Origin of the sequence: Streptomyces roseicoloratus (assembly GCF_004117935.1) — a bacterium.
Taxonomy (GTDB): Bacteria; Actinomycetota; Actinomycetes; order Streptomycetales; family Streptomycetaceae; genus Streptomyces; species Streptomyces roseicoloratus.
Window position 1 is genome coordinate 1 of record NZ_SDOY01000175.1, and the last position, 100,426, is coordinate 100,426.

Sequence of the window (100,426 nt, forward strand, 5' to 3'; positions counted from 1 at the left end):
CAGTGTGACCAGCGGAGTCGGTGCGCGAGGTCGTGGGCCCGGCTGGTCAGGGTGGTGAACAGGCGTTGGATCTCGTTGCAGGTCGGTATGGACCGAGGCCGGCCTGTGGCGTCGGCTGCACCGGGCGGTGCTGGACGAACTCGGGAACGAACGGCTCGTTGGATCTCGAAGGATGTGAGGGCCGCCGGGAGCGGCCCGGAACTGAACTGGTGCAGCACACGTCTCCCGCACCATGATCTCAAGTGAGCGCCAAGAGCACGCGATCTCCACCAAGCTGGTCTCGCCGTCCGCAGTGAGTGCGGAACCGTCGAAGACCAACGACTACAACAGCTTCGCCGAGGCGTACGCGGCCGCAAACGAAGCCAACCTGGTCAATGCCTACTACGAGCGGCCCGCGATGCTGGCCCTCGCTGGAGACGTGGCCGGCCGACGGATTCTCGACGCCGGCTGCGGCTCGGGGGCCCTGTTTGCCGCGCTGCGCGACCGTGGCGCCGTTGTGAGTGGCTTCGACACGAGTGCCGGGATGCTGGAGCTGGCTCGGCGGCGGCTCGGCAACGGTGCGGACCTGCAGGTGGCGGACCTGGGCGACCCGCTTCCTTACGCTGATGACACATTCGACGATGTAACGGCGTCCCTGGTGCTGCACTATCTGGAGGACTGGGGGCCGGCGCTGGCCGAGCTGCGACGCGTACTCAGGCCCGGCGGTCGACTGATCGCATCTGTCGACCATCCCTTTGCCATCAACCTCATACACCGCGAGGCCGGTCGCGAGGCCGAGCACAACTACTTCGACACCACCAAATGGACCGTGGAGTGGACCATTGGCGGCCATACCGCCCTGGTGAGCAGGTGGAACAGGCCGCTGCACGCGATGATCGAGGCTTTCATCGGGGCCGGCTTCCGGATTACGGTCATCAGCGAGCCGGAGCCTGATCCCGCCGCCCGCGAGATGTTCCCCGAGGCCATCGCGGCCAAGCCGCGCTTCCTGTGCTTCCTGTTCTTCGTCCTGCAGGCCGACTAGTACTCCAGTCGTAGGTCGTGATCTTGCTGGTCGGGGCCGGTGCGGGGACGGCTGCGGCCACCGTTGATCATCGTGAGTTGTGTCGACCAACGAAGATCAGGCGGTGGCAGCAGGTCGCAGCGTAGTGCCTGCCCGGTGGCGGTCGATGTTCGACCAGCTGACGGGCCGTATCGCGGGCCGGTTCGCGCGGGTCGAACCACGCCGCCACGCAACGGCGTTGGTGCTGGGCCTGCTGGCGGACCTGCCAAGGAAGAACTGCTGGACGCTGGCCGAGCACGCGGGCGACTCCACCCCGGATGGCATGCAGCACCTGCTGCACCGCGTGCGGGCCGCGCTGGAAGACCGTCGGACCGGCTACGTCCTGGCAGTCTCCAGCACCCACCAAGTCACCACGGTGGCAGGGAAGTTCCCGGCCAAGGCCATCGTGGCGGAGATCCCGAAACGGGCCTGGCAGCGGCGCTCGGCCGGAGCGGGCGCCAAGGGCGAGCGGTACTACGACTGGGCTCAGGTCGACATCCACGGCCCCGCCTACCGGCCCGGGCACTGGTGGCTGCTGGTCCGCCGCAACCGGAGAAGCGGCGAACTCGCCTTCTACCGCTGCTTCTCACCCCACTCCGTCCCGCTGTCCGACCTGGTGCGGGTGGCCGGACGGCGCTGGACGGTGGAGGAGACCTTCCACGCCGGCAGGGGCCTGGCGAGGCTGGACGAGCACCAGGTTCGCCGCTGGACCTCCTGGCACCGCTGGGTCACCCTCGCGATGCTCGCCCACGCCTTCCTCGCCGTCACCGCAGCCGCCGAACGCCCCGCCCCCGACGACCTGATCCCCTTGACCTGCAACGAGATCCAACGCCTGTTCACCACCCTGACCAGCCGGGCCCACGACCTCGCGCACCGACTCCGCTGGTCACACTGGCGACGCCGACACCAGGCCCGCGCCCGCGACTGCCACTACCGACGGCAAGCAGCCGCCCAGCCATGAAGATCACGATCTACGGCTGGAGTACTAGGCACCGAGAATGGCGCTCAGGGAGGCGAGGATGGTCAGCGCGGGCTGGGCGATGTCGGCGGCGGAGGTCAGCATGGCCCGGAGGCGGTCGATGCGGGTGAGCGCGGCGGGCACGTCCGGTTCCGCCTCGTCGACGAGGTCGGCCAAGCGGTGGATCTCCGCGGCAACCGCCTCACGCTCCTGGTCGGGTATGTCCCGGCTGGTGAGTGTGAGGTGGAGCAGCCGGGCGAGGTCGTGGGTGCCGGCCGCCGCGGGGTAGGTGTTCTGGAAGTCGCGTATGACCGCGTCCTGTGGGCGGTTGATGAACGTGGTCTGGCCGTTGAAGGTGAAGTTCTCCGACATCGATACTCTGGCCTCCTGGATGGTGACGTGGCTGCTGCTGAGGGAAAGCTCCGGCTTCGCCGGGACGAGCGGGCGCAGGGCCTCCTTGATGTCGGCCTCGGCGTTTCGCAGGGCGGCGAAGGTGGTGGCCTCCGTCGCGGTCCCTCCCATGAGCCTGTTGCCCTTGGTGGGGTCCAGGACGCGTCTGATGCCTCCGAAGAGGGCTCTGAAGTAGGCCGTCGAGGTGTGCTCGACGGGGAAGACGACCTTTTCGCGCAGGTGTACCGGGCCGTCGGGCCCCTGCAGGAACGCCAGGCACGGCAGGGATTCGGGCTCGATGCCGAGCCTCGCGGCCACCTCGTACGCGCTGTGAGGGTCGTACGGCACCCACCTCAGCCAGCGGACCGCGGTCATGACTCGGTACACCTCGGGTTCGAGGTGGCGTCGCCAGTACCTGCGGGCGGCGGTCCGGCCGGCACGGCGTTCCAACGCGAAGACCAAGGTGTCGGGCCCCGACAGGGCGTTGAGGTCATGGAAGTGGGTGCGGACGTAGGCGGCGAGCTCGATGTCGGCTTCGGTGTAGAGCAGGACGCCCCGCATCGGTGAGGGACCCGGTACCTCCTCCCTCAGCGGGAGCCACCTCAGCAGCTCCTCGGCATTGCGGGCAGGGGCCAGCATGTACATGCCGGGAGGCTGGTGCTCGATCATCAGGACGACCAGGTCGCCGTCGGCCAGTGCCGACTCCGAGACCGGCAGGAGGTCCGGCAGCCGCTGGTCGGTGGCGGCGTCGCACAGCCACACACGCGAGACGTGGTCCTCAGCGAAAAGCCGGGCCACCGCCGCGGCATTCGGTTCCCCGGTCAGGGCGTCGGACGCGCTCGAGACCGGGGATGCCTGCGAGGCCTCGCGCACCGATGCCGGATCCGGTTGCGCCGCACCGGTCTCGCGGGCCCGGCGAAGGCAGTGGGCCGCCAGCTCCCGGACGGTCGTTCCACCGTCAGGAACGACAACCTCAAAGACCGCGGCGTGCATCCTTTGATCCCACGCACGCCATCCGCCGGCGCTGTCGTCCGGGTCGTCCCGGCCGTCCGCGTCATCCGGGTCCGAGCGGCGCCGACCGATTCGGTCGTACAGAATCGTTGCGCAGAACTGGCTGTACGTCGCATTCCCCAGCAGGGCGCTGTCGGCCTCCCGGACCACAACCTGTAATCGCACGCGCTCCCCTGCCGTCGGTTCCCTCCCGTACCGACCAAGCGTAAGCCGAAGTCTCTGGTTCCTGGCGGCCGAACACAGTCAACTCGTCGGCCGCAGGCGGGGATCGAAGAACCGATGGGGAACAAGGAACTGGCCGGCCGTCTTCGGTGGTGGGGTGCGAGGCGGTACGGCTGGAAACGGCGGGCGGCCGTCGTTTGCCTCGACAGGGCGCTCAGGGGGTGGCATCCAGATGAGCGGCGATACGCGCGATGGTACGGACGTTGTCCTCGAAGAGGTGCGCCTGCATGCCCGCCGCCCGGGCGGCATCGATGTTGACGGCGACGTCGTCGATGAACAGGCAGTCCTGCGGCCGCACGTGCAAGGCGGCGCATGCGGCCTCGAAGGCACGCGGGTCGGGCTTTCCGACGCCGATCTCGTGGGAGTAGACGATCTGCTCCACCAGTTCGTCGAAGTGGTACGCCGCCGACTCCCGCTCCCTGGCGCCGACGAAGCTGTTGCTCAGGATTCCCAGGCGGCAGGTTCCGCGCAGCCCCCGCACGTAATCGATGAACTCCTCGTTCGGCGTCCCCAGGTACTCCGCCCAGAGGTCGCCCATGAAGGCCTCGACCTGCGGCGCGTCGAGCCCCAGTCGGGCGGCCACCTGCTCGTGCACCTCACGCTCGCTGACGGTCCCGATGCCGCCGGCCCGCCACACGTCCCCCATCCGCTCCCGGACGGTGCCGTACGGCAGTCCCAGCCGCTCTTCCCACCGGTGCACCCATCCGGTCTCCGGCGTGATCTCCAGCACGCCGCCGATGTCGAGAATGACGCAGGTCCCGGTCACGCGAGCTCCCCCTGTCCGATGCGTTGCGACCCACGAGCCCGGAAGGCGCACTCGTGTGATCGACAGGAATCATGGCCGCATGCTCCGCGGACAGGTCAACCGGACTCCCACGCCTGTGACAGTCCTGTCGCAACCCGTGGGGCGAGCGACCCGCAGGGCGGGACCCTGACGACTCCGCGCACGGGTTGGCGACCCGACGTCGACAGCGTGGTGGCCGGGCTCAGGCCGGCTTGCGCCACACGGAGACGTGCTTGGTGGAGTCCTGGGTGAACGGCGACCCGTCCCAGTCCGCGACTCGGCGTTCCGGCTCGAGCCCGGCGATCCTCGCCATCAGGTCGAGCTCCGCCGGCCAGGCGTACCGGTGGCGGGAGTTCTCCCGGCGGTAGCGGCCGTCGTCACCGTCGCGGGTGAAGTGGTGCGAGACGAGCATCTGCTCGACCAGGTCGAAGGTGTCGAAGCCGAGATGCCGGTCGGAGACGTCGAACGGCACCGCCAGCTGACCGGGCGGCAGGAGCCGCAGCGGCGGCACGCCCAGCTCGATGACGAACCGGCCGCCGGGCTCCAGATGCCGGGCGGCATTGCGGAAGCACTCGACCTGCTCGTCCTGTGTGAGCAGGTTCGTGATGGTGTTGTAGACGAGGTAGACCAGGGTGAACCCGCCGGGGACGACCGTGGTGGCCATGTCCCCGACGACGACCGGGAGGGTGTCCTCGCCGGCCTTGCGCCGCAGCACCGCCGCCATGTGCTCGGACAGTTCGATGCCCACCACCGGCACGCCTCGTTCCCGGAGCGGGACTCCCACCCGTCCGGTCCCGATGGCGAACTCCAGTGCCCGCCCGTCTCCGGCGAGTTCGGCGAGGAAGTCGAGGGCCGGTCCGAGAGCGGCAGCCGACGATGTCTCGGCTTCCTCGGCGTCGTAGCGTTCGGCGGTCTCACGGGTCCACAGTTCACTGCTCGTCACGGATGGCCACTCTGCCGGGTGCCGAGGGGAGCTGTCGACGCAGTTTCCGCCTCACCGGCTCAGCGTGCACCGTCCGCGGAAGCGGCCGACCTGGCGGCCTGCTCGATCTTCGCGCGGTAGGCCGCACGGGCTTCCTCGTCGATCCGTGCCTCGTGTTCGGCGCGCAGTCCGGTCCTGCCGTCGAGGCCCTCGCGCAGGATGTCGGCGTGCCCGGCGTGGCGGACGGTCTCGCTGAGGATGTGGACCATGACGGCGAACAGGTTCGTGTTGGGACGGGTCCCGGGCCACCACGGCACGTGGCCGGGGGCGTCGAGAGGAAGCGCGTCGATCGTCGCGTCCGCGTGTGCCCACGTGCGCCGGTAGAACGCGATGATCTGGTCGCGGGTCTCGTCCTCGGCCGCCCACAGATCCCCGCCGTCGTAGTCCTGCCACCGGGGCAGCGGTTCCGGGGAGGGGCGGTCGAAGACCTCGCCGAAGTACCTGGCCTCGACGGTGGCCACGTGCTTGACCAGACCGAGGAGGTTGGTGCCCGTCGCTGTCAGGGGCCGCCGGGCGTCGTACTCGGACAGCCCGTCGAGCTTCCAGAGCAGTGCCTCGCGGTCCCGCCGCAGTCGCGCGTGCAGGTTGTCCTTCGCGAATTCGTCGATCATGCGGCATGAGCCTGCCACGGGACCGCTCGGGGGCTCAAGATCGCGCAGGTCGCCGCGCGACCGCGCGGTCCCGGGCGTGACACGGCGCGCGTCGCCTCGTCCCGCCGAGTCGGTCACGCGTGGCTTCGGCGCGACGCGGCGTCCGCCGGCCGCGAGGTGCTCGCACAGCGCGTCCGGTCAGCAGAGCAGGGCCGGCCCGCCCGCGAGCAGGACGAGTGGCGCGTCGTCGTCACCGAAGAACTCGGTGCCCGGGGCGATGCCGTCGGCGTTGACGGTGGTCATCGGATCACCGCAGTACGTCGTAGGTCAGGTGCGTCGCCGTCGACGTGGGGACGACGGTCCGCTGCACGAGCGTGCGCGGGCGCGTGTGCGTGTGCGTGGGTGTCTGCGTACCCGGGTGCGTACGTGGCTGTCCGCCGGTGAACAGCGGTGTCCCGCCGCCCAGCACGACGGGCGCGAGGTGCAGCGCCAGGACGTCGACCAGTCCGGCGTCGAACGCCGAGCGGATCGTGGCGCCGCCGCCCATGAGGATGACGTCGAGGTCCTTGCCGCCCGCCGACGACGCGGCCTCGGCCCGCTCGCGCGCGGCGGCCACGGCGTCGGGAAGTCCCGTGGTCACGAACGTCCAGTCGAGTCCCGTCGTGCGCACCGACGCCGGCCGCGAGCTCGTCACGACGACGAACGCGGGCTTGCCGACCTCGCCGGCGCCGTAGCCGGTCGTGTCGTCCCAGCCGTTCGGTCCGTCGACCACGTCGAAGAGGTGGCGGCCGAGGACGACCGCGCCCGAGCGGGCGGTCCCCTCGTGGAGGACCCTGCGGTCGTCGGGGTCGTCGGAGAAGGCCCATGTGTGCAGGGCGTCGCCTCCCGTGCCCAGACCGTTCCGGAGGTCGGGGCCGGGCCCGGTGACGAACCCGTCGAGGGAGACGGAGATGTCGGCGATGATGCGTGTCATACAGGGCAGACCCGGATCGGCGGCGAAACTCATCGCCCACGTGCGGGCGGATTCCGGTCCGCGGTCGGTGGGCCCTGGAGGTGCGGCGCGAGCCAAGATCGATTGTCAGTGGTGGATGAGACGGTAGGAGCACCAAGTCGGAAAGAGGGGGCCTGCCTTGTCCGTTAGCCAGAACTACATCAACCACGTCGCTCTCGTGCTGGACGCCAGTTCGTCCATGTCGCACCTGCGGAACAAGGTCGTCGAGGTCGCCGACCAGCAGATCGCCTACCTTGCCCGCCGGTCGAGGGAGCTGGACCAGGAGACGCGCGTCACGGTGTACGTGTTCGCCGACAAGGTGGAGTGCGTCATCTACGACAAGGACGTGCTGCGGATGCCCTCGCTGAAGCAGCTGTACCGGGTCGGCGGCATGACGGCGCTGCTGGCCGCGGCGCTGAAGTCCCAGCACGAGCTGGCGCAGACGGCCCAGTTGTACGGCGACCACAGCTTCCTGACGTTCGTCCTGACGGACGGGCAGGAGAACGCGAGCCACCGCTGCCCGGGAGCCCCGTCCCGGGACCCGCGGGCCCTGACGGCGGCCGTCGCCGACATGATCGCGACGCAGCAGGACAACTGGACGCTGGCCGTGCTCGTCCCGGACCAGATGGGCAAGCGCGAGGCCATGAACTGCGGCTTCCCGAAGGACAACATCGCCATCTGGGACGCGACGAGCACCCGGGGCCTGGAGGAGGCCGGGCAGGTCATCCAGGAGGCCACCGAGAAGTTCATGATCGGTCGGACCAAGGGCATCCGCGGTTCGCGGACGGTGTTCTCCACCGGCGCGGAGGCCGTCAACAAGGACACGATCAAGGCCGCCGGTCTCACTCCGGTGGAGTCCTCGCAGTACCGGCTGATACCCGTCACCCGCGATGTCGCGATCCGGAACTGGGTGACCGAGTCCGGGCACACCTACCGCACCGGCTGCGCCTTCTACCAGCTGAGCAAGTCGGAGAAGATCCAGGCGCGCAAGCAGATCGCGGTGCTGGAGAAGAAGACCGACCGCGTGTACACCGGGCCGGAGGCCCGGGCACTGCTCGGTCTGCCGGACGAGGAGGTCCGGATCAAGCCCGACCACAACGACGACTACACGATCTTCGTGCAGAGCACCAGCGTGAACCGCAAGCTCGTGCCGAACACCCGGCTGCTCGTCATGACCTGATACGGCTCGGGAGCCCCGCGACCGGCGCGCGGGCCGCGGCCGGTGCCCCGGGCCGCCACCGGTCCCCGCGGGCCGCGGCCCCGTGGGCGCCGCCGGTTTCCCGCGGGCTCGGCCGGTGCCCCGCGGGCCGCCGCCGGTCCGGGAGGTCTCGGTCTCCCGGACCGTCTCGTACCCTGGCGGCATGCGCACGCGCCCCACGTTGAGCTGGACCCCGGAGGAAGACCTGCCGCCGGGCACCACCGACCTGCAGCCGGTCGCCGACGCGCTGCGCGCCGGTGGTGTGGCGGTGCTCAGCGGGGCCGGCATCTCGACGGAGTCCGGCATCCCCGACTACCGGGGCGAGGGCGGAAGCCTGAGCCGGCACACTCCGATGACCTACCAGGACTTCACGTCCAGCGAGCACGCCCGGCGCCGGTACTGGGCGCGCAGCCACCTCGGGTGGCGTACGTTCGGCCGCGCCCGGCCCAACGCGGGGCACCGGGCCGTGGCCGCGTTCGCCCGGCACGGTCTGCTGTCGGGCGTGATCACCCAGAACGTCGACGGTCTGCACCAGGCGGCGGGCAGTGAGGGCGTGGTGGAGCTGCACGGCAGCCTCGGCCGGGTCGTCTGCCTGTCCTGCCGGGCCATGAGCTCCCGCCGTGAACTGGCCCGGAGGCTGGAGGAGGCCAATCCCGGCTTCGCGCCGGTCGCGGCCGGCATCAACCCGGACGGCGACGCCGATCTCACCGACGAGCAGGTCGGGGACTTCCGCGTCGTGCCCTGCGCGGTCTGTGGCGGCGTCCTCAAACCGGATGTGGTGTTCTTCGGCGAGAACGTTCCGGCGCCACGGGTCGAGGACTGTCGCCGACTGGTCCGGGACGCCTCTTCCCTGCTGGTCCTCGGATCGTCACTGACGGTGATGTCCGGCCTTCGGTTCGTCCGTCAGGCGGCCGAGGCCGGGAAGTCGGTGCTGATCGTCAACCGGGATCCCACCCGCGGCGACCGTCACGCCCTCGCCCGTGTCGCACTTCCCCTGGGTCCGGCCCTGACCACCGTGGCCGGCCGCCTGGCGGTTCCGCTCCTTCTCGACTCCGACTGAGCACGCCCGGAATGGATGGAGCGGGCGGACGCGTATTTCGATTGCCCCCGGATTGTCCGGCCCGCTAAGAAGCTTCCATGCTCAAAGGAAGCAAGGTCGGGCTCAGGGCCCGCCACGAGGACGACATACCGATCCTGCGGACCGAACTCTACGACGACGTGGTCAACTCCTCCCGGGCCGAGGCCGGACCGTGGCGACCGATCACGCCCGGTTCGAAGGACCCGCGGCTCGTAGTGGACGAGACCGCGGACCGGAGCGTTCCGTTCTCCGTGATCGAGCTGGACGGCGGCACGTTGATCGGCTCCGCGAACCTGTGGGGCATCGACACCCACAACCGCTGCGCGCACATCGGCCTGGGCCTGCTGCCTGCCGCGCGCGGCAAGGGATACGGCACGGACGTGGTCGCGACGCTGTGCCACTACGGTTTCGTCGTGCGCGGGCTGCATCGACTGCGGATCGAGACGCTGTCCGACAACACCGCGATGCTGCGCTCCGCCGAGAGCAACGGCTTCGTCCGGGAGGGCGTCCTGCGCTCCTCGGCCTGGGTGATGGGCGCGTTCCTTGACGAGGTGCTGCTCGGTCTCCTCGCGGAGGAGTGGAAGCCCGGCGCGAAGGGCCGGACGCCTGTCTGATCGCCGCCGCGCCGTCTTCTCACTCCTATGCCGGTTGTTCCCAGAAGGGTCGGATGGAGGACATCGACGCGATCGCGACGCTGCCTTCGCCTTCTCCTCCACCGCCGCCGAGGCAGCACAGCGCCTGCCGGCATGACCGGCGCGGGCGGTCGGCTTCCGGGCAGGGGGCGAGCGTCCCGAGCGCCCGGCACGTGTCCGTCACCGGCGCGAGGGCGCGATCGTGGGCGGCCCGTTCCACGACGGGCCCGCCTCACCCGCCCCGGTCAGAGGGGCATGGTTTCCGTGCCCTTGGGGTGCGCCTGCCGCTTCACGTGCTTGGCGGCGAGGCCTCGGGCGTGGTCGAACGCGGCGACCGGGTCGTCGGACTCGTTCCACGGCTGTGCTCCGCACCAGCGGCCGATAAGGCGGAACTGCTCGAGGGCCGCGTCGTGGCTGCGTGCCTCGAGGAGGTAGTGCGCCAGCAGGTGCCGCAGCCGGGGCAGGGCCTCGTTGTCGGGCGCGACCTGCCCCAGGGACCAGGCCACGCGTTCCAGGAGCGCGCGGGACCTGCGGGCCCGGGCGCCGCCGGTTCCGCCGCGGCTGTCGAGTTCCCGCAAGGCGTGGAGGTACATGCCGGCCAGCGGGCTTCCCGCGGGGGCGCGTTCGACGGCCAGGCGGGCGAAGTCCAGCATCAGCCGGTCGGAGCCGTGCCACTTGCCGCACCAGTACTGCAGGGCCTGCCAGTGCCCGGCGTAGTGGTACGGCGCGCGGGCGGTCAGCTCCGCCCACAGGGTGCGGAACTGGTTGTGGGAGTACGACAGCGCCCGCGCCGCGGTGATCATGACCACCCAGGGCCCCGGGTGACGGACGTCGATCCGTGAGGCGTCGACGGCGGCGTTCATCGCCTGCGGCAGCATCGCCCGGAACTGCCTCATGCGCTCGTCGGGGACCTCATTGGCGTACGCGGTGCCGCGGATCTCCCAGGCCCGGTGCACGAGCATGCTCGCGTGGAGCGTCGCGGCGTCGCCGTTGCGCGGCTGCTCGGAACGCCAGGCCTCCAGCCAGGCGTCGTCCTCGCACGCGATCTCCTGGAGGACTTCCGTACGGGACCAGCGCTCGTCCCAGTCGTCGCCGGCCGCCGCGACGTACGAGGCCGCCGGCCGCCAGTCGCCGCTCCACGCGGAGTCGGCGACGGCCTGCATCTCCTTGATGCGGTGGAGCGGCTGCGCGGGTCCGGGTCGTCCGGCGTCCAGCACCTCGCGCGGGACGAGTCCGTACGCGGCGGGGACGAAGGAATCGCGGACCCACGCGTCGACCGCGGGCCGGGCGGACCCTCCGAAGCGCGAGCCGGAACGTGAGCGGGAACGGGTGCGGTACGTGCCGACCACGGCGCCTATGAGGCCGATGATCAGGGCGGATACAAGAAGGGACACGCCGGGGATCATCGCCCATGGCCGACGGGTGAGCAACAGAGATCCGTGCCCGTCGGTGCCGGGCGACGCAGGGCGATGCCGGTGCGCGGGGGGTCAGTGCTCTTCGCGCATGCCCCACGGAGAGCCGTACGTGGAGAGCAGGTCCAGGAAGGGGCGGGGAGGAAGCGCCTCGGGGCCCAGGACGCCGCTGCCCTTCCATGTGCCGGCGGCCATCAGCTCCAGGGCGACGACGGGGTTGACGGCCGTCTGCCAGACCACGGCCTGGGAGCCGTACTCGCGCATCGACCACTCGTTGTCGACGACGTGGTACAGGTACACCTCGCGCGGGGCGCCGTCCTTCGTCCCCTTCACCCAGGTGCCGGCGCAGGTCTTGCCCGTCATCCGGTCGCCGAGCGTGGCCGGGTCGGGCAGGCACGCGGCGACCACGTCCCGGGGCGACACCGGCACCGGGCCGTCGGGGCCCGGGACCGTGACCTTCCCGGTGGAGTCGAGGCCCAGTTCGTGGAGCGTCCTCAGCTTGGCGATGAAGTCGTCGCCGAGGCCGTACTTGAACGTCACCCGGCGCGCGTCGATCCGGCGCGGCATCAGCAGCACCTCCTCGTGCTCGACGTTCACGCACTCCACCGGGCCGATGCCCTCGGGGAAGTCGAAGACCTCCGGCTCGCTGAACGGGGCCGTGGTGAACCACCCGCGCTCCTTCTCGTACACCACGGGCGGGTTGAGGCACTCCTCGATGGTGGTCCAGATGCTGAAGGAGGGTGCGAAGCCGTGGCCCTCGACGCTGAGGTTCGCGCCGTCGCGGACGCCGACCTCGTCGATGTCGTCGAAGAGTTCGTCCGCCGCGTACCGGGCGAAGACGTCCGAGAGGCCGGGCTCCACGCCCATCCCGACCAGCGCGAGGCGGCCGGCCTCCTCCCAGGCCGTGGCCAGGGCGAACTGCTCGTCGCCGAGCTTCACCCCGCACTGCTCGTACGGCGCGGTCGGGTGCGGCACGGACAGCGACATCGCCATGTCCATGTAGTGCGTTCCCGCGGCGAGCGCCGCCCGGAACAGCGGCATCACGAACCGCGGGTCGGTCGCGTTGAGGAGGACGTCGCAGCGCTCCTCGACGAGGACGCGGCGGACGGCGGCCCCGTCGGAGGCGTCCAGACGACGGGCACTGAAACGGCCGCGCCGCGAGCCGTCCTCGGCGCCGCGTGGCTCGACCGCCGCGACGGCCGCCTCCGCTCGGGACAGGTCGTAGTCGGCGACGACCATGTGGGTCAGGAAGTCGCGGCGGGCCGCGATCCGGGTGACGGCCGTTCCGACGCCACCCGCACCCACGAGAAGTACGCGCATGTCACACACCCTTTCGGCGGGGCGCCCCGGGCGGACGCCCGGGGCGCCCCGATGCAACACGAGGTCCGCTGTTAAGGTCTACGGCGTTGGCATAAGGGTCGGAGCGAGGGGCGCCATGGCCAAGAAGGTGATTCCGGAGGCGGAGCGGCGCAGGCGGCGTCCGACCCGGCGGGGCACCGTGCTGTCGGAGCAGCTGATCGTGCGGACGGCGCTGCGGATGCTGCGCGAGCACGGGAGCTCCGGGCTGACCGCGCGCCGCCTGGGCGCCGCGCTCGGCGCGGATCCGAGCACCTTGTACCGGTACTTCGCCGGCCTGGACGAGCTGACCCGGGCCATCGGCGAGGAGCTGATGGGCCGGGCCCTGGACGACTGGACCGCGACCGGGGAGTGGCGGGCCGACCTGCGGGCGCTGGGTCTCGCCGTCCACGCCTCCTATCTCGCCCATCCGCAGGCCGCCGTGCTGACCGCCAGCCGCGTCACCGGCCGGCCGCGGGAGATCGCGGTGGACGAGACGATCCTCGGCATCCTGCGCGGCGCGGGCTTCGGCGACGCCGACGCGGTCGGCATCTACCACGCCTTCATCGACCTGGCGCTGGCGTTCGCCGCCCTGGACGCGGGAGCACTGGCCATCAAGGACGAGGCTCGGGAGGCGGACGAGGACATGTGGACCTCCACCTACGCCCGGCTCCCCGCGGAGACCCATCCGCACATCGCCGCCACGGCGCACCTGCTGGTGCACCGGATGAACCTCAGCGCCTATCCGGTCGTGCTCGACACGCTCCTCACCAGCGCGGAGGCGCGGCTGGCGGCGACGGCCACGGCGACGGCGACGGCGCCCCAGGCGGTCTGACCGGCGACGGGACCTCCGCGGCGACGGCCACGGCGACGCGGCGGAGCTCGCGCGCGCTCACGGGACTTCGAACGCGGGGGCGCCGGGCCGCCGGCGCGGACCCGCGGGCGTCAGTCCCGGAGCATGTCGTCGCGCACCGGGATCCAGTCCAGGGAGGAGCGGATGCCCTCCTCCAGGGAGAACCGCGGTGTCCAGCCGAGGAGTCGCTCGGCGCGGTCGCCGGCGGTGTAGGCGCCGGCGACGTCGCCCGGCCGCGGATCGGCGTCGACGGTGGCGAGCGGAGTGTCGACGACCCGGTCGAACGCCGCGCACAGTTCGCGCACGGTGGTGCCCGAGCCGGTTCCGAGGTTGATCACCGTCGCCGGCGTGTCCTCGGTCAGGAGGGTGTCGAAGCGCCGGATCGCCGCCACGTGGGCCGCGGCCAGGTCCCAGACGTGCACGTAGTCCCGGATTCCGCTGCCGTCGCGGGTGGGATAGTCCGTGCCCGTGACGGGGAAGGCGGCGCCTTCCTGGTGACAGGAGATCATCTTGCCGAGCGCGTGGCTCGGCCGCTTCAGCTGGAGTCCGGTACGCATCTTCGGGTCGGCGCCGATGGGATTGAAGTAGCGCAGCGACAGCACGCGCATCTGTCCGGCCGCGGCGATGTCCGCGAACATGCCCTCGCAGTGTGCCTTGGTCCTGGCGTACGGGCTCTGCGGCCCCAGCGGAGCGTCCTCGTCTACCGGGGAACCGTCCTCCGACCGGTAGATGGAGGCCGAGGAGCTGAAGACGAGGCGGTCGCAGCCGTTCCTCCGGAGGTGACGGAGGAAGTCGAGGCTCTTGCCGACGTTGGCCTCGTAGTAGCCGATCGGGTCCGCGGTGGAGTCCGGCACGACGATCAGCGCCGCGCAGTGCACCACCGTGGTGATGTCGGGGTGTTCGGAGAAGACGCGGTCGATCAGCGCCCCGTCGGAGATGTCGCCCTCGTAGAAGTCCCGGCCGTCCGTGAACTCGCGCCGGCCCGTGACGAGGCTGTCGACGACGACCGGGGTGATCCCCTCGTCCAGGCAGGCCGAGGCGACGGTGCTTCCGATGTAGCCGGCTCCACCGGCGACGAGAACCTTCACGGGTTTCGGGGACCTTCCTCGGTGAACGGGTGAGCACGCACGCGACATACGGGTTGTACGGGACGCATGCGGCACTCGGGATGTACGCGGCGTACGGGACGACGAAAGCACAACGCTAGCGGCGTCGTTGTCAGTTCCCGGTGAAGACCGGCGCTACGGACCGGACAGGGCGGGGGGAGCGAAGGGACGGGGGCGGGGGCGGTGCCGTCCTCGGCGGGAACTCCCCCACGCCTTCGCGCGTTCCGAACATGACCTGATCATTGGGAAAGTGTGACTCGACGGCGCCGCCGTCGTCGGGGGAATCGAGCAACGCATGGCCATGGTGGGCCTGTTCTGGATCGCCGAGGGCGACGTGTACGTGGGCGCGAAGCCGACCGGTACGGCACCTGGGGTGCGGCTGACCGCCGACGGCGTGGTGGCGCTCGGGGACGGCCAGGACGCGCTCTATCCGTGGGAGGACGTCAACGCCCTGGCGGTGTCCGACGCGCCGGTGAAGACGCTCAGACGGCAGGTCGGCGTCTTCACGGAGGTGGCACTGGACACGGTGATGAACCTGGCGGTGCCCGTGGGGCCGGTCGGGTCGGTCGAGGCGCCGCCCCTGATGACGCTGAGCGTCGGAACGGCCTCCGGCGAGCGTGCCGTGAAGGCGTACGTGGCGGCGGCCGTCGGCTACTCCTCCACCGAGGTCGAGCTCTCCCGCGCCCTCCTGTCCCGGCTCACGGAGGGCGCGGCCACCATGGCCACCACGCTCGCGGCGATGGCGGAGTGGGGCCGCGCCTGGGAGGGCGGCTCACCCCGCGTCCCGCAGCGCGAGGCGCTGCTGCGGGAGTGGCTGGGTTAGGGCCTGTCCGGCGGATCACGGCCGGGCCGCGATACCGGCCGTCGCGCGGTGCCGCCCGCCGCGCGACGCTCGCGTCGTGCTCAGGGCCGCTGCGGTGTCGCGTCCAGGACGTGGTCGATGAGGCCGTACTCCAGGGCCTCATCGGGAGTGAGCCAGCGGTCGTCGGCGAAGTCCCGTACGACCTGACCGACCTCGCGGTGGGTGAAGTCCGCGATCAGTCCGGCGACACGGTCCCTGCTGTGGCGCAGCTCCTCGTGCCGGCCGGCCTCGGCCGTGCCGGTCGGGGCCTGCGCGAAGCTCGGCAGGTGCAGCATCATCCGGGCGTTGGGCAGGGCGTAGCGCTTCCCGGGCGTGCCCGCGGAGACGAGGAACTGCGCCATCGAGGCGCAGTAGCCGAGACCGATGGTGACGACGTCGTTGTCGATGTGCCGCATGACGTCGTAGATCGCCATCCCGGCGGGCACGGATCCGCCGGGCGAGCTGATGTAGAGCGTCACGGGACGGTCGGTCTCGGCGGCGAGGAGCAGCAGCGCGGCAGTGACGCGTTCGGCCGTCCGGTCCGTGATCGGTTCGGCGATGTGGAGGATGCCGTGCCGGAGCAGCCGGTCGAGCACGGGATCCGAGGCGGGGCCGGGATCCTGGGGGGACGCGGGGTGCGAGGCGGAGGCGGGATTCGGGCCGGGGCCGGGATCCGGGGCGGAGGCGGCTTCCGCCGAGCGAGGCGCGTCCGTGGTCGGCGTGGGCTCCGATGCGGGAGCGGTGTCCGCCGACGGGGCGCCGTCCGGGGCCCGAGCGGGCTTGGAGGCCCGAGCGGGCTCCGGGGCCCGGGCTGCTTCGGGGCCTGCGGCGGGGCCGGGGCTTGCAGCGGGGCTGGGGCGGGTGCTGCTCGGGTCCTCGGACGCGGAGGTCATGGCGGGTGTTCCTCCTGCGAGCGGTCCGAAGACGGGACGGGCGACCGGGCGGGCCGCCGGGTCCCGCCCCGTACGCATCCAGCCGTTCCCTCCGCGCCGCCGCCCGTCACAGGCTGCAACCGATCGGAGTACGCGCGGGTCGCACGCCCCGTACGACTCTGGGAGCGCTCTCAGAAGGAGCCCGCAGCGTCTATCCTGGTCGCGTCGGACCGGTGTGCGGCCTGATCCGGACGACACGGTCCGGGCCGCGGAGCAGAACAGGGGAACACGGAGTGCCTGCTGTGCCCGAGCAGACCGCGGGATCGTCCCGCCCCACGCTGGAAGCCGTCGCGGCACGGGCCGGCGTGTCGCGGGCGACTGTCTCGCGGGTCGTCAACGGCGGCGCGGGCGTACGGCAGGCGCTGGTGGACAAGGTGCGCGAGGCGGTCGAGGAGCTCGGGTACGTCCCGAACCACGCGGCCCGCTCGCTCGTGACGCGGCGTCACGGCGCGGTCGCCGTGATCATCGCGGAGCCGGAGTTCCGCATCTTCTCCGACCCGTTCTTCGAGCAGCAGGTTCGGGGCATCAGCCGGGAGCTCACCGCGCACGACGCCCAACTGGTGCTGCTCTGGGTGGAGGGGCCGGGCGACCACGGGCGCATCGCGCGCTATCTCGACGGCGGCCACGTGGACGGGGCGCTCGCCTTCTCGCTGCACAGCGACGACCGGCTGCCCGCACTGATCGCCCGCAGCAGCGTCCCGACCGTGTTCGGCGGCCGCCCTGCGGTGGGATCGGGTCCGGCGGTGCCGTACGTGGACTGCGACAACCGGGGCGGGGCGCGGCAGGCCGTACGGCATCTGGTGGACCTGGGGCGCCGCCGTATCGCGCACCTCGCGGGTCCGCGTGACCAGACGTCCGCGCTCGACCGGATCGCCGGCTATCACGACGTGCTGGTCGACGCCGATCCCGAACTGCTGTGCCAGGGCGACTTCACCCGGGAAAGCGGTGCCCGCGCCATGGCCGAGCTGCTCGACCGGCGGCCGGACGTCGACGCCGTCTTCGCCTCGAACGACCTGATGGCCGCAGGTGCCCTGCGGACACTGCGGGAACGCGGGATCCGGGTGCCGGAGGACATCGCCGTCGTCGGCTTCGACGACATGGACTCGGTGGTCCGCGACACCGAGCCGGCGCTCACCACGGTGCGTCAGGACATCGAGGGCATGGGCCGGCTCATGGTCAGGCTGCTGATGCGGGTGCTCGACGGGGCGGCCGACGCGGCCTCTGCGTCGGTGATCACGTCGACGAGTCTCGTACGGCGCGCGTCGGCCTGAGTGCCGTGGCGGGCGCCGCGCAGGGCCGTGGCGAGGGCCGCACGGCCGGGCCGCAGGACCCCGGCCGGCGTGACACGGCCTCCGCACGCGGCCTCCGGACGCCGCCGCCTCGTTTCCACTGCGGCCCGGCCTCCGCGCGGACACGGGACCGCCCGTCGGCCCCGTGTCCGCGGGTGCCCGGGGCGGGGCCACCCGGGCTGTTCGGTGCCCGCCCCTCGGGGGACGGGACGGCGGATGGGCGGTTCGCTGACCGGTGCGGCGATCGGGCCGGTCTAGATTCCGGCCCATGACGCAGCAGAAGGTCGTCCCCGGCCGCAGCGCCGCGGCGCGGGCCCTCGTCCGGGCCGCCCACCACGTGGACGGCGTCCGGTCGCCGCGTGCCTCGACGCGCGCCCTCGTGACCGTCTGGGTCCTGACCCGGCTCGGCATGCTGTATCTGCTGGTGCAGGACTCCATCGGCGTCAGGAACGTCAACGACGAGGTGGAGTTCCTCTATCCGCGCTGGGCCCGGCAGCTGGCCGACGGCTCCTTCCCGGTCGACGACGTCACCTGGCAGTACCCGCCGGGCGCGGGCCTGCTGTTCCTGTCCCCCGAGGCCGTGCCGTTCCTCGACTACTTCGCGGCCTTCCTCGTCCTCACCCTCGCCGCGGACGCGCTCGTGGCATGGGTGCTGGCCCGTCCGGGCCGGCTGCCCGCCGGGGCGTGGCTGTGGACGGCCGGTCTGCCGCTGCTGCTGAACGTGCCGCACGGCCGGTTCGACATCCAGGTGACGGCCCTCGCCGTCCTCGCGCTGCTGAGCAGTCGGCGCCGCCCTCGGCTCGGCGGGGCGCTCGCCGCGCTCGGGGCCCTGGTCAAGGCGTGGCCGCTGCTCACGCTGCTGGGCCTGGAGCGGGGCCGCGGCAGCAGGGAGGCCTGGCGGTCCGCGGCGGTGAGCGCGGCGGCGCTGCTCGCCGTCCTGGCCCTGGCCTTCCGGGACAGCCTCGGTTTCCTCCGGCAGCAGGGCGCCCGCGGGGTGCAGATCGAGTCGCTCGGCGGCACGGTGCTGGCGCTGCTGCGGGCCGCGGGCGCGCCGATCGTGGTCGAGTCCCGGTACGGGGCCCTGGAGTTCAGCGGTCCTCAGGTGGCGGCCGTGACCCAGCTGTCGCTGCTGCTGACGGTCGCCGCGTTCGGCTGGCTGTTGTTCTGGCGGGGGCGGGCCTCGCGCTGGACGGAGGCGACGCCGTTCGACGCGGCCCTCGCCGCGGTGCTGTTGTTCACCGTCACGAGCAGGGTGATCAGCCCGCAGTACCTGGTGTGGCCGATCGGTCTTGCGGCGGTCTGCCTCACCTCCCGGCACACCACCCAGCGTCCGGTGGCGTGGGTCCTGCTGGCCGCGGCGGCCGTGACGGCGCTCGCCTTCCCGACCCACTACCTGGAGGTCATGCAGGGTACGGCCCTGGGCAACACGCTGATGGTCGTACGCAACGGCCTGCTGTTGACGGCGACCCTGCTCTCCTGTCACCGCCTGTGGCAGGCGACGGCGGCCACGCCGGACCCGGCCGACTCCCCGTCCCCGGCCGAAGCCGCTTCCTCGGACGGCCCGGCCGGCCCCGCGAGCACGACCGGCCGCGTGGGCGCGGACGCCCGCTAGCAGCGGTCATCCGCGACCGCGCCGGCGGCGGGCGTGGGAGCGTGTCCCGCGCCCGCCGCCGGTTCTCGCGCTGCCGGTCCGGTCGTCGCGTCAGCCGAAGGGGATGACGACGACGCCCGTGTCCGTGCCCGTCCGGAGCTGGGAGTCGGCGTTGCCGATCGCGCTCCAGACCTCGAGGCGTACGGTGCCGTTCTTCAGGTTGCCCAGGGTGCCCGTGGCGCTCTTGAGGCCGCGGGTCTGGTTGTACTCCTCCCAGCCCTGGACCGGGTCGGTGGCGAAGTAGTGGTAGGTCTCGGTGCGGTCGTAGGTGCCGTCGCCGGTCAGGTCGTAGCTGACGCGGACCTGCTGGCCGAGGCCGACGGCGCTGCCCGCGTCGACCGGGAGGCGGAACGTGGTGGCGCCGCCCGGCTCGAGCGTGCCGTTGACGCCGCGGGCCACGTAGACGAGCGGCCGGTACGGGGTGCCGTCGTGGTTGGTGCCGCCGGCCGACGGGATGGTGTCGCTGCCGGGGGTGCCGCCGGTGGCGGTGGTGAGGACGCCGCCGGAGCGGATCCGGAAGGTGTTGCCGGTGGACGGCTCCGGGTCCGGGTCGGGATCGGGGTCGGTGGCCGTGCCGGTGCCGCTGGCGGTGGACCGCGCGGGCACGGTCAGGCTCTTGCCGTCGGAGAAGGTGACGTTGCGGGTGGTCGCGCCGTAGTTGTGGGCCGCGTAGGTGCGGACGCCGTTCTTGGTGAAGACGGCGGAGGTCGGGATGTCTCCGGTCACCGTGGTGTCGGGGGCGCCGACGGCGGCGAGAGTGGTGAGCCAGTGGTAGGTGTGGGCCTTGGACTCGCCGGCCTCCGGGGTGTAGGCGTTGTTGCCCGCGTCCCACTTGTTCTTCGCCGCGGCCGGGTCGGCGAGCGACTGGAACTCCCAGAGGATGTCGCGCCACTCGACGGCCGTGCCGCCGTTCTCGCGCTCCATCTCGGCGATGTTGCGGCGGATGGCCTCCTTGTGCCCGCCGAGCTGCAGCGAGCCGCCGGTCACCGGGAGGACGTTGATGCCGTGGATCTCCTCGGGGTTCGCGGTCCACCAGGTGGCGTAGGCGGCGCCGCTGCCCCACACCATGCCGGCGGTGTCGTGGCCGAAGGAGGCGGGGAAGACCTGCTGGTCGGCGTCGAACCAGTACTGGGCGATCGCCTCGCCCTCGGTGGCGAGGAGGTAGCTGCCGAGGTCGCGCAGCGCGTTGTCGCCGGTGGCGGAGCCCCAGAGGACGAGGGCGGCGCTCAGGTTGGTCGACTCGGAGGACGACTCCTGGTTGTTGCCGGCGGCGAAGCCCTGGTGACCGGAGGCCCAGCTGTGGCCGGCGTAGACGTCGAAGCCGCGCAGGAACGGGAACGCGCCGTCGGTGCGGGCCGGGTTCGCGGTGTCGCGGACGAGGGTCTTGACCATGCCGCCCCAGGCGGAGTCGGCGGCCCAGGCCTGGTCGTACTGGGCGACGATCGCGGCGGCGTACACGTAGTAGCCGTAGTGGAAGTGGTGGTCGTTGAGCTCGGAGTCGCTGCCGTACGAGGCGGGGTAGCCGGTCAGGGTCTTCCACGTCGGGTCGTACGAGAACTCGTTGGCGCCGCCCGCGGTGAACCAGTCCTGGAGCCGGCCCTTCATGAGGGTGAGCAGCCGGTCGCGGATCGCGGTCTCGCCGATCTGGTCGGCGAGCGGGACCAGCTGGGCGAGCTTGCCGAGCGCCTTGCCGGTCCAGTAGGTGTCGACGGCTCCGGAGAACGGGTCGGAGGCGTTGGCGACCTCGTTCAGCCGGGCGCGCAGCGTGGCGGTGTCGACGGCGCCGGCGCGGGGCAGGCCGGGCAGGACCGGGGCGGCCTTCTGGACAGTGGTGAAGGAGGCCGACTCGCGGACCTTCATGGTGCCGCGCGGCGAGACGTAGGTGTACGGGGTGAGGGCGTCGGTGGTGTGGAGCCACTGGTGCCGGTAGAGGGCCTGGAGGGTGCCGCGTTCGGTTCCTTCCTTGGCCTCGGTGGTGAGGGTGTAGGTGGCGCGGACGCTGCCGCCGGAGGTGCTCCAGTCGACGCGGGAGCCGGTGACGAAGCTGAAGGCGTACTTCTTGAAGGTGGCGAGGGCGTCGGTGGAGGGCAGGACCGCGACGGAGAAGTAGTTCTTGCCGCCGAGTCCGGTGCTGATGGTGGTGCCGTTGACGTTCCAGTCGGTGCCGGTCGGCGCGAACAGCGCGTAGTGGTGGCCGGCGACGGTGATGCCGAGGACGTTGCCCTGGTCGGCGAAGACCGTGGGCGTGCCCGCGGTGGTGATCTGGGCGTTTCCGCCGCTGCCCTGGGCGTACACGAACGGGCTGCCGTGGCCGATGGTGGTGCGCAGGGTGCGGGCGCCGTCGGACCAGTAGGGCGTGACGGTCCAGTCGGACCAGGCGTCCGCCTTGGTGTCGGGCGCGTTGAGGCCGGTCAGGCCGAGGGTGAGGTCGCGCTTGTGGGCGAACTCGTACTGGCGTCCGTCGCCGACGATGCTCGGGCTGGTGGGGTAGCCGATGTCGAGTCCGCCCGAGGTCGCCTGGTAGGTGAGGGGGTGGCCGTACATGGGCGTGGAGTACGGGTTGTCGCCGTAGCGCTGGAAGGCGAGTGAGGACCACCAGTCGTTGGTGGGCACGGGCTTGCCCTGGGCCGCGGGGGTCACCTTGGGGGTGACGGGCGTGCCGGTGTTGGTGGTGGGTCCGGAGGTGCCGGGAGGCCGGGTGTCGGAGTAGCTTCCGGCGCCCACCGGGACGGTGGCGGCCGCGGCGGGGGCCGCTGCCGGTCCCAGTCCTGCCGCTGCCAGGGCGGCGGCGAGGACCAGCACGGCGGCTGGGCGCGGGTGGGGGACTGCCATGGGGAACACCTCATGTCATCACGATGGACGGGGCGGCTCGTCGGCCGTGCGGCGCGGGGCGCTCGTCGGCCGTGGGTGTGGCGGAAGGGCAGTGGTACGGCGGCTCGGGGTGCGAAGCGGGAGCCCGGTCGTGCCGGACGCGGTGGCTCGTGTCCGGCAGTCGTATCCGAGAGCGCTCTCAGGACGCCGGAAACGTAAGACTCCCGAAACACAAGTGTCAATACATGGCGCAACACCGGAAGTTGAGACTGATTCCAGCCCGTTACGCGTTCGAGTCTTGACGGAACGACCACGACGGAGGCACGCTCCCCTGGCATGTTGAGAGCGCTCTCAAAGCGCGTTCTCGTTCGATCCGGAGCCAAGGGAGGCTTCCCATGCCCACTGCCCGAGCCGCCAGAAGAACCGCCGTCCGTCTGGGGGCGGTCGCTCTCGCCGGGGCCCTGCTCGCCGCCTGCGGGGGTTCGACGGAGGGGGCCTCCGACAGTGCGGGCGGAAAGGTCACGGTCACCGTGGACCTGTTCGGTTCCTTCGGTTACAAGGAGGCCGGGCTCTACGCCGAGTACGAGAAGCTCCACCCGAACGTCACCATCAAGCAGACCGACACCGAGGACGAGGCCGACTACTGGAAGTCGCTGCAGACCCGGCTGGCCGGCGGGGGCGGTCTGGCCGACGTCCAGGCCGTCGAGGTGGGCCGCATCGCGTCCGTCGCACAGCAGCAGAGCGACAAGTTCGAGGACCTGCGCAAGCACGGCGCCGAAAGGCTCCAGGCCCAGTTCTCCGACGCCAAGTGGGCGGCGGCCACCGGAAAGAACGGCGAGGTCCTCGGCCTCGGCACCGACGTCGGTCCCGAGGCGATCTGCTACCGCACCGACCTCTTCGCCAAGGCCGGCCTCCCCACCGACCGCGAGGAACTCGCGAAGAAGTGGTCGACGTGGGACGGCTACCTGGAGCTCGGCCGCCAGTACAAGGCGAAGGCAGCCGGGAACAGCGCCTGGATCGACAGCGTCGGCAGCCTCTACTCCGTGATCATCGGCCAGGAGAAGGAGCGCTACTACGACTCCTCCGGCAAGCTGATCTGGGACACCAACCCCGCCCTCAAGACGGCCTGGGACACCTCCGTCACCGCCGCGAAGGACGGCCTCAGCGCCAAGCTGGACCAGTGGTCGCCGCAGTGGAACCAGGCCTTCTCCGCCGGCTCCTTCGCCACCCTGCCCTGCCCCGCCTGGATGCTCGGCTACATCAAGGGCCAGGCCGGTGACGCCGGCAAGGGCAAGTGGGACATCGCCGCGCTGCCCGGCGGCGCCGGCAACTGGGGCGGCTCGTACCTCACCGTGCCGCGCGCCGCGAAGCACAAGAAGGAGGCGTACGAGCTGATCGCCTGGCTCACCGCGCCCGAGCAGCAGGAGAAGCTCTTCCGCAAGCACGGCAGCTTCCCGTCCGCCACGGGCGCCATCGCGAAGATCCACGACGCGACGGACCCGTACTTCTCGGGCGCGCCGATCGGCAAGATCTTCGGTGACGCCGCCAAGGCCGCGCCGGTCCAGGTCCTCGGCGTGCACGACCAGAACGTCAACCAGCAGATCACCAACGCCCTCGGCGAGGTCGAGCGCAAGGGCGTGTCGTCCGAGCAGGCCTGGGCGAACGCGAAGAAGGGCGTCGACAACACCATCGGCTGAGCCTTCCAGGGCCGCCGGTCGGCCGCCTCCCCGGCCGACCGGCCTCATCCCCTGGCACCGGCCTCCGCCTCCCCGGCAGGCGGCCGCCTCCCCTGCCGCCGGCCCCGGCCTCCCGCCCCGCCGGCACCCTCCGGCCGAACCGCCACCTCCGGGCCCGTCCGGGACGCCCGCCCCGCTGCCGGACCGGCCCGGAGGTCACTCCCCAGGCACCGACACACTCCCGAAGGGCCGCATCGTGACCCTGACCGCACCCACGAGACCTCTGGCGCCGAGTCGCCGCCCGCCCGCGGCGCGGCGCGCGTGGCAGAAGGTCTCCCCGTACGCCTACATCGCCCCCTTCTTCACCCTGTTCGCCGCCTTCGGGCTCTTCCCGCTGGTCTACACGGCCTTCGTGTCGCTGTACCGGGTCGAGCTGCAGACGCCCGGCGACATGGAGTGGCGCGGGCTCGGGAACTACACCGCGCTGCTCGGCGACTCCTTCTTCTGGCTCTCGCTGCGCAACACGTTCACCATCGGGGTGCTCTCCACCGTGCCCCAGCTGGTGATGGCCCTCGGGCTCGCGCACCTGCTCAACTACAAGCTGCGCGGGCGCACCTTCTTCCGCACCGCGATGCTGCTGCCGTACGCGACCTCCGTCGCCGCCGCCACCCTCGTCTTCGCCCAGCTCTTCGGCCGTGACTTCGGGCTGGTCAACTACGTGCTCGGGCTCGTCGGGATCGGCCCGGTCGACTGGCAGACCGGCACGACGGCCTCGCAGATCGCCGTCTCGTCCATCGTCGTCTGGCGCTGGACCGGCTACAACGCGCTGATCTACCTCGCGGGCATGCAGTCCATCCCGCACGAGCTGTACGAGGCGGCGGAGATGGACGGCGCCTCGCGCCTGCGCCAGTTCTTCCACGTCACGCTGCCCGGACTGCGGCCCACGATCCTCTTCACGGTCGTCGTGTCCACCATCGGCGCGACCCAGCTGTTCGGCGAGCCGCTCCTCTTCGAGGGCTCCATCTCCGGCGGCATCTCGCACCAGTACCAGACGCTCGGGCTCTACCTGTACGAGCAGGGCTGGGGCTTCTTCCACCTGGGCCGCGCCGCCGCGATCGCCTGGGTGATGTTCCTGCTGATCCTGCTGGTCGTCGGCGTCAACGCCGTGATCGCACGGCGCCGTTCACGCAAGGAGGCCGGCCGATGACCGCGCTCGCCGATCCGCCCGTCGGCCGTACGCACCCCCAGGAGCCCGCGAAGAGCGCGCCGCGCCGCTCGCGCGCCGGGCGCACCATGCGGGGCGGGAAGCTCGCGTACGCCATCCTGATCGTGGCCGTGCTCGTCTCGGCGTTCCCGTTCTACTGGACCGTCGTCGCGGCGAGCCGGTCCAACGCCGACCTCGCCCAGGTGCCGCCGGCCCTCCTGCCCGGACCGAACCTCTTCAAGAACTTCGAGGCGGTGGTGGAAGAGGCGGACATCGGCAAGGCGCTGCTCAACTCCCTCATCGTCTCGGGGTCCGTGACCCTGGGCACGGTGCTGTGCTGCACCCTCGCCGGGTTCGCCTTCGCCAAGCTGCGCTTCCGCGGCCGCGGGGCGCTGCTGGGGATCACCGTCGGCACGATGATGATCCCGCCGCAGCTGGGCGTCATCCCGCTGTTCATGCTCATCGCCGAGCTGCAGTGGGTCAACCAGCTCCAGGCCGTCATCCTGCCCGGGCTGGTCTCCGCCTTCGGCGTGTTCTTCATGCGGCAGTACCTCGTGCAGTCGCTGCCGGACGAACTGATCGAGGCTGCCCGGGTCGACGGCGCGTCCACGGCGCGGATCTTCTGGTCCATCGTCGTGCCCATCGCCCGGCCCGGGATGGCCGTGCTCGGCCTGCTGACGTTCATGGCCGCCTGGAACGACTTCTTCTGGCCGGTCGTCGCCCTGTCCTCCTCCGAGCCGACCGTCCAGGTCGCCCTGCGGCAGCTCGGCGGCGGTTACGTCAACGACCAGTCCGTGATCATGGCGGGCACGCTGCTCGGCACCCTGCCGGTGCTGCTGGTCTTCGGCCTGCTCGGGCGGCAGATCGTGGGCGGGATCATGCAGGGCGCCGTCAAGGGCTGAGACCGGGCGCGCGTTGCCTGATGTGCGCGGCTGCGCGAGTGGTCTTCCCGTGCGCCGCCGTGTGAGACGCCGCCCCGTCCCGGCGCTCCTTCCCCGTCCGAGCGCCTCTTCTCCCTACCGTTCTTGTTCCCGCCCTCCGACCGGGCCGCCCCTCCTCCCGGGCGTCTCCTCCCGGGCCGGCCTCCTCCCCCGCCGGCCTTCCTTCTCTCTGTCGACCCGACTCACCTTCCAGGGAGTTCCCCGCTCATGACCGTGCTCGAGACACGTCCCGACACCACCGCGACGCTCCGGTTCCCGGCAGGGTTCCGCTGGGGCACCGCCACCGCCGCGTACCAGATCGAGGGTGCCGCCGCCGAGGACGGCCGGACCCCGTCCATCTGGGACACCTTCAGCCGTACGCCGGGCAAGGTCCGCAACGGCGACACCGGTGACATCGCCGCCGACCACTACCACCGGCTGAGCGAGGACGTCGCGCTGATGCGGCGGCTCGGCGTGACCGACTACCGGTTCTCCATCGCCTGGCCGCGCGTGCAGCCGACCGGCCGCGGGCCGGCCGTCCAGAAGGGCCTGGACTTCTACCGGCGGCTCACCGACGAGCTGCGGGAGGCGGGCATCCGGCCGGTGGCGACCCTGTACCACTGGGACCTGCCCCAGGAGCTGGAGGACGCGGGGGGCTGGCCGCAGCGGGAGACCGCGTACCGCTTCGCCGAGTACGCGGGCATCGCCGCCGAGGCGCTCGGAGACCGGGTCGCGACCTGGACCACGCTCAACGAGCCCTGGTGCGCGGCCTTCCTCGGCTACGGCAACGGCGTGCACGCGCCCGGCCGTACCAGCGCGGTCGACGCGCTGCGGGCCGCCCACCACTTCAACCTGGGCCACGGCCTGGCCGTGCAGGCGCTGCGCGCCGCGCTGCCGGAGCCGTCCGAGGTGTCCCTGACCCTCAATCTCCACGTGGTGCGGGCGCACAGCGACGCGCCGGAGGACGTCGACGCGGCCCGCCGGATCGACGCCGTCGGCAACCGCGTCTTCCTCGACCCGGTCTTCCACGGCCGGCTGCCGCAGGACCTCGTCGCCGACACCGCGGGGGTCACCGACTGGTCCTTCGTCCAGGACGGAGACCTGCGGACGGCGTCCGCGCCGGTCGACTCGCTCGGCATCAACTACTACTCCCCCGCCGAGGTCGCGGCCGGCAGCTCGGAGTCGCCGTCGCCGTGGGCGGGCGCGGAGCGGCACGTGCGGTTCGTCGACCTGCCCGGCCCGCGGACGGCCATGGACTGGCCCGTCGACGCGAACGGTCTGCACGAGCTCCTGGTCCGGCTGCGCGACGAGCTGCCGGGCGTGCCGCTGGTCGTCACCGAGAACGGCGCGGCGTACGACGACTACGCCGACCCGTCGGGTCGGGTGAAGGACCCCGAGCGGGTGGCGTATCTGCACGCCCATCTGGCGGCCGTGCGCCGGGCGATCGAGGACGGGGCGGACGTCCGCGGCTACTTCCTGTGGTCCCTGCTCGACAACTTCGAATGGGCGTACGGGTACAGCAAGCGGTTCGGCATCGTGCACGTCGACTTCGCGACCCAGCGCCGTACGTTGAAGGACAGCGCCCGGTGGTACGCGGACGTCATCGCGCGGGGTGGCCTGACGGCCTGACGACGCCGAAGGACGTCAGAGGGCCCCGCGCGGGCTCACGGGGGTGGCTCTCCCGGGCCCTCGGCGTGTCTCCCGTCGGGTCCACGGCGCGGCGCTCAGAACTTGCCCAGGTGGCGGGCCGTGCGATGGCCCAGGCGGCGGGTGAGTCCGGCGACGAACGCGTCCGCGAGCGGCGGGAAGCCCCAGAAGTCGAAGGACAGGGCACCGAGCGCGTACTCGTCGGGCCACTGCCAGTCGGTGACCGGTGTCGCGACGCCGCAGGCCGCGCACGTGGCGCGGGCCGCCTCGCCGCCGCCCGTCGCCTCCCAGGCCTCGACGGCCGCCCGGAACGGGGCCCACACGGCCTCGTCCGGCTCGAAGGAGGCGGGGTGGTCGATGAAGGTGGTGCGCGTGGCGCAGTGGGGGCAGACGGCGTACTCCGCGTCGTCCTCTCCCTGGCCGCCCACGTGATGGTGCCTGCCGGTGACGACGGCGAGCCGCCCCGGCCCCCAGCCGTCGTGCACGACGGCCCGCGTCCACTGAGGGCCGGGCAGGTGGCCCTCGTCCGCGTGCAGGCCGTACACGCCGGTGGCGTCGGTCTCGCGGATCACGACGCCCTCGGCGACCAGCCAGTCGATCACCCGGGCCGCCGCTTCGGCGGCCTCCTCCTGCGTGACCTCCAGGTCGACGACCCGCTCGACGTAGTCCCCCACCGCCCCTGGCTCCTCTCGCGCCCGCCGGGCCGGCCCCGTACCGGCCCCGGCGGGTTCCCACTGTGCCATCCCGCACCGACAGCCCGCGCCGGGCCGGTCATTCCACCGGCCAGGTGTGGGCCGGGGCGTTGAGGTGCATGAAGTCGATGTACTGGAGCGTCATGCGGCGCAGGGCGGCGGCCCGGTCCAGGTGGGCGACGTCGTGGAGGTGGTGGAAGGCCTCCGCCTGCCACACGGCTCCGTTGCGGGCGGTGACGCAGCGCTGTTCGATGATGCCGAGCAGCGGTTCGCGCCAGCCCGCGTCCAGGCCGAGCTTCTCCAGGCCCCGGTGGGCGAGCGGGAGGAGCCGGCGCAGGACGAGTTCGGTCACGGGCACCTGGCCGGTGCCGGGCCAGAAGAGTTCGGCGTCGATGCCGCGCCGGGCCGCGGCGTGGAGGTTCTCCTCGGCGGCGGAGAAGGACATGCGGGACCACACGGGCCGGTCCTCGTCGACGAGCGCGCGGACGAGGCCGTAGTAGAAGGCGCCGTTCGACATGACGTCGGCGACGGTGGGTCCGGCGGGAAGCACCCGGTTCTCGACGCGGAGGTGGGGGACGCCGTCGACGACGGCGTAGACGGGGCGGTTCCAGCGGTAGACGGTGCCGTTGTGGAGGGTGAGTTCGGCGAGGTGGGGGGTCTCGCCCTGCTCGAGGGTCTCTTCGGGGTCCTCGTCCTCGCACAGCGGCAGGAGCGCCGGGAAGTAGCGGGTGTTCTCCTCGAAGAGGTCGAAGACGCTCGTGATCCACCGTTCGCCGAACCACACGCGGGGCCGTACGCCCTGGATCCTGATCTCGTCCGGCCGGGTGTCGGTGGCCTGCTCGAACAGCGGGATGCGGGTCTCGCTCCACAGTTCCTTGCCGAAGAGGAAGGGCGAGTTGGCGGCGAGGGCGACCTGGACGCCGGCGATGGCCTGGGCGGCGTTCCAGTGGGCGGCGAACTCGTCGGGTGCGACCTGGAGGTGGAACTGGGTGCTGGTGCAGGCCGCTTCCGGGGTGATGGTGTCCGCGTAGGTCCGCAGCCGTTCCACCCCGTCGACCTCGATGAGCAGGTCCTCGCCGCGTGCGGCGAAGATCTGGTCGTTGAGCAGGTGGTAACGCGGGTCCCCGGACAGGGCGTCGCGGTTCACGTCGTCGCGTTCGAGGGTGGGGAGCGTGCCGATCATGACCAGGTGCGCGCCGATGGCGGCGGCGCGTTCCTCGGCGTGGTTGAGGGCGTCGCGGATCTCGCCCTCCCAGGTGTCGGGGCCGCCCGCGGTGAGCCGTCGGGGCGGGATGTTGATCTCCAGGTTGAACCGGCCGAGCTCGCTCGACCAGGCGGGATCCGCGATGGCCCCGAGCACCTCGGTGCTGCGCATGGCCGGCCGTGCGGTCTCGTCGACGAGGTTGAGCTCGATCTCCAGACCCACCCGTGGCCGCTCGGTGTCGAAGCGCGACTCGCGCAGCAGCCGGGCGAAGACGTCGAGGCAGGCGTGTGTCCTGTCGCGGAACCGGCGGCGGTCGTCACGGGTGAACGTCAGCGCCGGGACGTCACGTCCCATGGATCCTCCCGGGGGCTCTCGTCGGAGGGGTTCTCGTCGGAGCGGATCCTTCTCCCCTTCAGCGTGCCACCGTGTGGCCGCCCACGACCAGCGAAGCCGGGCCTGCCGGGCGACGGCCCGGAGGCGGCGAACGGGCTGCCACAATGTCCGTGACCAGGCAACTCGAACGGTGGAAGAGGGGGACACGCATGATCGTGCTGATCCTGAGCGGTGTCATCGTGCTCGCGCTGGCGGGCTGCGGCTGCGTGGTGTGGGCCGCGCGCGGCGGCCCGCGCTGGGTGCGGGCGGTGGCCACCGTGACGCTGGCCGCGGGCGAGCTCGTACGGCGCTCCCAGCGCGCGAGCCGCACGTCGAACAGCACGCAGGACAGTGGTGACTGAGGGGCCGGCGCGGCCGCTCGCAGCGGACGGCGGGGCGACGGAGCATCGGTTCCTCGGCATTCCGGAGCTACGGGGCGTGCCCCGGGTGGCCGTCGTCGTCGACGTCATGCGCGCGTTCACGGTGGCGGCGTGGGCCTTCGCACGGGGTGCGGAGCGCATCGTGCTCGCCCGCTCGGCGGCGGAGGCGCTGGCCTTGAAGGCGGAGAACCCGGGGTGGCTGGCGCTGAAGGACGGTGCTCCGGTGGAGGGCTTCGACGCGGTGAACTCACCCGGGTACATCAGCTCGGCCGATCTGACCGGCCGCACGGTGGTGCAGAAGACCACCGCGGGCACCGTGGGCGCCCTCGCGGTCGCCGACGCCGACATGGTGCTGTGCGCGAGTTTCGTGGTGGCCGGGGCGACGGCGAAGGCACTGCGGAGCGTCACCGGTCCGGTGACGTTCGTGGTCACCGGTGAGGACGGCCTGGCGGACGAGGACCGGGCCTGTGCCGAGTACATCGCCCGGCGGCGTCCGCCGGGCGCGTCCGTCGACGCGGGTACGTATGTGCGGCGTGCGCGCGAGTCACGGGCGGCCCGCGAGCTGGCCACGGGAATCCGGCGCGGCTACCGGGGTGTGCACGCGCGTGACGTACAGCTGTGCCTGGAAGTCGACCGCTTCGGGTTCGCGATGGCGGCCCGGCGCGAGGGGCCGCTGCTGGTGCTCCGGCCGGTGCCGGACGCCGGGCCGTAAGGCGCCCGCTTCCCGGACAGGCCCTTGACTCAGGGCTTGCGTGTCCGTCCTCCGGTGCCGCTCGGTTCGCGGATCGGGCGGTGGAGGAGGTAGGCGGCGGCCGGGACGATCAGGGTGAGCATGCAGGCGATGAAGACGAGGCCCGCTCCTTCCAGGCCCAGCGGGTCGGCGAGGAGGCCGACGCCGATGACCGGGATGGAGATTCCCGTGTAGGCGACGACGAAGAGCGTGGAGATCACCGCCGCCCGGCGGTCGGCCGGTGCCGCCTGGGCGACGGCGGACAGGGCGGCGCGGAAGGCGAGGCCCTGTCCCGTGCCGCCGACGAGGGCGGCGAGAACGACGAGGGCGAGCTGGTCGGTGGCGAGCGCCGCGCCGAGCAGGAGCAGGCCGGCGAAGAGGACGGCGCAGCCGAGCGGCAGGGACCGGGCGACGCCGACGCGGCCGACGGCGAGCTGTCCCGCGGTGGAGGCGAAGAAGGCGAGCGCGACGACGAGGCCGCTGACGGCGTGGTTGTCGACGTGGAGGTAGCGGGCGAGGAACGCCGGGCTGACCGAGGTGAACACGCCGAACAGGGCGAAGCCCACGAAGGCGGCGATCGACGCGGGGACGAACACGGCTCGCACCTCCGGTGGGAGGGCCGGGCGCTGCGGTCGTACGGTCGAGAGTGGTCGGCGGTCCGTCACGGTTTCCGGGAGCCTCAGCAGGACGAGGGCGGAGGCGGCGACCAGCGCGAGGTGGACGGCGAAGGGCAGCAGGAGCGGTTCGGGCGCGTACTCGGCGAGCAGGCCCGCGAGCAGCGGTCCGCAGCCGAGGCCGCCCATGTTGGCGGCGGTGGCGACGAGGGTCGCGCGGGAGGCGCCGCCGGGCGGCGCGAGTTCCATGACGTACGCGGTGGCGGCGCCGGTGAACAGACCCGCTGACAGGCCCGAGAGGAGCCGTCCGGCGTACAGCCAGGTCAGGCCGTCGGCGAGCAGGAAGCATCCGGCGCTCGCGGCCGCGCACGCGAGGCCGCACAGCAGGGCCGGGCGTCTGCCGACGGTGTCGGAGGCGTTGCCGGCGAGGAGCAGCACGCCGATGACACCGAAGGCGTACACCGCGTAGACGACGGTGACGGTCAGCTCGGAGAAGCCGTACTCCCGCTGGTACAGGGGGTAGAGCGGGGTCGGGAGCGTGGTGCCCGCCATGCAGACCACGAACACGGCGCCGGCGAGCAGACAGCGCGTCCAGCCCTGTCGCACACGCCGGCCGTCCGCGTCGTGGGCACCGTCGCCGTCTCCGTGATCGCGCATGGCGCCGACCGTAACCCCGCCGCCTGGGCGGAGCCGGTCGGCGCACCGGGGCGGCGGTCCGCTCCCCCGGTCGGCCGTTCAGGCGGTGCGGGCGTGCAGCTCCCGGGCGGTGAGGAGGTACAGCTCGGCGTCCAGCCAGCCCCGGACGGCCGCGTCGGCGCCCTCGCCGGTGAGGGCCGCCGGGATCGCGCGCAGGTGTGCGGCGGCGGTGGTCAGGCCGATGCGGGCGAGGCCGGCCGCCGCGTCGTCGAGCGCGGTGCGGGCGCCGTCGGGCAGCCGGCGCAGGCCGTGGACGGTGGCGGCGGACAGGGCGGCGAGTCCGGTCTCCAGGGCGGCGGTGACCGGGTCGCCGGGTGCGGGGTGGGATGCCGCGGCGAGCGGTGCGGCGGAGGCCGGGGCCGCGAGGTCGGGGACGAGCACGCCGTCGTCGGTGCGGGCCGCGATCGGGTCGAGGACGAGGCCGTCGCCCGCGGCCCGGACCGTACAGCTGAGGTGGCGCAGCTCGCCGTGTTCGCCGCGCAGGGCGGCGGCGAGAGCGTCGAGTCCGCCGGGCGCGCACGGGTTGTGGGGCGCGGCGACGGTGGCGGGTGTGCCGTGTGCGTCGCGGACGGTCGCGGTGAGCTGCTGGCGTGCCGGGTCGTAGCCGATGTCGTCGACCGCGTGGATCTCGGTGACGTGGACCGTGTCGGCTGCGATGCGGGGGCGGAGGAAGCGGGGCGGCAGTTCGCGCAGGGCCGCCGCGTGGGCGGCGAAGTCCCGGAGGAGCAGCGGCTCGGGGAGGTCGGCCCAGGACGCGCCGACCGGCGTCACGCTCGTCGCGGCCAGTCTGCCGCCGCCGATGGACACGGTGCGGCCGGGGGTACGGGAGGCGTTCTCGCTGACCACGTTGCCGGTGGCGACGGCACCGAGGGTGGTGCCGAGCAAGCGGCGTGCGGCGAGTTCGTGGCCGGTGGTTTCCCGGCCTCCGGTGGCGGGCCAGCGGCGGCGCAGCACCAGGGCGATGCCCGCTCCGCCGTGGGCGAGGAACACCTCGGCCGTACGGTCGGTGGGGGTGCCGGAGACGCGGCAGCCGAGGGCGGTGAGCCGGATGCGGCGCAGCGGGGTGTCGCCCCGCTCGCCCGTGCCGAGGACCTGTGCCTCGGCGAGGCCCCCGCCGCCGGCGCGGGTGCGGGCGTCGAGTTCGGCGAGCAGGGCGGCCAGTTCCTCGGCACGGAAGCCCGCGCCGCGTTCGGCGTACTGGTCGACCTGGGCGGCGATGTCGGTGAGCACGCCGGCGGGCCAGTGGAGGGCGGCGGCGGTCAGGTCGTCGCGGATCCGGGCGAGGGTGGCGGTGAGGACGGGGCCGGCGTGCGCGGCGCCCTCGCGGAGCAGTTCGGCGGCGAGGGAACCGGCCGAGGCGAGGGCGGCACCGCGGGCTGCCGTGGAGGTCCGGTCGCCGACGTCGACCTGGCGTGGCGGGTCGTCGGGGTTCGCCTCGAGGGCGGCACGGAACGCCCACACGGCGAGCGCGATCGACTCGCCGCGCAGGGCGTCGGCGGCGTCGGTGACGGCGTGGGCGACGCCGTCCCGTACCGGGAAGCGGACGGTGCAGGTGGCGAGTTCGGCGACGGCGGCGGGTTCGTCGGGTGCGGGGTGGCGCAGGCGTGCGGTGTAGCCGCGGCTGAGGGTGCGGCGGGCGGTGGCCATGGCGCGGGCGCCCACGGCGGCGGTCAGGGTCTCGTCGTCGGTGGAGCCCGGGGACCAGGGCTGCCACGGCGGCGGAGCCGTTCCCGGTCGGGATCCGTCGCCGTCGTCGTTCCGCGGAGTGGCGTCGGCATGGGCTTTGCGGTGGGCGAGTACGAGGCCGAGGACGTGCCGGCAGACACCGGGCGCGCCGCAGCCACAGACGCCCTGGTCGAGTCCCGCGGCGGGTGCCAGGGACACGGTGGTGCCGTCGGGGAAGGCACCGGTGAGCGTGCCGTCGGGGCCGGTGGTGACGATGGCGCCCGCTCCGGCGTCGAGGTCCTTGGCGGCGCGCTTGACGAGGCCGCGGTTGGTGAGGGCGACGAGCGTGGTGGTGTCGAGGGCGAGGAGGTCGGTACGGGTCATCGGCCGAGCCTCTCGGCGACGAACTCGGCGAGCTGACCGGGTGTCATGGCGCCGACGTGCGCGCCGGCGTCGGCGAGTCGCTGGGCGGTCTGCCGGTCGTAGACGGGCCGGGCCTCCTCGTCGAGGGCGGCGAGGCCGAGCACGGTGGTGCCCTGCTCGACGAGCGCGCGGACGCCGCGCACCAGCCGGTAGGTGTCGCCGCCCTCGTAGAAGTCGGTGACGAGCGCGACGATGGCCCGGCGCGGGTTGTCGACGAGGCCGGTGCCGTACGCGACGGCACGGGCGATGTCCGTGCCGCCGCCGAGCTGGACCCGCATCAGGAGTTCGACCGGGTCGGTGACGTCGCTGGTCAGGTCGACGACGGAGGTGTCGAAGGCGACCAGGTGGGTCTTCAGTCCGGGCAGGCCCCACAGGCTGGCCGCGGTCACGGCGGAGTGGATGACGGAGTCGACCATGGAGCCGGACTGGTCGACGAGGAGGATCAGCTGCCACTGCTCCAGGTGCCGGCGGGTGCGGGAGTGGAAGCGGGGCCGCTGGATGAGCAGCCGGCGCTCCTCGGGCCGGTAGTTGGCGAGGTTGGCACGGACGGTGCCGTGGAAGTCGAAGTCGCGGGCGAGGGCGAGTCTGCTCGGGCGGCGCGTGCGGGTGCCGGTGAAGGAGCGGCGGACCTCGGGCGTGAGCTTTTCCAGGAGGCGCCGCACGACGGTCTCGACGATGCGCCGGGCGAGGCGCAGCACTTCGGGGTTCATCAGGTGCTTGGTGCGCAGCACGGCTTTGAGGAGGGTCTGGTCGGGTTCGACGCGTTCGAGGACGGCCGGGTCGGTGACGATCTCGTGGATCTCGTAGCGCTCGACGGCGTCCCGTTCGAGGCGTTCCACGGTCTCGCGGGGGAAGAGGCGGTGGATGTCGTCGAGCCAGTCGACGGGCGTCACGGCGGAGGCGCCGTCACCGCCCTCGCGGCCGGTGCCGCGGACGCCTCGGCGGGTCTGCTCGGCGTCACGTCCGTAGAGCCAGTCGAGGGCGGCGTCCCGGGCTGCGGCGGTGGTGCCGAGGGATCCCGTGTGGCGTTCGGCGGGTGCGCCGAGGACGAGCCGCCAGCGTTCGAGGCCTTCGTCGGCGGCGGGTGCGGCGGCCGGTGCGGGGTCGGTGGGCGTCATCGTGCGGCTCCGAGGCCGAAGCGGTCGAGGGTGCGTGACACGTGGTCCTCCAGTTCCCGCGCCCGTGCGATGAGCATCGGGTCGGCGGTGGTGCGGAGCAGGGCGCGGGAGGAGCCGCGCAGGCCGCGGCGTGCGATCAGGCGGGCGGCGATCTGTTCCCGCTCCGCGGGTGGGAAGTAGGCGAAGGCGTCCCGCAGGGACGGCAGGGCGACGAGGAAGTCGGTCTCGGTCATGGCGGTGACGAGGTCGTCGAGGGCGGCGACGAGCGGGCCCGGTTCCGCCGATGTCGCGCCGAGCTCTTCGCGGGCGACGGCGAACAGCCCGGCGAGCCAGTCGCCGAGCGCGCGGGGCTCGCCCACGTCCCGTACGGCGACGGCGGCGTCCTCCGTCCCGGGCGCGGGGCGCCCGGCGCGCGGGGCCCGGGTGCCGTGGCCGGCCGGCGGGTGCTCGGGGGCCAGCACGCGGCACAGGCCGAAGGCCGCGCCCCGGAGGTCCGGTGGCGCGAGCGGGTCCCGGCTGACGCGCCGGAAGACGTCGACGGCGGCCCCGCGCGGCACGGTGAGCAGGGCACCGGCGTGGAGGTAGGCGTCGCGGACCGCGGCCAGGGCGCCGAGCCGCTCGCGGTCGGGGCCGGCCGGGGCCGTGGCGCCGCCCGCGCCCTCGACGAGCCAGAGCACCCGGGACACGGCGGTGTCGACCACGCCACCGAGGAGCGGGTCGCGGGCGACCCCGTACACGCGGTCGTGCCGCCAGAGGCCGAGCGCGGTGGCGAGGGCCGTGCCGAGCGGGCCCGGCCGGGCTGCGGCGGCGAGTCCGGAGCGCAGTCGGGCGACCAGGTCTCCGGTCAGCTCGGTCGCACCGCAGGCGACGGTGTCGAACAGGACCTCGGCCAGGCGTCCGCAGTCGGATCCGGCGGCGGTCGCGCGGTCGCCGAGCGCCACGACGGCCGCCTCGTCGAGACTGGCGCCGAAGCTTCCGGCCTCGATCAGCGCGGCCTCGCGGCCGGCCGGACGGCGGGGTTCCCAGCGTTCCTCGACGACCGGGTCGGTGCCGTGGGAGGGGCCGGACACCCGCTCGTGTCCGGGGACGCCGAGCACGCGGAGCCGGTGCAGGACGCGGCTGCGTTCGAGCCCGGACGGCTCGGTCAGACGGATCGTCACGGGCTCGCCGGTGTCCAGGCCGAGGGCGGCGAGCCGGGTCGTCACGTCGTGGACGAGCGGTGGGACCGGCGTGTCGGGGTGGAGTCTGCCGACGCGTTCGCCGCCGCACGCCGCGACCATCGCCACGACGGCGGGGTGCGTGCCGGGTCGCAGCGGACCGCGCCGGGTCCAGGGCAGCGGTTCGTCGAGCGCCTCGGTGACGAGTGCTCCGGCGAGGCCGTCGAGCAGGTCGAGGCGCGTCGGGCCGGGATGCCCGCGCAGGGCGGCGAGTGCGAGCGCCGAGGTGCGGGCGGCGACGAGGGAGGCCGTCGACACGGGATGGCCGCGCTCCCGCAGGCGGCCGACGACCGAGCGCACGAGCCGGTCGCCCGCCGCCTCCCGGTCGTCCTCCCACAGCCACTGGTGGTACGCGGGCGAGGGCATCCCCGACTCGTAGCCGGCGAAGGCGTCGAGCTGCCGGAAGGAGTACGGCACGAGGAAGCTGCCGGCGAGGGCGTCCTCGGGCGCCGCGGGCACCTCGGGCCACGCGTGGCGCCCGCCGTCGGCCGGCCTCTGGGCGGGTACGGGGGCGGTGGCCGGGGTGGGCCTTTCACCCGGTACGGGCCCGTCGGCGGGCGGTGCGGGCTCGCCGTCCGCGAGCCTCTGGGCGGCTACGGGGCCGAGGGCGGGGGCAGGTCCGTCGGTGGGGGCGGCCCCGGCGGCCGAGGCGGGCGCTTCAGCCGGTGCGGCTCGGTCACCGGGTACGGCTCCGCCGCCGGCTGCGGGGCCGGGTGCGGGCGGTCGTTCCGCGAGACGGCGGATCGCGGGGCGGTGGAAGCCGCCGGTGACCACCAGGATCGGTCGGTCGCCGGTGGCGGCACGGGCCGCGCGGACCCACGAGGCCATGTATTCCTCGCGGGCCCGGTCCGGCGCGTCGGCCTCCGTGTCGCCGCGGACGACGTCGAAGTAGGCGTCCAGCCGGGCCGTCAGGTCGGCGGCGTCCGGGTCGGCCTCGACCATCCGGTCCCACAGGGCGTCCACCGAGTCCACGCCGAAGCGGCGGCAGAGCCTGGCGGTCGCGTCGGCGTAGCGCGCCTCGGCGTCGGCGTACCGGTTGGCACGGCCCTCGAACGCGGGGTGCCAGGCGGGCAGGTCGATGAACCGGACGTCGGCCCCGGCGGCCCGTCCGTGCGTGAGCGCGATCCATTCGGGCGAGTAGTCGCAGAGCGGCGTCCAGGAGGTCGCGGCCCGTTCCGCGTCGCGGTAGTGGCTGAACACGGCGACCGGCAGCTCGTGGCCGAGCAGCAGCTCGTCGAGGCGCCCGTTGAGGTCGGCGGGCCCTTCGACGAGCACGTGTGCGGGCCGGAGTTCCGCGATGGTGCGGGCGACGAGACGGGCGCACGCCGGTGAGTGGTGGCGCACGCCCAGGTACGTGACGGTCATCAGCCCGCCAGCAGGTGCCGTGCCGCGTGCAGCGCCTTCCACTGGGCGCCACGCCGCCCGGCGACCCGCTGCTCCAGGTACCGGCGGAGCCGGGCCAGGTCCTCGGGGCTGTCCTTGGCGGCGGTGCCCGCGAGGCAGGTGACGACGTCCGCCGCGTCGCCGGGTTCGGCGCGCAGGAACCAGCCGCGGACGCCGACCGCGTGGGCGACGGAAACCGCCTCGGCGGTGCTCATGACTGCCGAGAGCCGGTCGCCGCCGCCTTCGTGGGCCGCGCCGGAGCGCAGTTCGCGGAAGGTGGTGACGAGGACTTCGAGGACGTCGCGGTCGGGTGCGAGGGTGACGCCCGAGCGGCGGAGCAGCGCGGTCGCCTCCGCCTCGACGAGCGCGATCTCGGTGTCGAGGTCGGTGATGGGGAAGACCGTCTCGAAGTTGAAGCGGCGCTTGAGCGCGGCGCTCATCTCGTTGACGCCGCGGTCGCGGGTGTTGGCGGTGGCGATCACGTTGAAGCCCTGCCGGGCGAAGACCATGCCCCGGGGGCCTTCCAGCTCGGGCACCGCCACCACCCGTTCGGAGAGCAGGGAGAGCAGGGAGTCCTGCACTTCGAGCGGGCAGCGGGTGATCTCCTCGAAACGGACGAGGCGTCCTTCCGCCATGCCCTTGAGCATGGGCGCGGGCACGAGCGACCGCTCGGAGGGGCCCTCCGACACGAGGAGGGCGTAGTTCCAGGAGTACTTGATGTGGTCCTCGGTGGTGGCGGCGCCGCCCTGGACGACGAGCGTGGAGTCGCCGGACACGGCCGCCGCGATGAGCTCGGACAGCAGGGACTTGGCGGTGCCCGGTTCTCCGACGAGCATGAGCCCGCGGTTGGTCGCCAGGGTCACCAGGGCGCGCTCGACGAGGGCGGTGTCGCCGACGAACTTCCGGCCGATGCCGGCCTCCTGGTCGCCGATCACGAAGCGGCGCGCGGCACGGAGGCTGAGCTGCCAGCCCGGCGGGCGCGGGTCGGTGTCGGCGGCGCGCAGGGCGGCCAGCTCCTCGGCGTGGCGGACCTCGGCGGGCGGGCGCTGGAGTCGCTGCTCCTGCGCGGGGAGGGTGGTCACGAGGTCAGCTCCGTGAGGTCGGCGAGGATTTCGGAGACGGTCACCGGGTCGAGGTCGGCGAAGCGCAGCGGGTAGCTGCGGGAGGCCCAGTGGTCGCCGGGATGCTTGTCGAGCCAGATGGTGTCCAGTCTCTGGTCGGGGAACTCGTTGACGATGCCCACGGCGATGCCGGGGTCGAGGCCGATGACCAGGTGGCGCTCGGGGCCGAGCCGGCGGGAGAACCAGCGCTCCACGCCGGCGTCCTGCGGTTCGCCCCGTTCCCAGCCGCGCTTCTGCAGTCCGAGGAGCTTGCCGACGGGCACGGTGATGCCTTCGAAGCGGGGCAGGCGGGCGCCGGTGGCCTCTTCCCCGGTCACCGTGAGCACCGGCCGGCCGAGCTGTGGGAACGGCTGGACGATCTCGTAGTCGGCGAACAGCTCGGCCCAGCCGTCGAGTTCCTCCGCCAGGTGCAGCGGGTGCGGCAGGGTGACGGTGGCCGCTTCCGCGACGGTCACGGTCTCGTCGTCGACGTCCGCGTAGGTGCGGTCCTCGGCGATGCGGAAGGCGAGCCCGCGGCCCTCGTGTTCGGCGTGCCAGACCAGCCGGCGGGCGAGGTGCCACACCAGCGGGTGCTCGACGAAGAGCTGCCGGAACTCGGCGCCGGTCCAGGAGCGGCGCTCGACCATCGCCGACTCCAGGCGTCGCACCTGGTCGGCGGCGATGGTCCGGACGTCCTTCTTGAGGGTGAGGAAGCGCTTGCGTTCGGCAGTGGCGCGTTCCGTGTCGTCGCGTGCGCCGGGCTTGGGCAGGTCCTTGAGGCGGCGGCCGGCCTCGTCGCGGACGTACGGCTTGAGCTGCTCGTCGAAGCCGACGGTGAAGCGGCGGGTGCCGTAGTCCACGACGGTGCTGCCGTCGGGGTCCAGGCCGAGGTCGGGCACCAGCCGGTCGGCGAGCTGCTCGCCGGTGAGGCCGAGCTCGGCGGCGACGGTGGCGATCTTCTCCTGGGCGCGCTGCTTGAGGGCCTTGAACTTGACCCGCTGGGAGATGCCGTGGAGGTGCAGGAGGGCCGTGTCGGTGCCGATGGCGGCGAGCACGTCGAGTCCGTCGACGGCGCGCTGGTGGGCTCCCTCGCCGGGCCACGCGCGGATGACCGGGGTGAGCGCGCGCACGGTGTCGTCGTCGCCGAGCCAGCCGAGGGCGTGCAGGGCCCAGGCCTCCTTGGGCGGCATGCCGGCGACGCGCCATTCCTCGAACAGAGCCCAGGCGAACTCGGCGAGGGACGTGGGGGTGCACAGGTCGTGCAGCCGGGCGATGCCGGGGTAGGGCATGCCGGGCTTGGAGACGGCGATCATGGTGAGGACGTGGGCGACGGCCTGGGCGGGCAGTGCGGTGCCGCCGTCGCGCAGCCGCGGGCGGGGCAGGATGCGGGGCTCGGCCCAGGCGACGGGCTTCGGCATGCGGGCGGGCAGGGCCGTCACCAGCGGGTCGGAGGTGAGCAGTGCCTCGACGGCCGTGGCGGCCTCCTCGCCGTACTCCTTCGCCGCGGTGCGTACGGCGTCCTCGCCGTGGGTGTCGGCGACGGCCCGGAGGGCGCCTTCGGCGGCGGTCCTGGCGGGGCCAGGTGCTCCGACCGCGTCGGGGACGAGCAGCCGGGCGGCGTCCGCGCCGTGCCGGGCGAACCAGACGCGGGCGGTGCGGCCCGCCGTCTTGAGGCGGTGCAGCCACTCCGCCATCAGCCGGGCCACCTCGGTGTCGAGGAAGGGCAGCAGGATCGGGGCCAGGTGGGTGGGTTCGTGGCGGGCCGCGCGGAGGGCGGGCGGCAGGGCGGCCAGCTCGTGGGTGGCGATCATGGGCTTGAGGAGGTTCACCCCCTCGTAGGCGTGGTCCGGGCCCTTCCAGTCGGCGAGCAGCGGCCGGACGGCGTCGGCGGGGCCGTGGGTGAACACGCCCACGGCGTGCCAGTGCGGGAGCCGTCCCGAGCGGAGTTCTTCGACCATCTTCTCCATGGGCTGCCACGGCTGCCAGCCGCTGATCCAGGACGTGGCGCAGGCCCAGTCTTTCTGCTCGCCGGGCAGCCAGTGGATACGGGAGACGGCCGGCGGCGTGAGCCCCTCGACGACCTCCGGCTTCACGGCGGTGCGCTTGACCGTCCACGGCGGGCTGGTGAGGAGGGCGGGGAGGGCGTCCTGGGGTGCCTCGTCCGCGGGGTCCGTCCCCTCGGCGAGCGGCCGCACGGTCGCGGCGACCGTCGCCGGGAGTTCCGGGAGCACCTCGCGGACGAGCTCGTCGTGGGTGGCCACGTGCGCGGCGAGGATCCGGCCGGCCATGGACGCGTGCGGCCCGGTGCCGTCCGCCGCCGCGGCGAGCAGCCGGAGGGCGCGGACCGGGTAGCGGCGGGCCGCGGCCGCGGCCGCGGCCCGTACGTGCTTGTTGCCGAGCCGGTCCACCAGGGCCTGGAAGGCCTCGTCGACCGGGAGCTCGGCGAGCGCGGCGGCCATCGCCTTGAGGTCGTCGCCGCCGATGTACGGCAGGTCGAGGGCCGTCGCCATCAGCGGGGCCATCAGCGGGCCCACGCCGTCGGCGACGGTGGCCACGGTGGCGGCGGTCCAGCCGTGCCATCCGAGGTCGATCCGCCCTCCGTAGGCCGCCAGGTGGGAGGCCGAGCCGGTCGAGTTGAGGACGAGGTCCCGCACCCACAGCTGGGGGTGCTCGCGGACCGCCGGGTCGGCGAGGCATTCGTCCACCCACGCGCGCTCGGTGGGCACGAGGTAGCTGACGGCGGCCTTCCTGCGGGGGCCGGTGCGGTGACCGGCGAGTGCGGTGACGGCGGCGGCGTAGGTGTCGTCGTCGGCGACGGCGAGCAGGGCCCGGACGCGGTCGAGGGCGTCGTACCCGAAGCCCCGCTGCCAGTGGTTCTCGTCCTCGGAAGCGGTCTCGATTCCGCAGACGGAGGGCTGGTTGACCCGTTCATACGTCCACTTGGCGCGGCACTCGAGGAGTTCGACGGCGGCGCAGGCGGCGAACGGCAGGCCGTGGGCGCCGGTCCAGGCGTCTGCCAGCGCGCGCGGGCTCACGTCGGCGGGGAGGAGCGTGCCGATCACGGCGGCTCCGGTGGGGTCGGGCAGGCCGCTCTCGTGGGCGCGGGCCACCGCGACGAGGCCGGCGTCGCTGGTGGTGGCGTCGAGCGCGCGGTCGACGATCCTGGTGAACTGCCGGCGCCACTGCCGCAGGTTCGCGGCGCCGTGCTCCTCGGCCGGGCGGACGTCGACCTGGGTCCCTCCGCGTCGCGGGCGGAGGTTCCGCTTCCACGCGGCGGGCAGCGCGAACGTGTCCTCGTCGGGCCGTACGAGCGGGGCCGCGGCGGCGGGCTCGGCGGCGGATGCGGCGCCGGTCACGTCCGGTGCGCCGGCTGCCTCGCCGACCTCGGCGTACCCCTTGCGCTCCTTCTCGCCTATGGCCTTGACCAGGTACGACTCCGCCGCGTCGGCGCTGCCGAACTCCTTGACCCGGGTCTGGCCCGCGGTGCCGGTGCGCCCGAAGCGCACCGTCACCGACGCACCGTCGACACCGGCCTCCCAGAACTTCGCCGAGCCGTCACCGGCATGCTCCCAACGCCGCACGGGCCCTCCCCTTGTGCACGAGATCAGTTGTGCGCACAGTAACCAGCGGCACTGACATCGATGCCTCCGGGCGCCTGCTGCGGGACGTTCCGGGTGCGTCGGGAGGGTCCCGGACCTTAGGAGGGCTTGACGGAGGACCAGGCCGTGGGGGGCGCCCTGTCACGAAGGTGAGCTTCGTCCCGGGGCGGCCGCCCGGGGCCAGGACGACGCCGGCCGCGGCGGGGCCCGGTCAGGCCGTTCTGACTCGCGGTCACGCTCACCGCGCCGGTGGCCGTTTCCCGCGCCTACGGGGCCTCGTTCGTCACCACCGGGTGTGCGCCGTAGTCGGCGTCGTCGTCGGCGTTGGTGACGGCGCCGTTGGTGACGTGTCCCGCGAGGCCGAGCAGCAGGAAGAGCCAGACGAGGACCTTCGCCGAGGTGGCGAGGAGCAGCGGACGCGTGGCGGAGCGCGCCTGCCCGGCGGCGGGGGCGGGTTCGTCGCCGAAGATGCCCTTCGGGTAGACCGGGGTCAGCATCATCAGGTACGCGTTGAACCGCATCCGGTAGCGGACGACGGCCGCCGTCGCGGCGAACACCGGTTCGGGCAGCCGGCCGAGGACGATGCCGATCAGCCAGAACACCCAGCTGACGGCGGCCCAGCCGGACTGCGCGAGGCTGCTCACGATCGCCGCCGGGATCATCAGGATCAGCCGGAAGAACACCGCGAGCCGGTTGAGCGGAGTGCGGCGCAGCTCGATCTGCACGGGATGGTCAGGGGCGTCGAAGGCGAACGGCGGGTAGCGGTCGACCAGCAGCGACGCGCTCGCGTCGACGCGGGTCTGGTAGGCCAGGATCCCGGCGAGGACGGTCGCCACCGGGTCGGGAAGACGGCCGAGGACCAGCGCGGCGAACCAGCCGGCGATCGTCACGAAGAACGCGACGATCGACAGCAGGGCGACCACGATGAACTGCGGAATGAGCAGCAGCCACCGCAGGAACACCGTCCAGCGCCGCTGCCGCCCGGGAGCCGGCACGTCCAGGGCGGGGCGGAACTCGCCCGGCTCGTCGTCCGCCAGGGGACGCGGTTCCCAACCTGTGGCCATGACCGCCTCCGTATCCGTGGGCTCTGTGCCGTGGTGTCGTCGGTGTCGGAGCGCGCCTCGGCGCGCGCGTCCTCTCGATCCTGGCGCGGGAGGCCGGGCCTCGCACCGCCACGGGGGCCAGGTGGGGAACCGCCGGCCACAGGACCGCGGAGGTCGCCGGGGGCGGGGCACTGTAGCAGTGCGGTGCCGTCGCCGGGCGAAGTTCGACTACTCTCCACACTCGGGTGATTCCGTGGGGTAGTCATGGAGATCAGGGAGGGAACACCGTGGTCTTCAGTCTCCGTCTTCATCGCCGTCGCAACTCCGAGCCCGTCGCTGCCGCAGGCCCCGTCACCGCCGGGAGCCCCGGCACCTGCCCGTACGTGCCTCCGCCCGCGCCCGCGCCGCCCCCGGGCACACCCGGCGGTCACGGCGCCGTCGGGTCCCTCCCGCAGGAGGCCGAGCGGTTCGTCCGTCAGTTCCACCGGGAGCAGCCGCAGGCGGGCGATGTGGAGCGACGGATTCGTGAGGTGCTGGCCGAGATCGGCCGGACCGGCACCTACACCCACTCCCCCGCCGAGCTGGCCTTCGGGGCGCGGGTGGCCTGGCGCAACGCGGCCCGGTGCATCGGCCGTCTGTACTGGCGAAGTCTCGTGGTCCGGGACCTGCGGGAGGTGTCGGACGCCGACACGATCGCCGCGGAGTGCTTCGAGCACCTCCGGCTGGCGGACAACGGCGGCCGGGTCCGGCCGGTCGTCTCGGTGTTCGCGCCCGACCGGCCCGGACGGCCCGGGCCGCGGATCGTCAACGACCAGCTGGTGCGCTACGCCGGGCACCGCACCCCGGAAGGCCGCTGGATCGGTGACCCGCGCGGCGCCGGGCTCACCGCGCAGGCCGTCGACCTGGGGTGGAAGCGGGACGACGAGCCGTTCCAGGTGCTTCCGCTGATGGTGCGGGACCGGCCGGGAGCCGGTCCGGAGTGGTACGAGCTGCCGGACGGCGCCGTGACGGAGGTGCCGTTGAGGCATCCCGACCACGCGTGGTTCGCCGAGCTCGGACTGCGCTGGTACGCGGTGCCGGCGATCAGCGACATGGTGCTCGAGATCGGCGGCATCCGCTATCCGGCCGCGCCCTTCAACGGCTGGTACATGGGGACGGAGATAGGCGCCCGGAACCTCGCCGACACCGAGCGCTACGACCTGCTCCCGGCGGTGGCGGACCGGCTGGGGCTCGACCGGTCGTCCGAGCGCACGCTGTGGCGGGACCGCGCGCTGGTCGAGCTGAACGTGGCGGTGCTGCACTCCTTCCAGGAGGCGGGCGTGACGATGGCGGACCACCACACGGAGTCCGAGCGGTTCCTGCGGCACATCGCGCAGGAGAGCCGCCACGGACGGCCGACGCCCGCCGACTGGAGCTGGATCGTCCCGCCGGTGTCCGGCGCGGCGACCCCGGTCTTCCACCGGTACTACGACCCGGTCGACCCGTCGCTGCGTCCCGCGTACCTCGCCCGGGAGTCGTGATCGGGTGATCCGGCGCCCCCGGGGACGGCGGCTTAGGCTCGTGGCATGGCCGTGCACCTCTTCGCCGGAATTCCCGTCAGCGACTTCGCCTCGGCGCTCGCCTGGTACGAGCGGCTGCTCGGCGCGCCGCCGACGTTCTTCCCGAACGACACCGAGGCGGTGTGGGACGTGGCCGAGCACCGGTCCCTGTACATCGAGCACCGGCCAGGGCACGCCGGCCACGCCATGCACACCCTGTTCGTCGACGACTTCGACACCGTGGTCGGCGACATCGCCGCCCGGGGTCTGCGGCCCTCCCAGCGCGAGACGTACGGGAACGGGGTGCGCAAGGCGACGTTCCGAGACCCGGACGGGAACGAGATCGGTTTCGGCGGAGCCCCGGTCGAGGACGGCTGAGGCCGACGGCGGGGCCGGGGCCTGCCCGTGAGACCCGGGCCCGTCCGTGGGACCCGGGCCCGTCCGTGGGACCCGGGGCCCGGCGCACGCGGCGCCGGGCCCCCGTCGGACAGCCTCCGTCGGGCACGCCCCGCCGGACACGCCCCGTCGGACAGCCACCGTCGGGCAACGCTCCGGGGGCTCTCCCCGGCCGGTCAGAGCGCCGGGGCGTAGCCCGCTGGCCGGGTCGTGAAGGTGGCGCGGCCCTGGGTTCGGCTGCGCAGGTGCGTCGCGTAGCCGAAGAGCGCGGCCAGCGGAACCGTCGCCGTGAGGACCGCCGTGTCCGCGTGGGTGGTGGAGTCGGTGATCCGGGCACGGCGGGCCGTCAGGTCGCCGAGGACCGTGCCGACGGTGCTGCCGGGTGCGGTGACAGTGACTTCCACCACGGGTTCGAGCAGCGTCGTGCCGCCGGTGCGCAGGGCCTCGCGCAGGGCGAGCCGCCCGGCGGTGCGGAAGGCGAGCTCGGAGGAGTCCTTCACATGGGTGGCGCCGTCGGTGAGCGTGACGCGTACGCCGGTCACCGGGTGTCCGGCCAGCGGGCCGTCGGCCAGGGCGTCGCGGCAGCCCGCCTCGACCGCGCGGACGAACTCCTGCGGGACCCGTCCGCCGGTCACCGCGGAGCGGAAGACGAAGTCCCGCCCGCCGTCCGCGGCGGCGCTCCCGCCGTCGTCCCCGTCGGCGCCGTCCAGCGGTGCGACGTCGAGGACGACCACCGCGAACTGGCCCGCGCCGCCGTCCTGTTTGACATGGCGGTACGTCAGGCCGGTCACGCCCGCGGCGGGCGTCTCCCGGTAGGCGACGCGCGGCCGGCCGACGGTGACGTCGAGCGCGTGGGCGCGGCGCAGCTTCTCCACGGCGACCTCCAGATGCAGTTCGCCCAGGCCGGACAGGACCGTCTGTCCGGATTCGGGGTCGGTCCGCACGGTGAGCGAGGGGTCCTCCTCGCTCAGGCGGGCGAGCGCCATGGCGAGGCGTTCGGTGTCGCGACCGAGCCTGGCCTCGATCGCGACGGACACCACCGGGTCGGCGGAGACGGGCGGTTCGAGGCGCACGGGCGGCGCGTCGGATGCGCAGAGGGTGGCACCGGTGCGGGCGGCCTTCGGTCCGACGACGGCGACGATGTCCCCGGCGGCGGCATGGCCGGCCTCGGTGGTGCGGTCGGCCTGGACCCGCAGGATGCGGGCGATCCGTTCGGTGCGGCCGGTGGTGGTGTCGAGCACGGTGTCCCCCTTTCGCAGGGTGCCCGCGTAGAGGCGGAGGTAGGTCATGCGGCCGGTCGGCGTGGTGGTCACCTTGAAGGCGAGCGCGGTGAGCGGAGCCGTCGGGTCGGCCGGCCGGTCGCCCCGTACCGGCGGGAGGTCGGCGGGGGCGGGCAGGTAGGCGACGACGGCGTCGAGCAGCGGCTCGATCCCCCGGTTGCGGTAGGCGGAGCCGCACAGGACCACCACGGCTTCGCCGGCGAGGGTGAGGTCGCGCAGGGCGGAGGTCAGCGTCCGCTCGTCGAGGGTGCCGTGGGCGCAGAACTCCTCCAGGGCGTCGGGGTGCAGTCCGGCGACGGTCTCGACGAGTCGGTGTCGTCGCCGCACCGCCTCGTCGGCCAGCGTTTCCGGCACGGGGCCGGTCTCGTACGTGTCGGAGCCGGGCCGCCAGGTGTGCGCGCGCATGCGGACGAGGTCGATGACGCCGGTGAAGGCGTCCTCGCTGCCGATGGGCAGCTGTACGGGCAGCGGCACGGTGCCGAGGCGGGTGCGGAGGGACTCCACGGCGGTGTCCAGGTCGGCGCCGGCGCGGTCGAGCTTGTTGACGAAGGCGAGGCGCGGGACGCCGTGCCGGTCGGCCTGGCGCCACACGGACTCGCTCTGCGGTTCGACGCCCGCGACCGCGTCGAAGACGGCGACGGCGCCGTCCAGGACGCGCAGCGCGCGTTCGACCTCGTCGGCGAAGTCGACGTGCCCGGGCGTGTCGATGAGGTTGAGCCGGTGGCCGTCCCAGTCGCAGCTGACGGCCGCGGAGAAGATGGTGATGCCGCGGTCGCGTTCCTGCGGGTCGAAGTCGGTGACGGTGGTGCCGTCGTGCACCTCGCCGCGCTTGTGGGTGGCGCCGGTGAGGTAGAGGAAGCGCTCGGTGAGCGTGGTCTTGCCGGCGTCGACGTGGGCCAGGATGCCGAGGTTGCGGATGCGGGTACGCATGGGGTGAGTGGTCCTTCGCGTGCGATGCGGTGAGCAGGGCAGCGCGATTCCCGTGACGGTGCGGGAGGGCCGGGCCCGGAGGCGGACAGGGCCGTACGGGAAAGGTCCGTACGGGAGTTCCGTCGTGCGGGCGGGCCCGAGGGCGAGGTTCGTCGCGGGTCAGCGGTGGCGGCCGCGCAGCCGGCACCGGAGCGACGAAGAGGCCAGGATCACGTCGTACCGGGCGCGGGAGACGACGACGGCGACGGCGGGGGGCGGCGTGGCGCGCATGGTCATCTCCCTTCGTTTCATGGTCCGTTCGGCGGTACGGACTGGAGTCTAAGCAGGGCCGTACGCGCGGGGACACCGGTTTTCGCCCGGCACGGGATCCGCCGGGTGGTCACCGCCGCGCCCAGCGAACGAAACGCCCGGTCTCCGTCGGGCGAGGGAGACCGGGCGGGCGCCGGTGTGGTCAGGAGCGGCCGCGCGAGCGGCGGCCTCCGCCGCCCTGTCCGCCCTGACCTCCCTGGCCGCCTCGGCCGCCGCCCCGGCGGGCGCGCCTGCGGTGGGGTGACGGCAGGGGTGCGGCGGAGCCGCCTGCGGCCTCCGGGGACGAGAACATCATCGGTACGGCCGGAGGGACCGGAGCCGCGGGCGCGGGCGGAGCGGCCGCTGCGCCTCCGGCGGAGGGTCCTGCGGGCGGTCCCGCCGTACCGGCGGCGGCCGCCGTCGCGGCGGCGGCACGGGCGGCCAGCGAGTCACGGTCGCCGCCCGCTCCGCCGGCACCCGCGAGGACGCTCGCGTGGGAGATCTGCGGCGCGCAGGCCTGGCAGATCTCCGCGAGCGTCCACACCTCGGCGACGGCCGGGTTGTGGATGAGGACGAGGAGCGCACGGCCGGTGCACGTGGTGCGCGCGGCATGGTGCCGGCAGTCGCTCGCCCCGCAGGCGCAGGCCGCGTTGGGCCGGGGTGCGGCCAGCCGGGCGTGGGCGCGGACGTGCTCCGCGGCGAAGACCCGCAGGGAGTGGAGGTCCTTGGACCGGGCCGGCATGCGGCAGCCCGCCGTGGAGCAGGTGACCGTCGCGGAGTGGTCGGAGTGACCGGTCAGTCGGATCGTCCAGGTCCTGCCTGGCACACGTGATCCCGGGAGCATGCTCAACGCGCGCGTTTCCGTTCAGGTGAGAGGGGTGTAGGCCATGGTTTTACCCCGTGCGCGCCGAAGGTTCACCTCCCGGGTCCCTCCGGAGGGTCGTGGCGGCCGGATCACACCACCGGATGGCGGGGCGCCGTCCGCCGTCGGCACGGCGCGAGAAGCCCTGATCCGCCGGTTCCGCGAGCAGACCGGCACGACACCGCTGCGGTGGCCGCACCGGGCCGGGATCCGGCAGGCGCGGCACCTGCCGGCGGCCACCGGGCTCGCCGTGGAGCGGATCGGCGCCCAGGTCGGCTCGGCTCCCCCACCGCGTTCCGGGACCCTTCCAAGCGCACGACGGGCGTCGGCCCGCACGCGTACCGGGGCGGCTGCGCTTGACCGCCGTGCGCGTGCGGCGGTCGTGCGGTGGCGGGGCGGAGACGGGGCGCGGAGCATGGAAGCGGGTCGTGATCGACGAACGGCCGGAGTGTCTGGAGTGTTCCGCATGACCGAGAACGAGGCCTGGGGCGACGACGTCTACCAGCCCGACGGCAGCGAGGTGCAGGACGACGCGGGGCCGCTCGACGCCTCGGACACCCTGGACGGTCCCGTCGACAACCCGCTCGACGAGGGATACGTGCCTCCCGACCGGCCGCTGGCCGTCGAGCACACGGGCGTCACCGCGGCGGAGCGGCTGCGCGGCGAGAGCCTGGACCAGCGGCTCGCGGAGGAGATCCCGGACGAGGACCCGAACCTCGACTGGGACGGCATCGGCGACGCCTCGGACACCGACGGGGAGCCGCTGGACGGCGAGGTGGGCGCTCACCGGGCCGGCCGGCTCGTCGCCATGGACGACGGCAGCGCGCTGTCTCCGCTGGAGGGGTTCGCCCGTGACGTCGGCATCGACGGCGGCGCGGCCTCCGCCGAGGAAGCGGCCGTGCACCTCGTCGAGGAGGAGTGACCCGGCGGTCCGCACCGTGCCGGGTCGCTCCCGGCACGTCGGCGCTCCTGCTACCGTGCCCCGGAGTCCTGGCGCGCGCAACGCCCTCCGAACCGGTACTCCTGACCCCGCCGCACCGTTTCAAACGCGCGTCACCACACCTGTATGGGACCTTGAGGAGACCGTAACCACGCCCGGGATGCGTTATCCAGCCGTTATAAACGGTCATTTTGCCCCGGTATCACCGGGTTCGCCGGGCAGGAAGCGACGGACTTCCGCGGCGGTATCCGCCCGCGCACCTATCGCACGCCCGGGGCTTTCCGCAAGACCTCCGGTCCAGGAAGTTCGCCCTCTCGCTCGGTAGCTTCGGCCCACATGACCGCAGCACACATGACGTTCCCGAAGGCCCCGGCGACCGCCCTCGACATCGGCCCCGCGCGGCCGTCCGACGGCGCCGACCTCTGGCGGATCGCCCGCGCGGCCGAGGACCTGGACCTCAACTCGCCCTACAGCTACCTGCTGTGGTGCCGCGACTTCGCCGACACGACCGCCGTCGCCCGTGACGCCACCGGACGGCCGATCGGCTTCGTCACCGGCTATCTGCGCCCCCAGGCGCCGCGGACCCTGTTCGTCTGGCAGGTCGCCGTCGACGGTTCGCATCGCGGAACCGGGGTAGCAGGGGCACTGCTCGACGCCCTGGCCGCGAGGGTGGCGGCGGCCGGGCACGGTCCGCTCCGGATCGAGGCGACGGTCACCCCGGGGAACGTGGCATCGGACCGGCTGTTCCGCTCGTTCGCACGCCGCCACGGCGCGGCCCTGACCCGGGAGGTCCTCTTCGCCGCCGACGACTTCCCCGCGGACGCCTCCGGCGCGTCCGAAGCCGCCGGCGTCCCCGGCGCCCCGGGGCTCGCCGCGCAGGGCCCCGCGGCTCACGAGCCGGAAGTCCTCTACGGCATCGGCCCGCTGACGCGGCCCGTGCCGGTGACGCGGCCCGTGCCGGTGCCGTAGCTCCGCAGGCCGCCGCGACGCCCGGAGGCGGGCCCCGGGCCCTCGCGCCCAGCGCCTCGCCCCGCCGCACCATCGGCGCACTCCACCCGCCCCACCACCTCACTCCGCCCCATCGCGAAACCGAGATACGGGAGAACCGTGACCCTCACCGACATCGCTCCGTCCGTCTTCGAGACCGTCGAATCGGAGGTGCGCAGCTACTGCCGCGCCTGGCCGGTGGTCTTCGAGCAGGCCCGCGGCAGCCGGCTGTACGACGAGCACGGACGGCCCTTCCTCGACTTCTTCGCCGGGGCCGGGTCCCTCAACTACGGGCACAACAACCCGGTCCTCAAGCGGGCGCTGCTCGACTACCTCGCCCGTGACGGCGTCACCCACGGCCTCGACATGTCGACGACCGCCAAGCGCGACTTCCTGGAGGCGTTCCGGTCGGCGGTGCTCGAACCGCGCGCCCTGCCCTACAAGGTGATGTTCCCGGGTCCGACCGGTACCAACGCCGTGGAGGCCGCGCTGAAGCTCGCCCGGAAGATCACCGGGCGGGAGACGGTCGTCTCCTTCACCAACGCCTTCCACGGGATGTCCCTCGGCTCGCTCGCCACGACCGGCAACTCCGCCAAACGCGCGGGCGCCGGGGTGCCGCTCCCGCACGTCACGCGCATGCCGTACGACCACTACCTGGACGGCCGGATGCCGGACTTCCTGTGGTTCGAGCGGCTGCTCTCCGACCCGGCCTCCGGCCTCGACCGGCCCGCCGCGGTCATCGTCGAGACCGTGCAGGGCGAGGGCGGGATCAACGTCGCCCGGGCCGAGTGGCTGCGCGGGCTCGCCGAGCTGTGCCGGCGGCACGAGATGCTGCTGATCGTCGACGACGTGCAGATGGGCTGCGGCCGTACGGGCGAGTTCTTCTCCTTCGAGGAGGCGGGCATCACCCCCGACATCGTCACCCTGTCGAAGTCCATCAGCGGCTACGGCCTCCCGATGGCCCTGTGCCTGTTCCGGCCCGAGCTGGACCAGTGGCAGCCGGGCGAGCACAACGGCACCTTCCGCGGCAACAACCCCGCCTTCGTCACCGCCACCGCCGCGATCGACACGTACTGGCGCGACCACGCCCTGCGCGACCGCACCCTGGCCCGGGCCGGCCGGATCGAGAGCGCCCTCGGCGACCTGCTCGGCGAGGACGGCCGCGCGGCCGTCGCCCTGCGGGGCCGCGGGATGGTGTGGGGCCTGGAGTTCGCCGACGGGGAGCGGGCCTCGGCCGTGTGCCGGCGGGCCTTCGAGCTGGGGCTTCTCCTGGAGACGTCGGGGCCGCGGGACGAGGTCGTCAAGCTGCTGCCGCCGCTGACCGTGACGGACGACGAGCTGGACGAGGGCCTCGGCATCCTGGCCCGCTCCGTGCGGCACGCCGCCGAACGCGCCACCGTCTGACCGGCCCTCAGGGCGGAGGCACCCGGACCTCCTCCGCGCCTCCACCGGCACCGGCACCCCGCACCAGCACCAGCACCACCGAAAGGCCCTCACGCATGATCGTGCGCAGCTTCGCCGAGATCGAGAACACCGACCGTCACGTCCGTGCCGCCTCCGGCACCTGGGAGAGCAAGCGCATCGTCCTGGCCCGCGAGCGGGTCGGCTTCTCCCTCCACGAGACGGTGCTCTACGCCGGGACCGAGACGTCCATGTGGTACGCCAACCACGTCGAGGCCGTCGTGTGCACCGCCGGGGAGGCCGAGCTCACCGACCACGAGACCGGCACGACGTACACCATCACCCCGGGAACGATGTACCTGCTCGACGGGCACGAGCGGCACACCCTCAAGGTCAGGCAGGACTTCCGCTGCCTGTGCGTCTTCAACCCGCCGGTGACCGGCCGCGAGGACCACGACGAGAACGGCGTCTACCCGCTCCTCACCGAGCCGGACCCCGCCTGACCCTTCGTTCCCCTTCCGCGTCCCTCCCCCGTTCACATCCGCCGTACGAGAAAGGAAGGCACCGCCCGTCATGACCTCCGCCCCTACCCGTCCCGTCGACCTCTACCCCACCCGAGGCGCCCAGGAGCAGCTGATCGGCCGCAAGGACCCGGTCGTGTGGGCCGATCCCGGAACTCCCGGGCCGTTCTGGGCCCGTGAGCTGGAGGAGTACGAGCGCGACGGCTTCGTCACCGTCGACGAGCTGGTCACTCCCGACGAGGTCACCGAACTGCGGGCCGAGCTGGACCGACTGGTCGCCGATCCGGCCGTGCGCGAGGACGAGCGGTCGATCGTCGAGCCGCGCTCGCGCGAGATCCGCTCCGTGTTCGAGGTGCACCGGATCAGCGAGGTGTTCGCCCGGCTGGCCGCCGACCCCCGGGTCGTCGGGCGCGCCCGGCAGATCCTCGGCTCCGACGTGTACATCCACCAGTCGCGCGTCAACGTCAAGCCCGGCTTCGGTGCCAGTGGTTTCTACTGGCACTCCGACTTCGAGACCTGGCACGCCGAGGACGGTCTGCCGCGGATGCGGACGGTCTCGGTCTCGATCGCGCTCACCGCGAACCACACCACCAACGGCAGCCTCATGATCATGCCGGGTTCGCACCGCACCTTCCTCGGCTGCGCGGGCGCCACCCCGAAGGACAACTACAAGAAGTCGCTGCAGATGCAGGACGCCGGAACGCCTTCGGAGGAGGCGCTGACGACCTTCGCGGACGCGTGCGGCATCCGGCACTTCACGGGCGCGCCGGGCTCGGCGACCTGGTTCGACTGCAACGCGCTGCACGGTTCGGGCGACAACATCACCCCGTATCCGCGGAGCAACGTGTTCCTCGTCTTCAACAGCGTCGAGAACGCGCCCGAGCTGCCCTTCGCCGCGCCGGTGCGCCGGCCGTCCTTCATCGCCGCGCGCGACATCACCCCGGTCGGGTGAGCGCCGTGTCCCGACCCTCGTCGATGAGCCGGCGCGGCTTCCTCGCCCTGGCGCCCGCCGTCGGGATCGCCGGAGCGCTCGCCGGGTGCAGCCGCACCGAGGTGGGCACCGGCGCGCCGAAGGAGGACGCGGACCTGCTCGCGAAGCTGCGCGAGCGGGGACACGTCCGGGTGGGCTTCGCCGGTGAGGCACCGTACGGATACCAGGACGGCGACCGGCTCGCGGGCGAGGCGCCGACGCTGCACCGTGAGGTGTTCAAGGCGCTCGGCGTGCCCGAACTGCGGCCTACGCTCACGGAGTTCGGTGCACTGATACCCGGTCTGCTCGCCGGCCGCTTCGACGTGGTGAGCGCCGGCATGTCGATCACTCCCGAGCGCTGCGCGAAGGTGATCTTCTCCGAGCCCGAGTTCGTCTCGACCACCGCGCTGATGGTCCGCAAGGGCAATCCGAAGGGGCTCGGCGACTTCGCCTCCTGCGCGCGCGAGGGCGCGACGGTGGGTGTGCTGTCCGCCGCGGTGGAGGCCTCGTACGCGAAGGCGGCGGGCGTGCCGGACGGGTCGGTGAAGACGCTGGGCAAGCAGCAGGACGGTCTGGACGCCCTGCTCGCCGGTCGGATCGACGCGTTCGCGCTGACCAGCATCTCGCTGCGCTGGCTGGCGAGGACGAACCGGGGCGCGGCGGTGGAGGTGGCGACGCCGTTCGTGCCCGAGATCGACGGGGCGAAGCAGTGGAGCGCGGGCGGGGCGGTGTTCCGGCCGGGCGCGCGGGCGCTGCGGGACTCCTTCGACCGGGAGCTGGCGAGGATCACGGGTGATCCGGCGCGCTATGTGGGTCTGATCGGCCGTTACGGGTTCACCGAGCGGGAGGTGCCGCCGCGCGGGCTGCGCACCGCCGATCTGTGCGCGGGCCGGGGACGGGTGTGAGCGGCTTCCTCGCGGAGCTGGGGCGGGCGCTGCCGCGCCTCGGCGAGGGGCTGCTCGTCACCGTGGAGTCGACCGTGCTGGGCGCCGGGCTCGCGCTCGTCCTCGCGTACGCCCTGGGGCTGATGTCCGGCTCGCGGAGCCGGGCGGCGCGGGGTGCGGCCAGGACGGTGGTGGAGTTCTTCCGCGGCACGTCGTTGTACGTGCAGCTGTTCTGGCTGTTCTTCGCGCTGCCCATGCTCGGCTTCCGGCTGGAGCCGCTGGCGTGCGGCGTGGTGGCGCTCGGCCTGAACTTCGGGGCGTACGGCGCCGAGGTCGTGCGCGGCGCGGTCGCGGCCGTGCCCCGGGCCCAGCTGGAGGCGTCGGTGGCGCTGGGCATGGGGCCCGGGCTGCGGCTGCGGCGGGTGGTGCTGCCGCAGGCGCACCCGCTGATGGTCGCGCCGTTCAAGAACCTGCTGGTGCAGCTGCTGAAGGCGACGCCGCTGCTGTCGCTGGTCACGGTGCCCGATCTCACCTTCCGGATCGACCAGTTGCGCTCGGCGACGGGCGACACGGCGGCGGCCTATCTGCTGCTGCTCGCGGTGTACGGGGTGCTGGCCGGCGTGCTGAGTCTGCTGATGAACGCGTTGGAGCGGGCCGCGAAGGCGCGGCTGGGGACGGGCGGTGACGGGTGATGTGGGACGGGGAGGCCGCGTGGGCCGCGCTGCCCACCGTACTGGAGGGCTTCGGGATCACGCTGGTGGCGACCGTGCTCGGGTTCGGGGTGGCGCTGCTGCTCGGCCTGGTGCTGGCGCTGGTCGGGCGCGCCGCGCCGCGGTGGGTGGCGGGACCGGTCAACGCCGCCGCCGCGTTCGTCCGCTCGACGCCGCTGCTGGTGCAGCTGTTCGCGGCGTGGGTGCTGGTCCCGGCCCTGGACGCGCTGGTGCTCGGGGTGCTCGTGCTCGGCGTGCACTACGCCGCGTACCTCTCCGAGGTGTACCGGACGGGCATCGACTCCGTGCCGAAGGGCCAGTGGGAGGCGTGCACGGCGCTGTCGCTGCCGCGGCGGCGGGTGTGGCGGGCGGTGGTGCTGCCGCAGGCGGTGCGCAACGTGCTGCCGCCGCTGGGGAACTACGCCGTCTCCATGTTCAAGGAGACGCCGCTGCTGTCGGTGATCACGGTGCACGAGATGTTTCACGAGGCGAGCTCGTTCGGCAGCACGCACTTCGCCTATCTGGAGAGTTTCACGCTGGCCGCCGCGGTGTTCCTGCTGGCGAGCTGGCCGACGTCCGTGCTGGTACGACGACTGGAGGCACGCCTTGCGAAGGGAGCCTGAGGACACGGTGGCAGGCCCTGAGGACGGGGTGGCGGGCACGGTGGAGGCGGTGCGCTTCGACCGGGTGACCAAACGGTTCGGGGAGCACACCGTGCTCGACGGGCTCGACCTGGCGGTCGGGCGCGGCGAGCGCGTCACGCTGATCGGGCCGAGCGGCTCGGGCAAGACCACGATCCTGCGGCTGCTCATGACGCTGGAGCGGGTGACGGAGGGCGTCATCCACGTGGCCGGCGAGCCGTACTCGCACATGCCGTCCGGGCACGGCGAGCGGGGCGCCGGGGCCGGGCCGGGCGGTCCGGACCCGAAGGCCGGGCTGGTGCCGGCGAGCGAGCGGTATCTCGCGGCCCGCCGGCGCGGGATCGGCATGGTGTTCCAGCACTTCAACCTGTTCCCGCACATGAGCGTCCTGGAGAACGTCGTCGAGGCGCCCGTGCACGTGCTCCGGGAGGGCAAGGAGGCCGCGGCGGCCCGGGCACGGGAGCTGCTCGGCATGGTCGGTCTCGCCGACAAGGTCGACGCCCGGCCCACCCGGCTCTCCGGCGGCCAGCAGCAGCGGGTGGCGATCGCCCGCGCGCTGGCGATGCGGCCGGAGATCCTGCTCCTCGACGAGGTGACGTCGGCGCTCGACCCGGAGCTCGTGGCGGAGGTCCTCGACGTGCTGCGCGACGTCGCCCGTGCCACGGACATCACCCTGCTGTGCGTGACGCACGAGATGGGCTTCGCCCGTGACGTCTCCGACCGGATCCTGATGTTCGACCGGGGCAGGATCGTGGAGTCGGGTCGGGCGGACCAGCTGCTCGACGAGCCGACGCACGAGCGGACCCGGGCGTTCCTGAGGGCGGTGCGGTGAGACGCCGGACGGACGGGATGTGCCCGGGCGCGATGAGCTCGGGCGGGATGCGCTCGAGCGGGATGCGCTCGGGCGCGATGAGCTCGGGCGCGATGAGCTCACGTGGGGTGGGGCGCCCTTGAGCGGGGCGCGCTCAGGTGCGGCGGCGGGCTGAGCGCCGGCCTCCTGGGCTCGCGCCCGCCGGTCGTCGCACCGCGCCCCCGGTGCGCTGCGACGACCGGCGGGCGCGGTGCCGTGCGGCGCACGGGACCGGCCGGGTGCGCCGGGGTGGGTCAGCGGGTCGGGGTGGCCGCGTCCTCGGCGAGCATGCCCTCGCGGAGGCGGGCGAGGGCGCGGGCGAGGAGGCGGGAGACGTGCATCTGGGACACACCGATCCGGGCGCCGATCTCCGACTGGGTCAGTTCCTCCACGAACCGCAGGTGGAGCAGCAGCCGGTCGCGTTCGTCGAGGAGTTCGACGAGCGGTGCGAGGGTGTGGAAGTCCTCGAAGAGCTCGATGGCCGGGTCCTCCTCGCCGATGAAGTCGGCGAGGGACGCGTCGGCGTCGTCCTCGTCACCGCCGCCGTAGGCCGCGTCGAGGGAGGAGGTGTGGTAGCCGTTCGCGGCGATCTGGGCCTCGATCACCTCGTCCTCGGTCAGGTCCATCCGCTCGGCGAGCTCCGCCACGCGCGGTGTCCTGCCGAGGGTGGAGCTCAGCTCGTCGCTGGCCTTGGCCAGTTCGACCCGGGCCTCCTGGAGGCGGCGCGGGACGTGCACGGCCCAGGTCGAGTCCCGGAAGAAGCGCTTGATCTCGCCGACGATGTACGGCACCGCGAACGTGGCGAACTCCACCTCCCGGGTCAGGTCGAAGCGGTCGATGGCCTTGATCAGGCCGATGATGCCGACCTGGACGATGTCCTCCATCTCGTCGCCGCGGGCCCGGAAGCGGCCGGCGGCATAGCGCACGAGCGAGGTGTTCATCTCGATGAGGGTGTTGCGGACGTACTGGTACTCCTCCGTTCCCTCCTCCCGCCGTGCCAGCTCTCGGAAGAACACCTTCGACAGGGCGCGCGCGTCCTGGGGCGCGACCTCGTGAGGAGCCTCGAGTACGGGCAGGTCGCTGGGCAGGCCGCCTTCCACGGCCGCCGTCGTCGTCGCCTTGACCATCTCGGTCCGCACGGGGACAACCTCCTGTTTCTCGCCGGATGTTCACCTGTGGCGCATCGCCTACCCGCCCTCGGCGTTCGCACGCACACCGGTTGGCGTTTGACGGTTTCCGGCCTATGTGGCCTGTCTCACATCCGTCCTGACGCCCTGCCAGTCGGGACATCACGCATCTTTTCGGGCTCGGCGGGCAGGTGGAACCTGCCGGAACGCGAGGTGAGGGAGGAAGGAGCCCATGATGACCACGAAGGGCGATGCCTCGCCCGGGGTCCGTACGCCGGCTGAGGCGCGGCAGTCGATCCGCCGCGCTCTCGCACCCGGCACGTCGGTGGCGTCCCCGCAGGTCGACGACCTGCTGCTGGTGGCGACGGAGTTGGTGACGAACGCTCAGCGGCACGGCGGCGGAGTGACCGGTTTCACCCTCGACGTGCGCAAGGGCAGTGTGGCCGTCTCGGTCAGCGACGCCAGCAGGTGCCCGCCGCGCCGCCGCACCCTGACGCAGGATCTGCGCCCCGGCGGCTACGGCTGGCCGATCGTGCTGCGGTTGTCCCGCGAGGTGACGGTGGACGTACGGGCCGACGGCAAGACGGTGCGCGCGGTCGTGCCGCTCGACGGGTGACGCGGACCACGGTGCCGCGGACCGCAGTGCCGCGGATCGGTGACGCGGACCGCGACACCGCGGGCGGTTCTCACCACCAGTAGGCGGGATACCTCGGCGCGCCCTTGCGGATCCGGGAGAGCGCGAACTCCATGAGGACGAGCACCATCGTGGCCCCGGACAACAGCGGCACGAAGCGGGCCGGGGCGGGCGACTGGAGGACCACCACGACGGCGGTCGCGACGGCGGGCGAGTGCGGCGTACGGGCGAGATGGGTCAGCGCGAGCGTGACGCCGGCCGCCACTGCGGCGGCCCAGGCGGTGGACCCCGCCACGGCCAGGGTGGCGTAGCCCGCCGCGGCGGCGAGCAGGTGACCGACGACGACGCTGCGGGGCTGGGAGAGCGGCAGCGTGGGGGCGCTGTGCACGAGGGCGGCGCTGGCCGCCAGCGGCGGTATCAGGACGGGCTCGTGGATCACCGCGCCGATGGCGACGAGGGCGAGCAGGACGAGGGTGACGGCTCCGACGCTGTGGAACGCCGCCGCGGGCGCGGGGCGCGCCGGCGCGCGTCGGGAAGCGGTACGGATCGCGGTCGCCGCGGATGCGGACGCGGGCGCGGATGCGGACGCGGGCGCGGATGCCGGCGCGGGCGCGGATGCCGGCGCGGACGCGGATGCCGGCGCGGACGCGGATGCCGGCGCGGACGCGGATGCCGGCGCGGACGCGGATGCCGGCGCGGACGCGGATACGGACGGCGACGCCGGCGCGGGCCCGGTCGCGGCCCGGGACCCGAGGCCGGAGCTCGTCGCGGTGGTCTCGTCCGCGGCCGGGGGCTGCGTGGCGGTGCAGGTGGTGCCGGGGGCATGCGTGTGCGTGTCGGTGCTCAAGGTGAGGTGTTTCCGGGCAGGCGGCCTCGGGGCCGGCGGAGGGCAGGATCAGCGGGCAGGCGTACGAACCCTGTGGTCGACAGAAGGCCCGCCCTTGCACCCACGCCCGTATCGCCCGGATACGGGCGACACGACCGGACTGATTGTATACAAAACGTTGAAGGCGCCTGCGGCAGGGGGTTCGGCGTCGCCGCCCGGCCGGGACCGGGGGTGCCTGTGGCAGGGTGTGGCCGTGACCTCGACCGACATGCACGGCCCCGCCGTGGAGCCCGCCGCCCAGCAGACCGCACGTCCCCTCCTGGGCGCCGACCGCCTCGTCCTCGGCTGTATGGGACTGGGCGGCGACTGGGACCGGGACCCGTGGAAGGCCGCCGACGTGGATGCCGCGGAGGCGGTGATCGAGGCGGCGCTGGAGAGCGGGATCACCGCCTTCGACCATGCCGACATCTACCGGCACGGCAAGGCCGAGGCCGTGTTCGGCGAGGTCCTGGCGCGGGCGCCGGGGCTGCGCGAGAGGATCACGCTGCAGTCGAAGTGCGGGATCCGGCTCGCCGACGGCGACCGGCCGGGCATGTACGACCTGCGCGGGCCGAGCATCGTCCGCCGGGTCGAGGAGAGCCTGGAACGGCTGCGGACGGACCGCCTCGACGTGCTGCTGCTCCACCGGCCCGATCCGCTCGCCGACCCCGCCGAGATCGCCGCGGCCCTGGAATCGCTGCACCGGCAGGGACTCGTGCGCCGGTTCGGCGTCTCCAACATGAACGCCGCCCAGATCGCACGCCTGCAGGACCGGCTCGCGCTGCCCCTGGTCGTCAACCAGCTGGAGATGAGCCTGCTGCGGCGGGACTGGCTGGAGGACGGCGTGCTCGTCAACACGCCCGCGTCGGCCTCCGTGGGCTTCCCTGCCGGCACGGTCGAGCACTGCCTGGGCCACGGGATCGCGCTGCAGGCGTGGGGCCCGCTGGCCCAGGGCCGCTACACCGGTCGCCAGGAGACGCCCGAGGAGCACGCCACGGCCGCGCTGGTCGCCGAGCTCGCCGAGCTCGCCGAGGCCAGGGGCACCACGCCGGAGACGATCGTCCTGTGGTGGCTGCAGCGTCATCCGGCCCGGATCGCTCCGGTCATCGGCACGACCGACCCGGCCCGGATCCGCGCCTGCCGGGACGCCGCGACCGGCGACCCGGCCGCGCTCGGCCACGAGGAGTGGTACCGGCTGTGGGTCACCGCACGCGGCGCGGCCCTGCCGTAGCCCGACGCCGGAGACGCCGACTCACCGACCACGCGCGTCACCGACGACGAGCACCACCGAGGACGCCGACCACCACCACCGAGGAGCCCGTCCCCATGACCGATCCCGACGCCCCCTCCTACGAGCTGCTCACGGGAGCGCCGGACTCCCCCGTGCTGCTGCACGTGCCGCACTCCTCCCGTGCGGTGCCCCCGGAGGTACGCGCCGGCATCGTCCTCGACGACGCCGGACTGGAGCGGGAGCTCGACCACCTCACCGACGCCCACACCGAGACGATCGCCGCCGTGGCCGCGGCGTCCGCCGGCACGGCGCCCTGGCGGTTCGTCAACCGGCTGTCGCGGCTGGTCGTCGACCCCGAGCGGTTCCCCGACGAGCGCGAGGAGATGCTCGCGGCCGGGATGGGCGCCGTGTACACGCGGACCACGCACCGCGCCGAACTGCGGCCGCGCGACTTCGACCCGGCGCCGCTCGTCGAGCGGTACTTCACGCCGTACGCCGACGCCGTGACCCGGGCCGTGGACGAGCGGCTGGCGGCGACCGGGCGCGCGGTGATCGTCGACGTCCACTCGTACCCGACGGCGGCTCTCCCGTACGAACTCCACGGCGACGGCCCGCGTCCGCCGGTCTGCCTCGGCACGGACGCGTTCCACACGCCGCCCGCACTGCTCGCCGCCGCCCGGCGCGCGTTCGCCGGTTTCGGCGGCGTCGGGACGGACAGCCCCTTCGCCGGGACGTACGTCCCGCCGGCCCACTACGGGCGGGACCCGAGGGTCTCCGCACTGATGGTGGAGATCCGCCGCGACCGCTACATGACCGAGCCGGGCGGCGCCGCCGGGCCGGGCGCACGCGCCCTCGGCGTCGCCCTCGCGGCCCTGGTCGACGCCGTGACCGACGAGGTCCTCGGCGACGGCGGAAACGGCGGAAACGGGTCCCGGACGTAAAATGGTGCGGTGAGCACACACAGGTACGAGCTGGTGTTCTCCGACGGCGCGGGCGAGGTCAGCGACGTCGTGGTCGTCGAACGGACCTCGGCCAGCGGGCCCGGCGGGCACCCCGTCTACGCCGATCCGACGGGCATCATCCGGGCGGAGATCAGCGACCACGACGAGGTGCGCGTGCTCGCCTCGGGCGGTCACCAGGAACCCGCCCAGGGCGTCGTCGCCCGGCCGCTGTCCTAGGACCTCTCTTCCGCATCAGGGTCGGACGGGCCGGCGGGCCGGGTCCGCGGGCCCCCGCGGTGTGTCGTGCGGGCGGATACGCCCTAAGCTGCCCGGATGACCAGTTTCGACCCCTCATCCGCTGCCGAGCAGTCCGCCCCGCGCTTCGTGCGCGTGAACATCGAGCTCATCGCCGAGATCACCGACGAGCAGGCCCTCAAGGCCGCCGCGCTCGACCAGGTCCGTGACGACACCTACATGGACGACGCCGAGCGCGCCGAGTCCGTGGAGGCCATCGAGATCGACCCGTCCGGCTCCCTGGCCCACTTCATCGACCCCGTGGCGCTCCTCGGCTCCGTCCCCGGTGTCGAGCTCGCCTCCGCCACCTGGGAGTCCGCGCGGACCGAGTACGACCCCGACGACGAGACCTGGGAAGAGCACGACCTGGGCTGAGTCCGCCCGGCCGGGGCCCGGACGCGCGGTGCCCGACTCGACCGGAGCACCGCGCGCCTGGTAGGAGAACGTCTGCACGTTCGTTTCGCGAGGGGGCAGTATGAGGCCGCTGGAAGCCGGGGACCCGGAGTCCGTCGGAGACGGAAGATACCGGCTGGTCGGACGGCTCGGCCAGGGCGGCATGGGCGTGGTCTATCTGGGCCGCTCCCGTTCCGGGCGGGCGGTCGCCGTCAAGGTCGTACGCCCCGAGCTCGGCACGGATCCCGAGTTCCTGCGCAGGTTCGCCCAGGAGGTGGCCTCGGCGCGGCGGGTCGGCGGTTTCCACACCGCTCCCGTGGTCGACGCGGATCCCGACGGGCGCCCGGCCTGGCTGGTGACGGCGTACGTGCCCGGGCCCACGCTGCGCACCGTGCTCGACGAGGTGGGCACGCTGCCGGCGGACACCCTGAGCGTGCTGGCGGCCGGGCTCGCGGAGGCCCTGGAGGCGATCCACCGGGCCGGCGTGATCCACCGTGACCTGAAGCCCGCGAACATCGTCGTCGCCGAGGACGGTCCGCGCGTCATCGACTTCGGCATCGCCCGGGCCCTGGACGGCTCGACCGCCCTCACCCGCACCGGACTGCAGGTCGGCACTCCGGGTTACCTCGCGCCCGAGCAGCTCACCGGCGGCACGATCACACCGGCCGTCGACATGTTCGCGCTCGGCGTCGTGCTGTGCCAGGCGGCAGGGGGCTCGCCGTTCGGCGAGGGCGGTTCGGCGGCCTGGCTCTACCGGGTCGTGCACGAGGAACCGGACCTCGGTCCCGTCCCCGGGATCCTCCGGGCCCAGGTCGCCGCGTGCCTGGCCAAGGACCCGGCACAGCGGCCGACGCCGGCTGCGTTCCTGGACGGTCTCACGATCCGCCACCCGGCGGACGGCAACTGGCTGCCCGACGGCGCGACGGTGCTGCTCGCGACGGCACCTGCGGACGCCACCACGGCCCTCATGCCGGAGACGGACACGAGGGACCGGGCCGAGGCGGCGGCGCGGCCCGAGCCCGCCGCGCCGACCGACCACACGGAGCGGACCGAGCCCACCGCGCCGACCGACCACACGGAGCGGACCGAGCCCACCGCGCCGACCGACCGCACGGAGCAGACCGAGCGGACGGGCCGGACCGAACAGCGGGAGCACCCGGAGCGGACGGGCGACGGGGCATGGCCGGGGACCACCCCCGCGTCCGGGCCGGTGCTCGCACCCGAGCCCGTACCCCTGCCCGTCCCGGTCCCCGCGCCCACCCCCGCGTACCCGGAGGTCACCGTCCCGGACACGCCCGTGCCCGGCACCGGGGACGGGCACGGCTACGGTCCTCCGGGGCACGGGCACGAACCAGGATCCGGGCCCGGCGACGGTGCCGGTGCCGGGTCCGGGTCCGGTGCCGGCACCGTCGCGTCGCCGGAGCACCCCGAACCGCGCCCGCGGCGGCGCGGGCTGCTCACGGCGGTCGCCGTCGCGGTGTGTGCGGCGGCCGTCGCCGGTGTCGTCATCTGGGCGCCCTGGCAGGGTGATTCCGGTGACCGGGCCGAGGGCGGAAAGACCGGGGACGGGGCGTCCGCCGGTCCGTCGCCCGACGCGTTCCCGACCGCGCCGCTCCTCGTACGCCAGGACACCGCGCCCGGCTGGCCGCAGGAGTGCCACGCCGTGATCGCCGTGCGTCCGGCGGCCACGGACTCGCCGCGGCAACTGGTGGGCAGCGGGACCGGCGGCGAGGACGGCGTCTGCGACATGCTGCCGCAGTGGGCCCCGGACCGCGGCTCGTTCGCCTTCACCCGCCGGTCGGCCGACGGCACCACGGTGTGGACGGCCAAGGCCGACGGCAGCGACGCCCGGCGCGTCGCCGCCATCGCCGGCGGACGGGTCTCGTGGTCCCCGGACGGCACGCGCCTGGCCGTCCTGCGGGCGAAGGACGGCGTGCAGCAGCTGTTCGAGGTGACGGTGGCCGACGGCTCGGCCCGGCAGCTCACGTTCGGGAAGGGCCGGGTGGAGGATCCGGCCTGGTCCCCGGACGGGAAGCGGATCGCGGTCTGTCTGGAGGCGGGCCGGGGCAACTGGCAGATCCATCTGGTGGATCCGGCGGATCCCGGGAGCGCGCCGCGCCAGGTGACGCGGCTGCCGCACGCCGCTCTGGACCCGGTCTGGTCGCCGGACGGCCGGACGTTCGCGTACACCGCCGGCACGTATCAGGGCCCGACGAGGGGCGACGTCCGGCTGGTCGGCTCGGACGGCTCCGGCGACCGGCCGCTGGTGGCGACCGCGGACCACGAGATGGACCCGGCGTGGTCGGCGAACGGCCGCTGGGTGGCGTTCGTGCGCGGCCCCTACGAGAAGCCGGTGATCTGGGCGGTACGGGCGGACGGCACCGGTGAACGCCGTCTGACGACCGGCGACAAGCCCGAGGCCCACCCGGCCTGGCGCTGACGCCGCGCCACCGCCGCGGCGGTGTGCGGATGCGGCGGCGGTACGGGCCGCGCAGGAGACCTGCCGCCCGCACCGCCGCCGTCGCCGTCCCGCGCGCGCCGCCGGGCCGCACGCGTGCGGCCGGTGGGCTCAGCTGGTGATCGAGAAGGCGTCGCCGTAGACGCTCCAGTACAGCGGGGTGTTGAGGTCGAGGTTGTTCTCGTTGAGGAAGCGGCGCTGGGCGGTGCTCACGCGGGTGGTGTCGCTGTGTGCCTCCTCCTTGCGCATCTCCTCCTCGCGGGCGTCGAGGAAGGCGTGGAGGTAGGCCTTCTCGTCGCCGCCGCGCGAGGGCGGCAGAGCCCGGGAGAGGGCGACCGAGCGGATGGAGCGGAAGCCGGACTCGCCGTGCATCACGGCGGCGTCGTAGTAGGCGAACTGACCGAGGGCGCGCAGGCCGTCGCTCTTCGCCTGGGAGACGGCGGGGTTGAAGTAGACCCGGTCGCGCTCCTCCTCCTGCGTCTGCCGGAAGACGCTGTCCTGGGCGGCCTGGCGCCAGGCGTTCGGGAAGCCCGGGTCGAGGCCTTCGTGGGAGTCGGTGCCGTCGACCCTGCGGAGGGCGGGGAGATAGGAGGCCAGCGGGTTGCCCGGCTTCTTGGCGGTGTACCGCTCGACCAGTTCGAGCATGTCGCCGGTGCCGGAACAGAAGCCGATGATGCCCGCCGTGTAGCCGCGGCCGTCGTCGATGTCCTCGATGTACGCGAACTGGGCGCGCCAGTCGAGGGAGGAGTTCTCGAAGGTGGAGACCAGCTTCATGGCGATCTCCTTCTTCGCGGGGTCGTCGAGGCCCGTGCCGGGTGCCGGCGGGGTGGTGGTGCCGCCGCCGTACGCCTCGACCTCCCACAGCGAGTAGCCGTACGGCGTTCCCCGCTGGGTGCCGAAGACGCGCAGGTAGCGGCCGGTGCCGTTGACGGTGAGGTCGTCGGTGCCGCCGTTGCCGGCGGTGGTGGCGTAGATCTGGCGCCAGGAGGAGCCGTCGTCGGAGAGTTCGACGCGGTAGGCCTTCGCGTAGGCCGCCTCCCACGTGAGGACGACGCGCTTGACGGCGGTGCCGGCGCCGAGGTCGATCCGTATCCACTGGTTGTCGACGCCTTCGGCGCTGGCCCAGCGGGTGGTGGTGGAGCCGTCGACCGCCTTGGTGCCGGTGAGCGAGCTGGTCTCGTTCGAGGAGGTGGTGACGGGCCGCCCCTGGGCGAGGTTGCCGGCCGCCGCGCCGGCGGTGGGCCCGAGACCGGACAGGAGGGGCACCAGCAGTCCGGTCGCGGCGCCGACGACGAGCGCGGCGGCACGGCGGCGCCGGCGCCGGAGCGCGTGGGCGGCGCCGGCGGTGTCGGTGGTGGGGGCGGTGTTGATGGTGGGGGGCATCTCGCTTCACTTTCCCGGGCGGTCGCGTGTGGTGCGGCGGTCCCGTGTTCAGGCGGACGGGTTCCTGAGCGAAGAGAACAGTTAGGAAAGCTTCCTAACATGCGCAGTGAGGTTAGGGCGACCCTACGGGCAGCGCAAGAGGTGGAACGGCAAAGGCAGTTGAAACCCCGTCGCCGGTCCGCACCCGCGACCGCGCGGCAACCCACGGAGACGCTGGTGACCTGCTCGTTCGTTCGTCGCACGCCTTCTCGGCGCCGGCGGGGGCCCGGGGAGGGCCGACGCCCGGATGGGACGAGGCCGACCGGCTCGGCGAAGCCGAGCGCCGGCGCGGCACGCGTTCACCGAACGGCGTGAGCGCGTCCGCCGCACGCGGGCGGTAGTGTCGCCGGCGAGTCGCCGCGGCGGGCGGCGTCGTGACATCGGGGGGTTGTGTGAAGCGGGCCGTGGTGATGGGCGGGAGTTACGCGGGGCTGTTCGCCGCGCGGGTGCTGAGCGACGTCGCCGACGAGGTCGTCGTCCTCGAACCCGACGACATCGGCGCGGACGGTACGGGCTCCCGCGCGCCGCAGCGGCGGCAGTTGCACGCCCTCCTCGCTCAAGGTCACCGTCAGCTGGAGCGCTGGTTTCCCGGGATCACCGCCGAACTGGTCGCGGACGGCGCCCGGATGGGCGAGGGCGGCGACGTCCGCTTCTACGTCGACGGCCGGCTCAAGGCGCCCGCCGACGGGCTGCGGATGCTCGGCGCCGGCCGGCCGCTGCTGGAGTCGGGGGTGCGCCGGCGGGTCGCCGCGCTGCCGAACGTACGGACCGTGCGCACGCACGCCCGCGGCCTGGTGCTGGACGGCGGGCGGGTCCGCGGCGTGACCACGGCGGAGGGCGAGGTCGTCGACGCCGGGTTCGCCGTCGACGCCATGGGCCGGTCGAGCCGGCTCGGCCACTGGCTGGAAGAGGCGGGCTGGGAGCGCGCGCCGGTCGCCCGCATGCGGATCGACCTCGGCTACGCCACCGCCTCGTTCCGGCGGGGGGACGAACTGGGCACGACCGTCGTCGCCCACTCCATGGCCGGTCCGAAGAGCGCCTACCAGCCGACCCTCACGGAGCCCGGCGCGCTCGCGGCGGTGGAGGGCGACCGCTGGTCGGTGGTCCTCGCCGGCTACGCGGATCACCGCCCGGTCGCCGATCCCGCCGCCTTCCTGGCCCGGATGCGGCGGTGCGTGGAGCCGCTGCGCACCGTCGCCGAGGCGTGCGAGATGACCGGCGGGGTGGACACCTTCCGCTTCACCGAGAGCGTCCGCCGCGACTACACGCGGCTCGGCCGTCTTCCGGGCGGGCTGGTGGCGGTCGGTGACGCCCTCGCCAGCGTCAACCCGGTGTACGGGCACGGCCTCACCCTGGCGGCCCTGGAGGCGAACTGCCTCGCCGCCCACCTGCGGTCGAGCGGCACCGCCTGGCGGGAACCCGGGTGGGGCTACTTCCGCCGGGCCGCGGTGGCGGTCGACGCCGCCTGGCAGCTGTCCACCACCGCCGACCTCGCCCAGCCGCACGTCACGGGCCCCTACCCGCTCGGCTACCGGCTGCTGCGCTGGGCGGGCGACCGGCTGACGGAGGCGTCCGTGCTCGACTCCGCCGTCAACACCGCGTACATGAACGTGGCCCACCTCGTCGAGCACCCGCGCGCCCTCACCCGGCCCGCGCTGCTGCTGCGCGCGGCCAGGGTGCTGCTGGCCGCGGGCGACCGGGCATGAGCGGCCCCGAAGCGCTGGAGCGGAAAGGCGCCCGGCGGGCCGCGCCGTGGGGCGCGACCCGCCGGGACGGGGTGGATCAGGGGCACGGGAGCCGGGACGGGTGGTCAGGGACGCCGCCCGACGCGGCGGGTGGTTCCGTTCCGGTCCCCGCCCGGACGGCCGCTCGGGGACGCCGGCCGCCGGGACGGGTGGATCAGACGCGCTGCCAGAGCGCCGGGACGTTCGGCGGCTCCCAGCCCGACTGGGCCTGGTGTCCCTGGAGGCAGCGGTAGCTCGATCCGCCGTAGGTGACGACGCTGCCGGCCGTGTAGACCGCGCCCGCCTTCCACGTGCCGCCCGGCTCGGGCTCACCCGGGCCGGGGCCCGGACCGGGGTCGGAACCGGTGGTCCTCAGGGTCAGGCCGTAGTTCTGCAGGATCGGGTTGAGCGGCTGGAAGAAGGTCGTGCCGCCGCTGGAGCAGTTGCCGGAGCCGCCCGAGGTCACGCCCTGCGCCTGGCTGCCGGAGATGTACGAGCCGCCCGAGTCGCCCGGCTCGGCGCAGACCGTCGTCCGCGTCACGCCCGAGATGGTTCCCTCCGGGTACGTCACGCTGGTGTTGTGCTGCTGGATCGTGCCGCAGTGCCAGCCGGTGGTGGAGCCGGACCGGCACACGGAGGAACCGACGGGCTGCAGCACGGAGCCGGTGACCTGCACGTTGGCGCCGCCGGAGCCCTTCACGTACGGCGTGGCCGTCCAGCTGGAGTTGGCGGCCACCCAGGCCATGTCGTTGCCGGGGAAGACGGACGCCTGGAAGGTGCCCTGGGCGACCTGGTTGTAGCCGGAGGTGCTGGTGCCGGCGCGTCCGCAGTGCCCCGCGGTGGCGAAGCCCTGGGTGGTGCCCCGGGTGACGGGGAAGCCGACGGAACAACGGCCGCCGCCGCCCATGTAGTAGGCGTCACCGCCCCGGAGGTCGTACAGCGGGCGCGGCGCCTCGGCGGTGCGGACGGTGGTGACGAGTCCGCGCGGCACGCCCGTCGCGGCGAGGAGCCGGGCGACGGCGCCGGGGCGGCTCTCCTCGACGACGAGGCGGTTGGTGCGGACGTCGACGTAGCGGACGGGAGCGTCGGCGCCCGCCGCGCGGTCGAGGGTGGCCTTGGCCCGCTCCAGCGCGGTCAGGCCGTGCGGTACGAGGCGTGCCTCGGCCCCGGCCGCCCGGATCTTCGGCAGGTCGGCGGCGCGGGTGGTGGCGACGGTGAGCGTCGCGGACTCGGGCCCGTCGACCCAGGCGCCGGCGAACGCGTGGCCGAGGTCCTGGCGGACGCGGGCGGCGGTGGCACCGGCCTCGGCCTCGTGGGCGAGCCGGCTGAGCGCCTGGGTCCGGCTCAGGCCCAGATCGCGGCTCATCGCCTGGAGCAGCTCGGGCGGTGCGGCGCGCACGCCGAGCGCGTCGGCCGCGGTGCGGACGGCCGGCCCGGCGGCCGGTGCGGCGGCGGGCTCGACGGCGGTGGCGGGTACGGCCTGGAAGGCGGCCAGGGCCAGTCCGGCGGCGGCCAGCACGGTGCCGGCCGCGCGGACGGAGCGTCGGAGCATGCGGATCTCCTCGGTTTCGTGGGGGAACTGCCGAAACCGTAGAAATCCCGCCGCCGGTACGGGAGTTGTCAGTCGGCCCCTGCCATCGTGTTATGGCCTCACGGAACGGTTCCCTCCCGGCACCGCCGCCCCCTCACGGCGTCGCCGGTGCCGGGAGGCGGGCCGCGCTGCGCGCCATGGCGTCCGCGTGGGCCGCGCGGGCGTGGGCGAGGACGTCGGGCGCGTGGCGCGCCGCCCGCCCTTCGGGGTGCCAGCCCAGCAGATGACGCCAGATCAGCGGGGTGCCGGCGAGCGGCCGGGTGACGAGCCCGGGCGTGGCGGGGAAGGTGGCCCGGCACAGCCCGACGGCCCGGCCCACCTGCACCAGGTGGACGCAGGAGGCGGTGTCCGTCTCGTATACGCAGACCGGCGTGAAGCCGGAGCGCACGCACGCGGCGGCGAAGCAGTCACCGAAGCAGCCGTCGCCGGGCACGTCGGTCCACGCCTCCGCCGCGAGGTCGGCGAGGTCGACCTCGGAGCGGGAGGCGAGGGGGTGACCGACGGCGAGCATGACGTGGACGGGGTCGCGCGCGACCTCCGTCCAGGCGAGCCGCCCCGCCTCGGGCGGGCTGCTCTCGCCGCAGACCCCGACGAGGGCGAAGTCGAGCCGTCCGGCGGCGACCCCGCCCGCGATCTCCCGTTCCGACCAGGAGGTGTACGTGGTGACCGGGGCTCCCTGGCCGGCGCGGGCGAGCCGGTCGACCAGGCCGCCGAGCAACGGCCCGTGCGTGCCGCCGAGCCGGTGGCCGGCCGCGCCCTCGCGCGCGAAGCGGACGGCCTCCTCCTGGAGCTCGCACACGGCGGGCAGGACGACGCGGGCCCGGTCCAGGACGAGGTCGCCGAGCGCGGTGGCCCGCACCCCGTCCCTGCCGCGCTCGAACAGCGTTCCGCCGAGGGCCCGTTCGATGCGCTTGAGCTGGGCGCTGAGCGCGGGCTGGGCGAGACCGAGCGCGGTGGCGGCCCGGGTGAGGCTGCCGGCGTCGGCGATCGCCCGGATCGTCTTGAGGTGTCTCAACTCCAAGTCCATACGACGAGCTTGCCGCCCACTACCCTGACAGGTCCATACCAATGCGGAAAGGAGCGGATCCCGCTCAGACCGCCGCCGCCGGCCGGCCGACCGCGCGGCCGCGCCGGCGCGCCGACCGCCCGCCCCTTCCCCGCGAGCCGACCGGACGGCCCTGGGGCATGGCGGCGCGGGTGGCGGGTAGCCTCTCCGCTCATATGGTTGTTCGATCGATCAGACGCCCAGTCGCGCCACAGGGACGACTCCACACGTTCCGGGCCCTCGCGGAGGCCCGGCAGGCGCCTCGCCAGGGCGAGGCGCGTGCGCTGCTCGTCCGGATCGGCGAGGAACGGGCGGTCGTCTCGTGAGCGCGGACGACGCGCTGCCCGACGACGTGGTCGCCGCCGTCGGCCTCCTGCTCGACGGGGAGGACCCCGTCCACGCGGCCCTCCGGCGCCAGGTGCCGCATCTTCGGGTGGCGGGGCGCTGCGCGTGCGGGTGCGGCACCACCGACTTCGCCGTCGACACGGCGGCGGCTCCGGCCGCTCCGACCGGCGACCCGGGCACCAGGTCGGTGGCGTCCCGGATATTCTGTGCCGCGGACGGGACGGTCCTCGGCGATGTCGTCCTGTTCGCGCGGGGCGGGCACCTTTCCTGGATCGAGGTCTGCGACCTCACCGGCATCCACGACGACGTCACCGTCACGCTCGATCTGGCGCTGCGGTGCCTGACCCGACCAGCCGACGATCACCGGTCACCCTGACCGCTCCACAGCGGATAAGGTGCCGGGCGAACAACCGGGATCCTTAGTTCCGCACGGGGAGAAACAATTGATGAGTGGTCAGCAGTCCGGCGGCGCCGCCGGGGCCTCAACGGTCTTCCAGCCGCTGGAGGGTGACGACCCGACGACCGTCGCCGGGTACCGGCTGGCCGCGCGGCTGGGAGCCGGCGGCATGGGCAAGGTGTACCTGTCGTACACGCCCGGCGGACGGCCCGTGGCCATCAAGGTGATCAGGCCCGAGTTCGGCGAGGACGCCGAGTTCCGCCGCCGGTTCGCCCAGGAGGTCCGCTCCGCGCAGCGCGTGCAGGGCCTGTTCACGGCGCCCGTCATCGACGCCGACGCCGAGGGCACGCGGCCCTGGCTGGCCACCGCGTACGTCCCGGGTCCCTCGCTCGCCGACGCCGTCGTCGCGCACGGCGCCCTGCCCGTCGAGACGGTGCTGCTGCTGGTGGCGGGCATGGCCGAGGCGCTGCAGGTGATCCACGGCGCGGGCCTCGTGCACCGCGACCTCAAGCCGTCCAACGTGCTGCTCGCCGCCGACGGCCCCCGCGTCATCGACTTCGGCATCGCCCACGCCGCCGACGCCACCTCGCTCACCGGCAGCGGCGTCACCATCGGCACGCCGTCCTTCATGGCGCCGGAACAGGCCGCCGGGCGCCGGGTCACCGCGGCCACGGACGTCTTCGCCCTCGGGCAGGTCGCGGTCTACGCGGCGACGGGCGTGCCCGCGTTCGGCGAGGGCACCTCGCACGGCGTGCTCTACCGGATCGTCCACGAGGACCCGGACCTCGGTGCGGTGCCGGAGCGGCTCACCTCCCTGGTCACCCGCTGCCTCGCGAAGGATCCGGAGGCCCGGCCGTCCGTCGCCGAGGTGATCCGGCTCTGCCAGGAGGCCAACGCGGGAACCGTGCTGCGCCGGCCCGAGGACTGGCTGCCGGGTGCGGTCTCCGCGGACATCACGGTACGGGCGGCCACTCCCGCACCCGCCGCCGCGCCGGAACCGGCTCCCGCGCCCGCCGCGTCCGCGACCGCCGCCCCGGGGCAGGGCCAGACCCCGACGCCCCCGCCGACGGCGCCGGCCGGTGCGCCGGCGGGCTACGCGCCGACCGCTCCCGCCGGGCCCCCCGCGGGCTACTCCCCCACCGCGCCCGCCTCCGTCACGCCCCCGCCCGCCGGGCCGCAGACCGGTGCCCCGTCCGCCCCGACGCCCCCGCCGCACCCGGGCCACGCCTACGCGCCGACGCAGGGCCCCGCCCCTGCCGCGTACCCGGGCACCGGTGGCTACCCGACCACACCGGGGTTCCCGGCGCAGCACCCCCACGCGCCCTACCCGAACGCCCCGCACCCGCAGGCGGCGGGTCCCGGCGGCCGTCCTCCGGCGCCCCGTCAGGGCACGGCCAAGCGGACGCTGCTGGTGGGCCTCGCCGCCGCGCTCGTCTTCGGCGTGGGCGGCGCCGCCACCGTGTACGTCCTGACGAAGGACGACGACAAGAAGGCCTCGGCGAGCGACAACGGCAAGCCCGGCACGCAGACCGGTTCGGGCGGGGTCACCGGGGCCTCCTCCTCGCCGTCCTCGGACGGTTCGGGCGAGAGCGGTTCGGCGCCGTCCGCGAAGCCCTCGGCGAAGGCCGACCCGAAGCCCGTCACGTACGAGAACATCAACCTGACGCGCGGGTACCACCTGACCTTCGGCGACGAGGTCGTACGGCCCCAGGACGGCGAGGACGACGGCTACGACCTGTCCTACGACAGCGGCAGCTACCTCGAGGCCGAGAGCACCGGCGGCACCATGGTGCTCCTCGACCCGGGCCAGGAGGGCACCCTCGAGGTGTGCCGGGCGGAGACCCGGTTCACGCAGAAGGTGAACGTGGACAAGCTGGCGCCCGGCCGGCAGATGTGCGTCACCACCGGGACGGGTCACATGGGCCTCGTCACGGTCAAGGCGTTCTCGCCCGAGGGTTCGCCGAGCACCTACATGACGCTGGACCTGACGGTCTGGCGCAACGGCGCGGTGTGATGCCGTAGGGCACACCGAGGGGCGGTCCTGAGGGGTTCACGGCCTCAGGGCCGCCCCTTCGCCGGTGTCTCGCCGGGGCGGGCGGTGACGTCCCTGGCGAGGACGGCGGTGGTGCCGAGGACGGCGCCGGCCGGGCCCGCGTCCGTCGACCGGGTCAGGACGGTGCGTTCACCGAGGAAGGCGGCCGTGGCGCGGTCGAAGATCCACTGGTTCTGTTCGCCGTGGACGCCGGTACGGGCCACGGCGACGCCTTCGCGGCCCGCCGCGTCCGTCGCGGAGGGCAGCACGGTCGTGCCGGGGATCCGTGCCGCCGCCTGGTAGAGCGCCGCGGTCACCCTCGGCGGCGCCCAGGTCTCGGCGAGCAGCGTGCCGATCGCGGTGAACGCCCGCTGGTCCGGGTCGCCTTCGGCGGTGGCCCGGGTCTGGGTCCGGATCAGGCTCAGCAGCGCCTCGGGGTCGGTCGGCAGCGCCGCCACGTAGGCGTGGGTGGGCCGGGTCACCGAGGGTTCCGCCGGCGTCAGGGTGCCCGGACGGGGCGTCGCGCCGCGACGGTCCAGCTCGTACACGCGCCCGGGTTCGTCCAGCGACGTGTCGGGCGCCCCGGCCTCGCGCAGCAGCCCCGGCCGGGTGCCGTCGGCGGAGAGCCACACCTGGCGCCGGTGCGCCGGCGGCAGGCTCGGGGGTCCGCCGCCGGCGGCGGACCGGGCGGCGTGGGCGACCAGGCTGTCGATGTAGACGAACTCGTGGGGACGCGCCTCCGTCCGGGACGCGGCCGAGGCGGCGAGCGCGGCACGCGTGAGCACGCCGGTCGCCGCGGGCGGTCGGCCGTGGGTACCGGCGGCGCCGTCGTGGCGCGGCACGGTCGGCACCGGCGGCCCGCCCGTACCGGCGACGAGCACGAGCGCGACGGCTCCGGCCAGTACGGCCCCGAGCGCGAGGCGCGGGACGGCGAGCGCGCGAGGGCCCGTGCGCCGCCGAGCCGCGGCCGGGCGCGCAGGGGCTTGAGCGGTGGTCAGGACGGTGCGTCTGAGGGCCTGGTGACGCTGGAGCGGCAGGTCCGGAACCTCGGGCGCGGGCAGCAGAGCGGCGAGTTCGGCGCGGAGGCGGTCGTGGTCGGAAGCGGGAACGGGAACGGGAACGGGAACGGGAGCGTTCACAGCGGATTCTCCGTGGCGGTTCGGCGCGGGAGCGCGGGGGCGGGGGCGGCAGTGGTGGAGGCGGTGGCGGGTTCCGGGATTCGGGTGCCGCGCGACGCGCGTGCGGTGCGCAGTTCCGTCTCGGCCAGGGCGCGGAGGCGGTCGCGGGCGCGCGCGAGGCGGGAGCGGACCGTGCCGACGGGGATGCCCAGGGCCTCGGCGGCCGCCGCGTAGTCCAGGCCGGCCCACACCACCAGGGCGAAGACCTCGCGGTCGCGGCGGCGCAGGCGCTTCAGGGCGGCGCGGGCCGCGGCGAGTCGTTCCGCTCCGGAGAGGCGCGTCACCACCTCGTCGGCGAAGTCGGGCAGCACGCCCCGGTCGGCGATCCGGGCGAACGCGGCGTCCCTGCGCCGTGCCTCGCGGGCCGTGCCGCGCAGGATGTTGGTCGCGATGCCGAGCAGCCAGGGGCGCAGGCTGCCGCCGTCGGGAAGCAGTCGCGTGCGGCAGCGCCAGGCCTCCAGGAAGGCGGCGGAGACGACGTCCTCGGCCGCCGCCGGGTCGCCGCAGACGCGTAGCGCGTACCGGTAGAGGACCTGCGCGTGCGCGTCGTAGGCCTCGCCGAGCGCCGCCGGGTCCCCGGCACGGAAACGATCTCTCACAAGTGGTTCCACATGAGGTACTGGCCGCGCGTTGGTCCGGGTTCCCGTGACGCCCGCCACACCGCACGGGCCGGAGTTCCGTTGTGGCGCAGCTCACGGGAACGCCGGCGCCCGCCGGTCCAGTGCAGGTCATGAACGATCACCCGACGAAACGGCGGACCCTGCTGCGCGGGTTCGCACTAACCGCCGCCGGCACCTGCCTGCCCGCGACCGCCACGGCCGTGGCCGCGCCCCCTCCGGGTCCGGCCCGCTCCGACTCCTCGGCGCTCTCGGCCTTCCCGGCCTCATCGGCGGAGACGTACGCGCTCACGCTCATCCACCTCGACCGCGCCGGCGGGCCGACGGCCGACCACACCACGCGGCTGACCGCGCTGTCCGGCCCGGGCGCCGGGACCGCCGTGCAGCCGCACGACCCGTCCGGCACGGTCACCCTGCGGGTCCCGAAGGGCCGCTACCTGCTGGACAGTGCGCTCTCCGCCCTCGCCGCGGACGGCTCCGTCACCGGGACGGACTGGATCGTCCGGCCGCGCCTGGACGTCGACCGCGACATGACCGTCGTCGTCGACGCCCGCACCGCCGCGCCGGTGGACGTGCGGCCGCCCGAGTCCGCCGCCGCGTTCTCGCACGGCGGGGCGTTCGTCGAGGTGACGTACGGGGGCGTGAAGGCCTTCGCGAACGTGGTCCACCCGCGCCCGAACCTGCGGATCGCCCACCTCGGCCCCGCGGCGGAGCCGGGCACGGTGCGAGCCTGGGTCGACACGTACTGGACGGGGGAACGCGGCACGTACGTCCTCGGGTACACGTTCTCCACCGACCGCGCGCTCACCGGGCTCGTACGGCATCCCCGGCCCGAGGACCTGGCCACGCTCGAGGTCCGCGCCGCGGCGCCCGCTTCCGGTCCAGGTTTCGGGATCGTGGACTTCGGTCCCTCCTCAGGACCCAGCCCCGCGCTGGCGCAGCCGCTCGCCGTGCCCGGCGGCGTGACCTTCCTGGTGACGCCCGAGCGGGGCGCCTGGGAGGTCGTGTACAGCGCTCCGTCGGAGCCGGAGGACGACACCGAGGCCACCACGTCGGCCACCTCCCCCGCCCACCGCTACACCGTGACGGACATCGCCGTGAAGGCCGGGACCACCACCGTCCACACCTTCGACTCCCCGGTCTTCGGGCCCGCCATGGACCCCTCCCCCGGCGCCCGGCCGCCGGGTCTGCGGACGGGGAACAGGCTGGACCTGGCGCTTGCGCTGCTGGCGGACGGCGACGGTCATCCGCCGTCCGCCCCGGCGTTCCTGGCGGCGCGGACGACGCTGCACCGTGACGGCGTCCTCCTGGGCACCCGTCAGGGCACGCCGGTCCACGCCTCGTTCACGGTGCCGGCCGGTCGCGCCTCGTACCTGCTGACGGCGACCGCGTCCCGGCCCCGGCCGGCGCCTGGCGGCGCCCCGGCCACGGTGACGGCCGCCTGGACCTTCGTGTCCGCCGCGACGCGCTCCGCGACGGAACTCCCGCTGAGCATCGTGCGCTTCGCCCCTCCGCTGGGCGTCGACGGCACCGTCGCTCCGCGCCGCAGGCACTACGTGCCACTGGTGGTGCGGGGCGCCGCCGAGCGGTCGGGGGTGCGGTCGCTGACGGTCGAGGTGTCGACGGACCGCGGTGCCACCTGGTCTCCGGCGCCGGTGACCGGCGGTCGGTTCGCGGTCACCGCGCCGGAGCCGGGCGGAACGGTCTCGCTGCGGGTCGAGCTGGCCGACACGTTCGGCAACAGCCTCACCCAGACCCACGTCGACGCGTACGGCACGGGCACCACCTCCTGACCTGATTCACTCACTCACCCCGACCCTCTCTCATCTTCCCTAACCTTCCCGTACCTTCCCTTGAAAGTGATAGATTAGGGAAGTATACGGAGTGTAACGGAAGCAAGGAAAGGTCGGGAGTGGCGTGAACGCGGCGCAGCAGTACTACACGGTCGAGCAGATCGCGGAGCTGCTCGACCTGCACGTGAAGACCGTGCGGGGCTATGTCCGCGACGGGCGGCTGCCGGCGGCGCGGGTCGGCCGGCAGTACCGGATCAGCCGGGAGGACCTGGAGGCCTTCACGGGAACGCCCGTCTCCCCCGCCTCCGCCCCTCGCGGGCCGCGTGCCGACGCGTCGAGCATCGTGCAGGTCGACGGGGTGGACCGGCACACCGCCGACCGGCTCGCCAACGCCGTCACGGCCACGGCCCTCGGGCGGCACGGCGGCTCGGGCACCGACGCGGGCGGGCGGCTGCGGGTGGAGACCGTCTTCGACGAGGAGCGCGACTCGCTGAAGTTCGTGGTCCTCGGGGACCTCGACACGACCGCCGAGCTGCTCAAGGTGCTGGACGCACTGATCGGAGGCATGCGGTGAACACCCTGCGGGACCTCCACGGCACGCCCGTGCTCCTCTGCCCGCCCGAGGGCCCGCTCCTGCTCGGGGAGCGGGAGGCGGTCGACGTGATCGGCGAGGGTTCGTACGCCGGCGCGTCCTGGGTCGCGGTGCCGGTCGAGCGGCTCCCGGACGACTTCTTCCGGCTGCGCACGCGGGTGGCCGGGGACATCGTCCAGAAGTTCGCCACCTACCGTCTCGGCCTCGCCGTCGTGGGCGACATCCCCCGGCACCTGGAGGAGAGTACGGCGCTGCGGGACTTCGTCCGGGAATCGAACCGGGGCACCCAACTCTGGTTCGTCCCGGACACGGCAGCCCTCGCGGAGCGGCTGGCACCGACCCGCTGACGGCGGGTGCCGGGGGCCGGCAGGCGGGGCGACGGACGCGGCTCGCGGGCCGCTCCCGCACTCCCGTCTCCCGCGCTCCCGTGCTCCCGTGCTCCCGTGCTCCCGTGCTCCCGCCGCGCAACGCCTCGTCCACGCAGCCGGGTTCAGCCCTCCGGTACCGAGGTGCCCTGGTGGAAGTAGAGGCGCCAGCCGGTGCCGTCCCCACCCTTGCGCCACAGGGAGCTGCGGCGGGCGCGGCGGCCGGCGATGACGCTCTCGTACGTCAGGTGCACGAGGTCCGGCGCGAGGAGCACGCCGCGCACGGCCGAGACCTCGATGCGCGGGCCGCCCGCTCCGCCGTGGAGCGTGGGCAGGGCGGCGACCATGTCCTCGTACGTCCAGCGCCGCCCGGAGGCGCCGATCTCGACGAACTCGGGGTGGATCAGCCGGATGCCCTCGCCGGAGGCGCGGACGGCGGGGTCGTGCAGGCGCAGTTCGCCGTCCGTCGCCGCGGCGATCGCGGCCTGGGCCTCGGGGCTCTCCGTCGTGTCGATCATGAACGCATCCTGCCCCGCCCGGGGGGCCGTGGCAACGGAATTCGATACCGACGGGTAGGCGCGGAGCCCGTCTTGCTATACGGTCCGTCCAACAGCTTGCTAGACACCGCGTCTAACAAGAGTCCGTTCCCGCCCTCCAGGCCCCCAAGGAGCCCGCACCATGGCACGCAGCACCGTCCAGCCGGCGGACCAGGCCCGGCAGCCCGAACGCGAGGCGGCCCGGCGGCTGCTCGACTCCTTCGCCAGGCTCTCCTACGACCCCGCCACCGAGGTCGACTGGGACACTCCGCTCGACGAGGACTTCCACGGCATGAGCCCCGAGTGGAGCACCCTCTACGGCACCCGGTACTGGCGGGAACTAACCGAGGCACAGCGCAGGGAGCTGACCCGGCAGGAGTCCGCGTCGGTCGCCAGCACCGGCATCTGGTTCGAGATGATCCTCCAGCAGATGGTGCTGCGCGACATGTACGCCAAGGACCCGACCGACCCGCGCTTCCAGTGGGCGCTGACCGAGATCGCCGACGAGTGCCGGCACTCGATCATGTTCGGCCGCGGCGCCGCCAAACTCGGCGCCCCCGCCTACCGCCCGCCGCGCCTGGTGCTCGAACTCGGCCGCGCGTTCAAGACGCTGGCGGTCGGCGAGGCCGCGTACGCGTCGATCCTCGTCGCCGAGGAGGTGCTCGACGTGATGCAGCGCGACTGGATGCGCGACGAACGGGTGGTGCCCTTCGTGCGGACCATCAACAACATCCATGTCGTCGAGGAGTCGCGGCACATGAAGTTCGCCCGCGAGGAGACCCGCGCCCGGCTGCGCAAGGCCGGACCGCTGCGGCGCCAGGTCCAGGCCCTCGTCGTCTCCGTCGCCTCGTACTTCATCGTCACCAGCATGGTGAACCGCGAGGTCTACGCGAACGCCGGGCTCGACACCGAGCGGGCGCTCGCCGAGGCGAAGGCCAACGAGCACCACAAGTCCCTGATGCGGTCGAGCTGTTCGGGCCTGATGGAGTTCCTGGCCTCCGCCGGCCTGCTCACCCGCCCCGCCGTCGCGGTCTACCGGCGCGCCCACCTGATCTGAGAGCCGACGACGCGCCATGACGTACGCCATCACCCAGACCTGCTGCAACGACGCCACCTGCGTCGCCGTCTGCCCCGTCAACTGCATCCACCCGACGCCCGACGAACCCGACTTCGGCCGCACCGAGATGCTCTACATCGACCCCCGGTCGTGCATCGACTGCGGTGCCTGCGCCGACGCCTGCCCCGTCGACGCGATCTTCCCCGCGGACGCGCTCACCGCCGGGCAGGAGGAGTACGCCGCCGTCAACGCGGCCTTCTACGAGGACCGCGCTCCGCGTGCCGCCCCCGAGGGCGGCCCCGTCTTCCACGCGTGGGGCGCGCCGTCCTTCCCCCGCGCCCTGCCCTCCGACTTCGCGCCGATCCGGGTCGCCGTGGTCGGCACCGGCCCGGCCGGCATGTACGCCGCCGAGGACCTGCTGCTGCACACGAACGCCGAGGTCACGCTGGTCGACCGGCTGCCGGTGGCGGGCGGGCTCGTCCGCTACGGCGTGGCGCCCGACCATCCCGCGACCAAGCGGATCGGCGACACCTTCGCCCGCTTCCACACCCATCCGCGGGTGCGGATGTACCTCGGCGTCGACGTCGGCACGGACCTCACGGCGGAGGAGCTCGCCGCGCACCACGACGCCGTCGTGTACGCCGTCGGAGCCGCCGGCGACCGGCCGCTCGGCATCCCGGGCGAGGGGCGGGCCGGCAGCGTCTCGGCGACGTCCTTCGTCGCCTGGTACAACGCGCACCCCGAGGTCGCGCCGGACGCGGTCGACCTGTCGGGCGTCGAACGGGTGGTGGTGGTCGGCGCCGGCAACGTCGCCCTGGACGTGGCCCGCATCCTCGTCACGGACCCCGAGACGCTCGCTGCCACGGACATCGCCGACCACGCGCTCGCCGCGCTTCGCGCCTCCGCCGTACGGGAAGTGGTGCTGCTCGCCCGGCGCGGCCCCGAGGACGTCTCCTGCACCGCGCCCGAACTCCTCGCTCTCGGACGGCTGCCGGGTGTCCGGCTGGTCGTGGACGACCACGATCCGCGGGTCCGGGCCGCCGTGGAGGCGGCCGGGCCCCGGGACAAGGCCGCGCTGCTGCGCGGCGCGGACCGCGAACGGGTGGACTGGAGCCGACCGCCCGGCCCCGGACCCGAGCGGCGCATCGTCTTCCGTTTCCACTCCGCGCCCGAGGAGGTCCTGGACGGCGCGGTACGCGTGACCGGCGCGGACGGGGCGGGGCCGGTGGAGGTGGGCGCCGGGCTGGTGCTGCGGGCGGCCGGGTACCGCGGGCTGCCGGTCGCGGGACTGCCGTACGACGAGACCACCGGTACGGTTCCGCACGACGGCGGACGGGTCACGGGCCGTCCCGGCACGTACGTGGTCGGCTGGATCAAGCGGGGACCCTCCGGCGGCATCGGCGCCAACCGCACCTGCGCGGCGGAGACCGTGGGCACGCTCCTGGCCGACGCGGTCGCCGGCGCCCTGCCGGAGCCGGCCGGGACGGCGCGGGCCTTCGACCGCCTCGTCCGCGGCCGGGCCCGGCACGTGGTCGACGCGCGCGGCCTCGCCGCGATCGAACGGGCCGAGCGGACGCGCGGCGAGGAGTCGGGGCGGCCCCGGGTCAAACTGGGAACGGTACCGGAACTGGTGGCGGCGGCACGGGGACGACGCCGGTCTCTGCGCTGAAGGGTGGGGCGCGGGCGGCGTCGAGGGAGTCCGGGGCGCCGGCCGACGGACTCCTCGCACGGCGGACGGCAGGTCAGCGGGCGGGCGGTAGGCGGGGCGGCCGGCCGGCGGGCACGGACCGGTTGTCCGGCCGGGTGGGCGACGCGGCTCCCCGGCGGGTGAGGGTCGTGCCGTCCGGCCCCCGGCCAAGCGGCGCGGCTGCCCGGCGGGGCACGGACCGGGCTTCCGCCGAGTCGGCCGACGGCCCCCGGCGTCACCGCCGATGGCCTCCCGTCAGGATCGGCCGACGGCCCGGAGGTCCTTGCCGACCGGCTCCCGGAGCGGTCGGTGGCCAACCGTCGGCGTGGCAGCCGTATCGGGGGGATACATCCCGATATGAGTGCGAGGCATGAGTGAGAAATCAGCTGTTGTCGTGGGCGTCGACGGTTCCGAGCACAGCCTGCGGGCCCTGGAGTGGGCGCTGCGGACGGCGCGGAGTCTGGAGGCCCCGCTGACGGTCGCCCATGTCCGCCCGGAGGAGCTGCAGCTCGGCAGCGCCCGGATCGCGTCGCTCGGCCCGGGACCCGAGCTGCCCGACACCGTCGTGGACGCCCTCGCCGCCCAGGTCGGGCCCCGGGCCGAGGGCATCGACGTGCGGTACGCCTCGCTCGACGGGTCCGTGGTCGACGCCCTGGCGGAGGCCGCCCGGGGAGCCCGGCTCCTGGTGGTCGGTTCACGTGGGCGGGGCGGCTTCGCGAGCCTCCTCGTCGGCTCCAACAGCCGGGCCCTGGCGGCCTCGGCGCCCTGCCCGGTGGTCGTCGTGCCGCACGAGGCGCGGGCCGCGTCCCTCGAGAGCGGCGCGGAGGCGGGCCGGGTCCTGCTGGGGCTGCACATCGAGGAGACCGCCGACGAAGTGGTGGACTTCGCCTTCGAGGCGGCCCGGCGGCGCAAGGTGCCCCTGGAGGTCGTGACCGCCTACCCGGTGCCGCCCTCCCCCGCCCTGCTGATCGGCGCTCCCGCCCCCGCGCTCCAGGTGCCGCCGCCCCTGCCGGACGAGACGCCGGAACTCGTGGACACCACGACCCGGCGCCAGGAGGAACGGCTGCGGCCGTTCGCCGAGCGCCACCCGGAGGTCGAGGTGATCCCGGCGGTCACGCCCGCCGACGCGGCGGCGCGGCTGGTCGAGGACTCCGCCGAGGCCGGGCTGCTCGTCGTGGGGCGCCACCGGCGGCACCGGGTCGAGACGCTGCTGGTGGGCTCGGTCGCGCACGCGGTCCTGCACCACGCGGCGTGCCCGGTGGCGGTGGTGCCGCCCGCGCAGAAGCGCTGAACGGGCGCGCCGAGCAGGAGCACCGAGCGGGCGAGAATGCCTCGGTTTCACCTCTTCGGGTGATGGCGGATGTGGAGAAACGTGTCTGCCTCTGCAAGGGCCGCGAACCTCGATGCACGGGGACCGATCCAGTGGAGCGTGTCCATGCATCTGATCCGACGCGGCGATCCGCACCTCGCCGTCCGGTCGAGCGAGGGCCTGACCACGGTCGAGCTGTACGGAGAGCTCGACCTGGTGCTGGTGCAGCACGTCCGGCCCGAACTCGACGTGCTGACCCGCGAGGCGTCCGCACTGACCGTCGACCTGCGCCACGTCACGTTCTGCGACGCGTCGGGGCTCGGGCTGCTGGTCCGCTGCGCCCAGCGCGTCCAGGACCGCGGCGCGGCCTGGCGACTCGTCTGCGACCAGCCGATGATCCTCCGGCTCGTCCGGCTGGCCGCCTTGGACGACGTCCTGCGGCCCTCGCCGCCGACGCCCGCGCCGGTCGACGAGGGACCGCCGATACCGAGCCCGGGCCTGCCCGGCCGGCTGCCGGTGTGAGCCGGCGCCGGACGGGGCCGGGCCCGGGCGGGCGGGCACGATTCCATGCCGCGACCGCGACCACCGTCGTCGCGGTCGCGGTCGCGGCTGCTTCCGCGGTCACCCGTGCGGTCGCCGTCGCCGGCCGTGCCACCGGGCCCGTCGGGCCGCGGGCGCGGCCCGCGCGTGGGCCGACGGACCCGGCGCCCGCTCCGCGGGGCGTGTGGTCAGGCCGGCAGCAGTTCGCCCGCGCCGCCGTGCTCCAGGGTCTGCCCCGGGAAGCCCGCCGGCGGAAGCCCCGTCCGCGGACGGAGGCCCGGGAGGCGGAGCTCGATGATGCTGCGGACGGCCGGCCACTCCTCGTCGAGGATCGAGTAGAACGCGGTGTCGCGGACCACGCCGTCCAGGCCCCGCGAGTGGGCTCGGCGCACCCCTTCACAGCTCGCGCCGAGGCGCTCGATCGCGACGCGGGAGCGGGTGTTGCGGGCGTCGGCCCGCATCGAGATCCGGCGCAGGCCCCAGGACTCGAACGCGTGCCGCAGCATGAGGTACTTGGCCTCGGTGTTGACGCCGGTCCCGCGGGCCTCGCCGGCGATCCAGGTGTTGCCGATCTCGGCGGCGTCGGGGACCGAGGTCAGCGGGTCGCCGTGGGGCACCCCGGTGACCGGCGGCCAGATGACGGGTCCGCGCCAGTAGTCGAGTTCCAGGAAACGGGTCGAGCCGAGGACCCGGCCGGTATGGGGGTCGACCATGGCGAAGGGCAGGGCCCGGCCCGCCGCCTGTTCGGCGAGGGCGCGGGCGATGTAGTCGCAGGAGGCGTCAAGGCCGTGGGGCACGGCGGTATAGGCGTAGGACGCACGGTCCAGTGCGCCCGCCCAGGCGATGCCCTCGGCGTGGCGCATGGCCAGCGGTTCCAGGCGCACGGAGCGCCCGGACAGGACTACGGGTACTGGCACGATCCTCGGGTCTTTCACGGGCAGGGGTCATCGCACGCCGGATCGCGGCGACGATGAAAGGGAGGGGTTCCGCCCGTTGCCGACCGCTTCGCCCAAGGGGAAAAGGGCAAGTGAAACGGTTCGCCATCGGTGGCGGGAGGAACAGTATGCAGCCCCGGCGGCCCCGAGAACAGAACCCCACACGAACCCGTGCGCACGGCCCGGTGAATGTCCGGTTCGCCCCATCCCCCGTTCGGCCCAGCAGGGCCCGCGAGCGCCCTGCCAGGCTGCTCGCCCCCGCCCTGGCAGGGGCTCGGCGCGGGGCCTCCACAGGCCAATGCAGTTGCTTTTGAGTTGCGGAGATCGTTGCCCCGCGTGTGACGGGGTGGGGTGCGGGCCAGCGGGTGCGGATCGGGATCTTGACAAAGATATTCACTGCCGAGCTGGTCGACGCGGCGATAGCCAAGCACGACCGAGCCGAGCGTCGCCGCCGGCTTCTGCCGACGGGCTGTCGTGAACTTCGTCCTGGCCCTGTGTCTGTTCGCCCGGGAGTCGTACGAGGAGGAGGTGCGGGTGCCGACCAGCGGCATCCCGGGCAGCCGGGCCGTCGCGCGGGTGAACCGGTCGTCGTTGTCCCGGGCTCGTGCCCGCCTCGGGGAGGACGTGCTGGAGACCGTGTTCCGTCAGGTGGCCGGCCCGCTCGCGACCCCGGAGACGCCTGTCGCGTGGTGGCGGAGGCTGCGGCTCCTCGCCCTGGACGGCACCCCGTTCGATCTCCCGGATGCGACGAGCAACGGCGACACCTTCGACGGCCCCTCCACCACCGGCGGCGTTCCCTTCGGGTCCCCCCAAGTCAGAGCAGTCGTACTGGCCGGGATCGGAACGCACGGAGTCCTCGATGCCCGCCTGGGCGGCTACCGCGACGGAGAACGCAGCCTCGCCTACCCGCTGGCCGGCTCCACCGGCCCCGGCGACCTGGTCATCGCCGACCGCGGCTTCTGGTCGGTCGAGTTCGCGCACATCTTCACCGTGGCGGGCGCGGATCTGCGGGCCAGGCTCCAGTCCAACCACCTCGACACCGCCCAGGAGGAACTACCGGGCGGCTCGTACCTGTCGATGGCGCGACCAGGCAAGGAGGTCCGGCTCCGCGCCGCACGAGAGGGCCGGGCCCTTCCCCGTCACGTGATCTAGCGCGTCATCGCCTTCGCCAAGGACGGCAAGGTCGCCTATCTGGGCACGACACTGCGGACCCTGAGCAGTATCCGGCCGCCGAGCTGGTCGCGCTCCACCGGGAACGCCTTCTTCCGACCCGGCGCAACCGGGACTGCCCACGCGCGATCAAGAAACCGAACCGCTGGCCCGTCCTGAGGACCCGTGCCAGACGCGACACGGTCCAGCCCGGCCGATGGGCCCACAACCCAACCTCGAAGGCGAAGAGCAGCCGCAGGGCTGGACGGCCGGCACTGAAGGGAACACAGGCTGCTTCACCGCCCTCACCCCGTCATTTATCCCTGAGACCAGGCGGCGACCGTCTCCTAAGCTCTGGCCGTGGACGGATACCAGGGACTGACTGCATTGATCGAATCGGCCTGGGAGGAGCTGAACGCCTCCGATGCGGGCCGCCGGGACCTCTGCCTCGATGTCGTCAGCGACGTGCTGGAGACGGGCCGCCTGACGCCGGACGACGCCGAGCGGGCCGTCGGGCGCCTCGTCACGGTCGCGCTGTCTGATGAGAGCTACCCGGTGCGGGAGTCAGCGCTGCACGCAGCCTGCACCGCCTCCACGCACTACGAACTTCCCTACCGGGTGGTGGAGCCACTCGCCGTCGGTGCGGACGGCTTCGAACCCTTGCTCCTGGACTACGTCCTGGCCATCCTCGGTTCGACTCACGACCAGGCGGCACTGCCGATCGTCGAGCGGTTCCTTCACCACCCCCACCCCGAGGTCCGCGAGGAAGCGGCAGAGGCGGTGAACGAACTGCGCTGGAGCCAGAAGTCGACCGAGACAGCCCAGTAGCTCTGTGGCTCGACCGTAGGGCAACTGCATTGGCCTCCACAGGCCCCCGCATCGAGCTCCGCGACGTGCCCGCGGGTGTTACGAAGCGGCTTCCGCGCAGGCCGGGTGCCCCCAGCCGTCGGGGTTCTTGGTGATGGTCTCGCCCTTGCCGTACGGCTGTCCGCAGCGGCAGCGGCCGGGGAACCGGGCCTTGAGCGAGGGGGCGGTGGAACCGGAGCGCGCACCGGCGCGCGCGGGGCGGGAGGCGCTGGTCGCCTTGCGGGCCCGCTTGGCGGCAGGGCGGGCGGAGGCGGGCTCCGCCGGCGGCAGCGCGGAGCCCGCGGCGGAGCCGGCGGGCTGCTGGCTGCGGGCGGTGTGGCTGGCGGCTCGGTCGGCGGCGTCGTTCAGCGGGTCGCCGTCGACCTGGTGGGCGGGGGTGTAGACGAACTCCACGCGCCGGTCGGCGAGCAGTTCGTCGATGCGCACCACCAGTTCCTTGTTGGCGACGGGGGTGCCGGCGGCCGTCTTCCAGCCCTTGCGGCGCCAGCCGGGCAGCCAGGTGGTGACGGCCTTCATCGCGTACTGCGAGTCCATCCGCACCTCGGCGGGCACGGCGGGGTCGAGGCGCTCCAAGAGGCGGAGGAGCGCGGTGAGTTCGGCGACGTTGTTGGTCGCGGTGCCGAGCGGACCCGCCTCCCAGTGGGCGATCTCGCCCGCCTCGGTCCCGATGACCCAGGCCCAGGCGGCCGGCCCGGGGTTCCCCTTGGACGCGCCGTCGCACGCCGCGATGATCTTCTCTGTCATCCTTCGATCCTGACATGCGCCGGGAGCGGCGCGAGACCACCCGGCACGGCGGCCAGGCGGGCCGCCTCGGCGTCGAGCGCGTCCCCGCCGATGGCCTCGGCGCGGGTGGAGGGCACGGTGCAGGCGTACGCGCCGGCCACGCTTCCGTACAGGGCGCAGGTACGGGCGGGGGCGCCGGAGAGCCAGGCGTGGAGGAAGCCTGCGGCGAAGGCGTCACCGGCGCCGTTGCTGTCGACGACCGGGGCGGCCGGTGCGACGGCGGGCACGTGGACGAGCTCGTCGTCGGGTCCGGTGAGCAGGTACGCGCCCGCGGCGCCGGCGGTGGCGACGGCCACGGAGGCACGGCCGCGGGTGACGATCTCGCGCAGGGTGCGCCCGGGGTCGTCGAGGGCGGCGGCGGAGACGAAGACGAGGTCGGCGCCGAGGGCGAAGGGCAGGTGGTAGGCCGCCACGCCGTCCCAGTCGTGCAGATCGGTCGAGATCGTCACGCCGGCGGCGCGCAGCTCGGGCAAGGCGTGCGCGCAGGGCTGGGTGAGTGAGACGTGGGCGTGCCGGCTTCGGGCTGCGAGGGCGCGCACGGTCTCCGGGGGCAGCCGGTCGTCGTCGCGGCCGCGGGTGGCGTCGTAGAGGGAGAGCCGTCGTCCGTCGGGGCCGACGAGGTTGACGGCCCGCTTCGTTCCGGCGGGCTGCGGTACCTCGGTGAGGGGGATGCCCTGATCCCGGTGGAAGGCGCGGACCAGGTCGCCCTCGGGATCGGCGCCGAGCATGTCGAGGTGGTGGACGCGCCTCCCGAGCCGGTGCAGCCCGAGCGCGACGAAGTCGCCGGTCTGCCCGGCGCGGGTCACGATGCCGGTGCCGATCATGTGGCTGTCGGCGAGCGGCAGGGGCAGCTCGGGGACGTAGACGACGGTGTCGACGCCCGCTCCGCCGAGGACGAGGACGTCGATGTCGGTGGGGGCGGCGGCATCCGCGGCGGAGGTGCGGACAGAGGAGGTGTCGGCCGTGGCGGGGTCGGCCGTGGCGGGGTCGCTGGTCATGCGGCGCAGTCAAACAGCGCCCGGAGCCGGTCCGCAAGATCTTGCAACAGCTTTCGCAAGTCTCGGATCGCGGGTGGTGGGCGACGGGTTCACGCGGTCGGGTCAGCGGCCCAGTTGGTTGTCCAGCCACCGAAGGACCTCCGGCGTCACCGCGTCGGTGATGTCCGCGAACTCCTCGTGCTTCTTCAGGAACCTGGCGACGTACGGGCAGACCGGGACGATCCGCATGCCCGCGGCACGGACGTCGCTCAGCGCCTGCTCGACGAGGACGCCGGCGAGGCCCTGTCCGGCGTAGGCGTCGTCGATCTCGGTGTGGAAGAAGACCCGCCGGTCGTCCCGGTCGCGGTACGCGGTGAGACCGGCGCGCTTGTCGTCGACCAGGATCTCGTAGCGGTGGCGCGCGTCGACGTGACGGACGACGGGCGCCGCCGGCCTCCCGGCCTCGCCGGCCGGCTCCACGCGCTCGGTCTGCTCGGTCTGCTCGGTCTGCTCGTTCATGACGGGCCTTCCGGTCGGAGCGGCGGCGGTGGCGGCGTCCGGCGGGCCGTGCCGCCGCCGTCTCGCCCAGTCCGGCCAGTATCGCAGCACGGGCCGCTCCGGGTCGGGAAGCGAGGAGGTCGGCGGGGATGCGGACCGGCCGCGCCGGCCGGTGCTCGTGCCCGCACGCGGCGACGATGACGATCACCGTCGGCCATCACGTCCGGTACGCGTGCGGCGCCGCCTCCGGCCGTCGGCGCCGTCGCCGCCGCCGTGTGTACGTCAGCACACGGCCGCGTCCCACGCGTGGAGGGCCTTCAGGGCCGCGGTGCGGAGGGTCGGGGTGACGGGGGTGACGGGGGTGGGTGTGAGGAGGTAGTCGGCCACGGGGGTCAGCAGCAGGGGCGTGTCGGGGGCCGGGGTGAGCAGGCGGGACTCGTCCCAGGCGTGACGGATGACGGTGCGGCGCAGGAGCGTGCCGTGGCGGGTCACGAGTCGTCGGTGGGCGGCGGCCCCGGCGCGGCGGCGGCGTTCGGGGCCGAGCTCCGGGGCGAGTGCGGCGCGGACGGCGGCGAGCGGACCGAGCGGCAGATGGTCCGCCGCGTGGTCGAGGAGGCCGGCGGCCTCGGGGGCCAGGCGGTAGGCGGCGAGGACGGCGGCGGTCTCGGCGGGTTCGAAGGGCCGGCCCGTGAGGCCGGCGACGTCGAGGACGGTGACCGGACAGGGAGGGTCGTCGGGACACCTCAGGCGGGCCTCGGCGAGGGCGATGAGGCACTCGACGTGCTGGTCGGCGACCAGGTACGGCCGGACGGGCACGGTCGAGCCGTTGCCGGGCAGGGCCGCGGTGCTGAGGTGGACCCGGTACCAGGGGTCGGCCAGGGGGTCCTCGGCCGGCCAGTGGACGGTGACGGCGGTGTGGTGCGGCCGGTCGCCGAGCAGGGAGACGTCGATGTGCTCCACCGGGTGGTCGGTGACCAGCCGGATGACGGCCTGCCACAGGGCCGCCTGGTCCGGCGCCACCAGGTCGAGGGTGTCCAGCGGCCGGAGCAGTCCGGCCGGGTAGAGGCCGGCGAGCGGCAGGCCGCGGATGGCGCGGACGCCGGTGGAGCGGGCGAGTTCGGCGGCCAGGCGGGCGTAGTGGGCGGCGCGGTCGCGGGCGCGGCGGAGTTCGGCGCGGGCCGGCTGCCCCATCCGTACGCCGTCGCGGGCCAGGGCGGACAGCACCAAGTGGGGCAGGTGACGGCCGGCCCGGGCGCGGTGGAACAGTTCGGCGGGCCCGTCCGCCGGGTCGGTGTCGAGCAGCCGGTACAGCAATGCGGTGTTCACGGACATCCGCCTCCGAATGTATGGTCAGGCCCGGCGCCACCGGCGGCCGAGGGGGCGGGCGGGCGGTGCCGTTCCGTCTCCGGCGGGCCCGCGGCACGACGATTCTGACCTTCGGGGTTCAACACCTGATCACCACAGGCTCAACAGATGCGACAGGCTCTCGACACCGGGTGCGACGCTGTGGTTAAAAAGGTGACACAAAGACTGACATGTGCGCCGAACGGGGCGGCGACCGTGTTCTGGGGCGGGTGGGGGGCAGGATATGGGCGATCTCCGTTTCTCGTTACTCGGTCTGATGCGGGCTCACCGAGGTGAGACTCCGCTCAAGGTGGGGAGTCCGCAGCAGCAGGCGATGCTGGCCGTCCTCCTGCTGCGGCCGGGGTACTCGGCGAGCGCCACCGACCTGATCTCCGCGCTGTGGGGCGAGGAACCGCCGAGCGCGGCGATGACGACGGTGCGTACGTACGCGTGGCGATGGCGCAAGATGCTGGACGCGGGGGACCCCGGCGCGGAAGAGGAGGGGGCCAGATCCGGCCAGGGCGGACGGCCCGCGTCGAGCGTGCTGGTGTCGATGGGCGACGGCTACCGGCTGGTGCTGCCGAAGCTCGCGGTCGACTCGGCGCAGGCGGAGTCGCTGGCCGCCGAGGCGGAGCGCATCGCGCGGATCGATCCGCTGCGCGCCCGCGACCTGCTCAACCAGGCGTTGGAGCTGTGGCAGGGCGAACCGCTGACCGGCATCCCGGGACCGTTCGCCGAGCGTCACCGGCAACGCCTCGAAGAACTTCGCCTGACCCTCCTGGAGGAGCGGATCGGGCTCGATCTGGCCCTCGGTCGCCACTCGCGGTGCATCCCCGAGCTGACCGCGCTGACCACCGAACACCCCCTGCACGAGCGGGCGTACGGCCTGCTGATGCGGGCGCTCTACCAGGCCGGGCGGCAGGCGGACGCGCTCGCGGTCTACCGCGGGGCGCGGCAGCTGTTCCTCGCGGAGCTGGGCGTCGCGCCCGGCGCGGAGCTCGACCAGCTGCACCGCAGGATCCTGGAGGGCGATCCGGCACTGGCCGCTCCGGAGCCGGGGCCGGCGGCACGGCAGGGTCCGGTGCCCAGCGCGGGCGGGGAGGCGGCAGCGGCCCCGGTTCGTGCGGAGGAGCCGGAGACGGGCGCGGTGCCGGGCGGCGCCGGCGACGGTGCTTCCGCGGACGGGGCGGGTGGCCGCGAACCGGCAGGATCGCGGGCCGACGCGGCCGGTACGTCCGGTGCCCGGGAGGAGGGGGACGGACGCGACGGCCGGGACGGGACCGCTGCCGCCCGTCCGGCGGCCGCACCGCCGCGGCCCGCCCAGCTTCCCCCGGACGCGGCCGACTTCACCGGCCGTACGGCGCCGGTCCGGGTGCTGTGCGAGGCGCTCGGCGCACCGTCGGCGCAGGCGCTGGTGATCGCCAGCGTGGTCGGCATGGGCGGCGTGGGCAAGACGGCGCTGGCCCTGCACGTGGCGCACCAGGTGCGGGAGTTCTATCCGGACGGCCAGCTGTACGTGGACCTGCGGGGCTCCGATCCCGTACCGGCCGATCCGGAGGCGGTGCTCAGCGGGTTCCTCGTGGCGCTCGGGGTCTCGGGCGACGCGGTGCCGGACGGGCTCGACGCGCGTTCGGCGCTGTTCCGGTCCGTGGTGGACGGGCGGCGACTGCTGCTGGTGCTCGACAACGCCAAGGACGCGGCGCAGATCCGGCCGCTGCTGCCGGGTGCCGTCGGCTGCGCGGTCCTCACCACCGGCCGCACCCGGCCGGCCGGGCTGCCCGCCACCGTCCAGGTCGACCTGGACGTGTTCCAGCCCTCCGAGTCGCTGGCCCTGCTCGGCCGCACCATCGGCGAGGAGCGGCTGGCCGCCGAGCGGGAGGCGGCGCTCGACCTCGTGGTGGCCTGCGGACATCTGCCGCTGGCGGTGCGGATCGTGGCCGCCCGGCTCGCGGCCCGGCCGGGCTGGACGGTGGAGACGCTGAGCCGCCGGCTGCACGTGGAGCGGCGGCGGATCGACGAGCTGCGGATCGGTGACCTCGCGGTCGCCGCCGCGTTCGAACTGAGCTATCGCCAGCTGACCCCGGACCAGGCGCGGGCGTTCCGTCTGGTCGCCTCGGTGGACGGGCCCGACATCGGTCTTCCGGCCGCCGCCGCCCTGCTCGACCTCGACGAGTACGACGCCGAGGACCTGCTGGAGGCGCTGGTGGACGTGGCGATGGTGGAGTCGCCCTTCCCGGGGCGGTACCGGTACCACGACCTGCTGCGGGCCTTCGCCCGGCGGCGCCCGACGGAGGAGGGGGACAGCTCGACGGCCGGCGACCCGGTGGCGGGCGGGGAGGCGGTGGCGGCGCGCGACCGGCTGCTCGACCATCTGCTCGCCACCGCGTGCACCGCGTTCCAGTACGCGGTCCCGGGTGATCCGGCCGCGGGCGCGCTGGGTCCGGCCCGCTCCCCCGGCGTGCCGCTGACCGGGTGGGACGCGGCGCGCGAGTGGGTCGTGGCGGAGCGCGCGGGCGCCGCGGCGCTGGCGGCCCAGGTGGCGGCGGAGGCGGGAGCGGGTACGCCGGCCGGGATGCCGGGAACCCCGGGACCTGCCGGAACTCCGGGAACCGCGGCGGTGGGCGGGGCGGCGCCCGAGGGCGCGGCCGGAGGCACGGCGCTGCGTGCCGCGATCGATCTGCTGATCGCGCTGACCCCGTTCGTCCTCACTCCGCCGAGTCGCCAACTGTCCACCACCGCCGATGCGTTGGCGGAGGCGGCGGTGCGACACGGCGACGTGCGTGCTGCCGGGCGGGCGCACTTCCTGCGTGGCAACGTGGCCCTGGCGGCGACGCGCCTCGACGCCGCCGAGGCGGCGGCACGGCAGGCGGTGGACTCGGCACGGGCGGCCGGTGACACGGTGATCCTGCGGCAGGCGCTCAACGACCTCGGGTTGATCTGCCAGTTCCTCAGCCGCTTCGACGAGGCGGTGACCCACTACGACGAGGCGCTGCTGCTCGCCAACGAGCTGGGGCACCGCTCCGGCGCCCTGGTGACGACGGTGAACGCCGCACTGGCGAGGGTGCGCAGCGGGCGGGCGGCCGAGGCGGTGGAGATCTGTCACGAGGTGCTCGCGGAGCTCAGGACCCGGCAGGACGATCCCGGCCGTGCGTACACGCTGTACGTCCTCGGCCTGGCGCTGCACGGACTCGGGCGGCACGAGGAGGCGGTGACCTGGTTCGGCGAGTGTCTGACGGTGGCGACGGAAGCCGGTCTGCGCGACCGGGCGGCGCACGCGCGCTACCGGCTCGCGGACAGCCTCCGCTCGCTCGGCCGGGCCGAGGAGGCCCTCGACCACGCCGGTCAGGCGCTGGTGCTCTGCGAGGAGCTGGGGGCGGAACGGGACCAGGCACAGGCACTCGTGGTGCTGGGCCGCTCGCTGGCGGACCTCGGGCGCGGGGCCGAGGCGGGGGCGCGGTTGCGGGAAGCGTACGGGATCTTCTGCCGGCTCGGACTGCCGGAGGCGGCCGAGGTGGCCGTGCTGCTGGAGGAGCCGGCGTTCGCCCTCGTCGATCCCTGAGACCCTCGGTCCCCAGGATCCGGAGAAACGGTACTGCTCGGTGGTGCGTGCGGTGTCCCTCAGGAACCGGTGCTGTTCCAGTCCGTGTCGTCGGTCGGGGTGGGCGTCGGGGCCGGCGCCGGGACCTGCTGCGTGGTGGACGTGCCGGTCGAGCCGGTGTCGGTGACGCCGTCGGCCATCGCCGTACCGGCCGCGCCGAGGGCGATCACCGCGCCGAGGCCGAGAGCCGCGAGGGCCGGACGGATCCGGGTGGCACCGAGGATGTTCGTGCGCTTCGCCATGACTGCTCCCTGGGTCGTCTTCCCTGATGGAAAGGGGTTTCGCGGGGCTTTTCCGGGGTGTTCCGGGCTGATGGGATCAGCATGGCAAGGCGCGTTCAACGGCCGATCGACGTACGAGCACCGTACGTCGATCGGCCGCGTTGATCGGGGCGTTGATCGGGGCGTTGAACGGGTCCTGGTCGGGTCATGGTCGGGTGACGGTCGGGGTGCTGGTCGGAGAGTCGATCGGGACGTCGACCGTGGTGTCGCGGGGTGCTGACCGGCCCGCCGAAGGGCATCGTTCGGCGCGTCGATGGGGCGCCGACGGGGGCGGCCGCGGGGTCAGGCCGCCTCTCGGATCTCCAGCGTGCAGCACTTCACGCTGCCGCCGCCCTTGAACAGCTCGGAGAGGTCCATGCCGATCGGCCGGAAGCCCCGCTCGCGCAGCCGCGCCGCCACACCGGTCGCGGCCTCCGGCAGCACCACGTTCAGGCCGTCGCTCATCACGTTGAGGCCGAACGCCTCCGCGTCCGCCTCCTCCACGAGCACCGCGTCCGGGAAGAGCCGGCGCAGCACCGCCCTGCTGCCGGGCGAGAACGCGCCCGGGTAGTACATGACCTCGTCGGTGTCGAGCACGCTGAGCGCCGTGTCCAGGTGGTAGAAGCGCGGGTCCACGAGGTCCAGGCCGATCACCGGGCGGCCGAGGAACTCCTGGGCCTCCGCGTGTCCGGCGGAGACGCTGCGGAAGCCGCGCCCGGCCAGCAGGTGGCCGCCCGTCAGGAGCAGGTCGCCCTCGCCCTCGTTGACGTGGACCGGGTCGTGGGTGGTGAAGCCGTGCTCCCGGAACCACTCCAGGTAGGCGGGGCCCTCGGCGGCGCGCTCGGCGTTGCGGAACCGTGCGCCGAGCACCTTGCCGTCGACGACGGTCGCGCCGTTCGCCGCGTACACCATGTCGGGCAGCCCGGGCAGCGGGTCGATCAGGTCGACGCGGTGGCCGAGCTCGGCGTACAGCTCGTGGAGCCGCTCCCACTGGAGGACGGCGAGGTCGGTGTCGACGGGCTTCGCCGGGTCCATCCAGGGGTTGATCGCGTAGCTGACCTCGAAGTGGGTGGGACGGCACATCAGGAAGCGGCGCGGGCGGGCGGTGCGGGTCACGGGAGGCTCCGGAGGGTGGGAGTGTGAAGGTGAGGTCGAGGGTGGGGGTGCGGGCGCGGGCGCGGGTGCTGGCGCGGACTCGGTTCCGGCACGGGCACGGCGCAAATACGGGTGCCGGCACGGGTGCGGGTGCGGGTGCGGGGCCGGCACGGGCACGGAAGCGGGTGCCGTGGAGGACGCCGGCTCGCCCCGGACCGGGCAGGCCCGGGGCGGCGGCCGTGGCGAACGCCGGCCGGTGGTGCGGCCGGTCAGGACTCGGCCGGGCGTTCGGGGAAGCTCCGCATCGCGCGCAGCGGGCTGGCGAGGAGCACCGCGCCGGCCGAGAGCAGCACGCTCGCCATGATCCAGATGGTGGTGCGGGCGCCGAGCACCTCGCCGAGCCAGCCGCCGAGCAGGGCTCCGAGCGGGATGGCGGAGAAGTTGACGGTCGAGGCGCTGGCGCGGATCCGTCCGATCATCGCGGGCGGGCAGTACGCCTGGTAGAAGCTGCCGGCGATGACGTTTCCGGCGATCACGCCGCAGACGGCGACGGACCAGGCCACGGCGCTGGCCGCCAGCGGCAGCCGGTCCCCGGCGAGCGGCAGGAGGAGGATGAACGGCGCCCCGACCAGCTCGCAGAGGAGGAGCCCGCGGGCGGTGCCGAAGCGGCGGGCGATCCGGCCGGCGAGCGTCGCTCCGGCGAGCCCGCCGATCGACACGACCGCGAAGACCATCCCGACGCCGCCGGGCGTGACGCCCACGCTGCGGATGAGGAAGACGGTCTGCACCGCCTGGATGCCGTTGAGGCCGAGGTTGCCGACGGCCGCGAAGCTCGCGAGCGTCCGCAGGTACGGGTCGCGCACGAGGAAGCGGACGCCCTCGCCGATCTCGCGGAGGATGCCGCGCCGTTCGGAGACCGCCGGCGGCTTCTCCTCGACCCGGAGGGAGCCGACGCAGACCGCCGCCACCAGGTAGGTGACCGCGTCGGCGAGCAGTCCGCTGACCGCTCCGAACGCCTGGGAGAGGAGGCCGGCGATGCCGGGTCCCGCGATCTCGGCCGCCGCGTCACCCGAGCGCAGTTTGACGTTGGCCTCCAGGAGGTCCTGCTTGGCGACCAGGGCGGGCAGGACGGCGCTGTTGGCGGTGGACAGGAACACCTTGACCGCGCCGGCGAGCAGCGCCACGACGACCAGCTGGGCCATGGTCAGCACGTCCAGCCAGGCGGCCACCGGCACGCTGCCGAAGAGCACGAGCAGCAGGAGGTCGCAGACCAGCATCACCTTGAGCCGGGACCAGCGGTCCACCCAGGCACCCGCGATCAGGCCGAGGAAGAGCCACGGCACCCAGGCCGAGGCGGTCAGCAGGCCGACCGTGAACGGCGAGGCCTCCAGGGTGACGACGGCCACCAGGGCGAGCGCGACGTTGCCGACCGCGGTGCCGAGGCCGCTGGTGGTCTCGCCGATCCAGAGGTTGCGGAAGTTGTGCTGGGCCCAGAGGCCCCAGCGGCTCCTCCGCGGCGGTTGCGTCGCCGGCGGCGAGGAGGGGCCCGGGGACGGCGGCTTGACGGACGCTGTGGTCATGGCGGGTCACTCTCCGAGCTTCTCGGCCAGCACGGCGGCGATCCGTGCGAGGGGTTCCGGCCGCGTCATGGCGCCGTGCGTGCAGGGGATGCGGTGCTCCTCGACGCGGCCTTCGACGTACGGGCCCCAGGCCGCTCCGTAGGGCCAGCCGGCGGGCTTGTCGAGGGTGGCGCCGACGTACACGGCGTCACCGCGGTAGCGGTCCGGGACGTGCTCGGCCATCAGCTTGCGGTGCAGTGCGAAGACGTCGGGCAGGACGCCGGCGGCCTCGCCGAGGAGCGCGGTGAGCTCGGCCTGGCCGCGTCCGTCGGCGGGGTCGTAGCCCAGGGAGGCGAGCAGCTCGTCAAGCGTGTCGACCGGGTCGTCGCCGGACGACGGGCCGGCGCCGTCGGTGTCGCGGGCGGTTCCACCGCCGCCGCCGGCGGGGTCGGTGGCGTAGCGGGCGGGGTCGGCGGGCAGGCCGTCGAGGAGGGCGAGCAGGGCGACCTCCTGGCCGGCGGCCTGCAGGGCGACCGCCATGGCCTGGGCGACCACGGCTCCGAAGGACCAGCCGAGCAGGTGGTACGGGCCTTCCGGCTGGACGGCGCGGATCTGCCGTACGTAGTCCTCGGCGATCTCGGCGACGGAGGACGGTGCGGACGCGCCGCGCAGTCCGCGCGCCTGCAGGCCGTGGACCGGGCGGTCCTGGTCGAGGTGGCGCAGCAGTCCGGAGTAGACCCAGCTGACGCCGGCCGCCGGATGCACGCAGAAGAGCGGGGCCTTGGTGCCGCCGGCGCGCAGCGGGAGCAGCACGTCGAGGGCGCTGCGGGCGTCGGTGGCGGCCGTGTCCGTGAGGTCGCGGGCGACGCGCCGGGCGAGGGCGGCCACGGTCGGGGCCTCGAAGAGGACCCGTATGCCGAGGTCGGCGCCGAGGCCGGTACGGATCCGGCCGAGCAGCTTCATGGCGAGGAGGGAGTGGCCGCCGAGGTCGAAGAAGCCGTCGTCGACGGAGACCGGGCCGGGGAGGCCGAGGACCTCGGCGAAGAGACCGCACAGTACTTCCTCGTGTGCCGTCCGGGGTGGGCGCCCGGTGGGTGAGGAGACGAAGTCGGGCGCGGGCAGCGCGCGCCGGTCGACCTTGCCGCTGGCGGTCAGCGGCAGCGCGTCGAGCGGAACGACGGCGGCGGGGAGCATGTGGCCGGGCAGCGACTCGGCGGCGAAGGCGCGCAGTTCGGCCGGATCGAGCGGCCCGTCCGTCACGACGTGGGCGACCAGGCGGGGCCCTGCGGCGGCGTCCTCGTGGACGGTGACGGTGGCGGCGTGGACCTGGGGGTGCCGGGTCAGCACGTGCTCGATCTCGCCGGGTTCGATGCGGAAGCCGCGGATCTTGACCTGGTGGTCGGTGCGGCCCAGGTAGTCGATCCGGCCGTCACGGGCGCGGCGCACCAGGTCGCCCGTGCGGTACATCCGCTCCCCCGCCGCGAACGGGTCGGCGACGAAGCGCTCGGCGGTCAGCGCGGGGCGGCCGAGGTAGCCGCGGGCGAGGCCGGCGCCGGCCAGGTAGAGCTCGCCGGGCACGCCGGCGGGGACCGGGTGGAGGTGGTCGTCGAGGACGTAGGCGCGGGTGCCGAGGGCGGTCCGGCCGAGGGCCGGGCGCTCGGTGGCGGCGATCGGCTGGGTGAGCGCGTCGACGGTGGACTCGGTGGGCCCGTAGAGGTTGTGGGCTTCGACGCCCGGCGCCTCGCGCAGCCGGTCCCAGAGGGTCTGCCCGACCGCCTCGCCGCCGAGCAGCACCACGCGGGCGTCCTCCGACGGACGGGGCTCGTCCAGCAGGCCTTCGTCGACGAGCTGCTCGGCGTAGGAGGGCGTGACCTCCAGGACGTCGATCGACTCGGTCCGGACGTGCCGGACGAGCGCGGCGGCGTCGCGGCGGACGTCGTCTCCGACGAGGTGCAGTTCGTGGCCGGCGGCCAGCCAGAGGATGCCGTCCCAGGAGGCGTCGAAGCAGAGCGAGGCGGTCAGCGCGACCCGCCGGCGGCCGTGCCGCCGCTCGGTGGCGCCGATCGGCCCGGTGGCGGACCGGTGCGAGGCCAGCAGCGCGGCGATCGAACCGTGGCTCACCACCACGCCCTTGGGCCGGCCGGTGGAGCCCGAGGTGTAGATGACGTACGCGGCGTCGGAGGCGGTGACGGGGCGCGCCGCGCTGCCCGCGGCGGAGCAGCGGGCGGACCCGTCCGTACGATCCGGGTCGGCCGCACGGTGCGAAGTGTCCGTCCGGTCCGGGGAGTCCGTCGGGTCCGGGGAGTCCGTCCGGTCCGGGGAGTCCATCCGGTCCGGGTCCGCCGTGCGGGCCGGAGAGGCCGGGGGGACGGTGATGGCGGTCAGGTCCGCGAGCAGTTCGGGCAGGGGCCAGCCTTCGCCCGTCACGGCCAGGGCGGGCGCCGCGTCGGCGAGCATCGCGGCCGTGCGGTCGGCCGGGTACTCGGCGTCCAGCGGGAGCGAGGCGGCACCGGCCTTGAGCACGGCGACCAGCGCGACCACGGAGTCCGCGGAGCGCGGCAGGGCCAGGGCGACCACCGTGTCCGGTCCGGCGCCCGCGGCCGCGAGGCGGTCGGCGAGGCGGTCGGCGCGGTCGTTCAGTTCGGCCCAGCTCAGTCGGGTGTCCCCGGCGACGAGGGCGGTCTCTGCGGGCGTGCGGGTCGCCTGGGCCGCGAGGACGGCGGGCAGCAGCGGCACGTCCGACCGCAGGGCGTCCGCGTCGGCGACGAGCTCCGCGCGTTCGTCGGCGGAGAGCAGGTCGATGCGGCCGATGGGCCGGTCGGGGACGGCCGCGGCGGCCGCGAGCAGCCGGCCGAGGCGGACCGCCAGGGACTCGACGGTCTCCCGGTCGAAGAGGTCGGTGGCGAAGTCGATGGCGCACTCGAGTCCTGCGGGTGTGCCGTCGGCGTCGAAGGCCTCGCCCATGGCGATGGAGAGGTCGAACTTGGCCACGTACCCGCCGACCGGTTCGACGGTGGCGGAGAGCCCGGCCAGGTCCAGGGGCGCGGCCTGCGGATCGCCCTGTCCGCCGCCCTGGAGCAGCAGCATCACCTGGAAGAGCGGGTGGCGGGCGAGCGAACGGGCCGGGTTGAACTCCTCGACCAGCCGCTCGAACGGCACGTCCTGGTGGGCGTGGGCGTCGAGCTGGGTCTCCCGCACGCGGCCGAGGAGTTCGGCGAAGGTGGGGTCCCCGGAGGTGTCGGTGCGCAGGACGAGCGTGTTGACGAAGAAGCCGACGAGATCGTCCAGGGCCTCGTCCGAGCGGCCGGCGACCACCGAACCGATCGGGATGTCCGTACCCGCGCCCAGCCGCGTCAGCAGCGCGGCGAGTCCGGCCTGCAGGGTCATGAACAGCGTGACCCGGTGCTCTCGGCTCAACTCGACCAGGGACCGGTGCAGTTCGGCACCGAGCGGGAGGACGACGCGGTCGCCGTGGTGGCCGCTGTCGGCGCGACGGGAACGGTCGACGGGCAGCGACAGCTCCTCGGGGAGACCGGCCAGGGTCTCGCGCCAGTAGGCGAGCTGGCGTGCGGCGAGGCTGTCGGGGTCGGCCTCGTCGCCGAGGAGTTCGCGCTGCCACAGGGCGTAGTCGGCGTACTGCACCGGCAGCGGCTGCCAGTCGGGCGCCTGCCCGGCGCGTCGGGCGGCGTAGCCGGTGGCGAGGTCCCGCAGCAGCGGGTCCATGGACAGGCCGTCGCCGGCGATGTGGTGGAGGACGAGGACGAGCAGGTGCTCGTCCTCGGCGAGCGGGAACAGGTGGGCGCGTACGGGGAGTTCGGCGGCGAGGTCGAAGGGGACGGCGGTGCACTCCGCCAGGGCCGCGGCCGGGTCGGCGGGCCGGGCCGCACGGCGGTCGAAGGCGATCCTGGCCTCGGCCGGCGCGAGGATCCGCTGCCGGGGTTCGCCGTCCTGTTCGCCGATCAGGGTGCGCAGGATCTCGTGACGGGCGACCAGGTCGCCGAGGGCGAGCTCCAGGGCGGCCGGGTCGAGCGGGCCGCTGACGCGCAGGGCGAGCGGGAGGTTGTAGAGGGCGCTGGGACCTTCCATCCGGTCGATCAGCCAGAGCCGCTGCTGGGCGAAGGAGAGCGGGAGCCGTTCGGGGCGGTCGCCGGCGGTGAGCGCGAGCCGGGTGCCGCCGCCGTCCAGGCGCTGGGCGAGACCGG

The 100,426-nt window shown here is 73.8% G+C and carries 83 protein-coding genes; 45 read left to right on the forward strand and 38 right to left on the reverse strand.

What is annotated here, in order from left to right; translation table 11 throughout:
- Positions 1 to 232: 232 nt before the first annotated feature.
- Entirely contained in the window at positions 233 to 1,021 is a 789-nt protein-coding gene (locus tag ESG85_RS32460; protein WP_128984761.1) for a class I SAM-dependent methyltransferase, read from the forward strand.
- Between the two features lie 145 nt (positions 1,022 to 1,166).
- Positions 1,167 to 2,000: a transposase gene (locus tag ESG85_RS32465; RefSeq protein WP_128984762.1), complete on the forward strand. Its 834-nt coding sequence runs from the start codon at positions 1,167 to 1,169 to the stop codon at positions 1,998 to 2,000.
- Positions 2,001 to 2,024: 24 nt separating this feature from the next.
- On the opposite strand, the gene ESG85_RS36440 is transcribed toward ESG85_RS32465, so the two are convergent.
- The 5 genes from ESG85_RS36440 to ESG85_RS32495 all read right to left on the reverse strand — a co-directional run bounded on the left by ESG85_RS36440 (position 2,025) and on the right by ESG85_RS32495 (position 6,949).
- Positions 2,025 to 3,185: a hypothetical protein gene (locus ESG85_RS36440; protein ID WP_246095493.1), complete on the reverse strand. Its 1,161-nt coding sequence runs from the start codon at positions 3,183 to 3,185 to the stop codon at positions 2,025 to 2,027.
- A 589-nt stretch (positions 3,186 to 3,774) separates the two neighbouring features.
- Positions 3,775 to 4,386 carry an HAD family hydrolase gene (locus tag ESG85_RS32475; protein WP_128984763.1) on the reverse strand — a complete coding sequence of 204 codons (612 nt, stop codon included), beginning with the start codon at positions 4,384 to 4,386 and terminating at the stop codon, positions 3,775 to 3,777.
- A 220-nt stretch (positions 4,387 to 4,606) separates the two neighbouring features.
- The gene (locus ESG85_RS32480; RefSeq protein ID WP_128984764.1) at positions 4,607 to 5,347 is read right to left on the reverse strand and encodes a class I SAM-dependent DNA methyltransferase; all 741 of its coding nucleotides are present in this window, start codon (positions 5,345 to 5,347) and stop codon (positions 4,607 to 4,609) included.
- A gap of 59 nt (positions 5,348 to 5,406) precedes the next feature.
- Positions 5,407 to 5,997, reverse strand: a complete 591-nt coding sequence (locus ESG85_RS32485) for a DinB family protein (protein ID WP_128984765.1) — start codon at positions 5,995 to 5,997, stop codon at positions 5,407 to 5,409.
- A 286-nt stretch (positions 5,998 to 6,283) separates the two neighbouring features.
- Entirely contained in the window at positions 6,284 to 6,949 is a 666-nt protein-coding gene (locus ESG85_RS32495; protein WP_128984766.1) for a dihydrofolate reductase family protein, read from the reverse strand.
- 157 nt (positions 6,950 to 7,106) lie between these two features.
- Between ESG85_RS32495 and ESG85_RS32500 the strand changes: the two genes are divergently transcribed.
- The 3 genes from ESG85_RS32500 to ESG85_RS32510 all read left to right on the forward strand — a co-directional run bounded on the left by ESG85_RS32500 (position 7,107) and on the right by ESG85_RS32510 (position 9,857).
- A complete protein-coding gene (locus tag ESG85_RS32500; RefSeq protein WP_128984767.1) occupies positions 7,107 to 8,147 on the forward strand; it encodes a vWA domain-containing protein in 1,041 nt (346 codons plus the stop codon).
- A 181-nt stretch (positions 8,148 to 8,328) separates the two neighbouring features.
- Positions 8,329 to 9,225: an NAD-dependent protein deacetylase gene (locus ESG85_RS32505; protein ID WP_128984768.1), complete on the forward strand. Its 897-nt coding sequence runs from the start codon at positions 8,329 to 8,331 to the stop codon at positions 9,223 to 9,225.
- A 77-nt stretch (positions 9,226 to 9,302) separates the two neighbouring features.
- The gene (locus ESG85_RS32510; protein WP_128984769.1) at positions 9,303 to 9,857 is read left to right on the forward strand and encodes a GNAT family N-acetyltransferase; all 555 of its coding nucleotides are present in this window, start codon (positions 9,303 to 9,305) and stop codon (positions 9,855 to 9,857) included.
- A 263-nt stretch (positions 9,858 to 10,120) separates the two neighbouring features.
- On the opposite strand, the gene ESG85_RS32515 is transcribed toward ESG85_RS32510, so the two are convergent.
- The gene (locus ESG85_RS32515; protein WP_128984770.1) at positions 10,121 to 11,269 is read right to left on the reverse strand and encodes a hypothetical protein; all 1,149 of its coding nucleotides are present in this window, start codon (positions 11,267 to 11,269) and stop codon (positions 10,121 to 10,123) included.
- Positions 11,270 to 11,362: 93 nt separating this feature from the next.
- The gene (locus ESG85_RS32520; protein ID WP_128984771.1) at positions 11,363 to 12,607 is read right to left on the reverse strand and encodes a saccharopine dehydrogenase family protein; all 1,245 of its coding nucleotides are present in this window, start codon (positions 12,605 to 12,607) and stop codon (positions 11,363 to 11,365) included.
- 115 nt (positions 12,608 to 12,722) lie between these two features.
- On the opposite strand from ESG85_RS32520, the gene ESG85_RS32525 reads away from it, so the two are divergent.
- The gene (locus ESG85_RS32525) at positions 12,723 to 13,457 is read left to right on the forward strand and encodes a TetR/AcrR family transcriptional regulator (protein WP_128984772.1); all 735 of its coding nucleotides are present in this window, start codon (positions 12,723 to 12,725) and stop codon (positions 13,455 to 13,457) included.
- A gap of 110 nt (positions 13,458 to 13,567) precedes the next feature.
- On the opposite strand, the gene galE is transcribed toward ESG85_RS32525, so the two are convergent.
- Positions 13,568 to 14,563: a UDP-glucose 4-epimerase GalE gene (gene galE, locus ESG85_RS32530; protein WP_128984773.1), complete on the reverse strand. Its 996-nt coding sequence runs from the start codon at positions 14,561 to 14,563 to the stop codon at positions 13,568 to 13,570.
- Positions 14,564 to 14,876: 313 nt separating this feature from the next.
- Between galE and ESG85_RS32535 the strand changes: the two genes are divergently transcribed.
- Complete coding sequence (locus tag ESG85_RS32535) at positions 14,877 to 15,404, forward strand: hypothetical protein (protein WP_128984774.1); 528 nt, start codon at positions 14,877 to 14,879, stop codon at positions 15,402 to 15,404.
- An 80-nt stretch (positions 15,405 to 15,484) separates the two neighbouring features.
- Here ESG85_RS32535 and ESG85_RS37090 read toward each other — a convergent pair whose 3' ends face one another.
- A complete protein-coding gene (locus ESG85_RS37090; protein WP_425471310.1) occupies positions 15,485 to 16,315 on the reverse strand; it encodes a ClpP family protease in 831 nt (276 codons plus the stop codon).
- A 281-nt stretch (positions 16,316 to 16,596) separates the two neighbouring features.
- Here ESG85_RS37090 and ESG85_RS32545 point away from each other — a divergent pair, with 281 nt between their 5' ends.
- Positions 16,597 to 17,625, forward strand: coding sequence for a LacI family DNA-binding transcriptional regulator (locus tag ESG85_RS32545; protein WP_128984775.1), 1,029 nt, complete (start codon positions 16,597 to 16,599; stop codon positions 17,623 to 17,625).
- A gap of 286 nt (positions 17,626 to 17,911) precedes the next feature.
- Positions 17,912 to 19,255, forward strand: coding sequence for a glycosyltransferase family 87 protein (locus ESG85_RS32550; protein ID WP_246095495.1), 1,344 nt, complete (start codon positions 17,912 to 17,914; stop codon positions 19,253 to 19,255).
- A gap of 90 nt (positions 19,256 to 19,345) precedes the next feature.
- On the opposite strand, the gene ESG85_RS32555 is transcribed toward ESG85_RS32550, so the two are convergent.
- Entirely contained in the window at positions 19,346 to 22,126 is a 2,781-nt protein-coding gene (locus ESG85_RS32555; protein WP_128984776.1) for a glycosyl hydrolase, read from the reverse strand.
- A 374-nt stretch (positions 22,127 to 22,500) separates the two neighbouring features.
- On the opposite strand from ESG85_RS32555, the gene ESG85_RS32560 reads away from it, so the two are divergent.
- The 4 genes from ESG85_RS32560 to ESG85_RS32575 all read left to right on the forward strand — a co-directional run bounded on the left by ESG85_RS32560 (position 22,501) and on the right by ESG85_RS32575 (position 27,534).
- The gene (locus ESG85_RS32560) at positions 22,501 to 23,802 is read left to right on the forward strand and encodes an ABC transporter substrate-binding protein (protein WP_128984777.1); all 1,302 of its coding nucleotides are present in this window, start codon (positions 22,501 to 22,503) and stop codon (positions 23,800 to 23,802) included.
- Between the two features lie 235 nt (positions 23,803 to 24,037).
- Positions 24,038 to 24,988, forward strand: a complete 951-nt coding sequence (locus ESG85_RS32565; protein ID WP_128984778.1) for a carbohydrate ABC transporter permease — start codon at positions 24,038 to 24,040, stop codon at positions 24,986 to 24,988.
- The gene (locus ESG85_RS32570) at positions 24,985 to 25,887 is read left to right on the forward strand and encodes a carbohydrate ABC transporter permease (RefSeq protein WP_128984779.1); all 903 of its coding nucleotides are present in this window, start codon (positions 24,985 to 24,987) and stop codon (positions 25,885 to 25,887) included. Before ESG85_RS32565 ends, ESG85_RS32570 begins: the two co-directional genes overlap by 4 nt.
- Positions 25,888 to 26,133: 246 nt before the next feature.
- Positions 26,134 to 27,534, forward strand: a complete 1,401-nt coding sequence (locus ESG85_RS32575) for a GH1 family beta-glucosidase (RefSeq protein ID WP_128984780.1) — start codon at positions 26,134 to 26,136, stop codon at positions 27,532 to 27,534.
- Between the two features lie 95 nt (positions 27,535 to 27,629).
- On the opposite strand, the gene ESG85_RS32580 is transcribed toward ESG85_RS32575, so the two are convergent.
- The gene (locus ESG85_RS32580; protein ID WP_128984781.1) at positions 27,630 to 28,226 is read right to left on the reverse strand and encodes a hypothetical protein; all 597 of its coding nucleotides are present in this window, start codon (positions 28,224 to 28,226) and stop codon (positions 27,630 to 27,632) included.
- Between the two features lie 97 nt (positions 28,227 to 28,323).
- The gene (locus ESG85_RS32585) at positions 28,324 to 29,802 is read right to left on the reverse strand and encodes a glutamate-cysteine ligase family protein (protein ID WP_128984782.1); all 1,479 of its coding nucleotides are present in this window, start codon (positions 29,800 to 29,802) and stop codon (positions 28,324 to 28,326) included.
- Between the two features lie 188 nt (positions 29,803 to 29,990).
- Between ESG85_RS32585 and ESG85_RS32590 the strand changes: the two genes are divergently transcribed.
- Together ESG85_RS32590 and ESG85_RS32595 are read left to right on the forward strand one after the other, a co-directional pair.
- Complete coding sequence (locus ESG85_RS32590) at positions 29,991 to 30,182, forward strand: hypothetical protein (RefSeq protein ID WP_128984783.1); 192 nt, start codon at positions 29,991 to 29,993, stop codon at positions 30,180 to 30,182.
- 76 nt (positions 30,183 to 30,258) lie between these two features.
- Positions 30,259 to 30,912 carry a 2-phosphosulfolactate phosphatase gene (locus tag ESG85_RS32595; RefSeq protein ID WP_342781441.1) on the forward strand — a complete coding sequence of 218 codons (654 nt, stop codon included), beginning with the start codon at positions 30,259 to 30,261 and terminating at the stop codon, positions 30,910 to 30,912.
- A gap of 29 nt (positions 30,913 to 30,941) precedes the next feature.
- Here ESG85_RS32595 and ESG85_RS32600 read toward each other — a convergent pair whose 3' ends face one another.
- The 7 genes from ESG85_RS32600 to ESG85_RS32630 form a co-directional block, all read right to left on the reverse strand.
- Positions 30,942 to 32,201: an MFS transporter gene (locus ESG85_RS32600; RefSeq protein WP_128984784.1), complete on the reverse strand. Its 1,260-nt coding sequence runs from the start codon at positions 32,199 to 32,201 to the stop codon at positions 30,942 to 30,944.
- Positions 32,202 to 32,279: 78 nt separating this feature from the next.
- Complete coding sequence (locus ESG85_RS32605; RefSeq protein WP_128984785.1) at positions 32,280 to 34,289, reverse strand: hypothetical protein; 2,010 nt, start codon at positions 34,287 to 34,289, stop codon at positions 32,280 to 32,282.
- On the reverse strand, positions 34,286 to 35,446 hold the full coding sequence (locus ESG85_RS32610) for a VWA domain-containing protein (protein ID WP_128984786.1): 1,161 nt from the start codon (positions 35,444 to 35,446) through the stop codon (positions 34,286 to 34,288). Before ESG85_RS32610 ends, ESG85_RS32605 begins: the two co-directional genes overlap by 4 nt.
- Positions 35,443 to 38,028, reverse strand: coding sequence for a DUF5682 family protein (locus ESG85_RS32615; RefSeq protein ID WP_128984787.1), 2,586 nt, complete (start codon positions 38,026 to 38,028; stop codon positions 35,443 to 35,445). The genes ESG85_RS32610 and ESG85_RS32615 overlap by 4 nt, the downstream gene beginning before the upstream one ends.
- A complete protein-coding gene (locus ESG85_RS32620; RefSeq protein ID WP_128984788.1) occupies positions 38,028 to 39,128 on the reverse strand; it encodes an ATP-binding protein in 1,101 nt (366 codons plus the stop codon). Before ESG85_RS32620 ends, ESG85_RS32615 begins: the two co-directional genes overlap by 1 nt.
- Positions 39,125 to 42,727 carry a DUF4132 domain-containing protein gene (locus ESG85_RS32625; protein ID WP_128984789.1) on the reverse strand — a complete coding sequence of 1,201 codons (3,603 nt, stop codon included), beginning with the start codon at positions 42,725 to 42,727 and terminating at the stop codon, positions 39,125 to 39,127. The genes ESG85_RS32620 and ESG85_RS32625 overlap by 4 nt, the downstream gene beginning before the upstream one ends.
- A 284-nt stretch (positions 42,728 to 43,011) precedes the next feature.
- Positions 43,012 to 43,809, reverse strand: a complete 798-nt coding sequence (locus ESG85_RS32630) for a DUF4389 domain-containing protein (RefSeq protein ID WP_128984790.1) — start codon at positions 43,807 to 43,809, stop codon at positions 43,012 to 43,014.
- A 362-nt stretch (positions 43,810 to 44,171) separates the two neighbouring features.
- On the opposite strand from ESG85_RS32630, the gene ESG85_RS32635 reads away from it, so the two are divergent.
- Positions 44,172 to 45,308, forward strand: a complete 1,137-nt coding sequence (locus tag ESG85_RS32635; RefSeq protein ID WP_128984867.1) for a nitric oxide synthase oxygenase — start codon at positions 44,172 to 44,174, stop codon at positions 45,306 to 45,308.
- 45 nt (positions 45,309 to 45,353) lie between these two features.
- A complete protein-coding gene (locus tag ESG85_RS32640) occupies positions 45,354 to 45,704 on the forward strand; it encodes a VOC family protein (RefSeq protein ID WP_128984791.1) in 351 nt (116 codons plus the stop codon).
- Positions 45,705 to 45,898: 194 nt separating this feature from the next.
- Here the strand turns inward: ESG85_RS32640 and fusA are convergent, their stop codons facing one another.
- Both fusA and ESG85_RS32650 read right to left on the reverse strand, forming a co-directional pair.
- On the reverse strand, positions 45,899 to 47,932 hold the full coding sequence (gene fusA / locus ESG85_RS32645; protein ID WP_128984792.1) for an elongation factor G: 2,034 nt from the start codon (positions 47,930 to 47,932) through the stop codon (positions 45,899 to 45,901).
- A gap of 451 nt (positions 47,933 to 48,383) precedes the next feature.
- On the reverse strand, positions 48,384 to 49,046 hold the full coding sequence (locus ESG85_RS32650; RefSeq protein WP_128984793.1) for a hypothetical protein: 663 nt from the start codon (positions 49,044 to 49,046) through the stop codon (positions 48,384 to 48,386).
- A 502-nt stretch (positions 49,047 to 49,548) separates the two neighbouring features.
- On the opposite strand from ESG85_RS32650, the gene ESG85_RS32660 reads away from it, so the two are divergent.
- From ESG85_RS32660 to ehuA, 9 genes are all read left to right on the forward strand, one after another.
- Positions 49,549 to 50,004, forward strand: coding sequence for a DUF5709 domain-containing protein (locus ESG85_RS32660; protein WP_128984794.1), 456 nt, complete (start codon positions 49,549 to 49,551; stop codon positions 50,002 to 50,004).
- 354 nt (positions 50,005 to 50,358) lie between these two features.
- Positions 50,359 to 50,991, forward strand: a complete 633-nt coding sequence (ectA, locus tag ESG85_RS32665) for a diaminobutyrate acetyltransferase (protein WP_128984795.1) — start codon at positions 50,359 to 50,361, stop codon at positions 50,989 to 50,991.
- Positions 50,992 to 51,129: 138 nt separating this feature from the next.
- Positions 51,130 to 52,413, forward strand: a complete 1,284-nt coding sequence (gene ectB / locus ESG85_RS32670) for a diaminobutyrate--2-oxoglutarate transaminase (protein WP_128984796.1) — start codon at positions 51,130 to 51,132, stop codon at positions 52,411 to 52,413.
- Between the two features lie 95 nt (positions 52,414 to 52,508).
- On the forward strand, positions 52,509 to 52,913 hold the full coding sequence (locus ESG85_RS32675) for an ectoine synthase (protein ID WP_128984797.1): 405 nt from the start codon (positions 52,509 to 52,511) through the stop codon (positions 52,911 to 52,913).
- Positions 52,914 to 52,983: 70 nt separating this feature from the next.
- On the forward strand, positions 52,984 to 53,883 hold the full coding sequence (gene thpD, locus ESG85_RS32680) for an ectoine hydroxylase (RefSeq protein WP_128984798.1): 900 nt from the start codon (positions 52,984 to 52,986) through the stop codon (positions 53,881 to 53,883).
- A gap of 23 nt (positions 53,884 to 53,906) precedes the next feature.
- On the forward strand, positions 53,907 to 54,806 hold the full coding sequence (gene ehuB, locus ESG85_RS32685) for an ectoine/hydroxyectoine ABC transporter substrate-binding protein EhuB (RefSeq protein WP_425471319.1): 900 nt from the start codon (positions 53,907 to 53,909) through the stop codon (positions 54,804 to 54,806).
- The gene (gene ehuC, locus ESG85_RS32690) at positions 54,803 to 55,477 is read left to right on the forward strand and encodes an ectoine/hydroxyectoine ABC transporter permease subunit EhuC (RefSeq protein WP_128984800.1); all 675 of its coding nucleotides are present in this window, start codon (positions 54,803 to 54,805) and stop codon (positions 55,475 to 55,477) included. The genes ehuB and ehuC overlap by 4 nt, the downstream gene beginning before the upstream one ends.
- On the forward strand, positions 55,477 to 56,118 hold the full coding sequence (gene ehuD / locus ESG85_RS32695) for an ectoine/hydroxyectoine ABC transporter permease subunit EhuD (protein ID WP_128984801.1): 642 nt from the start codon (positions 55,477 to 55,479) through the stop codon (positions 56,116 to 56,118). The genes ehuC and ehuD overlap by 1 nt, the downstream gene beginning before the upstream one ends.
- Before the next feature lie 7 nt (positions 56,119 to 56,125).
- Positions 56,126 to 56,968: an ectoine/hydroxyectoine ABC transporter ATP-binding protein EhuA gene (gene ehuA / locus ESG85_RS32700; protein ID WP_246095500.1), complete on the forward strand. Its 843-nt coding sequence runs from the start codon at positions 56,126 to 56,128 to the stop codon at positions 56,966 to 56,968.
- A gap of 272 nt (positions 56,969 to 57,240) precedes the next feature.
- On the opposite strand, the gene ESG85_RS32705 is transcribed toward ehuA, so the two are convergent.
- On the reverse strand, positions 57,241 to 58,113 hold the full coding sequence (locus tag ESG85_RS32705) for a SigB/SigF/SigG family RNA polymerase sigma factor (protein ID WP_128984868.1): 873 nt from the start codon (positions 58,111 to 58,113) through the stop codon (positions 57,241 to 57,243).
- 232 nt (positions 58,114 to 58,345) lie between these two features.
- On the opposite strand from ESG85_RS32705, the gene ESG85_RS32710 reads away from it, so the two are divergent.
- The gene (locus tag ESG85_RS32710) at positions 58,346 to 58,729 is read left to right on the forward strand and encodes an ATP-binding protein (RefSeq protein ID WP_128984803.1); all 384 of its coding nucleotides are present in this window, start codon (positions 58,346 to 58,348) and stop codon (positions 58,727 to 58,729) included.
- Positions 58,730 to 58,799: 70 nt separating this feature from the next.
- Here the strand turns inward: ESG85_RS32710 and ESG85_RS36840 are convergent, their stop codons facing one another.
- Positions 58,800 to 59,594, reverse strand: a complete 795-nt coding sequence (locus ESG85_RS36840; RefSeq protein ID WP_342781443.1) for an HPP family protein — start codon at positions 59,592 to 59,594, stop codon at positions 58,800 to 58,802.
- Between the two features lie 232 nt (positions 59,595 to 59,826).
- Here ESG85_RS36840 and ESG85_RS32720 point away from each other — a divergent pair, with 232 nt between their 5' ends.
- The 5 genes from ESG85_RS32720 to ESG85_RS32740 all read left to right on the forward strand — a co-directional run bounded on the left by ESG85_RS32720 (position 59,827) and on the right by ESG85_RS32740 (position 64,911).
- Positions 59,827 to 60,843, forward strand: coding sequence for an aldo/keto reductase (locus ESG85_RS32720; RefSeq protein ID WP_246095501.1), 1,017 nt, complete (start codon positions 59,827 to 59,829; stop codon positions 60,841 to 60,843).
- Between the two features lie 95 nt (positions 60,844 to 60,938).
- Complete coding sequence (locus ESG85_RS32725) at positions 60,939 to 61,784, forward strand: N-formylglutamate amidohydrolase (protein ID WP_128984804.1); 846 nt, start codon at positions 60,939 to 60,941, stop codon at positions 61,782 to 61,784.
- Between the two features lie 9 nt (positions 61,785 to 61,793).
- Positions 61,794 to 62,021, forward strand: coding sequence for a DUF6296 family protein (locus ESG85_RS32730; protein ID WP_128984805.1), 228 nt, complete (start codon positions 61,794 to 61,796; stop codon positions 62,019 to 62,021).
- 96 nt (positions 62,022 to 62,117) lie between these two features.
- The gene (locus ESG85_RS32735) at positions 62,118 to 62,453 is read left to right on the forward strand and encodes a hypothetical protein (RefSeq protein WP_128984806.1); all 336 of its coding nucleotides are present in this window, start codon (positions 62,118 to 62,120) and stop codon (positions 62,451 to 62,453) included.
- A gap of 100 nt (positions 62,454 to 62,553) precedes the next feature.
- A complete protein-coding gene (locus tag ESG85_RS32740) occupies positions 62,554 to 64,911 on the forward strand; it encodes a protein kinase domain-containing protein (protein WP_128984807.1) in 2,358 nt (785 codons plus the stop codon).
- A gap of 129 nt (positions 64,912 to 65,040) precedes the next feature.
- Here ESG85_RS32740 and ESG85_RS37095 read toward each other — a convergent pair whose 3' ends face one another.
- On the reverse strand, positions 65,041 to 66,312 hold the full coding sequence (locus ESG85_RS37095) for a chitosanase (protein ID WP_128984808.1): 1,272 nt from the start codon (positions 66,310 to 66,312) through the stop codon (positions 65,041 to 65,043).
- 431 nt (positions 66,313 to 66,743) lie between these two features.
- Here ESG85_RS37095 and ESG85_RS32750 point away from each other — a divergent pair, with 431 nt between their 5' ends.
- Entirely contained in the window at positions 66,744 to 68,057 is a 1,314-nt protein-coding gene (locus tag ESG85_RS32750; protein WP_128984809.1) for an FAD-dependent oxidoreductase, read from the forward strand.
- Between the two features lie 193 nt (positions 68,058 to 68,250).
- Here the strand turns inward: ESG85_RS32750 and ESG85_RS32755 are convergent, their stop codons facing one another.
- Positions 68,251 to 69,627: a carbohydrate-binding protein gene (locus ESG85_RS32755; protein WP_128984810.1), complete on the reverse strand. Its 1,377-nt coding sequence runs from the start codon at positions 69,625 to 69,627 to the stop codon at positions 68,251 to 68,253.
- Between the two features lie 133 nt (positions 69,628 to 69,760).
- Positions 69,761 to 70,693, reverse strand: a complete 933-nt coding sequence (locus ESG85_RS32760) for a LysR family transcriptional regulator (protein ID WP_128984811.1) — start codon at positions 70,691 to 70,693, stop codon at positions 69,761 to 69,763.
- A 340-nt stretch (positions 70,694 to 71,033) separates the two neighbouring features.
- Here ESG85_RS32760 and ESG85_RS32765 point away from each other — a divergent pair, with 340 nt between their 5' ends.
- Both ESG85_RS32765 and ESG85_RS32770 read left to right on the forward strand, forming a co-directional pair.
- Positions 71,034 to 71,432, forward strand: coding sequence for a hypothetical protein (locus ESG85_RS32765; protein WP_128984812.1), 399 nt, complete (start codon positions 71,034 to 71,036; stop codon positions 71,430 to 71,432).
- A gap of 70 nt (positions 71,433 to 71,502) precedes the next feature.
- On the forward strand, positions 71,503 to 73,467 hold the full coding sequence (locus ESG85_RS32770) for a serine/threonine-protein kinase (RefSeq protein WP_128984813.1): 1,965 nt from the start codon (positions 71,503 to 71,505) through the stop codon (positions 73,465 to 73,467).
- Positions 73,468 to 73,511: 44 nt separating this feature from the next.
- Here ESG85_RS32770 and ESG85_RS32775 read toward each other — a convergent pair whose 3' ends face one another.
- Together ESG85_RS32775 and ESG85_RS32780 are read right to left on the reverse strand one after the other, a co-directional pair.
- A complete protein-coding gene (locus ESG85_RS32775) occupies positions 73,512 to 74,624 on the reverse strand; it encodes a CU044_5270 family protein (RefSeq protein WP_128984814.1) in 1,113 nt (370 codons plus the stop codon).
- The gene (locus ESG85_RS32780; protein WP_281288105.1) at positions 74,621 to 75,262 is read right to left on the reverse strand and encodes an RNA polymerase sigma factor; all 642 of its coding nucleotides are present in this window, start codon (positions 75,260 to 75,262) and stop codon (positions 74,621 to 74,623) included. The genes ESG85_RS32775 and ESG85_RS32780 overlap by 4 nt, the downstream gene beginning before the upstream one ends.
- A gap of 131 nt (positions 75,263 to 75,393) precedes the next feature.
- Here ESG85_RS32780 and ESG85_RS32785 point away from each other — a divergent pair, with 131 nt between their 5' ends.
- The 3 genes from ESG85_RS32785 to ESG85_RS32795 all read left to right on the forward strand — a co-directional run bounded on the left by ESG85_RS32785 (position 75,394) and on the right by ESG85_RS32795 (position 78,012).
- On the forward strand, positions 75,394 to 77,073 hold the full coding sequence (locus ESG85_RS32785; RefSeq protein WP_128984816.1) for a serine protease: 1,680 nt from the start codon (positions 75,394 to 75,396) through the stop codon (positions 77,071 to 77,073).
- A 124-nt stretch (positions 77,074 to 77,197) separates the two neighbouring features.
- The gene (locus tag ESG85_RS32790) at positions 77,198 to 77,647 is read left to right on the forward strand and encodes a helix-turn-helix domain-containing protein (RefSeq protein WP_128984817.1); all 450 of its coding nucleotides are present in this window, start codon (positions 77,198 to 77,200) and stop codon (positions 77,645 to 77,647) included.
- Positions 77,644 to 78,012 (forward strand): DUF4180 domain-containing protein, encoded by a 369-nt coding sequence (locus ESG85_RS32795; protein WP_128984818.1) that lies wholly within the window; start codon positions 77,644 to 77,646, stop codon positions 78,010 to 78,012. Before ESG85_RS32790 ends, ESG85_RS32795 begins: the two co-directional genes overlap by 4 nt.
- Before the next feature lie 143 nt (positions 78,013 to 78,155).
- Here ESG85_RS32795 and ESG85_RS32800 read toward each other — a convergent pair whose 3' ends face one another.
- Positions 78,156 to 78,548 (reverse strand): nuclear transport factor 2 family protein, encoded by a 393-nt coding sequence (locus tag ESG85_RS32800; protein ID WP_128984819.1) that lies wholly within the window; start codon positions 78,546 to 78,548, stop codon positions 78,156 to 78,158.
- A gap of 160 nt (positions 78,549 to 78,708) precedes the next feature.
- Between ESG85_RS32800 and ESG85_RS32805 the strand changes: the two genes are divergently transcribed.
- From ESG85_RS32805 to ESG85_RS32820, 4 genes are all read left to right on the forward strand, one after another.
- Positions 78,709 to 79,623, forward strand: a complete 915-nt coding sequence (locus tag ESG85_RS32805) for an AurF N-oxygenase family protein (RefSeq protein WP_128984820.1) — start codon at positions 78,709 to 78,711, stop codon at positions 79,621 to 79,623.
- 16 nt (positions 79,624 to 79,639) lie between these two features.
- Complete coding sequence (locus tag ESG85_RS32810) at positions 79,640 to 81,292, forward strand: FAD-dependent oxidoreductase (RefSeq protein WP_128984821.1); 1,653 nt, start codon at positions 79,640 to 79,642, stop codon at positions 81,290 to 81,292.
- A 388-nt stretch (positions 81,293 to 81,680) separates the two neighbouring features.
- Positions 81,681 to 82,601, forward strand: coding sequence for a universal stress protein (locus ESG85_RS32815; protein ID WP_128984822.1), 921 nt, complete (start codon positions 81,681 to 81,683; stop codon positions 82,599 to 82,601).
- Between the two features lie 144 nt (positions 82,602 to 82,745).
- Entirely contained in the window at positions 82,746 to 83,141 is a 396-nt protein-coding gene (locus ESG85_RS32820; RefSeq protein ID WP_128984823.1) for an STAS domain-containing protein, read from the forward strand.
- 206 nt (positions 83,142 to 83,347) lie between these two features.
- Here ESG85_RS32820 and ESG85_RS32825 read toward each other — a convergent pair whose 3' ends face one another.
- The gene (locus ESG85_RS32825; RefSeq protein ID WP_128984824.1) at positions 83,348 to 84,076 is read right to left on the reverse strand and encodes a GNAT family N-acetyltransferase; all 729 of its coding nucleotides are present in this window, start codon (positions 84,074 to 84,076) and stop codon (positions 83,348 to 83,350) included.
- Positions 84,077 to 84,568: 492 nt separating this feature from the next.
- Here ESG85_RS32825 and ESG85_RS32835 point away from each other — a divergent pair, with 492 nt between their 5' ends.
- Both ESG85_RS32835 and ESG85_RS32840 read left to right on the forward strand, forming a co-directional pair.
- Positions 84,569 to 85,246: a transposase domain-containing protein gene (locus tag ESG85_RS32835; RefSeq protein WP_128984825.1), complete on the forward strand. Its 678-nt coding sequence runs from the start codon at positions 84,569 to 84,571 to the stop codon at positions 85,244 to 85,246.
- A gap of 357 nt (positions 85,247 to 85,603) precedes the next feature.
- Positions 85,604 to 86,071 carry a HEAT repeat domain-containing protein gene (locus ESG85_RS32840; protein ID WP_164986372.1) on the forward strand — a complete coding sequence of 156 codons (468 nt, stop codon included), beginning with the start codon at positions 85,604 to 85,606 and terminating at the stop codon, positions 86,069 to 86,071.
- 78 nt (positions 86,072 to 86,149) lie between these two features.
- On the opposite strand, the gene ESG85_RS32845 is transcribed toward ESG85_RS32840, so the two are convergent.
- From ESG85_RS32845 to ESG85_RS32860, 4 genes are all read right to left on the reverse strand, one after another.
- Positions 86,150 to 86,854 (reverse strand): ribonuclease H family protein, encoded by a 705-nt coding sequence (locus ESG85_RS32845; RefSeq protein ID WP_128984827.1) that lies wholly within the window; start codon positions 86,852 to 86,854, stop codon positions 86,150 to 86,152.
- Positions 86,851 to 87,891 carry a PfkB family carbohydrate kinase gene (locus ESG85_RS32850; protein ID WP_128984828.1) on the reverse strand — a complete coding sequence of 347 codons (1,041 nt, stop codon included), beginning with the start codon at positions 87,889 to 87,891 and terminating at the stop codon, positions 86,851 to 86,853. Before ESG85_RS32850 ends, ESG85_RS32845 begins: the two co-directional genes overlap by 4 nt.
- 102 nt (positions 87,892 to 87,993) lie before the next feature.
- Positions 87,994 to 88,389: a GNAT family N-acetyltransferase gene (locus ESG85_RS32855; RefSeq protein ID WP_128984829.1), complete on the reverse strand. Its 396-nt coding sequence runs from the start codon at positions 88,387 to 88,389 to the stop codon at positions 87,994 to 87,996.
- A gap of 261 nt (positions 88,390 to 88,650) precedes the next feature.
- Complete coding sequence (locus ESG85_RS32860) at positions 88,651 to 89,694, reverse strand: hypothetical protein (protein ID WP_128984830.1); 1,044 nt, start codon at positions 89,692 to 89,694, stop codon at positions 88,651 to 88,653.
- A gap of 328 nt (positions 89,695 to 90,022) precedes the next feature.
- On the opposite strand from ESG85_RS32860, the gene ESG85_RS32865 reads away from it, so the two are divergent.
- On the forward strand, positions 90,023 to 93,271 hold the full coding sequence (locus ESG85_RS32865; RefSeq protein WP_246095502.1) for an AfsR/SARP family transcriptional regulator: 3,249 nt from the start codon (positions 90,023 to 90,025) through the stop codon (positions 93,269 to 93,271).
- 59 nt (positions 93,272 to 93,330) lie between these two features.
- On the opposite strand, the gene ESG85_RS32870 is transcribed toward ESG85_RS32865, so the two are convergent.
- The 4 genes from ESG85_RS32870 to ESG85_RS32885 form a co-directional block, all read right to left on the reverse strand.
- A complete protein-coding gene (locus ESG85_RS32870; protein ID WP_128984832.1) occupies positions 93,331 to 93,552 on the reverse strand; it encodes a hypothetical protein in 222 nt (73 codons plus the stop codon).
- A 321-nt stretch (positions 93,553 to 93,873) separates the two neighbouring features.
- Positions 93,874 to 94,686: a dimethylargininase gene (gene ddaH / locus ESG85_RS32875; protein WP_342781444.1), complete on the reverse strand. Its 813-nt coding sequence runs from the start codon at positions 94,684 to 94,686 to the stop codon at positions 93,874 to 93,876.
- Positions 94,687 to 94,934: 248 nt separating this feature from the next.
- The gene (locus tag ESG85_RS32880; protein WP_128984833.1) at positions 94,935 to 96,245 is read right to left on the reverse strand and encodes an MFS transporter; all 1,311 of its coding nucleotides are present in this window, start codon (positions 96,243 to 96,245) and stop codon (positions 94,935 to 94,937) included.
- Between the two features lie 6 nt (positions 96,246 to 96,251).
- The coding region (locus ESG85_RS32885) for a non-ribosomal peptide synthetase (protein ID WP_342781445.1) at positions 96,252 to 100,426 on the reverse strand (4,175 nt) is incomplete at its 5' end.

Bases quoted from the DNA above. Each gene is read 5' to 3' on its own strand.
- ESG85_RS32460 (WP_128984761.1), top strand. From the start codon at position 233: ATGATCTCAAGTGAGCGCCAAGAGCACGCGATCTCCACCAAGCTGGTC.
- ESG85_RS32465 (WP_128984762.1), top strand. From the start codon at position 1,167: ATGTTCGACCAGCTGACGGGCCGTATCGCGGGCCGGTTCGCGCGGGTC.
- ESG85_RS32485 (WP_128984765.1), bottom strand. From the start codon at position 5,997: ATGATCGACGAATTCGCGAAGGACAACCTGCACGCGCGACTGCGGCGG.
- ESG85_RS32495 (WP_128984766.1), bottom strand. From the start codon at position 6,949: ATGACACGCATCATCGCCGACATCTCCGTCTCCCTCGACGGGTTCGTC.
- ESG85_RS32505 (WP_128984768.1), top strand. From the start codon at position 8,329: ATGCGCACGCGCCCCACGTTGAGCTGGACCCCGGAGGAAGACCTGCCG.
- ESG85_RS32510 (WP_128984769.1), top strand. From the start codon at position 9,303: ATGCTCAAAGGAAGCAAGGTCGGGCTCAGGGCCCGCCACGAGGACGAC.
- ESG85_RS32520 (WP_128984771.1), bottom strand. From the start codon at position 12,607: ATGCGCGTACTTCTCGTGGGTGCGGGTGGCGTCGGAACGGCCGTCACC.
- ESG85_RS32525 (WP_128984772.1), top strand. From the start codon at position 12,723: ATGGCCAAGAAGGTGATTCCGGAGGCGGAGCGGCGCAGGCGGCGTCCG.
- ESG85_RS32535 (WP_128984774.1), top strand. From the start codon at position 14,877: ATGGCCATGGTGGGCCTGTTCTGGATCGCCGAGGGCGACGTGTACGTG.
- ESG85_RS37090 (WP_425471310.1), bottom strand. From the start codon at position 16,315: ATGACCTCCGCGTCCGAGGACCCGAGCAGCACCCGCCCCAGCCCCGCT.
- ESG85_RS32550 (WP_246095495.1), top strand. From the start codon at position 17,912: ATGACGCAGCAGAAGGTCGTCCCCGGCCGCAGCGCCGCGGCGCGGGCC.
- ESG85_RS32555 (WP_128984776.1), bottom strand. From the start codon at position 22,126: ATGGCAGTCCCCCACCCGCGCCCAGCCGCCGTGCTGGTCCTCGCCGCC.
- ESG85_RS32560 (WP_128984777.1), top strand. From the start codon at position 22,501: ATGCCCACTGCCCGAGCCGCCAGAAGAACCGCCGTCCGTCTGGGGGCG.
- ESG85_RS32570 (WP_128984779.1), top strand. From the start codon at position 24,985: ATGACCGCGCTCGCCGATCCGCCCGTCGGCCGTACGCACCCCCAGGAG.
- ESG85_RS32575 (WP_128984780.1), top strand. From the start codon at position 26,134: ATGACCGTGCTCGAGACACGTCCCGACACCACCGCGACGCTCCGGTTC.
- ESG85_RS32585 (WP_128984782.1), bottom strand. From the start codon at position 29,802: ATGGGACGTGACGTCCCGGCGCTGACGTTCACCCGTGACGACCGCCGC.
- ESG85_RS32590 (WP_128984783.1), top strand. From the start codon at position 29,991: ATGATCGTGCTGATCCTGAGCGGTGTCATCGTGCTCGCGCTGGCGGGC.
- ESG85_RS32600 (WP_128984784.1), bottom strand. From the start codon at position 32,201: ATGCGCGATCACGGAGACGGCGACGGTGCCCACGACGCGGACGGCCGG.
- ESG85_RS32605 (WP_128984785.1), bottom strand. From the start codon at position 34,289: ATGACCCGTACCGACCTCCTCGCCCTCGACACCACCACGCTCGTCGCC.
- ESG85_RS32610 (WP_128984786.1), bottom strand. From the start codon at position 35,446: ATGACGCCCACCGACCCCGCACCGGCCGCCGCACCCGCCGCCGACGAA.
- ESG85_RS32615 (WP_128984787.1), bottom strand. From the start codon at position 38,028: ATGACCGTCACGTACCTGGGCGTGCGCCACCACTCACCGGCGTGCGCC.
- ESG85_RS32630 (WP_128984790.1), bottom strand. From the start codon at position 43,809: ATGGCCACAGGTTGGGAACCGCGTCCCCTGGCGGACGACGAGCCGGGC.
- ESG85_RS32640 (WP_128984791.1), top strand. From the start codon at position 45,354: ATGGCCGTGCACCTCTTCGCCGGAATTCCCGTCAGCGACTTCGCCTCG.
- fusA (WP_128984792.1), bottom strand. From the start codon at position 47,932: ATGCGTACCCGCATCCGCAACCTCGGCATCCTGGCCCACGTCGACGCC.
- ESG85_RS32660 (WP_128984794.1), top strand. From the start codon at position 49,549: ATGACCGAGAACGAGGCCTGGGGCGACGACGTCTACCAGCCCGACGGC.
- ectA (WP_128984795.1), top strand. From the start codon at position 50,359: ATGACCGCAGCACACATGACGTTCCCGAAGGCCCCGGCGACCGCCCTC.
- ESG85_RS32675 (WP_128984797.1), top strand. From the start codon at position 52,509: ATGATCGTGCGCAGCTTCGCCGAGATCGAGAACACCGACCGTCACGTC.
- thpD (WP_128984798.1), top strand. From the start codon at position 52,984: ATGACCTCCGCCCCTACCCGTCCCGTCGACCTCTACCCCACCCGAGGC.
- ehuB (WP_425471319.1), top strand. From the start codon at position 53,907: ATGAGCCGGCGCGGCTTCCTCGCCCTGGCGCCCGCCGTCGGGATCGCC.
- ehuD (WP_128984801.1), top strand. From the start codon at position 55,477: ATGTGGGACGGGGAGGCCGCGTGGGCCGCGCTGCCCACCGTACTGGAG.
- ESG85_RS32705 (WP_128984868.1), bottom strand. From the start codon at position 58,113: ATGGTCAAGGCGACGACGACGGCGGCCGTGGAAGGCGGCCTGCCCAGC.
- ESG85_RS32710 (WP_128984803.1), top strand. From the start codon at position 58,346: ATGATGACCACGAAGGGCGATGCCTCGCCCGGGGTCCGTACGCCGGCT.
- ESG85_RS32725 (WP_128984804.1), top strand. From the start codon at position 60,939: ATGACCGATCCCGACGCCCCCTCCTACGAGCTGCTCACGGGAGCGCCG.
- ESG85_RS32735 (WP_128984806.1), top strand. From the start codon at position 62,118: ATGACCAGTTTCGACCCCTCATCCGCTGCCGAGCAGTCCGCCCCGCGC.
- ESG85_RS32740 (WP_128984807.1), top strand. From the start codon at position 62,554: ATGAGGCCGCTGGAAGCCGGGGACCCGGAGTCCGTCGGAGACGGAAGA.
- ESG85_RS37095 (WP_128984808.1), bottom strand. From the start codon at position 66,312: ATGCCCCCCACCATCAACACCGCCCCCACCACCGACACCGCCGGCGCC.
- ESG85_RS32755 (WP_128984810.1), bottom strand. From the start codon at position 69,627: ATGCTCCGACGCTCCGTCCGCGCGGCCGGCACCGTGCTGGCCGCCGCC.
- ESG85_RS32760 (WP_128984811.1), bottom strand. From the start codon at position 70,693: ATGGACTTGGAGTTGAGACACCTCAAGACGATCCGGGCGATCGCCGAC.
- ESG85_RS32770 (WP_128984813.1), top strand. From the start codon at position 71,503: ATGAGTGGTCAGCAGTCCGGCGGCGCCGCCGGGGCCTCAACGGTCTTC.
- ESG85_RS32785 (WP_128984816.1), top strand. From the start codon at position 75,394: ATGAACGATCACCCGACGAAACGGCGGACCCTGCTGCGCGGGTTCGCA.
- ESG85_RS32800 (WP_128984819.1), bottom strand. From the start codon at position 78,548: ATGATCGACACGACGGAGAGCCCCGAGGCCCAGGCCGCGATCGCCGCG.
- ESG85_RS32805 (WP_128984820.1), top strand. From the start codon at position 78,709: ATGGCACGCAGCACCGTCCAGCCGGCGGACCAGGCCCGGCAGCCCGAA.
- ESG85_RS32810 (WP_128984821.1), top strand. From the start codon at position 79,640: ATGACGTACGCCATCACCCAGACCTGCTGCAACGACGCCACCTGCGTC.
- ESG85_RS32815 (WP_128984822.1), top strand. From the start codon at position 81,681: ATGAGTGAGAAATCAGCTGTTGTCGTGGGCGTCGACGGTTCCGAGCAC.
- ESG85_RS32820 (WP_128984823.1), top strand. From the start codon at position 82,746: ATGCATCTGATCCGACGCGGCGATCCGCACCTCGCCGTCCGGTCGAGC.
- ESG85_RS32845 (WP_128984827.1), bottom strand. From the start codon at position 86,854: ATGACAGAGAAGATCATCGCGGCGTGCGACGGCGCGTCCAAGGGGAAC.
- ESG85_RS32850 (WP_128984828.1), bottom strand. From the start codon at position 87,891: ATGACCAGCGACCCCGCCACGGCCGACCCCGCCACGGCCGACACCTCC.
- ESG85_RS32855 (WP_128984829.1), bottom strand. From the start codon at position 88,389: ATGAACGAGCAGACCGAGCAGACCGAGCAGACCGAGCGCGTGGAGCCG.
- ESG85_RS32870 (WP_128984832.1), bottom strand. From the start codon at position 93,552: ATGGCGAAGCGCACGAACATCCTCGGTGCCACCCGGATCCGTCCGGCC.
- ESG85_RS32880 (WP_128984833.1), bottom strand. From the start codon at position 96,245: ATGACCACAGCGTCCGTCAAGCCGCCGTCCCCGGGCCCCTCCTCGCCG.